The organism is Caulobacter sp. LARHSG274 (assembly GCF_052871235.1).
In genome coordinates this window covers 1-109,741 of the sequence record NZ_JBIXJO010000005.1, presented here as the reverse complement: position 1 = coordinate 109,741, position 109,741 = coordinate 1, and the positions used below count along the sequence as shown (strand labels likewise).

Sequence of the window (109,741 nt, the reverse complement as noted above, 5' to 3'; positions counted from 1 at the left end):
GGCAAGTTCCTGGCCGCCGGCGGCCGCAAGGGCCGTCAGCTGCAGGTGCTGGTCGAGGGCACCTACTACATCAACCGGCTGTTCGCGACCGTCGAGCGGATCGACAAGACCGTGGTCGAGGTCGGCCAGGTGGGCGTGGTGGTCTCCTATACCGGCGCGCTCGGGGCTGACACCTCGGGCGAGGGCTATCGCCACGGCGAGCTGGTCGCCAACGGCGAGCGCGGCGTGTGGCGCGACCCGCTGCTGCCGGGCAAGTACGCCTTCAACACCTATGCCGGCCGGGTGACCATGGTGCCGACCACCAACTTCATCCTGAAGTGGGAGACGATGGCCGTGGGCTCGCACAAGTTCGACGAGAACCTGGCCGAGGTGTCGCTGATCACCCGCGACGCGTTCGAGCCGACCCTGCCGGTCTCGGTCGTGGTCCACATCGACTACCGCAAGGCGCCGCTGGTCATCCAAAGGTTCGGCGACATCAAGAAGCTGGTCGAGCAGACCCTGGACCCGATGGTCAGCGCCTACTTCAAGAACATCGGCCAGACCCGCACCCTGATCGAGCTGCTGCAGGACCGCAGCGCCATCCAGGGCCAGTCGAGCGAGGAAATGAAGGCCAAGTTCGGTCTCTATAATCTCGAACTGCAGGAGGTGCTGATCGGCACGCCGCGCCCGGCCGCCAGCGGCGACGACCAGATCGAGAAGATCCTGACCCAGCTGCGCCAGCGGCAGATCGCCGACGAGCAGGTCGGCACCTATGAGCGGCAGAAGATCGCCGCCCAGAAGGAGCGCGAGCTGCGCGAGGCCGAGGCCCTGGCCAAGCAGCAGACGGCGATCACCGAGAGCCAGCTGTCGATCCAGGTGCAACAGAACGCCGGCAAGGCCAATCTGGCCCGCTCCGAGCAGGAGGCCCAGCAGCGCCGGACCCTGGCCAAGGCCGACGCCGACGCCATCCGCCTGCTCGGCGAGGGCGAGGCCGGCAAGGTCGTGGCCCTGGCCGCCGCCGAGGCCGAGCGGGTCAGCAAGGTGGGCCTGGCCACGGCCGAGGCGATCGCCAGCCAGGTCGAGGCCTCGGGCGGCGCCCGCTACCAGCTGGCCCGCCAGGTGGCCGAGCGCTTCGCCCAGGCCCTGGAAACCAGCGGCGTCGACGTGGTGCCCAAGGTGTCGATCACCGGGGCCGGCGGCGAGGGCGGGGCCAGCGGCGGGGTGATGCAGGCCCTGCTGACCCTGCTGATGTCCGAAAAGCTGGGCCTGGCGGTGGACGCGACTGCGCCGACCGTCGAATACGAGGAGGAACAGGCCTAGGGAGGGCCGACATTCCAGGCCGTGCGTAGTCCTCGTCCTTCGACAGGCTCAGGATGAGGACCATTTATCGGCGCAAGGTCGTAGAAAACCTCATCCTGAGCTTGTCGAAGGACGAGGTTTTCGCCCCCAGGGCGAGGGCGGCGGGCGGCGCATGCGACCGCTCGCCGCGCCTGGCGAAAAGGGCTTGTACGACTCTGCTGTTAGCGGTAACAGGCTCCCGTGAGGCGCCGCGCGCCTCTGCCCTTCCTGGGCGTTTCCTCCCTAATGACTTCAAGCCCGGCCGCAACGCCGGGCTTTCTTTTTGCCCGGCGCGGGGGCAATGGGCCGCGACCGGAAAGCAAAAAGGCCGGAGGTTTCCCTCCGGCCCTCCGCTTTGGCTGAGATCCGGCCGGCCTAGAAGGTCTTGCGCACCGTCACGAAGCCCTGGCGCGGCGCGCCGGGGAGCAGGGTCATGGCCGTGCCCGAGACGTCGGACTGAGCCGCGCCGCCCGAGCCCACCGTCGAGATGTAGTCCTCGTCGGTCAGGTTGGTGACATTGGCCTGCACCTCCAGCCCGTGCAGGAAGCCCTCGGTGGCCTGGAAGCGATAGCCCACGGTCAGGTCGGCCACGGTAAAGCCGTCGACCTTCCCGCCCTTGTTCTCGAAGGTGTACCAGCGCGAGGAGGTGTAGCTGACGCCGAGATTGGCGAAGAAGCCGCCCTGGTCGTAGGCCAGCGTCGCCTTGACCAGGTTCTTGGGCGTGAAGATCACGTCCTTGCCCTTGGTGTGGATGGCCACCACGCCGCCCGCGCCCACCACGTCGTCCTCATACTGGGAGTCGTTGTAGGCGTAGGAGCCGTACAGCGACCAGGCGTCGGTCAGGCGGTACTGGCCGGCCAACTCGATCCCCTTGGTCTCAACCGCGCCGACGTTCGACAGCACCGCCGGCAGGCCCAAGATCGGCGGGGCCGTGCTGGCGCTGGCCAGGCGGTTCTTGAAGTCGACGTGATAGAGCGCCGCCACGCCCTGGAAGCGGTCGTTCTTGTAGCGGACGCCGCCTTCGAAGGTCTTGGAGGTCTCGGGCTGCAGGTTGTCGCGGACATAGTTCACGGCCGCCTGGTTCTGCGAGGCGAACGGGCCCGAGGTGGCGGCCGAGACATAGGCGGCCATGTTCTCGGTGTAGCCGCCGAACAGCTCGACGCCGTTGTGCAGATCATAGACCGCGCCGACCTGCGGCAGGAAGCTGTCCTTGGACTCGATCTTGCCGCTCATGGGGCTGCCGGCGATGGTCGAGACCTCGTTCTCGACCTTCAGGGCCTTGAAGCCGAAATTGACCTTCAGGGCGTCGTTCACCGTCCAGACGTCCTGGACGTAGCCGGTCGTGGTCTTGGTGTTGAAGCGGTATTCCCACGAGGTCTTGAACGGGTTGGACTGGAAGTCCAGCGGATCGCGCGACGGCTTGGCCAGGGTCTCGGCATAGAACCGGCGGGCCTGGTGGAAGTCGTTGTCCTCGATCCAGAAGCCGGCGCTGAGCGCGTGGGCGCCCAGGTCGACATAGAGGTCGCCGATCAGGCCGGCCCGTTCGATATTGTACTCGGTGGTGCGGATCGACAGTGGCGCGGCGGTCGAACCGGCCGTCCCGTAGCCGGGGCTGACGGTGTAGGGCGTGTACCACAGGCCCTGGCCGCGGTTCTTGTGGCCGTAGGTGGTGAGGTCGACCCGGACCTTGTCGCCCAGGTCCTGCTTCAGGGTGACGGCGTAGAGGTCGTCGTCGCGGATGCCGGCCCCGGCGTAATAGGCGTCGTCGGGATTGGCCACGCCGTAGGCGGCGTAGGGATTGGTCCCCACGCCCGTCCAGTAGCCCGAGGACGGGTCCAGCTGGCCCGACAGGTAGTTGTTGATGTTGTTCAGCGCCGAACCGACGCCGATCGCCTTGTTCCAGTCGGGCTGGAAGTTGTCCCAGTCGCGGCCCAGGCGCTTGATCATGTCGAAAGACATGTCCTGGTAATCCTGCTCGCGGCGTTCGGAATGGTTCCAGAAAGCGGTGATCGAGCCGACGTCGCCGATCGGCAGCACGAACTTCAGGTCGTACTGGCGCTGCTTCTGCTCGCCGCCGCCCTTCCACTTGTCGGACTTCTGGTCGACGGCCGAGACGTAGGCCCGCAGGCCGCCGAGGGCTTCGATCGCGCCGGTGTCGATGCGGCCATAGAGCCGGTACATGGAGTCCGAACCGGCCGTGGCGTCGGTGCGGACGTGGAACTCTTCCGACGGCGCGCGGGAGAAGAATTGCAGCGTGCCGCCCAGGTTCGAAGTGGAGGCGGTCGACAGCGAACCGGCGCCCTGGGCCAGTTCGACCCTGCCGAGGTCCTCGCTGGCGATCGCGCGGCTGATGTGCAGGCCGTTGTAGTTGCCGTAGCTCATGTCGCCCAGCGGCACGCCGTCGAGGGTGAAGCCCAGGCGGCTCTGGTCAAAGCCGCGGATGGCGACGCGGGTCGACCACTCGTAGGCGCCGAAGGCGTCGGCCGACTGGAAGCTGACGCCGGGCAGCTTCTCGACGGCGCGCAGCGGGCTGGAGCCGGCGGCCAGCACTTCGATCTGGGTGGTGTTGATGGTCTGGACCTGACGGCTCTGGCCCTGGCCCAGCACGATGACCGCGTCGACTTCCGTGGCGTCGGCCGCGCCTTCGGTCGCCGCGGGGGCCGGGGCCGCGGCGGCGGTTTCGGCGGCCAGGACCGGCGTCGCCAGCAGCAGCGCGCAGGCGGCCGCGCTCAACATCAGGTATTGTCTCATGATCTTGAATCCCCACGCCGGCGCTCAGGGGAGGACGGCGCCGGCTTGGGGCCTTCGGGTAACAGCGCTCGGCGACGGTTCGCCGACAGTTCCGTGTCGGCGAGCGGACGGAAAGGCGACGGCGCGATGACGGCGGCCCGACGGCCCATCGCGCCCGGGAACATTGCGCAATCGCGCCCTGAGGGCTATCTGAGCGCCCGACCCACGATCCCCTGATCCAGCGAGAACCGAAGCCCCCCATGGCTCAGCAATATATTTTCCAGATGCAGGGCCTGACCAAGGCCTTTCCCGGCGGCAAGAAGGTCTTCGAGAACATTTGGCTGTCGTTCTATTCCGACGCCAAGATCGGCGTGGTCGGGGTCAACGGCTCGGGCAAGTCGACCCTGCTGAAGATCATGGCCGGCCTGGACGACCAGTTCTCGGGCGAGGCCCGCGCCGCCGAGGGCGTGCGCCGGGGCTACCTGCCGCAGGAGCCGGTGCTGGACCCGACCAAGGACGTCTGGGGCAATGTCATCGCCGACTGCGAGGACAAGCTGATCTTCGACCAGTACAACGAACTGGCGGTCAAGCTCGGCGAGGACTACTCCGACGAGCTGATGGAGGAGATGACCAAGCTCCAGGAGATCATCGACGCCCGCGACCTGTGGGACATCGACTCCAAGGTCGAGATGGCGATCAACGCCCTGCGCTGCCCGCCCAACGACGCCAATATCGACAGCCTGTCGGGCGGCGAAAAGCGCCGCATCGCCCTGGCCCGCCTGCTGCTCAGCAAGCCCGACATCATGCTGTTGGACGAACCGACCAACCACCTGGACGCCGAGTCGGTGGCCTGGCTGCAGCACCACCTGGAGAACTTCCCGGGCTGCGTGATCCTGGTCACCCACGATCGCTACTTCCTCGACCAGGTCACCAAATGGACGCTCGAGCTCGACCGCGGCAAGGGCATTCCCTACGAGGGCAACTATTCCGGCTGGCTGGAGCAGAAGCAGAAGCGCGTCGTCCAGGAGCAGTCGGAGTCCGAGTCCCGCCAGCGCGCCCTGACCCGCGAACTGGAATGGGTGCGCAGCTCGCCCAAGGCCCGCCAGTCCAAGTCCAAGGCCCGCCTGGCCTCGTACGAGGAAATGGTCGCGGCCCAGGAGAACGCTCGCGCCGCCCAGACCCACGCCCACATCCAGATCCCGCCCGGCCCGCGCCTGGGCAATGTGGTGCTGGAAGTCACCGGCCTGGAGAAGGAGTACGGCGACAAGGTGCTGTTCAAGGACCTGTCGTTCAAGCTGCCGCCCAACGGCATCGTCGGCGTCATCGGCCCGAACGGGGCCGGCAAGTCGACCCTGTTCAAGCTGATCACCGGCCGCGAACAGCCCGACCAGGGCACGGTCAAGGTCGGCGAGACCGTCAAGCTGTCCTATGTCGACCAGAGCCGCGACGCGCTGGACGCCAACAAGACCATCTGGGAAGAGATCAGCGGCGGCACCGACGTGATGATCGTCGGCAAGCGCGAGATCAATTCCCGCGCCTATGTCGGCAGCTTCAACTTCAAGGGCGGCGACCAGCAGAAGAAGGTCGGCCTGCTGTCGGGCGGTGAGCGCAACCGCGTCCACCTGGCCAAGACCCTGGCCACCGGCGGCAACCTGCTGCTGCTCGACGAACCGACCAACGACCTGGACATCGAGACCCTGCAGGCCCTGGAAGAGGCCCTGGAAGAGTTCGCCGGCTGCGCCGTGGTCATCAGCCACGATCGCTGGTTCCTGGACCGCCTGGCCACCCACATCCTGGCCTTCGAGGGCGACAGCCACGTCGAATGGTTCGAGGGCAATTTCGAGATGTACGAGGAAGACAAGAAGCGCCGCCTGGGCGCCGACAGCCTGATCCCCAAGCGCATCAAGTTCCAGAAGTTCGCGCGGTAGGGGCGGGATTAGGTCAGATCGACACGTCCACCCCACTCCGTCTCCCCGGCGAAGGCCGGGGTCCAGATCGTAGGGCAGCGTGTTTCGGATAGGCGGCCAGCACGACGGCTGAACCTGGGCCCCGGCCTTCGCCGGGGAGACGGGGTGATGCCAAGGGCTCTTGAGTTCGCTCCCTCGCTTCCTTTCCCGCGTCATCCCGGGCCTTGTGCCCACGGCTGTCCGGTTGGAAAGACTTGAGAGTTCTGGCTCACGCCGGCGGTGGGAGAAATCCTCGTCCTTCGACAGGCTCAGGATGAGGATTTCTACTGAACGGCCGTCAAATTCGTCCTCATCCTGAGCTTGTCGAAGGACGGGGCGGCCCGCGAGGGCCGCCCCGTCGTCGTTTGGCCTAAGCCTTACTTCGGCTCGGTCGGGGTCTGCGGCGTCGCGGTCGCGTCGGGCGTGGTCGACGAGGCGGGCGGCGTCGTGGTCGCGTCGGGCGAGGTCGGCGGGGTGGACGGCATGGATGTCGACGAATCCGGCATGGTGGTCGAGGACGCCGGCGGCGTAGTCGCCGACGGATTCACCGAAGTGTCGGTCGAGCTGGCGGCCGGCGGCATGGTGGCCGAGGTGTCGGTCGACATGCCCGTCGCGGCCGAGCCGCTCCACCAGTCCTTGCTGGCCCGGGCCTTGGGCGAGGCCTTCAGATAGGCGTCGAGCTGGGCGTAGGGGATCGGCTGCTTGGGGCTGGCGACGGCGGCGGAAGCCTTGGCCTTGGACTGCGGCGCGGCCGTGGCGGCGCCCGATACGAGCATGGCCAGCGCGGCGCCGGCGGCGAGCGTTCTGATCAACATGGAAGTCCTCCAGACGTGCGGGCGCCGGGCGGCGCCATGCGCAATGAAACCCTGCACAGCGCTGAAGGTTCACAGCTTGGCCGTCCCGATAGTCGTGTTTCGCAATGCGACCTGATCGTGTGGTAACCAGGGGTTGTCCAGGGTAGCGCCGGGCCGCAACTGGGGTAGCTTGATACGCGGTGAGAAGACACCATCTCGGAATGGAGGAATCCCATGCCCCAAGCCCCTGCCGAGAAGCCCCACGTCCTGATCTCGCACGAGATGCTGATGCCCCTCCAGCCGTTGCTGGAGGACGCCTATCAGGTCCATCGGCTGTGGGACTATCCCGACCGGCTGGCCTTCCTGGACGGACCCGGACGACAGGTCCGCGCCATCGTTCACGCCGGCGAAATGACCTTGCCCAAGGACCTTCTGTCGGAGATGCCCCGGCTGGGCCTGATCGCCTGCGTCAGCGTCGGCTATGACGGCATCGACGTGCCCTGGTGCAAGGCGCACGGCATCGCCGTCAGCCATTCGACCGGCCTGAACGCCGGCGACGTCGCCGACCACGCGGTGGGCCTGATGCTGGCGGCCTGGCGGGCCATCGTCGAGGGCGACCGCAAGCTGCGCACCGGCCACTGGACCAGCATGGAGCGGATGAGCCCGCGGCATGGGCTGCGCGGCCGCAGGGCCGGCGTCGTCGGCCTGGGCCATATCGGCGAGGCGGTGGTCCGGCGGCTGGAGGCCTTCGACCTGAAGGTCTCGTGGTGGGGGCCGCATCCGAAGGAGACGGACCTGCCGCGCGCCAGGAGCCTGCTCGACCTGGCCCGCGACAGCGACATCCTGGTGGTCTGCGCCCGTTCCGAGCCGGCCAACCGCCACATGATCAACCAGGCGGTCATCGAGGCACTGGGGCCGCAGGGGTTGCTGGTCAATGTCGCCCGCGGCTCGCTGGTCGACGAGGACGCCCTGATCGCCGCCCTGAAGGACGGCCGCCTGGGCATGGCGGCGCTGGACGTGTTCGAGCAGGAGCCGACGCCGGCCCTGCGCTGGACGGACGTGCCGCACACGGTCCTGACCCCGCACACCGCCGGCGCGACCCTCGACAGCATCCCGGCTATGGTCAGCCTGACGGTGGAGAACCTGCGCCGGTTCTTCCGCGGCGAGATGCTGGCCTCGCCGGTGGACGGCTAGGCCCACGGTCCATTGACGCGCTTGCGCGGCCGCGGGCCTGGTCACAGACTTGGAAACAAGGATTGGGCGCGCGGGATCTGAGCGGCGCTGAGGGAGGTCCGGATGGCCAAGGTGCTCGGGGTGGGCGGGGTGTTCTTCAAGGCGGAGGATCCCGCCGCCGTGCGGGCGTGGTACGCCCGAGTGCTGGGATTCGAGGTGCAGGACTGGGGCGGGGTCATGTTCAAGTCTCTCAAGACCGGCTTCGCCAATTGGTCGCCGTTCGCCGCCGACACCCGCTATTTCGAACCGTCCCAGGCGCCGTTCATGATCAACTTCATCGTCGACGACCTGGATGGCGTGCTCGCCAAGGCGGCGGCCGAGGGCGTGGAGCCGACCGGGCGGCAGGACGAGGAGATGGGGCGATTCGCCTGGCTGATCGACCCCGTCGGGGTGAAGATCGAGCTTTGGGAGCCGTCGAAGCCGTCTCAAGAGGCATAGTTTGCCGCGCCGGGGCGCCGGCGTTTCGCTCGTTCGCGGGCTCGCCCCGATCGGATTTCACTTGCCAAATGGGACATAAAGATATCTTTATATCCCTATGAAGACGTCGGCTGAACAGGTTGTGGATTTGCTGCGCGCGGCGGGGGAATCGACCCGTCTGCGGGTGCTGGCCCTGCTGGCGACCGAGGAGCTGTCGGTGCTGGAGCTGTGCCGCATCCTCGACCAGAGCCAGCCGCGGGTCTCGCGCCACCTGAAGCTGCTGGCCGAGGCCGGGCTGGTCGAGCGTTTCCCGGACGGCGCCTGGGTCTTCTACCGCCTGGCGCGGAAATCGCCAGGCCGAATCCTGATCGACCAGGCGCTGGACCTGATCGACGCCGAGGACGCGACAGTGCGATCCGACGCCGAAAAGTTGACCCTGGTGCGGGCCGAGCGCACCGCCGGCGCCCAGGCCTATTTCGCCCGCAACGCCGCCCGCTGGAACGAGATCCGCTCGCTCTATGTCGACGAGGCCGAGGTCGAGGACGCCATCCTGAAGGCGGCCGGCGAGGGGCCTTTCGACGAGATGGTCGACCTGGGCGCGGGCTCCGGCCGCATGTTGACGCTGTTCGGCCGGCGAACCGGCGCGGCCCTGGGCCTGGACCTGTCGCAGCAGATGCTCAACATCGCCCGCGACGAGGTGGCCAAGGCCGGACTGGCGCGCTGCGAGCTGCGCCACGGCGACATCTTCGCCACCGGCCTGCCGGGCGGCTGCGCCGACCTGGTGACCGTGCACCAGGTGCTGCACTATCTGGGCGATCCCGCCGCGGCGGTGGCCGAGGCCGCGCGCCTGGTGGCCGCCGGCGGCATGCTGCTGATCGCCGATTTCGCGCCGCATGAGCACGAGTTCCTGCGCGAGGTCCACCAGCACCGCCGCTTGGGCTTCGCCGACGCCGAGATCCTGCCGTGGATCGAGGCCGCCGGCCTGGTCCCGGACAGCAACATCGCCCTGCCGCCGATCTCGGCCGAGGGGCTTACCGTCAAGATCTGGACGGCCCGCCGTCCCGCCGTGAAATCCGCCGAAAGAAGCGCCGCATGACCCCGCCCGCCAGTCCGCCCCACGCCCGCCGCGTCATCGGTCCGGTCGCCCGCGCCGGCGAGCGCACCGACCGCCCGCGCGTCTCGTTCGAGTTCTTCCCGCCCAAGACCGAGCAGATGGAGCAGAACCTATGGGCGGCGATCAACCGCCTGGCGCCGCTCGACCCGGCCTTCGTGTCTGTGACCTACGGGGCCGGCGGTTCGACGCGCGAGCGCACCCACCGCACGGTCAAGCGCATCCTGGAGGAGACCACCCTCAAGCCCGCCGCCCACCTGACCTGCGTCGGGGCCAGCCGGGCGGAGGTCGACGAGGTGATCCGCGAATATTGGGAGACCGGCGTGCGCCACGTGGTGTCGCTGCGCGGCGACCCGCCTCCCGGCGAGGGCGGCATCGGCGGCGTCTACGTGCCGCGCGAGGACGGCTACAGGAACGCCACCGAGCTGACGGCGGCCCTGAAGGGCATCGCCCCATTCGAGGTGCTGGTCGGGGTCTATCCGGAGAAGCATCCCGAGAGCCCGTCGATCGCGCACGACATCGAGGTGCTGAAGGCCAAGGTCGACGCCGGCGCCACCCTGGCCATCAGCCAGTTCTTCTTCGACACCGACGCTTTCCTGCGGTTCGTCGACAAGGTGCGGGCCGCCGGGATCACCATCCCGATCGTGCCGGGCGTCATGCCGGTGACCAACTTCAAGGGGCTGGTGAAGATGTCGGCCGCCTGCCAGACGGCGGTGCCCGGTTGGCTGGCCAACCTGTTCGACGGCCTGGACGAGGACGCCGACACCCGCCGCCTGATCGCCTGCTCGGTCGCCTCGGAGATGTGCGCCAAGCTGCAGGAGCGGGGCTTTTCCGACTTCCACTTCTACACCCTCAATCGGGCCGACCTGGTCTACGCCATCTGCCGCGTGCTGGGCGTGCGCGAGCGCGCGCCGGCCTCGTCGGAGGCGGCGGCGTGAAACCGGCGGCCTCCATCCTCCTGGCGGTCCTGGCCCTGGCGACGGCCGGCGCGGCGCGGGCCGAGGATCCGGCCAACTGGTCCAAGCCGATCCGGCCCTACCGCGTGGTCGGCAACATCTATTATGTCGGCTCCGAAGGGCTGTCGGCCTGGCTGATCTCGTCGTCGGAAGGTCATGTGCTGCTCGACAGCGGCCCGTCGCCGGCCGGCGCCAAGCTGATCGAGGCCAATATCCAGGCCCTGGGCTTCAAGCTCCCGGACGTGAAGGTCCTGATCAATAGCCACGCCCATTTCGACCATGCCGGCGGCCTGGCCCAGCTGAAGGCCGACACCGGCGCCAGGGTCTGGGCCTCGCGCCCCGACGAGCCGGCCCTGAAGAAGGGCCAGCACTTCGGCGACAACGACAACGGCCTGACGTCCTTCGCGCCGGTCAAGGTCGACAAGACGTTCGGCGACGGCCAGAAGCTGAAGCTGGGCGAAGCCACCCTGGTCGCCCACCTGACGCCGGGCCACACGATCGGCTGCACCACCTGGACCACCCAGGTGGTCGACCGCGGGCGGCCGCTGAACGTCACTTTTCCGTGCTCGACCTCGGTGGCCGGCAATGTTCTCGTGGGCAACAAGACCTACAGGACCATCGTCGCCGACTACCGCGCCAGCTTCGCGACCCTGAAGGCCCTGCCCACCGACGTGATGCTGCCCGCCCATGAGGAACAGGGCCACCTGCTGGACAAGCGCAAGAAGATGCTGGCCGGCGACGTCAACGCCTTCATCGACCCCGGCGAGCTGGCCCGCTTCGTCACCGCGTCGGAGGCGGCGTTCGACAAGGAACTGGCGCGCCAGCAGAGCGCTCGCAAGCCATGATCCCCGCGTTCTCCATCCGCTTCCGTGCGAAGCGCTAGTAAAGACCCGAACGGCCGGAGACCCGATACCCCCGGCAGGAGCTGACCATGACCGATCTCACCACCCGGGCCGGACGCATCGCCGCCCTGAAGGCCGCCGCCAAGCAGCGCATCCTGATCCTCGACGGCTCGTGGGGCGTGATGTTCCAGAAGCGCAAGCTCGGCGAGGCCGACTATCGCGCCGAGCGCTTCGCCGACTATGACGGCCAGATGAAGGGCAACAACGACATCCTGTGCCTGACCCGGCCAGACATCGTCGCCGACCTGCATCACCAGTACTACGCCGCCGGCGCCGACATCTCCGAGACCAACACCTTCAGCGGCACCACCATCGCCCAGGCCGACTACCGCCTCGGCGCCGACGTGGTTCGCGACATCAATTACGAGGGCGCCCGCATCGCCCGGTCGGTGGCCGACGAGTGGCTGGCCAAGGAGCCGGAAAAGCCGCGCTTCGTGGCCGGCTCGATCGGGCCGCTGAACGTGATGCTGTCGATGTCCTCGGACGTCAACGACCCCGGCGCGCGCAAGGTGACCTTCGACCAGGTCTACCAGGCCTATCGCGAGCAGGTGGCGGCGCTGCACGACGGCGGCGTCGATCTGTTCCTGATCGAGACCATCACCGACACCCTCAACTGCAAGGCCGCGATCAAGGCGATCATGGACCTGGTCGACGAGGGCCATGAAGAGCTGCCGATCTGGATCAGCGGCACCATCACCGACCGCTCGGGCCGCACCCTGTCGGGCCAGACGGCCGAGGCGTTCTGGAACTCGGTCAAGCACTGCAAGCCGTTCGCCGTGGGCTTCAACTGCGCCCTGGGGGCCGACCTGATGCGGCCGCACATCGCCGAGATGGCCCGCATCGCCGACACCCTGGTGGCGGCCTATCCCAACGCCGGCCTGCCCAACGCCATGGGCGAATATGACGAGGAGCCGCACCAGACCGCCCACGAGCTGCACGACTGGGCCAAGGACGGCATCGTCAACATCCTCGGCGGCTGCTGCGGCACCACCCCCGACCACATCAAGCACGTGGCCGACGAGGTGCGCGGCGTCACGCCCCGCGCCATTCCCGAGCGCCCGAAGGCCATGCGCCTGGCGGGGCTGGAACCGTTCGAGCTGGCCTAATGGGGTCTATAGGGGTATGCTGGGGTGTGGGTGTGACCCCCCTGTTCCGCGGAGGTTGGCAATGGCGCGCACGGCCGTTCGAGATGTTGTGATCTGGGTGAAGCATATTCACGGCGGAGACGTGAGCCAGCGCGTGCTCGGCCTGCGGGGCGGCGAGACCGTGGACCTTGTCGTGGATGGTGTTCGCGGCGCCTGGCGCAAGATGGACGACGGCCGCGACGGCCGCCCCACGACGGGCATTCGTCCTATCGGCCGCATGCAGGACTTCTGGCGGGAGCTCTATTCCAGCCGTCGCGGCGACGTGGTCACCATCGAATTGCCCCAAGCGGAGGATGAGGGCGCGTCGGAACGCTCGCGTCTGATCTTCGCGCCGCTCGCGCGTACGCAAGAGGCGCGGAAGTCGGCGCTGGAAGCTCTTCTGAGCCTCAGAGGCGACAGTTATCGCAACACTGGCGTCGTGATCACGCGCGATGACATGCACGATCGCGAACTGGATCGCGAGGGCTTGTGATCACCGCTGACAGCAACGTCTTCGTTTATCTGTTCGACGATCAAGAGCCGGAGAAACGCGCCACGGCCGAACTGGTCGTGCGAGCGCTCGCCGAGCGCAGGACCATGTTGGCGCTCCAGGTCGTCGGCGAAGTGCAGAACGTGCTGCGGCGCAAGTTCAAGACCCCGAACTGGAAGGCGGCTCAATTTGGCTACAACCTGCTCCAGACCTTCGAAACCTTCGCCTATTCACGCGACGCAGTCGATCGCGCCTTGGGGCAGCTTTCCTCGGGTCACCGCTCTTACTGGGACGCCCTGTTGTTGGCGTCGGCCGACGAAGCTGGATGCACGGTGTTGCTCACCGAAGACATGGGCGACGGCGAGCGACTGGGCAATGTGGAAATCGTAAACCCCTTCGCCAAGGGCGGCGGCCTCAGTGTCCGCGCCGGTGAGCTTTTGGAAGCCTGATGCGTACAACTATCCTCTTCGGCGGCATGAGCCGCGAGCGCCTGGTGTCGGTGGCCAGCGCCAAAGCCCTGGCCAAGGCCCTGCCCGAGGCCGACCTGTGGTTCTGGGCGCCCGACGACCAGGTCTATGTGGCCAGCGACGCGGTGCTGCAGGCCCATGAGCGGCCGTTCGAGATCGACCTGCCGACCGAAGGCGCGCCGATCGGCGGGATCGATGCGGCGCTCGACAAGGCCAAGGCCGAGGACCGGGTGCTGGTGCTAGGCATGCATGGCGGCGCGGCCGAGAACGGCGACCTGGCCGCCCTGTGCGAGGCGCGCGGCGTGGCCTTCACCGGCTCGGACAGCAAGTCCAGCCGCCTGGCCTTCGACAAGATCGCCACCAAGGCCGCCGTGGCCAAGGCCGGCGTCGTCGCGCCCTTGACGGTCGCCCTGGCCGACGCCCCGGCGGCTCTCGCGAAATACGGCAAGCTGGTCGCCAAGCCGGTGGCCGACGGCTCCAGCTACGGCCTGATCTTCGTCAACGAAGCTGCCGACCTGGAGCGTCTGGCCGAGGCGGCCGCCCGCGAGGCCTATGTGATCGAGCCGTTCGTGGCCGGGGCCGAGGCCACCTGCGGGGTGCTGGAGCAGGACGGCCGGGTCTTCGCCCTGCCGCCGGTCGAGATCCGCCCGGCCGACGGCGCCTTCGACTATGTCGGCAAGTACCTGGCCAAGACGACGGAAGAGATCTGCCCGGCCACCTTCGCGGCCGAGGTCAATGCCGCCATGCAGGACGCCGCCCTGCGGGCCCACAAGACCGTCGGGGCCGGCGGCTATTCGCGCAGCGACTTCATCGTCACCCCGAACGGCCCGATCTTCCTGGAGATCAACACCCTGCCGGGCATGACCGCCGCCTCGCTGTATCCCAAGTCGCTGAAGGCCCAGGGCATAGGGTTCAAGGACTTCCTGGACGGCCAGATCGCCCTGGCGGTCGCCCGGGCCAAGGCTGAGGCGGCTTGACCATGGACGCCTGGGCCGACGGACCTTTCGACAACGATGACGCGCTGGACTTCATCGACGACCTGGCCGAGGCGCCGGACTGGCGCACGGTCGTGCAGGCGCTCGACTATGTCACCAAGCAGTCCGGCTATCTGGAAGCGCCCGAGGGCTCGATCGCCGTGGCCGCCGCCGCTATCGTCGCGGCCGCCGTCGGCGAGGTTACCGTCCTGCCCGACAATCACCACGAACTGAAATCCGCCCTCGGCGCGCCGCCGGTCGGCGCCGTCGCCCTGGCCCGCGCCGCCCTGGCGCGGGTGGTGGCCCCGGCCTCCGAACTCGACGAACTCTGGCAGGAGGGTGACGGCCACGACGCGTGGCTGACCCAGATCGCCGCCCTGCAAACGACCTTGAGTACAGCCCAATGAGACCCGTCTTCGTCAATATCGGTGAGCGCACCAACGTCACTGGCTCGGCCAAGTTCAAGAAGCTGGTGGTCGAGGGCAATTACGGCGAGGCCCTGTCGGTGGCCCGTCAACAGGTCGAGGCCGGGGCCCAGGTCATCGACGTCAACATGGACGAGGGCCTGCTCGACTCCAAGCAGGCCATGGTCACCTTCCTGAACCTGATGGCGGCCGAGCCCGACATCGCCCGGGTGCCGGTGATGATCGACAGCTCCAAGTGGGAGGTGATCGAGGCCGGCCTGAAGTGCGTCCAGGGCAAGGCGATCGTCAATTCGATCTCGATGAAGGAAGGCGAGGCCAAGTTCATCGAACAGGCCAAGCTGTGCCTGCGCTACGGCGCGGCCGTCGTGGTCATGGCCTTCGACGAGGTCGGCCAGGCCGACACCGCCCGGCGCAAGGTCGAGATCTGCGAGCGGGCCTACCGCATCCTCGTCGACCAGGTCGGCTTCCCGCCGGAAGACATCATCTTCGATCCCAACATCTTCGCCGTGGCGACCGGGATCGAGGAGCACGACAACTACGCCGTCGACTTCATCGAGGCGACGGCCGAGATCAAGCGGCGCTGCCCCTACGCCCGGATCTCCGGCGGGGTGTCGAACGTCTCATTCAGCTTCCGCGGCAACGAGCCGGTGCGGCGGGCCATCCACTCGGTGTTCCTCTACCACGCCATCAACGCCGGCATGGACATGGGCATCGTCAACGCCGGCGACCTGCCGGTCTATGACGCCCTCGATCCGGAGCTGCGCGAGGCCGTCGAGGACGTGATCCTCAACCGTCCGCAGCGCACCAATGTCTCCAACACCGAGCGCCTGGTCGACATGGCCCCGCGCTACAAGGGCGACAAGAGCCAGGTCCAGACCGCCAATCTCGAATGGCGCAAGGGCACGGTGGCCGAGCGCATCACCCACGCCCTGGTCAACGGCGTCACCGAATTCATCGAGCAGGACACCGAGGAGGCGCGGCTGGCGGCCGAGCGGCCGCTGCACGTCATCGAAGGCCCGCTGATGGACGGCATGAACGTGGTCGGCGACCTGTTCGGCTCGGGCAAGATGTTCCTGCCGCAGGTGGTCAAGTCGGCCCGGGTGATGAAGCAGGCGGTGGCCTGGCTGATGCCGTTCATGGAGGCCGAGAAGGAGGGCAAGCCGCGCGAGGCGGCCGGCAAGATCCTGATGGCCACCGTCAAGGGCGACGTCCACGACATCGGCAAGAACATCGTCGGCGTCGTGCTGCAATGTAACAACTACGAGGTCATCGACCTGGGCGTCATGGTCCCGGCCGACCGCATCCTCGAAGAGGCCAAGGCCCACAAGGTCGACATGATCGGCCTGTCGGGCCTGATCACCCCGTCGCTGGACGAGATGGTGTTCGTGGCCTCGGAGATGGAGCGCCAGGGCTTCACCATGCCGCTGCTGATCGGCGGCGCCACCACCAGCCGCACCCACACGGCGGTCAAGATCGAGCCGGCCTATCACAAGGGCTCGACCACCTATGTGCTCGACGCCAGCCGCGCCGTCGGCGTGGTCTCGGGCCTGCTGTCGCCGGGCGAGCGCGATCGCCTGCAGGCCGAGACCCGGGCCGAATATGTCCGCATCCGCGAGCAGTACGCCCGCGGCCAGTCGAACAAGGCGCGCACCAGCCTGGCCGACGCCCGCAAGAAGAAGTTCGCCATCGACTGGGCCGGCTATACGCCGCCCAAGCCGGCCTTCATCGGCGTGCGGAGCTTCGGGCCGTCCCTGGCCGAGCTGGTCCCGTTCATCGACTGGTCGCCGTTCTTCGCCAGCTGGGAGCTGATCGGCCGCTATCCGCAGATCCTCGAGGACGACGTGGTCGGGGCCGCCGCCACCGACCTCTATCGCGACGCCCGGGCCATGCTCGACAAGGTGGTGGCCGAGAACTGGTTCGGAGCCCGGGGGGTGATCGGCTTCTGGCCGGCCCAGGCCGACGGCGACGACATCGTTCTCTATACGGACGAAAGCTGCACGACCGAGCTGTCGCGCCTGCACACCCTGCGCCAGCAGATGGACAAGGGGGCCGGCAAGACCAATGCGGCCCTGGCCGACTTCGTCGCGCCGATCGGCCAGGGGGCGGACTATGTCGGCGGCTTCGCCGTCACCGCCGGCCATGGCGAGGACGAGATCGTCAAGCGCTTCAAGGACGCCGGCGACGACTATTCGGCGATCATGGCCTCGGCCCTGGCCGACCGCTTGGCCGAGGCCTTCGCCGAGTGGCTGCACTGGAAGGCTCGGGTCGAGCTGTGGGGCTACGCCCCCGACGAGGACGCCGACGCCGACCGCCTGATCGCCGAGAAGTACCAGGGCATCCGCCCGGCCCCCGGCTATCCGGCCCAGCCCGACCACACCGAGAAGGGCGCGCTGTTCGAACTGCTCGACGCCGAGAAGGCCACCGGCATGATCCTGACCGAAAGCTACGCCATGAGCCCCGGCGCCGCGGTCTCCGGCTTCTATTTCAGCCACCCGCAGAGCCACTATTTCGGGGTCGGCAAGATCGATCTCGACCAGGTCGAGGACTATGCCCGCCGCAAGGGCTGGGACCTGGCCAAGGCCGAGAAGTGGCTGTCGCCGATCCTCAACTACGATCCGGCGGCGCGGGTGAAGGGCGAAGCGGCGTAGGACCTGTGGACAGTCGGCGATCTTGGACCGAATTCCTCGTCCTTCGACAGGCTCAGCATGAGGAATTCTACGGAACCGCCTTGCCCGTAGCCCTCATCCTGAGCCTGTCGAAGGACGAGGGCGTCGCCTCTACGCTCGACGCCTAGAGCACGTTTTCTTCAAGTTGAATCGCGGCTCTCAAATCCCCGTCTCCCCGGCGAAGGCCGGGGCCCAGGTGAAACCCACGAGCCGCTCCGGATGAATCTGGATCCCGGCCTTCGCCGGGAAGACGGAAGAAGGGGAGAGCGCGTCGATCTAAAATCAATGCGCTCTGGGCAGGCCTGGGTCCGGCGTCATGGCGTCTCCCCAAAATCCTCCGCTATGATTTGTCAGAGTTTTCGCTCTCACTTTCAGCTGTCATCCCGAGCCTTGTTGTGTCCGGGATGACGGGGAAGGGGAGCGGGAAGCCGAACCTCCAGGGCGCTTGACCTCACGGGTCTTGCCGGCGCCATTCCCCAACACCCAAAGGACCGCGGCGTCGCTCTCGCGAACCGCTCCATAGCGCGGCTGGCCGAGGGCGCCTCGTTGCGCTAGATAAGTCAGACAATAGGAGTCGAGCGCTATCGCGCCGGCGCCTCGTCGCTGACCGCCGTAAGAAACATTGGGGAGTGCTGCAGATGAAGACCAACCTGAGCCGCCGCGGCCTGCTGGGCGCTTCCGCGGCCCTGGGTGCAGCGTTGCCCGCCGTTGCGGCGACCAAGTCGGCCCCGAAGCCGACCGCGAAGAAGGCGCTCCTGGCTCCGACCCCGCCGATGGGCTGGAACAGCTGGAACAGCTTCGCCACCACCATCACCGAGGCCCAGACGCTGGAGCAGGCGCAGATCATGGCCCGCGAGCTGCTGCCCGCCGGCTATGATATTCTGACCGTCGACATCCAGTGGTACGAGCCCAGCGCCAGCGGCTACACCTACATCGACAAGCCGGTCCCGACCCTGGACGATCACGGCCGCCTGCTGCCCGCGCCGAACCGCTTCCCGTCGAGCGCCGGCGGTCAGGGCTTCAAGCCGCTGGCCGACCGCTGCCGGGCCCTGGGCCTGCGCTTCGGCGTGCACCTGATGCGCGGCGCCCCGCGCCTGGCGGTCGAGCGCGGCCTGAAGGTGCTGGGCACGAACATCTCGATCGCCGACATCGTCGACAAGCGCAGCATCTGCTCTTGGAACCCCGACATGTACGGGGTCGACATGAGCAAGCCCGGCGCCCAGGCCTATTACGACAGCGTCTTCGCCCTGCTGGCCTCCTGGGGCGTGGACTTCGTCAAGGTCGACGATCTGTGCCGTCCCTATGACGCCCACATGGCCGAGATCGAGGCGATCCACCGCGCGATCGGCCGCTCGGGCCGGCCGATCCTCCTGTCCATGTCGCCCGGCGAGACCCCCGTGGTGCGCGGCGACCATGCGCACCGGCACGCCCAGATGTGGCGCATCTCGGACGACTTCTGGGACGACTGGAACATGCTGCACGCCCAGTTCACCCGCCTGGAGAACTGGTCGCCCCATATCGGTGACGGCGGCTGGCCGGACGCCGACATGCTGCCGCTGGGCCGCCTGGCCCTGGGCGAGCGCGACACCAAGTTCACCCCCGACGAGCAGCGCACCCTGATGACCCTGTGGTCGATCGCCCGCTCGCCGCTGATCATGGGCGGCGACCTGCGCCATCTCGATGCGCCGACCAAGGCCTTGCTGACCAACCCCGAGGTCATCGCCGTCAACCAGGCCTCGCACGACAATCGCCCGCACTTCGTCGAGGACGGCGTCCGCGTCTGGACGGCGAAGGCGGCCAACGGCGACGCCTATCTGGCGCTGTTCAACACGAACGATTGGCCGCGCGAGGTCGGGGTCGACCTCAAGCTCGTCGGCTTGCCCGCCTCGGTCTCGGCGCGGGACCTCTGGAAGCGCGCCGATCTGGGCAAGGTCTCCGGCCGCTTCTCGGCGCCGCTGCCGCCGCACGGCGGGGGCCTCTACCGTCTCGCCGCGGGTTGATTTTAGGGAGCCGATTTGAGGGACACACACTCATTTCCCCCAACGCACATTTGGGCGAAAGGCCGTGATTGGAAATGAGCGTGTGTCCCTCAAATCTAGGGTCGGGCGCTACGCGCTTGCATCCGAACGAACCACGACCTGATCGCCCCAGAAATTCAGAGGGGCGCCCTGCGTCGTCCGCAATTCAAACCAGTACACGTCGTCCCAGAGAGCCTCGGTTCCTCGGGTGAGACCGCCAAGCTCCCACTCTTCGTCGGGGGTTTTCTCGACGAAATCGACCAACCAGGTCATTTCGACGCCGCCGATCGTCGTCTGGATCGATCCCTTGTCGGCGTTCGGGCGGTAGGACAGGCGGTAGTCGCCGTCCTCGCCGCGAAACGTCGCTTCAAACGCTGCAGGACAATCCACGCCCGCCGCGCCTTTCACCCCCTAGGCCCGCTGGTTAAGGGTGATCGCCGTGCCGTTCTGGCGATAGGCCGCGCCCTGGGCGCCGGGGCCGTAGCCGACGGCCTGCGGGCGCTGGTCGGCGACTTCCTGGGCGATGGCGCGGACCAGGCCCTCGGTGACGGTCTTGGCGGCGCCGACCGCGCGGCCCTGGCGGGCCAGGACGGCGTCGAAGGCCTCGGTGGCGCGCACCAGCCGCTGGCGGCGGGCCGGGGCGGCCTGGGCGACCAGGGCGACATTGGCCCGCACTCGCGCCGACTCATGGCGATAGAGGTTGGCCAGCTTGGCGACCTCGTCGACATATTGCGCCGCCTCGTGCGGGCGGCGGGCCTCGAAGGCGTTGGCCTGCCGGGCGATCAGGTCGGTCAGCCGCTCGGTCAGCAGGATGAGCTGCTCGACGCGGTCGTCGGAATCGATGGCGGTCAGGGCCATGGCGCTACTCCTTCAAGCCTTGCATCTTCAGCATTTCCTTCTGCACCGCGGCGGCGACGCCGATGCCGCCGGCCTTGGCGACCTGCTTGGCCATCTCCTCGCCGAGCAGCGACTTGAACATGTCCTCGCCGGCCCCGCCGCCGCCGATCTCCGGGGTCTTCATGCCGGCGGTCATCGACTGCATCATCACCGACAGGAACGAGGCCTCGAACTTCTGGGCCGTGTCGCGAATCTTGCCGCGCCGCAGCAGCTCGGCGGTCGAGGCGGCGGTCGGGCCGACGGTGTCGATCGCCGGGGTGGCGAGGGTAGACAGAGCGCTCATCACATCACCTCGATGTCGGCTTGCAGGGCGCCCGAGGCCTTGATGGCCTGCAGGATCGAGATCATGTCGCGCGGGGTGACCCCCAGGGCGTTGAGGCCGCCGACCAGGCTCTTGAGCGAGGCGCCGCCGCCCAGGGTCAGCAGCTTCTTGCCGGTCTCCTCGTTGACGCTGACGGTCGACTGCGGGACCACGGCGGTGCGGCCTTGACTGAACGGGGCCGGCTGGCTGACGGCCGGGGTCTCCTGGACCGAGATGGTCAGGTTGCCCTGGGCGATCGCCACCTGGCTGATGCGGACGTCGTCGCCCATGACGATGACGCCGGCCACCTCGTCGATGATCACCTTGGCCGGGGCGTCGGGCTCGACCTCCAGGTTCTCGATGGCGGTCACGAAGCTGATCATGTCCATGCCGGCCGGCGGACGGATGGCGACGATGGTCGGGTTCTGAGCCTGGGCGCAGTGGGGGAACTTGCCGTTGATGGCGTCGGCGATGCGGCGCGAGGTGGTGAAGTCGGGGTTGCGCAGGGTCATGCGCAGCTCTTCCATGCTCACCATCTGGAAGCCGGTCTCCTTTTCGATGATGCCGCCGGCGGCGATCCGGCCGGCGGTCGGCACGCCCTTGGTCACCGAGCTGCCCGAGGCCCCGCCGGCCGAGACCGAACCGGTCTGCACCGAGCCCTGCGCCACCGCATAGGTCTGGCCGTCGGCGCCCTGTAGGGCGGTGACCAGCAGGGTGCCCCCCAGCAGGCTCTTGGCGTCGCCCAGGGTCGAGACCGTGACGTCCATCCGCGCCCCGGCGGCCGAGAACGGCGGCAGGTTGGCGGTGACCATCACCGCGGCGGTGTTCTTGGTGTTGAGGTTGCCGTCGCGGACATTGACGCCCTGGCGCTCGAGCATGGCCTCCAGGCTCTGCTTGGTCATCGGGGCGTTGCGCAGGCTGTCGCCCGAGCCGTTGAGGCCCACGACGATGCCGTAGCCGATCAGCTGGTTGTCGCGCACGCCCTCGAAGGCGACGATGTCCTTGATCCGCGACGAGGCGGCGGCCGGGCCCCCGATCGCAAGCAGGCCGATCAGGGCGGTCGCGGCCAGGGCGAGGCTCAGAACGGGGGTGAAGAATGAACGAGACATGGCGATCCTGCGGCGGGGGCTTGTCCCCGCGCCGCCCCATGCCAGAAGCGGGCCACGAAAAAACTCAATGAAATCAGTCGAAAGGCGGTGATTTTCTGCCTGCGACATTCCGCTTCGGCAGATTCTGCCCGGCATTAACCATACTTCAAGCGCCGCCCTGACAAGATGGCGTCCATTCGGGAGGCGACTCCCGGTTCGCAGGTTTGGGGCGACGTTTCGTCATGAAGGTTTCCGGGACGGGAGGCGCGGGCGCGGTTGGCGCATCACGGGCCAAGCCGACGGGCGGCGGTTCGGGCTTTTCCCTGCCGTCGGTGGGCGGCGCGAGCGCGGCGGCGGGCCTGGCCCAGACGGGCGGCGTGGCCGGGATCGGCTCGCTGGACGCCCTGCTGGCCCTGCAGGCCGATCTTGACCCGATGGAGCGCAAGCGCCGGGCGGTGAAGCGGGCCGGGGGCCTGCTCGACCTGCTCGACTCGATGAAGCTGGCCATGCTCGACGGGGCGGTCTCGACCGACACCCTGTCGCGGCTGAAGAGCGCCGTGCGCGAGCATCGCGAGGCGACCGACGACCCCAAGTTGGAATCCCTGCTCAACGAGATCGAGACCCGCGCCGCCGTCGAGGCCGCCAAGCTCGAACAGGCCCGAGGGTGAGGCTGTGACGAAACGGCGCTTTCCTCCGAGCCCATTCGCGAATATGCCCAGGAAAACGATGTCCTCGCATGGGGGTGAACGCATCGCTCACGCGACGTTCATTGAACGGGGCTATCGTTTTGGTATAAGCACCCCGCCCGACCTGGGCGGAGTTCATCGGGGCGTGAGGCGTTAATGCAAACGGCCAGTGTTCTTAAGGCGCCAGACTCGTATCGTCCTTCGGACGACGAGCCTTTCATGAACGAGCGGCAGCTTGAATATTTCAAGCAAAAGCTGCTGGCCTGGAAAGAGGAGATCCTCCGCGAATCTCGCGAGACGGTCACCCATCTCCAAGCCGAGACTGAAAACCATGCCGACCTCGCCGATCGTGCGTCGTCGGAAACTGATCGGGCGCTGGAGCTGCGCACCCGTGACCGTCAGAGAAAGCTTATCTCCAAGATCGACCAAGCGTTGCGCCGGGTCGAGGACGGGTCCTACGGTTATTGCGAAGAGACCGGCGAACCGATCGGTTTGGCGAGGCTGGACGCGCGGCCAACCGCCACGCTCAGCCTGGAAGCCCAGGAACGTCACGAGCGTCGCGAACGGGTTCACCGCGACGACTGAAGGTCTGCTGACCTTCGACTGGATGTGTTTCGAACGGCCTCGCCTCACGGCGGGGCCGTTTTTGTTTTCCGTCGCCAGGGAGAGATCGGCGCCGCGCGAATCTAGGGCGGGATGATTTCGGACTGGCTCATCATTTTCGTCCGTCTCCCCGGCGAAGGCCGGGGCCCAGGTTCAGTCGTCGTGCTGGCAGCCTATCCGAAATACACAGTCCTATGATCTGGGCCCCGGCCTTCGCCGGGGAGACGGACCCGGGGTGGGCGCTTCAGTACAGGATCGTCATGCCCGAGGTCGCAAGGCGCAGCGTCACGTCGAGGAAGGCGCATTCTTCCGCAGCTTGCCGGTCGGGTCGTAAACAGTGACCTTGTGGGGCAGGTCCGGGCCCCAGCGCCAGAGCACCAGGTTCTGGTCGTCGACGCTCGCCCCGGCGGCGAAGCTCGGGACGAGGGCGCCGGCATAGCCCTCGGCAAGCAGGCGACGGACGACGGCCCACGACTCCGGCTCGCGCCCGCCGATCAGCGCGTCTCCCCAGGCGCAGTTCAGGTCGGCCAGGGAGACGCCCAGAGCCGTTCGCTCGGCCTCCGTTCGAAGGTCCGCTATGTCCTTGCAGTCGACGTCGTAGCTGCACAGGACATAGGGGGTCAGCCGGTGGGCGAAGCCCGCCGAAACCTCGCGAAACACCGTGTGGTAGCTGAGCGACAGATAGAGGGTCTCAAGGCCCGGCCAGTTGAAGCGCCGGCCCTTGAGCGCCGCGCCGGCGCCCGAGAGCGGCGTCCAGGACCAGTTCGGGTCGTGCGCGCGAAAGCACTCGCCCGTGAACCTCAAGCGTAGCCGCCGGTCGCCAGATGGTCGACATAGTCGCGGACCGCGCCGGCCTGGCCCGACTTGACGAGCGCCTCGGCCGTCCGCCCGCCGAACGCCGGGATCGGTTCGGCCCTGTACCAGGCCATGGCCTGGGCCGGCCCGCCGGCCCAACCCTGCACGAGGCTGATGATCTCCAGCATCTCGCGCACGCGGGTCTGCGCCTTGGGACCGCCGCGGCGGCTGGCTTTCTGGAACACTTCACGGGCCAAGCCGGCGGTTTCCGCCAGTTGGGCCTTGGACATCGCAAAGGCGTCGGCCACGTCGTCGACCTTCACGGTCCCGCGTTCGTCCATCAGGCTGGCGATCGACAGCCGGCCCTGAGGACGTGAACGGGCGACCTTGCGCGCCGGCGGGAGCCCCTTCGGGGTCGCGATCTTCTTCGGCGCCGGTTCCACATGCCGCTCCATTGACCGTTAATGCGGCCAAAATACCGGTAATCGGCGCAAACTACAAGCATGAGGCCCTTCGAAGCCGGGCCCATGGACGCCCCGCTTCACCACAGGCTCGCCGCCGCCCGCTCGGGCCAGGCCTTGTCGTAGTCGGGCCCGCCGACCGCATCGGCGCTCATCGCCGCCAGCATGGCGCCGGGCGAGGGCAGGGCGTCGGGGTCGACGTGGCGCTCGGCCTGCCACAGCCCCGAGCGGACGATGGCCCGGGCGCACTGGAAATAGGCCTCGACCACGGTGACCACCAGGCAGGTGCGCGGCGCCTTGCCGTCGACGGCGAAGCTCTTCAGCAGCTCGGGATCGGCGCTGACCGCCGCCCGGCCGTTGACCCGGAACGTGGTGCCCGAGCCGGGGATCAGGAACATCAGCGCCACCCGCGGGTCGCGCACCACGTTGCGCAGGCTGTCGATGCGGTTGTTGCCGCGCCGGTCGGGCAGGATCAGCGTGCGGTCATCCTGGATGCGGACAAAGCCGGGCTGGTCGCCGCGCGGGCTGCAGTCCAGGCCCTCGGGGCCGACCGTGGCCAGGGTCAGGAACGGCGAGGCCTCGATCAGGGCGCGGTAGTGCGGGGTGATGCGGTCGCTGACCTTGACGGTCGAGGCCGCGGCCGGGCCCGGCGCATAGAGGGCTTCCAGCGCTTCGAGGCTGTCGATGACGGTCATGGGCGGGCCCTCCGGAAGGGACCCAGCATAGCCTGGATGGCCGGGTTGAAAACCTAGGCGGCCGCTCCGCGCGCCGCGGCGCAGGCCTCGGCCAGGCGGCGGGGCGAGATCGGCTTGTCGACCACGGCGCGGGTGCGGGCCCCCAGCTGGTCGGCGTTGCCGGTGACATAGACCACCGGGATCGGCCCCAGCCGGGCGAGGATGGCGCTGACCGCCTCGACGCCGGTGCCGCCGATGATGCGATAGTCGGCGGTGATCAGGTCCGGCGGCCGCCGAAGCGCGCAGTCGAGCGCCTCCTGCGGGCTCTCGGCGATGTCGAAGCTGTTGAAACCTTGCTCCTCAAGCAAAGCCTCGACCTCCATCGCGATGAGGATCTCGTCCTCGATGATCAAAGCATGCCGTCGAGACATGTGCACTGGACGCCGCCGCTCTTCAAAATCGTCCCTAAGCACTACTACAAGCCTATGATTCCCTTTGGCGCTAATGGTTTCTACGGTCAAGCTCGCAAAAATTTCCATCGTTTCGCCGCTGCGACTTGTTCGCAGGCCGCCGCCTGTTGTCATGGACTTGTGACAACGATGTCAGATCGCTCGAAGACTTACCCGACCGGGCGGATGCAGGGCGCATTACCTAGCGTTTCGAAGAACGCCGTCCGGTGACGGCCGGCGCTTGCCTGCGGCCGGGGAAATTGCGCTATGCAGGACGCCAAAAGGCCAGCAGGAGCGCGCCGGACATGTCCCTGATCCTCACCGAAAGGCGCGGCCACGTCGCGATCCTGACCCTCAACCGGCCCGAGGCGATGAACGCTCTCGGCGCGCCGGGCGACGGCGACCAGGTGGCGGCCGCCTGCGAGGCGATCAACGACGACCAGGACATCCGCTGCGTAATCCTGACCGGAGCGGGCCGGGCGTTCTCGGCCGGCGGCGACGTCAAGGCGATGAAGGCCCGCGAGGGGGCGTTCGGCGGCAACGGCGTGCGGGTCCGTGACGGCTATCGCAGGAACATCCACCGCATCGTCCGGGCCATCTACGGCCTGGAGGTCCCGGCCATCGCGGCGGTCAACGGCGCGGCCATCGGCCTGGGCTGCGACGTGGCCTGCATGACCGACATCCGCATCGCCGCCGACAGCGCCCGGTTCGGGGTGACCTTCCTGAAGCTGGGCCTGATCCCCGGCGACGGCGGGGCCTGGCTGATGCCGCGCACCATCGGCATGAGCCGGGCGGCCGAGCTGCTGTTCACCGGCGACGTCATCGACGCGGCCAAGGCCGAGCAATGGGGCCTGATCAGTAAGGCGGTGCCGGCCGAGACCCTGATGGACGAAGCCCTGGCCCTGGCCGAGCGGATCGCCGCCCAGCCGCCTCACGCCCTGCGCATGGCCAAGACCCTGCTGCGCCAGGGGGCCAGCGCCAGCTACGACACCCTGATGGAGATGAGCGCCATGGCCCAGGCCATCGCCCACCACACCGACGACCATATCGAGGGCGTCGACGCCATCCTCGAAAAACGCCAGCCCAGCTTCCGGGGGTCGTGATGGGCAAGGAAGCCAAGGGCGTCTGGGGCCAGCTGTCGGACGGCGAGAGCGACGGCAAGCTGTTGTGGGAGCCGCCGAAGCTGATCTTCCGCGGGGCGGTGCGCGGCATCTACCAGGGCCACGCCCTGCGCGACCTGCGGGTCGAGGGCGACGACCTGGTCCTGACCGACGGCACGCGCTTCACCCTGCCGGCCGGCCAGGCCGACACCTGGCTGCACGCCATCCAGAACCCGCCCGGGCGGCTGGACAAGCTGGGCGTCAAGCCGGGCCAGACCGTGGTGGTCGAGGGGCTGGACGACGCCGAGTTCCTCGACGAACTGTCGACCCGGGTCGAACCCGTCGAGGCCGACGAGGACATCGACCTGCTGTTCCTCGGCGTCGAGGACCTGGCCGACGTCGACCGGCTGGAGGATCTGGCCGGCGGCCTGGCCGCCAAGGGCGCGATCTGGATCGTCGCCCGGAAGGGCAAGGGCGCGCCGCTGAAGGACGCCGAGATCCTGACCGCCGCCCGCGAGCGCGGCCTGGTCGACACCAAGGTCTGCGCCTTCTCCAAGACCCACACGGCCCTGCGGTTCGTGCGCCGCAAGGGCGGGGCGGCGGTCCCGGCCGCGCCGGTCGAGGACGACGAGGCGGGGTTCGAGGAAGAGTAGGGCGGTCGCGGGCTGCGGCGTTGGGAAGGCCGGGTTCGACTCGTTGCGGACTTCGCTCCCTCTCCTTTTGGGAGAGGGAGGGGCCCGCCGCGAAGCGGTGGGAGGGTGAGGGGTTACGGTGTCGACCGGCGTGCCGGCGCTCCGTCTTGCTCAGCAACCCCTCACCCCGGCCCTCTCCCAATGGGAGAGGGAGGCCCGCTAACCACCCCCCAAGCGACGTTCGACCCGTCGGCTTCCCCGGCGAATGGGCGGACATCCGGCCTCCGCGCCGCCGCCGCGGCTTTCCTTTTCGACCCGAGTCGGACATCACCTTTGCCGGCGAGGCCAGCTTCGCCGGAGCAGGACCCCGATGATCGACTTCCCCGACGACATCTTCAGCGAGCCGGAGGACGTGGATCCGGACACCCTGGCCAATCTGGGACCGCTGCGGCCGCTGGCCGGGGTGTGGGAGGGCCGCAAGGGCGTCGACCTCAATCCGAAGGCCGAAGGGCCCGAGCGGCGCGACTATCTCGAGCGCATCGAGATCCAGCCCATCGATCCCCAAGCCAACGGGCCGCAGCTGCTCTACGGCCTGCGCTACCACGTCCACATCGTCGCCTCGGACGAGGACACGACCTTCCATGACCAGGTCGGCTACTGGCTGTGGGAGCCGGCCACCGGGCTGATTATGCAGACCCTGGCCATTCCCCGCGGCCAAACAGCCCTGGCCAGCGGCCGCGCGGCGGCGGACGGGTCCGGCCTTGTCGTTCGCGCCGAGCGCGGCGGTCCCGGCTACGGAATCTGCTCGACCGACTTCCTGGAATGGGCGTTCCGCACCGACTCCTACGAGCTCGACGTGCGCTTCAACCCCGACGGCGGCTGGTCTTACGTGTCGACGACGATGCTCCAGGTCCGCGGCCGCAGCGAGCCCTTCCGCCACGTCGACCGCAACACCCTGGCCAAGGTCGCCGAGCCGCGGCCCAACCCCCTGGCGCGGATCGCGGCCGGCGGGGCGACCCTGGCCGAGGCGCACGGCTTCACGTCGATCGGCGGCTGAAGCCGCCAAGCCCTGGCCGCCGGCGACAAGGCGGCCGCAAGACCATCGAGGGGGAAGACATCGTGAACCGTTTGCCGACGAGGGCGGTGCTCGCCGCCGTCCTGAGCCTGTTGCTGCCTCACATCAGCGAGGCCGCGCCGGCCACCCGTCCCGTCCCGGTGACCGGGGGCGCGATCGTCGGATCGCAGGACGGCCCGCTCAACGAATATTTCGGCGTCCCGTTCGCCGCGCCGCCGGTCGGCGACCTGCGCTGGCGGCCGCCGCAGCCCGTCGTCGCCTGGACCGGCGAACGGCCGGCGCGCGCCTTCTCCCCCGCCTGCTCGCAGACCGCGACCTGGATTCCCGATCCCAAGAGCGAAGACTGCCTGTATCTGAACCTGTGGGCGCCGGCCAAGGCCAAGGGCCTGCCGGTCATCGTCTGGATCCACGGCGGGGCCATGGACAGCGGGGCCGCCGCCGTGCCGGTGCAGAACGGCGCCAACCTGGCCCGGCGCGGGGCCGTCGTGGTCACCCTGAGCTACCGCCTGGGCGTATTCGGCTTCTATGCGTCGCCGGAACTGAGCGCGGAGTCGCCGCAGCATGTGTCCGGAAACCAGGGGATTCTCGACCAGATCGCGGCCTTGCGCTGGGTCCGGGCCAACATCGCGGCGTTTGGCGGCGATCCGGACCGAGTGACGATCATGGGCAATTCCTCGGGCGGGGAATCGGTGGCGGTGCTGGTGGCCTCGCCGCTGGCCAAGGGCCTGTTCCAGCGCGCCATCGCCGAGAGCGGCAATGATGCGATGCCGATCAGTCCGGACGACGATCACCGCTTCGACCACACGCCCGCCGCCGAGGCCAAGGGCCTGGCCTTCGCCAAGGCGGTCGGGGCCGAACGCCTGGCGGACCTGCGCCGGCTCAGCGTCGCGGACCTGCAGAAGCAGGCCTGGTCGCCGCGCGTCCATGTCGACGGCCGTCTGCTGCGCGCCGACCTGACCACGACCTACCGCAACCACGGCCAGAACGACGTGCCCCTGCTGGTGGGCTGGACCGCCGAGGAGGGCAAGGATCTGACGGTGTTCTACCTGGATCCCAGCGCCTCCACCGCCGCCGGGCGCCGCGACCAGATGGCCGCGCTGCTGGGCTATCCGCCGTCCGATCGCATGCTGGCCGCCTATCCCGGGGCCACCGACGCCCAGGCCCTCGCCTCGATCAACCAGCTGACCAACGACTGGTGGGGCTGGCGCATGGCCCACTGGGCGGCGCTGCAGGCCCGGTACGGCCGCTCGAAGTCCTATGTCTACTACTTCGCCCACCGTCCCGCCGAACCGCCGACCCCGTGCTCCTGGGGCTGCGGCGCCGGCCACGGCGTCGACGTCCAGTACATGCTCGACAATCTCGCCGTCGACCCGCGGGCCTGGAGCGCGGAGGACCGGCGGCTGGCGAACCAGCTGGCCGACACGGTGATCCGGTTCGCGCGAACCGGCAGCCCGGCGGGCGAGGGGCTGCCGGCCTGGCCGGCGTTCGACGGCTCGAACGCCTCCATACGGGCGATCGGCGGCGACGCCGAACTCCAGGCCCATCCGCTGCCGGACTTCTCGGACTTTCGGTAGGGCCTGGAGCCGCCCTGATCTCGGAGGCGTCGGCGCGCTATTTGAGCGGCAGGAACAGTTCCACGACCACTTCGTGCGCCGACGCCTCCGGGATCAAGGCGAGCCGGCGCTGGCTGTAGACCGGGAAGTCGCGGACGTCCTCGCCGCTGGCCGGCAGCCAGTCGCGATAGAGGTAGAGCGCGGCGGGCTCGAGATTGTTGGTGTTGCCCGGATAGCGCAGCACCGCGCAGCGGCCGCCGGGGATCACGCCGGGCTTCATCGGCTGATCCTCGGCCCCGATCGGCCGGTCCGTCCCCGCGCACAGGTCCATGCTGTAGTCGGCCGGGTTGGCCGGCAGCCTTTCGGACCGGAAGATCATGAAGGTCGGGTTGGTCTCGGGCGACAGGCCGGCGGCCTTGCGCCAGGTGATGAAGCGCTCCCGGGTCTCCCCGAGCCCGGCCCGGTCGCCCCGGTGCTCGAGGACCGCCACCGGGGTGGGCGGCACGTCGCGGATCTCGACGTCGTCGGGGGTGAAGATGATCTGCATGAGCTTGCTCCTGGCATGGTCGAGAGGCCCGAAGGCCGCGAGCCACGGATCCCAGTCGGGCGACTTCCGGAACGACGAAGGCGATTGCCCCAGCCGCCGCCGGAAGGCCCGGGCGAAGGCGTCCGGCGCGTCATAGCCGGCGTCCATCGCGATGTCGGTGACGCTCTGGCTGTTCATGGCCAGCCGGTGCGAAGCCCGCTTCATGCGGGCCAGCTGGACATAGCGATGCACGGACAACTCGAAGGTCGCCGTGAACTGCCGGTGGAAATGGAACTTGGAGAAGGCCGCGATGCGGCTCACCGTTTCCAGATCCAGGTCGCCGTCCAGATGCCGGTCGATATAGTCCAGCACCCGCCGCATCCGGGCATGATAGTTTTGAAGCGCCGCCTGCATCGTTCCTGTTTTCCGTGACGGCCTTAGCTAGCCGCCCGCGGCGCGGTCGTGCTCGACCGATCTTGCGGTTCGGTGTGAAGCGGCCGGAGTTTTCGCGGCCGCTTGCAGGGGAGTATCGGCGGTTGTGGGATGGCCGCAACGGGGGAAACGGTGTGATGGACTGGTTCGACCCTAGTCAGACCTTGGCAAGGTCGGCTAGCGGGGTGTAAGGATCACTCGGCTCGCGGCCCCCACGAGCCGCCAGACCCGTGGTAGGTCTCGGCTGAAAGCTGGAATTGTCGTGCGCAGTTGGCGCAGCGAAAATTATAGAGCACCAGGTCATCGTACCGACCAGCAGCGTTCAAATCAGCGAATGCGATAGCCCCGCCCATTGGACCAACGTCCATCTCCTGCAGCACTCCATCTGCGACTGCTTTCTTCGCGGCCGAGATGGCGTCGAACAGTCCCTGGCGGCTGAGGATTTTTCGGCGCTCTTGAAGAGCAGAACAAAGCTGACAGTCCATGCGCGTTAGTAACACCTTAGGGCCGAGGGTCCGCAACCCACCCTTCACAGACCTTCGAAAGGTCTCCTCGGCGCAAGCCGCCATCCGCCCCGTCGGATGCGGCCGCGCCTTAAAACCCTTGTAGGATCGGAGCTCTGGCGTCTGGCCGCGTCAAGGACGACGCTCCGCATCGCCGCGGCGCGGCCGGCCGCAGGCCGGTCCTTGACACGGCCAGACGCCAGAGCAGGCTTGCCTACAAGGTTTCAAGGCGCGGCCTCGCCGCTGGGGGCGGGCGGATGGGGAGAAGGCGCTCTCTCTTTTTTACCTTCCCTCCCCATTTTGGGGAGGGTGGGCCCGAAGGGGTCGGGTGGGGAGCGGTGCAGGGCGGTGGACGGGGGGCGACCGGTAGAGTCAGCAGGCCCCACCCGACCCTGGCTCCGCCAGGGCCACCCTCCCCACGAGGGGGAGGGAAGGGATTCTAGGGGGATCGGCGCGCCTCTATCCCCGCCGCTGACGCCAAGAACTCCAGCAACTTCAACACCCTGAAAAATAACCACCGTTACCAACGCGCCAGCCCTCAAACCTCCTGCACACTCACGGCTGTCTCCGTCGCGGAGGAGGGCGCTTGGTACCGACCCGAAGCGGCGATGGAGATGGAACCGAGCGGGGCCGCCTGGGCCTGGCGATCGGGTCGCGGCGGGCGGCGGGGCTCAGAAGGCTCCAAGGTCCGGCGCGGACGGTGGCGGGACAGGCGGGTCGACGGGGCCGGGAGGTTCAAACCGGCCTGTTCCAGGATCTGTCGGAGTCGCTGACGGCCCCTTCCGGGCGACTTTGATCCTGCCCGTCCGAGGGGGAACGTCGATCGGGATGAAACAGGCCCTCAGTCGCCGTCCCTCGAGACAAACGGTTCCGCGGAGCGGTCTGTCCACGCCGAAACGCAAACACTACCCCCACGGTCCCCGGGCCTGGCCCGGCCGCTCCGCGCCTCCTCACCCCCTCGCAGCGAAAGCCCGAGGTCGAAGCGCCGTGTCTCTTTCTAAGCCGTCGCCTGGGTCTTGCGCGTGAACGCCATCACCCCGTCGTCAACCCGGCCCAGCCGCAGGGCCAGCAGGTCGAGGAGGTAGTTCTGGCGGACCTTCCACGGGGCCCGCGTTCCCTGCCTGGGGAAGCTGTCCATCGCCCGCTGGACATAGCCGGAGCTGAAGTCGAGCCAGGGAACGGCCGGCATGGCCGGATCGGCCAGGCGCGGGGTGCAGGCGGTCGCGCCGGCGCGGTCCATGTGGCGCAGCAGGCGGCAGACATAGCCGGCGGTCAGGTCGGCCTTCAGGGTCCAGCTGGCGTTGGTGTAGCCGAACACTGAGGCGAGGTTGGGCACGTCGCTGAACATCATGCCCTTGTAGCTCATCGACCGCGCCAGGTCGGCGCGCGCGCCGTCGACCTCCACGGCCAGGCCGCTGACCAGCCGCATCACCAGGCCGGTGGCGGTGACGACGATGTCGGCCTCCAGCGTCTGGCCGGAGGCCAGGGCAAGGCCGGTCTCGGTGAAGGTCTCGATTCGGTCGGTGACCACTTCGGCGGTCCCGGCCCGCAGGGCGGCGAACAGGTCGGAGTCGGGGACCAGGCACAGCCGCTGCTCCCAGGGATTGTAGCGCGGGGTGAAATGGGTGGCGACGTCGTAGTCGGGGCCCAGTTCGCGGCGCACCAGGCCGATCAGCTTGTCCTTGGTCTGGGCCGGCTTGTTGCGGGCCAGGTTGAAGAACAGGGTGCTCAGCAGCACGTACTTCCAGCGGGTCAGGGCGTGGGCCAGGCCGGCCGGCAGCCAGGCCCGCAGGCGGTTGGCCAGCACGTCCTCGGCCGGACGCGAGACCACATAGGTCGGCGAGCGCTGCAGCATGGTCACCTGGGCCGCCTGCTTGGCCATTTCCGGGACCAGGGTGACGGCGGTGGCCCCGCTGCCGATCACCACCACTTTCTTTCCGGCGTAGTCGAGGTCGCCGGGCCAGTGCTGGGGATGGACGATCCGGCCCCTGAACCGGGCAAGGCCGGGGAAGTCGGGCGTGTAGCCTGCGGCGTAGTCGTAATAGCCGCTGCACATCAGCAGGAAGCCGCAGGTGAAGGTCAGAACCTGGCCGTCATGCTCGACCTCGACGGTCCAGCGGGCGGTCTGCGACGACCACGAGGCCCGGGTCGCCCGGTGGCGGAAGCGGATCTTGCGGTCGACGCCGAAGTGGCGGGCGGTGTCGCGGACATAGGCGAGGATCGCCGGGCCCTCGGCGATGGCCTTGGCCCCGCGCCAGGGCCGGAAGCTGTAGCCGAGGGTGAACATGTCGCTGTCGGAGCGCACGCCGGGATAGCGGAACAGGTCCCAGGTGCCGCCGATCGCCTCGCGGGCCTCGAGGATCGCATAGGTCTTGCCGGGGCGGCGGGTCTGCAGGTGATAGCCGGCCCCGATCCCCGACAGGCCCGCGCCGACCACCAGGACGTCGAAATGCTCGGTCGCCATGCGCTCGCCCCGCTCCCCGGCCGGTCCGGTGGGCCCGGACGTGTTTATATGATCGATGTTCATATATCAGGGGCCTTTTTCGCCGTCCGGTCAATCGGGACGCCATATCAGCCCGGTTTTGATTGCGCATCTTCGGCGCGGACGCGTATGCGGTTCGTCCATGTCCCTGCGCGACTTCGGTCTGCTGGTCCTGGTCTGTCTGGTCTGGGCCTGCAACAACATCGTCTCCAAGATCGTGGTCGCCCATTGGGGCGTGCCGCCGCTGTTCTATGCGACGGTGCGCTTCGCCCTGGTGGCGGCGGCGACCCTGCCGTGGCTGTGGCCGGCCCCGCGGCCGGCCTGGCGGATCGTGGTGGTCGGCCTGTTGATGGGGGCGGGCAGCTTCGCCCTGCTGTTCATGGGCTTTCGCACCGCCTCGCCCTCGGCCGCCGCGGTGGTGGCCCAGCTGAGCGTGCCGTTCACCACCGCGTTGTCGATGCTGATGCTGGGCGAGAAGGTCCGCTGGCGGCGCGGACTGGGCATGGTGCTGACCCTGGCCGGGGCGGTGATCGTGATGTGGAGCCCGCACGGCCTGGCGCTGTCGCCGGGCCTGTGGCTGATCGCCGGCTCGGCCCTGACCGGCTCGCTGGGAGCGGTGATGATGAAGCAGATCGAGGGGGTCAAGCCGCTGCAGTTCCAGGCCTGGGTCGGGGCGGCCTCGGTCGGGCCGGTGGCGGCGCTGAGCCTGCTGACCGAGCCGAGGGGCCTGGAGGCGGCGGTCGCAGCGGGCTGGCCGTTCGTGGCGGCGGTGGGGTTCTCGGCCCTGGTGGTCTCGGTCCTGGCCCACACCGCCTATTACGGCCTGATCCAGCGCCACGAGGCCAATCTGATCGCGCCCCTGACCCTGATGACCCCGCTGCTGACCATCGGCCTGGGCGTGCTGGTCACCCACGATCCCTTCGACATCCGCATGGGAATCGGCGCGATCCTGGCCCTGGCCGGCGTGCTGATCATCGCCCTGCGCAAGAACCAGGTCATGCCGCTGCTTCTGCTGACGAGGAACCGTTTCCAATGATCCTGATCGACGCCCCGTCGCCGAACTTCGACGCCCGCAAGGCCGTGCCCGACTGCGTGATCCTGCACTATACCGGCATGCCGACCGGCGAGGCCGCCCTGGCGCGTCTGTGCGACCCCGAGGCCAAGGTCTCGGCCCACTACCTAGTCGAGGAGGACGGCCGGGTGTTCCGCGTCGTGCCCGAGGAGCGCCGGGCCTGGCACGCGGGGGCGGCGTTCTGGAAGGGCGTCAAGGACATCAACTCGGCCTCGATCGGCGTCGAGATCGTCAATCCCGGCCACGAGTTCGGCTACCGGCCGTTCCCCGACGCCCAGGTCGCCGCGGTGATCAACCTGCTGGCCGACGTCCGCTCGCGCTGGAGCATCGACGACGACCGCATCCTGGGCCATTCCGACATCGCCCCCGGCCGCAAGATCGACCCGGGCGAGCTGTTCCCGTGGAAGCGGCTGGCCGAGGCCGGCCATGGCCTGTGGGTCGAGCCGCCGCCCTCGCCCGGGGCGCCGCTGGGCCAGGGCGAGGAGGGCACGGGGGTGTTCGCCCTGCAGGCCGGCCTGACCCGGCTGGGCTACAACTGCCCGCCGTCGGGCAAGTACGATGAATGGACCACGACCGTCGTCGCCGCCTTCCAGCGCCACTGGCTGCAGACCCGCTTCGACGGCGTCGCCGACGGCGAGACCCGGGCCCGGCTGGTGGCCCTGCTGCGGGCGGCGGGCTGATGCATCCGGCCAAGTCTTTCCGCATCGAGGATCGCGCGACGCTGCTGGCCTTCGTCCGCGCCCATCCGTTCGTGACCATCGCCGCGGCGGTCGGCGGGTGCCCGTTCACGGCCCAGGCGCCGGTGGTGGTCCACGAGCTCGACTTCGGCGAGGTGGCGCTGGACTTCCACCTGTCGCGCGGCAACGCCCTGGCGCCATACGTCGTCCCAGGCTTCCGGGCCGTAGTCTTGGCGACCGGGCCGGACGCCTATGTCAGCCCCGACTGGTACGGAAGCGACGACCAGGTCCCGACCTGGAACTATGTCTCGGCCGAGGCGGAAGGCCTGGTCGCGCCGCTGAGCGACGCCGAGTTCGTGGCCCTGCTCGACGACCTCTCCGCCCAGGAGGAGGCGCGGCTGGCGCCCAAGAAGCCCTGGACCCGCGAGAAGATGAGCCCCGGCCGCTTCGAGACGATGATGCGCGGGATCATCGGCTGCCGCCTCAGCGTCGAGCGGCTGGAGGGCACCTTCAAGCTGGCGCAGAACAAGAGCGAGGCCGACCGGGCCGGGGTGGTCGCGGCGTTGGGGGATCATCCGGTGGCGAGGCTGATGCGGGACGTTTCTGCCTAGATTTCCATTTCTGCTACGTTGGAAGTTAGGCTCCGAAATCCGCTAGGTGCGGCGCAACGTTCTTGACTTATTGGGCATTCTTGCCATATACCTCGGACCTGTCGTAGTCCGAACCTACTTAAGCCATTGGGCTGCGACCTACAAAGGGCCCCTGCGGGGGCCCTTTCCTACATCTGGGGGCAAGATGTCGCGTGTCGCAATTTTCGTCGATGCCGGTTATCTTTTCGCCCAAGGATCAGTAGCGCTCGCTGGTGAAAAGAAGCGCCGGACGGAGTTGAGGCTTAATGAAACGGCTGCGCTAGCAGAACTCGTTTCTCTCGCTCGCGAAAAGACAGATAATGGCCGCTTGTTGCGGACTTATTGGTACGATGCTCCTCCTGCTAATGGAATGAGCGGGCAGCATACGGCTCTCGCGGCAACAGACTACGTCAAGCTCAGGCTAGGTGTTCTAAACGGGCAGGGGCAACAGAAGGGCGTAGACTCCCTCATAGTCACAGACCTTATCGAACTTGCTCGTAACAAGTCGATTTGCGATGCGGTCCTTTTGTCTGGTGACGAAGATGTCAGAATTGGTGTGCAAATAGCTCAGAATTTTGGTGTCGGCATCCATTTGATCGGTATCAAGCCTGCGCGAGGATCGCAGTCGCGCCTTTTGCGATATGAGGCAGACACGACCACTGAATGGGATGCTACGGTCATTTCTAAGTTTTTGACTGTTGCTGCGCCTCTATCCAAAGTTGCAGGGAGTCCAGCTTCGGCAACTGGCTCATCGCAGGGGCCTGTTGAAGCACCTCTTATCGTCGCTGTCGCGTCGGCCAACGGCGACGATGTCTTTAAGAGGGTCGCTGACGATGAAATCGCTGCTATGGATACCTCTGATGTCGCCACTCTGACCACATTTTGGGATAGTGGTCAGCAAGGGTTGCCGGCTGAGGTCGACCGTCCCTTTCTCGGTAAATGTCGAGACGCAGTTGCGCGGCAGTTGACCAGTGATGAGCGTCGGGCGGCGCGCATTTATTTTGCAAGTGCTGTTAAGGCTATTGCCGCAAAAGCGCCCTAGCGGTGTGGCCTCCCGGTGGGGCAGTGCATCGGTAGAATGGTGTTGTAAGCCGATCGCCAATTGACCTCGCGCCCTTCCACCGTCAAACACCGTCCCGGACCAGATGGTCGGGCGGTCGCGGTCTTCGCAAGAAGGTCGAGGAAAGTCCGGGCTCCACGGTGACAAGGCGGCGGGTAACGCCCGCCGGGAGCGATCCCAGGGATAGCGCCACAGAAAGCAAACCTCCTCCCTCCGGGGCGGGAAGGGTGAAAGGGTGGGGTAAGAGCCCACCGCGGACCTGGCAACAGGGACGGCATGGCAAGCCCCGCCTGGAGCAAGACCGAATAGGGACCCCGCGCCGGCCTCGCGTCGGATAGGCCGTCACTGGCTGAGAGGGTCCGGGTAGGTCGCGAGAACCGTCCAGCGATGGGCGGTCCAGAGGAATGGCCGTCTCGCGCTCCTCGGAGCGTCAGACAGAACCCGGCTTACAGACCATCTGGTCCATGATCCCCGATCAATCGCCCGGCGAGCCGGCCCGCCGCCGCGCCCCAGGGGCGCGAATGCTTAACATGTTCCATGTATGTTCTGTGGATAGACTCCTCGCGATTGTGAAAGAGCTTACCAAGACCTTTGTTTTCGTGGGCGAACGGCATCCAGTGTCATTGTCTCCCAATCAATCCCATGTTAACCCACTTGTGTCGGAGCGGCCCAGGCGGGGCCGTCGGGCGCGGGTTCAAGCAGGGGTAGCGAGGTGTTCCTCTCGACGTTCGAGAAGCAGCTGGACAGCAAGCGGCGCATCGTCGTGCCGCAGGACTTCCGCGCCGCGCTCTCGGGGCCGTTCGACGGGATCTTCTGTTTCCCCTCGATCGAGGCCGACTGCCTGGAGGCGGGCGGCAAGAGCCTGTTCGACCGCTATCAGGGGGTGATCGACGAGCTGCCGTTCGGCGACCCGCTGCGCTCGGCCCTGGAAACCAGCGTGCTCGGCGGCATGGCCCGGCTGTCGTTCGACACCGCCGGCCGCATCACCCTGCCCGACACCCTGTGCGAGATGTTCGGCCTGACCGACTGGGTGGCGGTGGTCGGCCTGGGCGAGCGCTTCCAGATCTGGTCGCGCGAAGCCTTCCAGGCCCATCGCGCCGCCCAGCGCGAACTGGCCCGCGACGGCCTGGCGGCGATGCGGGCCCAGCAGCGCACGGCGCGGATCGGCGGCGCCGCATGACCGCCGCCCCGCACCTTTCGGTCCTGCTCGACGAGGTGGTGGCGGCCCTGTCGCCGGCCCCAGGCGAAATGGTCGTCGACGGCACCTTCGGGGCCGGCGGCTACACCCGCGCCATCCTGGCCACCGGGGCGTCGGTCACCGCCTTCGACCGCGATCCCAGCGTCGCCCGGTTCGCGGACCAGATCGCCGCCGAGCTTCCCGCGGCGGATGGTCGCTTTCGCCTGATTCACGACCGATTCTCGCAAATCACCACGTATCTGGGGGAGGCGTCGGTGGACGGCGTGACCCTGGATCTCGGCGTATCTTCCATGCAGCTCGACGAGGCTGATCGCGGCTTCTCCTTCATGCGCGACGGTCCGCTGGACATGCGCATGGGCGCCGACGGCCCCACCGCCGCCGACCTGGTCAACACTCTCGATCCGGTCGAGCTGGCCCGCATCCTCTATGTCTATGGCGAGGAGCACGCCTCGCGCCGCATCGCCAGCTTCATCGTCAAGCGCCGCGCCGAGCGGCCGTTCACCCGCACCCTGGACCTGGCCCATGTCATCGAGCGGGCCCTGGGCGGCCGCAAGGGCGCCAAGGTGCATCCGGCCACCCGCTCGTTCCAGGGGCTGCGGATCGCGGTCAACGCGGAGTTGGAAGAGTTGGAAGCCGGCCTGATCGCCGCCGAGCGGGTGCTCAAGCCCGGCGGCCGCCTGGCCGTGGTCACCTTCCATTCGCTGGAAGACCGCATCGTCAAGAATTTCCTGGCCGAGCGGGCCGGGCGCACCCCGGGCGGCTCGCGCCACCTGCCGCCGGTCGAGGCCGGCGCGCCGGCCAGCTTCCAGCTGATCTCGTCCAAGGCCATCGCCCCGGGCGAGGCCGAGCTGGCGGTCAATCCGCGGGCCCGGTCCTCGAAGCTGCGCGCCGCCGTGCGGACCCCGGCTCCGGTGTGGAGCGACGCCGCATGAGCCTGTCGAGCCTGTTCGATCGCCGCGTGCGCGGCTTCCGGGTGGTGGAGCTGGTCTGCCTGAGCCTGCTGCTGGCCCTGGTGCTGGGCGTCTACATGGCCAAGACCTTCGCCGGCCGCGAGCGGGCCCAGATCGCCGACGTCGAGCGGCAGATCGAGGACGAGAAGATCCGCGTCCGCCTGCTGAAGGCCGAGGTCGCCTATCTGGAGCAGCCGCGCCGCATCGAGCAGCTGGCCGCCGGCCTGCACCTGACCCCGATCAAGCCGGACCACGAGACCACCGAGGACGCCCTGATCGACGTCGCCCGCCATCGGGCGCCGGTCACTGCGTCGACCTCGGCCGCGGCTCCCGCCCCGTCGGCGACCGACGCGGCCTCGGCCGAGGCCCCGGACGCGACGGCCGACGACTATCCTGCGCCGGAGGGCCAAAGATGAGCCTGGCCAATCTCGCTCCCGGCGGCGCGCCCGCGGCCTGGCGCTGGCTGATCGAACGAGTCTGGCGGCTGGAGCACGCCTTCGAGCGCTCGCGCGCCGCCGCCCGCCCCGAGGACGACACCCGCATCCGCATCTTCTTCGTGATGGCCATCTTCGGCCTGGCCTTCTGCGTGCTGGCGTTCGGGGCGACCTGGGCGGCGGTGTTCTCCAAGGTCGGGGGCAACGGCTACCTGGCCTCGACCGACGGCGCGCGTGGCGACCTGGTCGACCGCAACGGCCAACTGCTGGCTGTCGACCTGACCCACTACGCCCTCTACATCGACCCCAAGGAGGTCTGGGACGCCAGGGCCACGCGCAAGGCGCTGGCCAAGGCCCTGCCGCAGGTGCCGGCCAAGCGCCTGGACAAGGCCGTGACCGGCGACCGCCGCAGCTTCGTGCTCGGCGGCATGACCCCGGCCGAGAAGGACGCGATCTTCGACCTGGGCCTGCCGGGCGTGCAGTTCGAGGAGCAGGCCCGCCGGGTCTATCCGCTCGGCGCCAGCGCCGCCCACTTCATCGGCTTCGTCGACAACGGCGGCCGAGGCCTGGCCGGGGCCGAGCGGGCCCTGGACAAGCCGGTGCGCGAGGCCGCCGCCCGGGGACCGGACGGGGCCATGCCGCTGTCGATCGACCTGCGGGTCCAGGCCGCGCTGGAGGACGAGGTCCGCAAGGCCGCCATCGAGTTCCAGGCCAAGGGCGCCGTCGGCCTGGTGACCAATGTCCATACCGGGGAGATCCTCGGCATGACCAGCTATCCCGACTACGACCCCAACCTGCCGGGCCAGGCCAGCGACGACGCCAAGCTCAACCGGGCGGCGGCGGCGGTCTACGAGATGGGCTCGACCTTCAAGGCCTTCACGGTCGCCATCGGCCTGGACACCGGCGTGGCGACGCCGCAAAGCACCTTCGACGCCCGCCAGCCCTTCAAGCTGGGCTACCGGACCATCCACGACTTCCACGCCGCCCGTAAGATCCTGACCCTGGTCGAAGTGTTCCAGCATTCCTCCAACATCGGCACCGCCATGCTGGCCGAGCGGATCGGCGGCGAGCGGCTGAGCCGCTACTTCACGGCCCTGGGCCTGACCCGGCCGGCCAAGGTGGAGCTGCCGGAATCGGCCCGGCCGCTGACCCCGCGCAAGTGGGACGACGACGCGGTGGCCTCCACCTCGTTCGGCCACGGCATCAATGTCAGCCCCCTGGCCCTGGCCCAGGCCATGGGCGCGCTGCTGAACGGCGGCACCCTGCAGCCCCTGACCATCCACAAGCTGGCCCAGGGCGTGCGTCCCGAGGCGCCGCGGGCGGTGTCGGAGGAGACTTCGCAGCAGATGCTGCAGATCATGCGCGCCAACGTCACCGGCGGCAGCGGCAAGTCGGCCAACATCCCGGGCCTGTCGGTGGGCGGCAAGACCGGCACCGGCGAGAAGTACGACCCGGCCATCCGCGCCTACAGCCACCAGCGCCAGGTCTCGTCCTTCGCGGCGGTGTTCCCGACCGACAACGCCCTGGAGACCGACCGCTACTTCGTGCTGGTCCTGCTGGACGAGCCGCACGGCACCGCCAAGACGGGCGGCTTCTCGACCGGCGGCTATGTGGCCGCGCCGGCGGCCGGCCGGGTCATCGACCGCATCGCCCCGTTCCTGGGCGTGCGCCGCCAGACCGACATCCTCACCATCGCGGCCCGGCCGCAGACGGCCACGGCGGGGGCGGGACTTTGAGTATGCTGCTGTCACAACTCCTCAACCGGCCGTTCGAGGTCGATCCGGTCATCACCGGCGTCACCGCCGACAGCCGCAAGGTGCGCCCCGGCTTCCTGTTCGCCGCCCTGCCGGGCAGCCAGGTCGACGGCCGCAGCTTCATCCCCGGCGCCATCGCCGCCGGCGCCGCCGCCATCCTGGCCCCGGACGACGTCCAGGACCTGCCGGTCCCCGCCGCCCACGCCGGCGACCTGCGCCGCGCCTACGCCCTGGCCGCCGCCCAGTTCTGGCGCGACCAGCCGGCGACCTGCGTGGCGGTGACCGGCACCAACGGCAAGACCTCGGTCGCCGGCTTCGCCCGCCAGATCTACGCCCGCCTCGGCCGCAAGGCGGCCAGCATGGGCACCCTGGGCGTGGTGGTCAGCGCGCCGGGCGTGCCGGACCTGCAGCTGACCCCGCCGGGCCTGACCACCCCCGACGCCGCCGACGTCGCCGAGATGATGGCCAGGCTGGCCGGCCTGGGCGTCACCCACCTGGCGGTCGAGGCCTCGTCGCACGGGATCGACCAGCGCCGGCTGGACGGCGTGCGCCTGGCCGCCGCCGGCTTCACCAACTTCACCCAGGACCACCTGGACTATCACGGCACCATGGGCTGCTACCGGGCCGCCAAGCTGCGGCTGTTCGAGACCCTGCTGCCGCGCGGCGGGACCGCCGTGCTCAACGCCGACAGCGACGCCTTCCCGGCCTTCGCCTCGGCCGCGGTCACCTCCGGCCAGAGCCTGCTGACGGTCGGCGGCGAAGGGCAGGGGCTCACCCTGGTGTCGCGCACCCCCGCGCCCGAGGGCCAGCGCCTGAAGATCGCCGCCCGGGGCCGCGAATTCGACGTGCTGCTGCCGCTGGCCGGCGATTTCCAGGCCTCCAACGTGCTGGTCGCGGCCGGCCTGTGCCTGGCCACCGGCGAGGACCTCGACGCGGTGATCGCCGCCCTGGCGCATCTCGAAGGCGCGGCCGGTCGGCTGCAGCGGGTCGGGACCGGCCCCCGCGGCGGCGTGGCCTATGTCGACTACGCCCACACCCCCGACGGCCTGGAGACGGTGCTGGCCGCTCTGCGACCCCACACCCAGGGCAAGCTGATCGTGGTGTTCGGGGCCGGCGGCGACCGCGACCGCGGCAAGCGGCCCCTGATGGGCGAGATCGCCGCCCGCCTGGCCGACATCGCCATCGTCACCGACGACAATCCGCGCTCGGAATCGCCGGCCAGCATCCGCGCCGCCATCCTCGACGCCGCCCCCGGGGCCCGCGAGATCGGCGACCGCCGCGAGGCCATCCGGGCCGGGGCGGCGCTGCTGTCCGACGGCGACGTGCTGGTGGTGGCCGGCAAGGGCCACGAGCAGGGCCAGCTGGCGGCCGGCGTCAACCATCCGTTCGACGACGTCACCGAAACCGCCCAGGCGCTGGAGGCCGTCCATGCCTGAAGCCCTGTGGACCGCTCCCCTCTGGACTGCGGGCGAGATCGCCGCCGCCACCGACGGCCAGGTGCTGGGCGACTTCGCCGCCACCGGCGTGTCGATCGACAGCCGCAGCATCGAACCGGGCGACCTGTTCGTGGCCCTGACCGGGGCGCGCGACGGCCATGAGTTCGTGGTCCAGACCGCCGACAAGGGCGCGGCCGGGGCCCTGGTCTCCAAGCCGGTGGCCATTCCGGCGGTGCTGGTCGAGGACACCTTCCGCGGCCTGGAACGCCTGGGCGTCGCCGCCCGCGAGCGCGCGCCCCAGGCCCGGCGCGGGGCGGTGACCGGCTCGGTCGGCAAGACCAGCGTCACCCGCGCCGTCGAGGCCGGCCTGCGCCGGGCCGGCAAGGCCCACGCCTCGGTCAAGTCGTACAACAACCATATCGGCGTGCCCCTGACCCTGGCCCGGATGCCGCGCGACACCCAGCGGGCGGTGTTCGAGGTCGGCATGAACCACACCGGCGAGATCACCCCGCTGTCGCAGTTCATCCGCCCGCACGCCGTGGCCATCACCACGGTCGGCCCCGTGCACCTGGAGAACTTCGCCGACGGCGAGGCGGGGGTCGCCCGCGCCAAGGCCGAGATCTTCGCCGGCCTGGAGCCCGAGGGCGTGGCGGTGCTGAACGCCGACAATCCCTGGTTCGACCTGCTGCAGGCCGAGGCCGGCAAGGCCGGGGCCAAGGTCTGGAGCTTCGGGACCGGCCCGGGCCTGACCGCCCAGCTGGTCGCCTTCGAGCCCCATGCCGGCGGCGCGACGATCACCGCGGTCCTGCACGGCGAGACGATCCGCTTCCCGATCCTGCAGACCGGGATCCACTGGGGCCTCAACAGCCTGTGCGTGCTGCTGATGCTGGAGGCGCTGGGCGTCGACCGCGACACCGCCCTGGCGGCCCTGGGCGAGTTCGCGCCGATCGAGGGCCGTGGGGCCGAGCGCCAGATCCGGGTGGCCGGCGGCGCCTTCACCCTGGTCGACGAAAGCTATAACGCCAATCCGGTGTCGATGCAGGCGGCCCTGGCGACCCTGGGCGCGCGTCAGGTCGCCGGCCGCCGCATCGTCGCCCTGACCGACATGCTGGAGCTGGGCCCCCAAAGCGCCCGATTCCACGGCGATCTAGCGACCCCGATCGCGGCGGCCGGCATCGATCTGGTGTTCTGCGCCGGACCGTTAATGAAATCTTTATGGGAAGCGCTTCCGCCGACTCGGCGGGGCGGCTACGCCGAAAGCGCCGCCGAGCTCGCACCGCTGGTCGTCTCGGCGATGCGGGCGGGCGACGTGGTGATGGTGAAGGGTTCGAATGGATCCAGAGCGGGGGCCGTGGCCGCCGCCCTGGACGCGCTCGACCTCGCGGGACAGGACTGATGCTGTATTTCCTCTTCGAGTGGCTGTCGCGCGGCGGGCATGAGCACGTCCCGGTCCTCAACCTGCTGAAATACCTGACCTTCCGCACCGGCATGTCGATGCTGACGGCCTATGTCGTCGCCGTCGCCATGGGCTCGCGCTTCATCCGCTGGATGAAGGCCAAGCAGGGCAAGGGCCAGCCGATCCGCACCGACGGCATCGCCCGGCACGTCACCGAGAAGGCCGGCACCCCCACCATGGGCGGCTTCATGATCCTGGCCGGCCTGTTCGTCGGCTCGCTGCTGTTCGCCGACCTGCGCAACGTCCATGTCTGGGTGGTGCTGGGCATCACCGCCGCCTTCGGCGTGCTGGGCTTCATGGACGACTACGCCAAGGTCACCAAGCAGACCACGGCCGGGCTCTCCAGCGGCCAGAAGTTGATCGCCCAGTTCATCGTCTCGATCCTGGCGGCCGTGGTGCTGATCCTGTTCGCGCCGAAGTCGTCGATGACTCCGGGGCTGGAGACCTCGCTGGTCTTCCCGATCCTGAAGAACCTGGTGGTCAATCTCGGCTGGTTCTACGTGGCCTTCGCGGCCTTCACGATCGCCGGCTTCTCCAACGCCGTGAACCTGACCGACGGGCTGGACGGCCTGGCCATCGTGCCGGTGATGTTCGCCGCCTCGACCTTCGGCCTGATCGCCTACCTGGTCGGCAACTACAAGTTCGCCGACTATCTGAACCTGCACTTCGTGCCCAGCGTCGGCGAGCTGGCCGTGGTCTGCGGGGCGATCATCGGCGGGGGCATGGGCTTTCTCTGGTACAACGCCCCGCCGGCCAAGATCTTCATGGGCGACACCGGCTCGCTGGCCCTGGGCGGGGCCCTGGGCTCGATCGCCGTCTGCGCCAAGCACGAGCTGGTGCTGGGCATCGTCGGCGGCCTGTTCGTGGCCGAGGCGCTGAGCGTCATGATCCAGGTCGCCTACTTCAAGAAGACCGGCAAGCGCATCTTCCTGATGGCGCCGATCCACCACCATTTCGAGAAGCTCGGCTGGGCCGAGAGCACCGTCGTGGTCCGCTTCTGGATCGTGGCGATGATGCTCAGCTTCGTCGGCCTCGCCACCCTGAAGCTGAGATAGGAGAGGGGCGCGCCATGATCCCGGTCCGCGGTTTCGAGGGCAAGACGGTCGCCGTGTTCGGCCTGGGCCGGACCGGGCTGACGGCGGCCCGCGCGCTGATCGCCGGCGGAGCCAAGGTGGCGCTGTGGGACGAAAAGCCCGCCAGCCGCGAGGCCGCCGTGGCCGAGGGCCTGAACGTCGTCGACCTGTCGACCAGCGACTGGCGCGACTACGCCGCCCTGATGCTGTCGCCGGGCGTGCCCCTGACCCATCCCAAGCCGCACTGGACGGTGGCCAAGGCCAAGGCGGCCGGGGTCGAGATCCTCGGCGACATCGAGCTCTTCGCCCGCACCGTCAACGCCGCGCCCGAGCACAAGAAGCCCAAGATCGTCGCCATCACCGGCACCAACGGCAAGTCGACCACGACCGCCCTGATCGGCCACCTGTGCCGCCAGGCCGGCCGCGACACCCGGGTCGGCGGCAATATCGGCGAGGGCGTGCTGGGCCTGGACGACATGCACGGCGGCGCCGTCTATGTGCTGGAACTCTCGTCCTACCAGCTGGACCTGACCTCGAGCCTGCGGCCGGACGCGGTGGTGCTGCTGAACATCTCGCCCGACCACCTGGACCGCCATGGCGGCATGGACGGCTACATCGCCGCCAAGCGCCGGATCTTCCTCAACCAGGGCAAGGGCGACACGGCGATCATCGGGGTCGACGACCCCTGGTGCCAGCAGATCTGCACCGAGATCACCGCCGCCAACCGCCGGACGATCTGGCCGATCAGCGCCGGCAAGGCCATGGGCCGCGGCGTCTACGCCCTGCAGGGGGTGCTCTACGACGCCACCGGCGAGCGGGTCACCGAGATGGCCGACCTTCTTCGCGCCAGAAGCTTGCCGGGCCGCCACAACTGGCAGAACGCCGCCGCCGCCTACGCCGCCGCCCGGGCCCTGGGCATCCCGCCGATGCAGGCGGTCGACGGGCTGATGAGCTTCCCGGGCCTGGCCCACCGGATGGAGACGGTCGGTCGGATCGGCAAGGTCGCCTTCGTCAACGACAGCAAGGCCACCAACGCCGACGCCGCCCGCCAGGCGATGTCGAGCTACGCCAGGTTCTACTGGATCGCCGGCGGCGTGGCCAAGGCCGGCGGCATCGACGACCTGGTCGACCTGTTCCCCCGCGTCGCCACCGCCTATCTGATCGGCGAGGCGGCCGAGGCCTTCGGCAAGACCCTGGACGGCAAGGCCCCGGTGCGCCAGTGCGGCGACATCGAGACCGCCGTCGCCGCCGCCCATGCCGACGCCGCCGCCAGCGGCGAGGAGGCCATCGTCCTGCTGTCGCCCGCCTGCGCCTCGTTCGACCAGTTCGCCGATTTCGAAGCCCGCGGCGAAGCGTTCCGCGCCGCAGTCATGGGGCTGGGCAAGGCGCCGGTCTCGGCGGCCAAAAGGGCCTGACAGTAAGATCCGCTCATCCCGGCGAATGCCGGGACCCAGATGGACGGGCTCTGAGGATGACGCCATGGGCGCTGAACGCCTCCAGTCATCCATACCGCTAAGGGATCTGGGTCCCGGCATTCGCCGGGATGAGCGGAATAAAGGGGCGAGGGAGTGAAAAAGGTCACACCCCCCGCAACCGCCGCCGCAACACTCGATTAACCCTAAACTCCGACCCTCCGCCCATGACGTTCCAGACCGCCCACGCCTTCGCCCGCACCGACCGTTCGCGGCTCGGCGTCTGGTGGTGGACGACCGATCACTGGCTGCTCGGCGCCACGGCGCTTCTGGTCACCCTGGGGGTGCTGCTGTCCTTCGCCTCCAGCCCGGCGGCGGCGGCGCGGATCGGCATCGACGACCAGTTCCACTTCGCGGTGCGCCAGTGCATCTTCGGGGCGGGGGCGGCGGTGATCGTGCTGGCCGTGTCGATGCTGACCCCCAAGGGCGTGCGGCGCTCGGCCTTCTTCATCTATCTGGCGGCGATCGGGGTGATGGCGGCCTTGCCGTTCATCGGCCACAGCGCCAAGGGCGCGGCCCGCTGGCTGCTGATCGGCGGCTTCACCTTCCAGCCGTCGGAATTCATGAAGCCGGCCCTGATCGTGCTGGTCTCGTGGATGTTCGCCGAGGGCCAGAAGGGCGAGGGGGTGCCGGGGGTGTCGATCGCCTTCGCCCTCTATTTCATCGCCGTGGGCCTGCTGCTGGTCCAGCCCGACGTCGGCCAGACCGTGCTGATCACCATCGCCTTCGGGGCGGCCTTCTGGATGGCCGGGGTGCCGATCTCGTGGATCATGGGCCTGGGCGTGGTGGCCCTGGGCGGACTGATGTCCACCTACTTCCTGTTCGACCACGTCCACGCCCGGGTGCAGAAGTTCCTCAGCCCCGACCAGGCCGACACCCACCAGATCACCCGCGCCGCCGAGGCCATCCACGCCGGCGGCCTGTTCGGGCGCGGCCCGGGCGAGGGGGTGATGAAACGCCACGTCCCCGACCTGCACACCGACTTCATCTATTCGGTGGCGGCCGAGGAATACGGCCTGGTGTTCTCCCTGGCCCTGATCGCCCTGTTCGCCTTCATCGTGGTGCGCGGCCTCTACAAGGCCATGAAGCTGACCGACACCTTCGAGCAGGTGGCGGCCGCCGGCCTGTTCGTGCTGGTCGGCCAGCAGGCCTTCATCAATGTGGCGGTCAACCTGAACATGATCCCGACCAAGGGGATGACCCTGCCGTTCATCAGCTATGGCGGTTCGTCGATGCTGGCCATGGGATTGACCCTCGGCATGGCCCTGGCGTTGACGCGCAAGCGTCCGGGGGCCTATGGCGGGGCCGGAGAGTTCGACCAGGCGGGGGCCTAGGGTCAGGGCTTCTCGCGGGAGGCCGACCTTGCCCATCCTTCGCTCGCGTACCGGAGCCGTGTCCTCATGAGCAAGCTTGTCGTCGTCGCCGCCGGGGGAACCGGCGGCCACCTGTTCCCCGCCCAGGCCCTGGCCGAAGTGCTCAAGGCCCGCGGCTGGCGGGTGGTGCTGGCCACCGACGAGCGCGGCGCCCTCTATGCCGACAAGTTCCCGGTCGAGGAGCGCCTGGCCCTGTCGGCCGCCACCGCCAAGGCCGGCGACCCGATCGGCATGGTCAAGGCCGGCGTCGCGGTGTTCCAGGGCGTCATGCAGGCCAAGGCCGCCTTCAAGCGCCTGGACCCGGCGGTGGTGGTCGGCTTCGGCGGCTATCCCGCGCTGCCGGCCCTGCTGGCGGCGCTGATCGAGGGCCGGCCGACGGTGATCCACGAGCAGAACGCGGTGCTGGGCCGGGTCAACCGCTTCCTGGCCCCGCGCGCCACCCAGGTGGCCTGCGCCTTCCCGACCCTGGAGAAGGCCAAGCCGGCCGTGAAGGCCCGCGCCCAGGTGGTCGGCAATCCGGTGCGGCCCGAGATCCGGGCCCTGCACGACGTGCCCTACCTGCCGCCCGAGGTGCAGCTGCGGCTGCTGGTCACCGGCGGCAGCCAGGGCGCGCGGCTGCTGTCGGAGCTGGTCCCCGAGGCGATCGCCAAGCTGCCCGAGGAGATGCGCGGCCGCCTGAAGGTGCAGCAGCAGTCGCGCGCCGAGTCGATGGAGAACGCCCGCAGGATCTACCGCAACGCCATGGTCGACTGTGAGGTGGCGCCGTTCTTCCGCGACATGGCCGGCCGCCTGCGCCAGGCCCACCTGGTGATCGGCCGGGCCGGGGCCTCGACCTGCTGCGAGTTGGCCGTGGCCGGCCGCCCGTCGATCCTGGTGCCGCTGAAGATCGCCGCCGACGACCACCAGCGCTTCAACGCCCGCCTGCTGGAACAGGCCGGCGGCGCGGCCGTGTGCCTGGAGGACGAACTGACCGTCGACGCCCTGGCCGGAGCGCTCAACGCCCTGCTCAAGGACCCCGAACGCCTGGCCCGCATGGCGGCCGGCGCCCGGTCGGCGGCGACCCCGGACGCGGCGGGGAGGCTGGCGGATTTGGTGGAGAAGACGGCGCGGTAGGGGCGCCGTCTTCCCGCCGATCAGGAAGCCTTGGAGATCTGGCGCAGGCGCACCTCAAGGCCGGCGCCGTTCAGCAGCGGCCCGGCCTTGGCGGCGCCGTCGGCGTAGGGGCAGGCCTCCTCAGAATAGTAGCCGAAGCACGCCTGCCATTCGGGCGTGCCGCGCGTGAATTGCGGGTCGCACATGATCCAGCCGTACTGGATGCAGAGGGTCGGCTTGGCTTGGGCGGCCGGGACGGCGACCAGGGTGGAGGCGAGGGCGAACGCAGCGGCGGCGATGGCGAGAGTCTTCGACCTAATCGTGGGAGAAGTCATTGAACGCTCCTGATGCTCGCCCGAACGGCGAGCCTGGAGGGAGGCAATCTTAAGATTGCGTATTCGTCAAGTTTCTCCGGAGATTGTATTTTCTTGGCTACGGTTCTGCCCCCGTCGCGATCAGCGGCTGGCCGATCCTGACCGCCTCTTCGACGCTAGCCGCCGCCATGCCCCCATAGGGCCGCCACCCGTCGCAAACCACCTTGGCCACCGCGTCGTCCGTCCCGCCCGCCGGTATCGCCGCCGCGGGCCGTTGGTCGCCGCTGATCGGGCCTTCCTGGCCGCCGGCCCGGACGCTGGCGAAGCCGGCGTGGGCGATGGTGCGGGCGTCGCAGTCGAGGACCTCGTAGCGCCAGCCGCCCCAGAACGCCTCGGTCCCGGCGGTGAAGCCGTCCTCGGCCACCTGCAGCACCCGCAGGCGCGCCGTGCGGCCGGTCCAGGCGACGCCGCCGAGGTCGACGAAGGCGGCGAAACGGCCGACATCGGCCAAGCGCAGTTCGAGCGGGGCCTGCGCCGCGGCGGGAGAGACGAGGGCGATCGCTCCTCCCCCGAGCAGCGCAGCGAAACGGGGGAGGTGGCGCGATGCGGATACGCATCGTGACGGAGGGGGCGTTGTGCGGCGGCCGGACGCCCCCTCCGTCCGCTGCGCGGCCACCTCCCCCGTTTCACGGGGGAGGAGAGGAAAATCCACGGCTTCTGCACCAAACATCCCGTTTCACCCCGTCGCCAAATCGTCTAATCCGCTGTGATGATCCAGCGTCGACGCCCCGTACCCTTCGAACTCGGCCCCGTGCACTTCATCGGCATCGGCGGCATCGGCATGTCCGGCATCGCCGAGATCATGCTGCGCATCGGCTACACCGTGCAGGGCAGCGACGCCAAGGCCAGCGCCAACACCGAGCGGCTGGAAAAGCTGGGCGCGCGGATCTTCATCGGCCACGACGCGGCCCATGTCGACGGGGCCTCGGCCATCGTCTATTCGACGGCGGTCAAGGCCGACAATCCCGAGATGGTCGCCGGCCGCGACAAGCGCCTGCCGCTGGTCCGCCGCGCCGAGATGCTGGCCGAGCTGATGCGGCTCCAGTTCAGCGTGGCCGTCGGCGGCACGCACGGCAAGACCACCACCACCTCGATGGTCGCCGCCCTGCTCGACGCCGGGGCCCTGGACCCCACCGTGGTCAATGGCGGCATCATCAACGCCTACGGCACCAACGCCAAGGTCGGCGAGGGCGACTGGATCGTGGTCGAGGCCGACGAGAGCGACGGCTCGTTCCTGAAGCTGAAGTCCACCGTGGCCATCGTCACCAATATCGACGCCGAGCACCTGGACCACTGGGGCACCTTCGACGCGGTCAAGAAGGGCTTCCAGGACTTCATCGAGAACATCCCCTTCTACGGCTTCGCGGCGGTCTGCACCGACCATCCCGAGGTCCAGGCCCTGACCGCCCGGATCGAGAACCGCCGTCTGGTCACCTATGGCGTCAACCCGCAGGCCGAGGTCCGGGTCAGCAATATCGAGATGGGCCCCGAGGGCGCCAGCTTCGACATCGTCGTCTCGCCGCGCGGCGGCGAGCCGGTCCGCTATGACGGGCTGAAGATGCCGATGGCCGGCCATCACAACGTGCTCAACGCCACCGCGGCCGTGGCTGTGGCCCGCGAGCTGGGCGTCGACCCCGAGGCGATCCGCGCCGGCCTGGCCAGCTTCGGCGGGGTCAAGCGCCGCTTCACCACCACCGGCGTCGCCAACGGCATCCGCATCGTCGACGACTACGGCCACCATCCGGTCGAGATCGCCGCCGTGCTCAAGGCCGCCCGCGCCGTCTCGACCGGCAAGGTCATCGCCGTGGTCCAGCCGCACCGCTTCACCCGGCTGCGCGACCTGATGACCGAGTTCAGCAGCTGCTTCAACGACGCCGACACGGTGATCGTCGCCGACGTCTATACGGCCGGCGAGACCCCGATCGAGGGCGTCGACCGCGACCACCTGGTCGAGGGCCTCAAGAAGTTCGGCCACCGCCGCGCCCTGCCGCTGGAAAGCCCCGCCGCCCTGCCGGCCCTGATCGCCGAGGAGGCCAAGGCCGGCGACCTGGTGGTGCTGCTGGGGGCGGGCGACATCACCGCCTGGTCCTACGCCCTGCCGGGGCAGTTGGAATCGCTGGCGAAGTGAGCGGCGCGTTTTCTCTTTCCCTCCCCTTTATGGGGAGGGTGGCGGCGAAGCCGACGGGTGGGGCTCGCGCGCAATGAGCTGGAAGCAGAACCTCCCCCCCGCCCGCGGCAAGCTGCTCACTGACGAGGCCCTGGCCCCCTTCACCTGGTTCCGGGTCGGCGGCCCGGCCGACCTGGTGTTCCTGCCGGCCGACGAGCAGGACCTGAGCGACTTCCTGAAGGCCCTGGACCCGGCCGCGCCAGTGCTGGCCATCGGCGTCGGCTCCAACCTGCTGGTCCGCGACGGCGGCGTCGAGGGGGTGGTGATCCGGCTGGGCAAGGGCTTCAACGGGGTCGAGCCGCTGGGCGGCAGCCGCATCCGGGCCGGCAGCGCCGTGCCCGACGCCATCCTGGCCCGCAAGGCCGCCGAGGCCGGGATCGCCGGGCTGGAATTCTACGCCGGCATTCCCGGCACGGTCGGCGGGGCGACGATCATGAACGCCGGCTGCTACGGCTCGGAGACCGCCAACGTCCTGGTCTCGGCCCGGGTCATGGACCGCCGGGGCCAGGTGCGCGAGCTGACCACCGCGGAACTGGAATTCACCTACCGGCACAGCGCCCTGCAGGACGCCGGCCTGATCGTGCTCGACGCGGTGTTCGAGGGCCTGCCCGACGACCCCGCCGCCATCAAGGCCCGCATGGCGCAGATCACCGCGCGCCGCGAGACCACCCAGCCGATCCGTGAGAAGACCGGCGGTTCGACCTTCAAGAACCCGCCCGGCCATTCGTCGTGGAAGCTGGTCGACGAAGCCGGCTGGCGCGGAAAACCCTATGGCGGGGCGATGTTCAGTCCGCTGCACAGCAATTTCCTGATCAACACCGGCGAGGCCACCGCCGCCGACCTCGAAGGCCTGGGCGACACGGTCCGCGCCGACGTCCTGGCCAAGACCGGCGTCCAGCTGGACTGGGAGATCAAGCGGATCGGGCGGCAATAGCCTCTCAACCGCTCATCCCGGCGAATGCCGGGACCCAGATGGAATGGCTCTGGGGTTGACGCCAAAAGCACTGAGCTTTTCCAATCATCCACACGGCCATGGGATCTGGGTCCCGGCATTCGCCGGGATGAGCGGAGTTTGGCGGAGGCGCCTGCAACCCAAGCATTTCAAAGGTTACGGATAGTTCATCCGGTTGTTGCCTATTCCCGGCGCACAGCGGTGCTATGAACCCCGCAAACGAGGGAGTTTTCATGCGCCTGTTCCGCACTCTGCTGACCGCCGCCGCCACCACCGCCCTGCTGGCCGGGGCTGCTCATGCCCAAGACGCCAAGACCGCCGAGGCGCTGCGCGACAAGGCCCTGCTCGATCGCACCGCCTGGAACGTCACCGAGGACCTCACCACCACCATCGGCCCGCGCATCGTCGGCTCGCCGGCCATGGCCCGGGCCAAGGACTGGAGCGTCGCCAAGTTCAAGGCCCTGGGCTTCACTAACGTCAAGGTCGAGGAGTTCGCCAAGCCGTCCTGGACCCGCGGCGCGGAGTCGGCCGAGCTGGTCGCGCCCTATCCGCTGAAGCTCGACATCGTCGGCCTGGGCCGCACCGTGCCGACCCCGCCGGAGGGGATCGAGGCCGAGGTGGCGCTGTTCAAGACCTATGCCGAGCTGATCGCCGCGCCGGAAGGCTCGCTGAAGGGCAAGATCGCGGTGATCACCCAGCCGATGGTCCGGGCCCAGGACGGGGCCGGCTACGGCGTGGCCGGCATCTCGCGGCGGACCGGTCCGGTCGAGGCGGCCAAGCGCGGCGCCGTGGCCCTGCTGATCCGCTCGGTCTCGACCTCGGACTCCACCGTGCCGCACACCGGCGTCACCGCCTTCGGCGACGGCGTCGTCTCGATCCCCTCGGCCGCCCTGGGCGTGCCCGAGGCCGAGCAGCTGGAGCGCCTGGCCGCCAAGGGCCCGCTGCGCATCCGGCTGAAGCTGGCCTCGACCAGCGACCCGGCCGACGTGGCCTGGAACATCTCCGGCGAGATCAAGGGCTCGGAAAAGCCCGACGAGGTGCTGGTGATCGGCGGCCACCTGGACAGCTGGGACGTCGGCACCGGCGCGCTGGACGACGGCACGGGGGTGGCCATCACCACCGCCGCCGCCAAGCTGATCGGCGACCTGCCCAGGCATCCCAAGCGGACTATCCGCGTGGTGATGTGGGGCTCGGAGGAGAGCGGCGGCTCGTCGGAGGCCTATCTGGCCGCCCACAAGGACGAGCTGGCCAAGATCGTCCTGGCCGGCGAGAGCGACACCGGCGCCGACCGCATCTACAGCCTGCAGATCCCCAAGGGCGCGGCTGACCATCCGGCCATGAAGACCGCCGTGCGGGTGCTGGCCCCGCTGAAGATCTATCTCGACCACAACCCGCCGGCCCATGCCGGCTCCGACGTCGAGGGCCTGGAGGCGTCGGGCGTGCCGGTGATCGCCCTGAACCAGGACGCCAGCCGCTATTTCGACTACCACCACACCATGGACGACACCCTCAACAAGGTCCGTCCCGACGAACTGGCCCAGAACGTCGCCGCCTGGGCCAGCTTCCTCTACTTGGTCGCCGACAGCGACATCGACTTCCGGGCGCTCAGCGCGGCCGCTCCGGCGACGCCGGCCGGCCACTGACGTTCAGCCGCCATCCCGGGCGCTCAGGTCCGGGATGGCGGGCGGCCCGGGTCTCAGCCCGCGGTCTTCCAGTTCGGCTCCAGCACCACGTGCGGCGGGCAGGGGGCCACCGCGCCGAGCGGCAGGCCGGCCAGCTCATTGGCGAAGCCGTGGTTGACATCGCGGTGGTGGGCCTCGTCGGCGCGGACCACCTCGACCACGTCGCGCAGGGTCGAGCCGGCCGGCAGGTTCCAGTAGTCCAGGGCGATCTGCGGCGCGGCGACATTGGCCGAGCGGCCTTCGTCGATCTCGGCCAGGTAATGGGTGTAGCTGACCACCGCCTCCTCCTCGAAATAGCCGACCACCCGGTGGGCGGTCTTGGACGAGACCAGGTAGAGGCCGAAGAAGAACAGGTAGAACACCCACTGCACGGCGACGACGACGAAGCGCTCGAACAGGGTCGGCCGGGCCACCTCGATGAAGGTCATCAGGTGCATGCGCTCGTTCTCGGCCTCGTCCATCAGGGTCTTGATCCAGCCCTTGTCGCCCTCCATCCGCCGCAGGCACTTCAGGTGGGTCAGGGTGGCGCCGACCATGCCCGGCACGGCGGCGACGGTCTCCAGCACCACGGCGCGGTGGCCGTAGCGCTTGGCGAAGAAGGTGTCGGCGCAGAAGCGCAGCACCTTGACGAAGCCGTGGGCGACTGCGTCGGACACCCCGGCCGGCTTGTGGTGGACCGTAAGATCGATGGCCGGGCTGGTCATGGTATGTCCCCTGGTGAAGCTCGACGGGCGAGCCGTTGAAGTCGGGGGTTTGTACCGGCTTCGCTCGGGGCGAGACATTCAGGGCGTCCGCCTAAGGGATTCGCCTTAGGCGCGATGACGGAGGTGGAGGCCTTCCCGCGCGCTGATGTGCGCGGCGCCGACCGGAGTCGACGCCGCATCAGATCGGTTTTACAGGCCGGCCGCCGGCTTGGCGGCCGTTTCGACGGGCTCCTTGGCGGCCGGCGCTTCGGCGGTCGCGGGAATGACCGAGGCCGGGACCACAGCCCCCTTCGGCGCGGCGGCGATAGCGGCCACCTCGACGTCGGCGTCGGTGAAGATCGACATGCGCTGGCCGGGTTTGATCTCGACGTCCTTGCCGTGCTTGATCAGCCCCAGCGGACCGAACAGGACAGTCAGGGTGATGGTCGTGCCATAGCGCGCATCGCCTTCCGCGCCTTTCTGGCCGCGCAGCTTGATCTTGCTCGAGCCGGCCTTGAGGTAGTCGAACCGGACGTTCAGCTCGCCGGGCTTGCCCATCATGCCCTTCTTCTTGGCGTGGGTGACCTCGCCCGCGCCGTGCAGGCCGGCCGGCAGGCGGGTTCCATCGGCCAGGACGATGTCGTCGGCGGTGGTGATCGAGAACTTGTCGCCCTCGTGGCTGGTCTCCGACGACAGCTTCTCGTCGACGGTGATGACCACTTCGGTGCCTTCAGGAACCTGGACCATCGACTGCGCGTGCGCGGTCGAACCGGCCATGACGAAAAGCGCCGCGAATGCGGCATGACTCATGAATTTCAAGATATTTCCCCCGCGGGCCCCTCCCGCGGGGTCCAGCTAAGCCGATCTCGCCGTGATTGTGAAGCCGGCTTTCGTCATCCTTGCCGGGAAGAGGGGTTTTGGCTGTGGACGCAGGAGCCGTCGGCATCCGCAAAGGCCTAGTCGACTCCCGAATGTCGCCCCCGGCGCATGGAGCAGCTTGAGCGAGCCGGAAAGACCGGCTAAGGGAACGGCCACGGAACGCCTGAGTGAGCCAGGCTGTGGACGATCCTCGGGCCGCTGGGCCTTGGGAACGCTAACAGCTTGAAATCACGATCGTTCGCGGGCGTAGCTCAGAGGTAGAGCGTCTGCTTCCCAAGCAGAATGTCGTGGGTTCGATTCCCATCGCCCGCTCCAGCCGTCTTGCGACCTCCGCCCAGCCCTGTTCCCGAACTTCGCCCCGCGGCCTTGCGCGAGCGCGGCGATGCTTGGTACTGCGGGACCCGACGCGACGGGGCGGGCTTGTGGGCCGGCCCCGCCGTCGTCATTTCGCGGACTTCCCCGACCGCCCCCTGACCAGACGAGACGACGCCGTGGCAAAGCCGGCCAAAGCCATCATCCTCAGCGCCGGCCAGGGCAAGCGCCTGTCGCCGCTCACCGACACCCGTCCCAAGTGCCTGGTCGAACTGTCGGGCCGCACCGTGCTGCACTGGCAGCTCAAGCACCTGGCCCAGGCCGGCATCCGCGAGGCGGTGGTGGTGACCGGCTTCGCCGCCGAAACCGTCGAGCAGGAGGTCGCAGGCCTCGACATTGCGGGGCTTTCGGTGCGGACCCTGTTCAACCCGTTCTACGCCCTGACCGACAACCTGGCGACCTGCTGGCTGGCGCGCGGCGAGATGCGCGGCGACTTCCTGCTGCTGAATGGCGACACCCTGTTCGAGACCGGCATCGCCGAACGCCTGATCGCCGCCCCGCCGGCCCCGATCACCGTCACCATCGACCGCAAGGGCGGCTACGACGCCGACGACATGAAGGTGCTGACCGAAGGTCTCAGCCTGCGGGCGATCGGCAAGACCATCGAAGAATACGACGCCGAGTCGATCGGCTTCCTGCGCTTCGATCCCGAGGGCGCGGCCCTGTTCACCCGCATCGTCGAACAGGCCCTGCGCACGCCCGAGGGCCTCAAGCGCTGGTATCTCAGCGTGATCAACCAGATTGCTCAGGACCACGACGTGGTCCGCGTCCAGTCGATCGAGGGCCTGGACTGGGCCGAGATGGACTTCCCCGAAGACCTGCCCAAGAACCGCGAACTGGCGGCGGCCTGGGTCGCGGCGGGGGAGTAGGGGCGGGGCCTTTCACGCCCCGTGCTCCCGCGACCTGTTCAGGGCGCTGACGGGGCGAACCGCGCCTGGGACAGGAGCCACGCCACCAGGTCGGCCGGCTCCGGCCGCGTCTCCGCCGCGGGCAGAAGCGCGAAATGCCAGCCGGCCTCGACCAGCGTCTGCTCGAACGGCGCGACCAGGCGGCCGGCGTCGAGCATCGGCTGGAACAGGCTGCGGGGAAGCAGCGCCACGCCCTGGCCGGCCAGGGCGGCGTCGGCGTTCAGTTCGTGGCTGGGATAGTCGACGGCGCCGAACTGAAAGCGACCGTCGTCGGGCGCCCCGGCTTGGCGCAGCCATCGCGGCCAGTCCGGATGCGGCAGCAACAGCCAGCGCGCCAGGTCCGCGGGCCGGGCGAGGCGATGGCGCCCCGCCTGGTCCGGGGCGAGCATGGGCGTCAGGTCGACTGGAAACAGGGGCTGGGATCGCCAGCCGGGCCAGGGACCGCTTCCGGTGCGGACGGCGACGTCGAAGCCGTCGCCGGATCGCAGGTCCGTCGAGACGTCGAGCTCGATCGCCAGGCCGGGATGGGCGGCTTGATAGGCGTCCAGGCGCGGCGCCAGCCAGCGGGCGGCGAAGGTCGGCGGGGCCGTGATGCGGACCGGCGGACGGGCGTGACGGAAGGCGTCGAGCGCCCGGTCGATGTCGCCCAGGGCCCGATCGACGCGGGTGGCGAGCGCAATCGCCTCCGCCGTCGCCGTGGCGCGCGGTCCCCGCCGCACGAACAGCGGCGTTCCGAGGTCCTGTTCGAGCGTGCGGATGCGCAGGCTGACCGCGGCGGGAGTCAGGAACAGGCTCTGCGCCGCCGCCGCGAAGCTGCCGGACCGCACGCAGGCGGCCAGGATCCGCAGGGATTCCAGGGAGGGACGCTTCACAAGCCATCCTTGTCGTAATCGCAAGACGTCCGCGTTTTGCCGTCGCCGTCGAGGATGGCAAACGAGACCGCCTAGATTAGGAGGTCCGAATTTGTCCCTGCAAGCCCGTCCGCTCTTCGACCTGACCCTTCACCTGCATCCGATGATCGAGCTGGGCCAGACCCCGGCCGGCGGTCGTCGCATCTTCCCGGTTTCGGGCGGCGCCTTCGAGGGCGAGCGGCTGAAGGGCGATGTCTCGCCGCTGATCGGGTCCGACCTGCTGCTGATGCGGGCCGACGGCGCGTTCCAGCAGGACGTGCGCCTGCTCCTGGTCACCGACGACGACGCCCACATCCTGATGACCTATCGCGGCGTCCGCCGCGCCTCGGCGGAGATCGACCAGCGCCTCGCCCGCGGCGAGATCGTCGACCCGTCGGAATATTATCTGCGCACGACCCCCTATTTCGAGACGGCGTCGGAACGCTATGGCTGGCTCAACGGCATCGTCGCCGTCGCCCAGGGCGGCAGGGTTCCGAGCGGCGTCCATTATGAGGTCCACGAGATCCTCTGACCCGGTGACGCCGTTCGCGATCCCGATTGGCCCGGGAACGCCGGTGAGGGCTCGCCGGCGCCCAGCCCTTGCGCGCCGGCGCCGAAGGCTTGGTCAGGCGGGATTTTCCAGGTCGCGGGGGTTTCGTCGCCGACGGTGCGGCCTGGCGGCCGCGGCGAGCCGTTTCGAACCCCGAAAGGCCGGGAAGTAAGCCGTTTCTTACCCTGTCATCGCCAAGTCACACCCCGCGCCTATACGGCGAAGGCTTCAACTCAAGCTGGCGGGCCGGCTTGAGCCTGCCGCCCGTTGGGCCAATAGCTCTCCGGACGTTTTGACGATTCGAGCCCTTGGTCGGGCGGGGAAAAATAAAGGGACATGATGCGTAGGTTCGGAACTGAGAAAGTCAGCCTGCTGATGGGCGCGGCCCTGTCGGCCTTGTCGTTCGGCGGCGCCGCCCTGGCCCAGGACGCCGCGCCGTCGGCGACCGCCCTGGACGAGATCGTCGTCACCGCCGAGCGCCGCTCGGAGAACCTGCAGAAGGTGCCGCTGTCGGTGGCCGCGGTCGGCGGCGACCAGCTGCGCGCCATCCAGGCCGGCGGCGACGACATCCTGTCGCTGTCGGGCCGGGTTCCGGGCCTCTATGCCGAGACCACCACGGGCCGGATCTTCCCGCGCTTCTACATCCGCGGCCTGGGCAATATCGACTTCTATCTCGGCGCCTCGCAGCCGGTGTCGATCATCCAGGACGACGTCGTGCTCGAGCACGTGGTGCTGAAGTCGAACCCGGTGTTCGACGTGCAGCAGGTCGAGGTGCTGCGCGGCCCGCAGGGCTCGCTGTTCGGCCGCAACACCACCGCCGGCATCATCAAGTTCGACACCGTCAAGCCGAGCCAGACTCTGGAAGGCCGCGCCAGCGCCTCCTACGGCTCCTACGGCACGACCACCTTCGACGGCGGGATCGGTGGTCCGATCGCCGGCGACAAGCTGATGTTCCGGCTGTCGGCGCTGTACCAGCATCGCGACGACTATGTCGACAACACCTTCGCCGGGACCAGCGCCGACGGCACGGTGACGCCGAAGAAGAACGCCATGGGCGGCTTCGACGAGAAGGACGTACGGCTGCAGATCCTGGCCAAGCCGACGGAGCAGCTGACGGTCCTGGCCTCGGCCCACGCCCGCAACTACGAGGGCACCTCGACCCTGTTCCTGCGCCAGGCGCTGAAGAAGGGCTCCAACAAGCCCAACGCCCCACGCGACAGCGTCGCCTTCGACGAGGCCAACAACAACCCGCAGGCCTATGACACTCAAGGCACGTCGCTGAACATCGCCTACGACTTCGGTCCGGTGACCCTGACCTCGATCAGCGCCTATGAGACCACCAGCGGCTACAGCCGCGGCGATACCGACGGCGGCGCGGCGGCCAACTTCCCCGTGAACGGCGTTCCCAACGGCTTTGGCCAGTCGATGGGCCAGGTCCGCGATCTCGACCAGCTGACCCAGGAAATCCGCCTGGCCAGCAACGGCGAGGACAGGCTGAAGTGGCAGGTCGGCGCGCTGTACTTCGACTCGCGCGACACCACCGACTTCTACCAGCGCGCCTATTTCCTCACCACCGCGGCCCACAACCCCAACAACTGGGTCGAACTGAACAACCTCAACACCTCGTGGGCGGTGTTCGGCCAGGTCAGCTACAAGCTGACCGACGCCCTGACGGTCACCGGCGGCCTGCGCGACACCTACGACGCCAAGAAGACGGTGTTGGCCAAGACGGCCAACAACATCGCCAACGTCTCCACCTATGCCGGCCGTCGCTACGTGCGCCTGTCGGACGAGCAGGTCAGCTGGGACCTGTCGGCCAATTACGAGGTCAATCCCGACCTGAACGTCTACACCCGCGTCGCCAAGGGCTTCCGCGGTCCGACCATCCAGGGCCGCTCGGCGGTGTTCAACAGCGACTTCACGACCGCCAATTCCGAGACGATCCTGTCGTGGGAAGCCGGCTTCAAGAGCACGCTGCTGGACAACACCCTGCGCCTGAACGCCTCGGCCTTCACCTATGAGGTCAAGGACATCCAGCTGAACGGCAACGACTCCAACGGCAACGGCGTGCTGTTCAACGCCGACAAGGCCAAGGCCTACGGCATGGAAGCCGACGCCGAATGGCGGCCGGTGTCGAACCTGCTGCTGACGGCCGGCGTCAGCCTGCTGCACAGCGAGATCAAGGACAAGCGCGTCTACGCCCAGGTCTGCGCCCTGAACGCCGCGCTCGACCCCGTGAACCACGGCGTGGTCTGCACGGTCGAGGACCCGACCATCACGGTCGGCAGCAACACCTTCGCCCAGATCGACGGCGAGCCCCTGCCCAATGCGCCCAAGTACAACGTCAACTTCACCGGCCGCTACGACCTGCCGGTCGGCGCCGACGGCAAGCTGTTCGTCGCCACCGACTGGAACCTGCAGGGCTATACGAGCTTCGTGCTCTACAAGACCAAGGAGTTCAACTCGGACGGCAACTTCGAAGGCGGCGTCAAGCTCGGCTACGAAGGCGGCAACGGCGCCTACGAGGTGGCCCTGTTCGGCCGCAACATCACCAACGAGAAGAACCTCAAGGGCGTGATCGAGAACTACATGGCCGCCGTCTACAACGAGCCGCGGATCATCGGCGTCTCGGTGACGGCGAAGCTGAACTAGGGCATCGCGCGGAAAAGTGGCCGCCGGTTTCCCGCAATAGCGATGCGAAAACAAAAGCCTAGAGCCGGTCGCGTGAGTCTTGTATCGCGCGACCGGCTCTAGGGCGCTGTTCCATCCTCCCGTTTCCCCGGCCTTCACGGGGAAAACGGAGAGGAGGGATTTGCTTCCGACCCGGAATGACCCCGCCCCCACTTTCGGGGCGGGGTTTTTTGTTCAGGCCTGGGCGGCTTCGCCCGCCTCGGCCGCCCGTCGCTTCAACAGGTCCTGTTCGCGCCGATTGCCCGCCAGGGCTGCGGCGGCTTCGAATTCGGCGCGCGCCTCCTCAAAGCGCCCCAGCTTGCGGAGCAGGTCGCCGCGCACGCTGGGCAGCAGGTGGTAGCCCTTGAGCGCGGGCTCGCCCGCGAGCCGGTCGATGAGCGCCAGCCCGGCCTGCGGGCCCCGCGCCATGCCGACCGCGACCGCGCGGTTGAGTTCGACGACCGGGGAGGGCGCGACGGTCGCCAGCCGCTCATAGAGCCCGGCGATGCGTGACCAGTCGGTGTCGTCCGCCGTCGCGGCCCGCGCATGGCAGGCGATGATCGCCGCCTGCAGGGCGTAGAAGCCGTCGGCGCCGCCGAGGTCGCGGGCCCGTTCCAGCGCCCGCAGGCCGCGCCGTATTTGCAGCTGGTCCCAGAGGGCGCGGTCCTGGTCGAACATCAGGATCGGCTCGCCGGCCGGCGTGGTGCGCGCGGCCGTGCGCGAGGCGTTCAACTCCATCAGGGCCAGCAGGCCCTGGACCTCGGGCTCGCGCGGCGCGATCGCGGTCAGCACGCGCCCCATGCGCAGCGCCTCGTCGCAGAGCTGGGGACGCAGCCAGTCCTCGCCGCGGGCCGCCGTATAGCCCTCGTTGAAGATCAGATAGACCACCTCCAGCACCGACGAGAGGCGCGCCGTGCGCTCCTCGCCGCGCGGGGTCTCATAGGCCAGGCCCGAGGCCGAAAGGGTCCGCTTGGCGCGCACGATGCGCTGGGCGATCGTGGTGTCGGGGACCAGGAACGCCCGGGCGATCTCCTCGGTGGTCAGGCCGCAGATCATTCGCAAGGCCAGGGCCGCGCGGGCCTCTCGCGACAGCAACGGATGACAGGCGGTGAAGATCAGGCGGAGCAGTTCGTCGCCGATATCGTCGTCCAGGGCGGAGTCCAGATCGGGCATGGCCTGTTCCTCGGCCTCCAGGTCCCGGGCGACCATCTCGTGCTTGCGGCCCAGCATCTTGCCGCGACGCAGGCGGTCCAGGGCCCGGCGCTTGGCGGTCGCCATCAGCCAGGCCCCGGGCTTTTCGGGAACGCCGGTCGCCGGCCACCGCTCGAGCGCGGCCACTAGGGCGTCCTGCGTCAGCTCCTCGGCCAGCGGCACGTCGCGCAGCATCCTCGCCAGGCTGGTGATCAGCCGAGGCTGTTCGACCCGCCAGACGGCGAGGACGGCGCGATGGACGCTCTCGCGCGGGTCGGCGACCATCAGGGCCGCCGACCCCGCCGGCGAGGCGGTGACCTCACTGGCCGGCGAACCCGGCGAACCCCCGGACCTCGCAAACGCCCTCCCAGCCGGGCATGAGGTCCTTGTGGAGCTGCATGAACTCGACCGCCGAAGCCACGGCCTCCTCCTTGTTGCGGAACTCGAAGATCGCGTAGCCGCCGATCACTTCCTTGGCCTCGACGAACGGACCGTCGACGACGCTGACCTTGCCGTCCACGACGCTGACCCGCGCGCCCAGGGCGAGCGGCTCCAGCCCGCCGGAATCGATCATGCGGCCGGCCTGGATCTCCCGGTTGGCGAGCTTGTGCATCGCCTCCAGGAGTTCCGGCGTCGGGGGACCGGACTGGGCGGATGTAACGATCGACATGAAGCGCATCTGGGAAATCCTCCTAAGCGAGCCGTGACGCCATCGCCGCTGGACTGTCTCGCTATTGAGGACGACGAACCAGTCTTGAAAGGATCGACACCGGATTTGGAAAAAATCGCGACTGGGCGCTCCTCACCCTTCGACGATCGCCCGCACCAGGTCCAAATCGCTGGGCTTGTCGACGTCCACCGCCGCCAGGCCGTGGCGGGCGCGCACGGCGGCGGCCTTGACGCCGGCCAGGGCGCCGATGCGGCCGAGGGTCTCGTCCAGGGTCATCCGGCCCAGCAGGTAACGGGCCAGGGTCACCGGACCCAGCAAAGCGGCGATCTTCCAGGGCTGCTTGCGGTGCTGTTCGACCCGCCGCCACAGGTCGATGGCCTGCAGGGCGCGCTCGGTCCGCAGCAGGAACAGGTTGCAGCCCGAATAGCGGCCGTCGCGGAACGCCAGATAGGTGCGCTTGGTCTCCGGCGCGGCGGCCCGCACCAGGGCCTCGGGGGCCAGCAGCACGGCGATGTCGGCGTCGGCCGGGGCGTCGGCGATGAAGTCGCTGACCCATTCGGGCCGCAGCAGGGCGTGGTCGACCGTGGTGACCAGCAGCGGCGCGCCCATGGCCGCCGCGCCCTCGCGGACGCTGAGGCTGGGCCCCGCCGCCGCGGGCAGAATCTCGATGTCGGCGGCCAGGGTCGGGGCCGCCAGCATCGCCAGCAGGGCCGCCTCCAGGGCGGGGTCGGAGGTCGAGACGCCGATCCGCGACGCCCCGGCCTGGTCCAGGGCCCCCAGCACGCGGGCCAGCAGGGTCTGGCCGCCCAGCACGATCAGGCCCTTGTGGCTGACCCCGGCATAGGCGGCGACGGGATCGACCCCGCCGCGCGAGCCGGCCAGCACCAGGGCCCGGAAGCCCTTCAAAGCGCCTTCTCGTAGATCCGGTAGGTCTTGTAGATCGTCGCGCCCATGGCCTCGGAGATCCGCCGCATCGGCAGGTTGCCCTCCAGCACCCAGGAGAACTCGAACTTGTCGTAGCCCAGGGCCAGGCCGGCGTCGCGGCCGGCGTTCATCAGGTGGAAGGGCACGACCTGGCCGCGCAGGCTGTCAGCGAACTTGCGCTTGAGGCCCATCAGCGGGATGCGGATCGACTTGACCCGCTTGACCTTCAGCCGCCACAGCAGCTTGGCCCAGCCGAACGGCAGCAGCCTGCCCTTCAGGTCGCGGATCGCCTCGTTGACATTGGGCAGCAGCACGATGAAGCCGGCCGGCTCGCCGTCGATCTCGGCGAACAGGATCAGGCGCTTGTCGAGCACCTCCTTCAGGGCCTTGCCCAGCTGGGCGGTCTCGGCCTCGGTGGTCGGCACGAAGCCCCAGTTGCCGGCCCAGGCGTCGTTGAGGATCTCGGTCAGCGACCGCACCTCGTCGTCATAGCGGCTCATGTCCAGCTGGCGCAGGGTGACACCCTCGGGCAGGCCGCGCTTGACCCGGCGGACCACCACGGCCGGCAGGGCGGCGGTCGGGTCGCAGACATAGGCGTAGACGTCCTTGGCCTTGGCGTAGCCCTGCTCCTCGACCCGCGGACCGGCATAGGCCGGGTCGTGGCCCATCATCACCATCGGCGGGGTGTCGAAGCCGTCGACCAGCAGGCCGACCTCCTCGTTGATCGACAGGTTGAACGGGCCCAGGGCCCGGTCGCAGCCATGGGCCCGCAGCCAGTCCTCGGCGGTGCGGAACAGCACGCTGAACACCGCCGGGTCGTCCTCGGCGGCGATCATGCCGAAATTGCCGGTCTTGTGGCCGGGCTCCTGGGGCGACAGGTGGTCGATCTGGGCGCTGATCCGGCCGACGTCGCGGCCGCCGCGCACGGCCAGCCACAGCTGCACCTCGGCGTGCTGGAAGAACGGGTTGGTCTTGGGCGTCAGGGCGTCCATCCGCTCCATCATCAGCGGCGTGATCCAGTTGGGATCGCCCGCGTTCAGCCGGTCGGGCAGGCGGATGAAGCGCTTGAGCTCGGCCCGGGTGCGGACCGGGACGATGGTCAGGTCGGAATCGACGGTGTCGAACGGCATTCAGCCCTCCAGGGCGATCAAGGCGTAGGCCGCCAAAGCGGCGAAGATGACGGGGCCGCCCCAGACCGCCAGGGCCGGCGACAGCATGCCGCCTTCGCCCAGGGCCGAGAGCAGGCCGTTGACGACCAGGAAGATCAGACCCGCGGCCAAGCCGCCGCTGAGCAGCACCGCGCCCTGGCCGCTGCGGAAATTGGCCAGGGCCACCGGGGCGCTGAGCAGCAGCATGACCAGGCTCGCGAACGGCCCGGCGAAGGCGCTCAGGAACCGGGTCTCGTAGAAGCTGACCGGTCGGTCGCCGCCGCCGTTCAGCAGGGCGCGGCGGGCGGTGGCGGCGCTCGGCACCGGGGCGTCGGCGAACAGGGCCTGGACGTCCTGGCGATGCAGCGGCGAGGGCCAGGTCAGCCGGGCGGCCGAGGTCATGGTGGTCTGGGCGCCGTTGAAGCGCGCCGTCGTCGGCTTGATCAGCGTCCAGCCGCCGTGGGCGTAGACGGCCGAGGGGGCCTCGATCCGCTCGATCAGCCGCCCGGCCTTGTCGCGGCGATAGAGCTTGACGGCGTTGAGGGTGCGGCCGTCGCCGCTGGCGCTGGCGGCGATCACCAGGTCGTCGCCGGCCCGGAAGCTGCGCGGGCCGGGGTCCTTGCGCTCGGCCACCGGGGTGGTGGCCCGCCACCAGTCCGACAGCACCGGATCGGTGCGCGGGGCGACGACCTGAGCGCAGCTGAAGTCCAGGGCCATGACCAGGAAGGCCACCGGCAGCGCCATGCCGACGATGCGATAGGCCGAGATCCCGGTGGCGCGCATGGCGATGATCGCGCTCTCGCGGGCCAGCTGCGAGAAGGCCAGCAGGCCGCCGGCCAGGGTGGCGATCGGGGCCACCTGCTCGATCAGCCGCGGCGAGCGCAGGGCCGCATAGTACAGCACACCGGCCGTGCCCAGGCCGCGGTCGAGGATGTCGGTGGTCACTTCCAGCAGGTCGAGGATCTGCAGGATCGAGAACAGGATCAGGCCCGCGCCGAGCACGCGCGTGCCCACCGTCCGCAGGATGTAGAGCTGGATCTTCACGCCGCGGCCCCCTTGCCCTTCCGGGTCGGGGCGAACAGCCGACGGACGCGCTCGATGCCCACGCCCATGCGCCGGACCAGCTCGGTGACCGGGGTCTGGCCGGGCCGCTTGCGACTGCCGATGAACAGCCACAGGCACAGGCCGGTGAACACCGCGAACGGGACGCCGATCGCCGTCTCGGGCATGGCCCGGCCGGACTCCGCCAGGCTCTGGCCCAGCTGCAGGCTGTGCTGGAAGGCCAGCAGCAACACGCCGGCCACCACCAGGCCCGGGGTGCGGTTGCCGCGCTTGGCGGCCAGGCCCAGGGGGAAGGCCATCAGCGGCAGGAACGGCAGGAAGGCGGCCCGGGCCAGCCGGCCGTAGAGCTCGGCCAGCAGGGTGGCGCGCGGCACGATCGGGTTGGGCGACCGGGCCTGGCGGGCCAGTTCGCCTAGGGTCAGCTCGCGCTCGTCGCCGCCGCGGGCCCGCAGCAGGGCGGCGGCCCCGGCCAGGGGCACATTGGTGGTGAACTGGTCGAAGACCAGGGTGCGATAGGCGCCGCGGGCGTCGACGCCGATCCGCTGGCCCCGGCGCAGCAGCATGGTGACGCTCTTGGCCGCTTCGTCGGCGCGCAGGTCGGCGGTGGCGGCGGTGATCACCTCCTCGCGGCCGTTGGCGTCCATGCGGCGGATGAACACCCGGGTCAGGCGCTGGCCGGCCGGGTCGGCGTCGTCGGCGGTCATCAGCAGCTTGGGCTCGTCGATGAAGGCCCCGCCCGACAGCTTGCCGTTCCAGCCGGCGTTGATCGCCTGGTGCATCACGGCCCGGTAGGCGTAGCGGCTGTAGGGCTGCATGTAGCCGAACACCAGCAGGCTGAAGATCCCCAGCCCCAGGCCGACATAGACGAACGGCGCGGCGATGCGGGTCAGGGACTGGCCGCTGGCCAGCAGGGCGTCGATCTCCGAGCCGTCGCTGAGCTTGCTGATGACGATGAACAGCGCCACGAAGAACGCCACCGGCAGGGCCAGGCCCAGATAGTGCGGCACCAGGTTGGCGGCCAGGGAGGTGACATAGCCGAAGCGGGCGCTGCTCTGCGACAGCACGTCCAGCAGCCGCAGCACGCGCTCCAGCAGCAGGGCGACCACGGTCACGCCCAGGCAGCCGATGATCGGCCAGACCAGCAGGCGCAGCAGGTAGCGGTCGATCAGGCGGAACCGCGCCGTGCCGTGGGGGATGGGGATCGGGCGCTTGCTCACGCGGCCGACCAGGCCCGGGCCAGCACGCCGGCCAGGCGCTCGGCGGCGTCGAGGTCGAGGTCCACCGTCGTCCCCAGGGCCGGGGCGGCGGGCCAGCCGGCGTCGGCGAAGGTCAGCCCCTCGTGCTCGCGCGTCCCGGCATAGCGCGGGATCACGTGGAAATGCACGTCCTTGTCGACCATCATCAGCATCAGATAGTTGATCTTCTCATAGGCCACGACCTCGCCCAGCATGCGCTCGACGCCGTCGATCGCCGTCCTGAGGTCGGCGAAGGCGGCGGGACTCACCTGCGAGAAGGCTTCGACCGATTCCTTGCATATCAGCACCAAGGCCCCAAATGTCGGCTGCTTCGGCCGGACCAGAACGAGCCAGCTGTCGGTTTCGGCGACCCGGGTGCGCGGATAGCCGAAACTGATCGCGGTGGGATTGGTCATGTCCGGCCTCGCCTCGGGGCGCTAGCCGCCGTCGGTCATACAATAGGGATGCGCGCTTTTTGATGGAAGTCCGATCCGCATTCTTCGCTGTGGCTTGCTACGGCCGATGAGCGGGCGCGCGCCCGGCCTGGGCCAGGACCCACCGGCCCAGCTCGACGGCGTGGCCGTCCCTGGGGTCCAGGCCCCGGGCCGCCATCCTGACCTCGACGCCGCCGTCCGGGCCATGGGCGATCTCGATGGCGTGCCAGCGGGCGGCCGGATGGCGGCCGCGCCCCGCGGCCGAGGCCGAGGGCACGCCCAGCACCGGGATCATCGTCCCGTCCGGACCGGCCACCGCCGCCACCTGGGCGGCGTGGGCGTGGCCGTGCAGGACCAGATTGGCGCCGCGACGGGCCAGCACCGCCCGCAGGCCGTCCTGGTCCTCCAGCGCCTTGCGCCGCGACACCGCCCCCTCGACCGGCGGATGGTGGATCAGCACCACGCGGAAGAGGTCGCGCCAGGCCGGGTCGGCGAGCAGGGCGTCCAGGCGCTCCAGCTGCTCGTCCCCCAGCCGGCCGGTGGCCAGGTGCGGCGCGGTCGGCACCGCCGAGCACAGGTTGAACAGCGCCACCGGGCCGCGGACCCGCACCTGCGGGAAGCTGGCCTGGCCCGCGTCGCCCAGCCAGGGCGTCCAGGGGGTGAAGCGCTCGGGCCGGGGAACCCCGACCAGGGCGTCGTGGTTGCCGGGGCTGACGGTGACGTCGGCGGCCGGGCCCAAGGCCTCCAGCCAGCGGCGGGCGGCGGCGAACTCGGCCGGGGCGGCGAAGTTGGTCAGGTCGCCGGTGACGGCCACGTGGTCGGGCCCGTAGGCCTTGAGGTCGGCGACCAGGGCGGCCAGCACCTGCGGCTGGTGCTCGCGGCTCTTGCGCCGCCAGGCGATCCGGCTCAGGGCCCGCTTGGACAGCAGGTCGCGCCAGCCCAGCGCGCCCTTCGGCGGCGGCAGGTGCAGGTCGGACAGGTGGGCGAGGCGGAATATCGACACGGGCGTGATCACGGATTCTGGCGGAAGCGGCCGAAGCTGCTTATCAATCGCGACGGGTTTCAAGGGGTTGTCGTACGTGAGCGTTGAAAATCATCCGCCGGAGGCCGCCAGCCCGTCCGCCGTCACGGTCGGCCGGACGAAAACGCGCCTGTGGGGCATGACCTCGGCCGAGCGGCTGTCGCGAATCTATCGCCGCCTGGGCCTGGTCGAGGCGACGCCCGAGACCGTCTTCCTGCACGGCGACGTGGTGGTGGTCGACGCCGGCTGGGTGTTCGACGAATCGCTGATCAAGGCCCTGGCCGAGCGTCCGGGCGTCGCCCTGGTCGACGAGACCGGCCGGATCGTCGCCCTGAACGTCGCCGCCGCCCAGGCCCGGGCCGCCATCGTGCGGCTGGACACCGGCGAGGACGTCACCGCCTTCGCCTTCACCCGCCTGACCGCCCTGGAGCTGGGCTCGGCCTATAACAGCGCCCTGCGCAAGCGCGAGCCGCCGGTGCTGGAGCGCCTGACGCCCGAGACCGTCGACGCCGTCGAGAAGCGATTGTTCCAGGGCTCGTACAAGGGCGTCACCGACCTGGTGACCAAATATGTCTGGCCCGCCCCGGCCCGGGTGGTCACCCGCTGGTGCGCCCTGGCGAAGATGACCCCCAACCAGGTGACCCTGATCGGTTTCCTGCTGGTGCTGGCCGCCTTCGGCCTGTTCTGGACCGGCCATTACGGCTGGGGCCTGGTCTGCGCCTGGATCATGACCTTCCTCGACACCGTCGACGGCAAGCTGGCGCGGGTGACCCTGACCTCGTCGAAGTGGGGCAACGTCTTCGACCATGGCATCGACCTGGTGCACCCGCCGTTCTGGTGGTGGGCCTGGTTCGTCGGCCTCGGCGCCCTGGGCTTGACCCTGCCGCACCCGCTGCTGCTGCTGGCGATCGTGGTCGGCGGCTATGTGCTGCAACGGGTGGAGGAGGGAATCTTCCTGGCCCTGTTCAAGGTCGAGGTCCACGCCTGGCGGCCGTTCGACAGCTTCTTCCGGCTGATCACCGCTCGCCGCAATCCCAACCTCATCCTGTTGACCCTGGCGGTGCTGGCCGGGCGTCCGGACGTCGGCTTCACGGCCATGGCCGTGTGGACGGCGATCTGCCTGGTCATCCACGCCGTCCAGATCCTGCAGGCCCTGGCCGCGCCCAAGGGCGCCGTCGTTTCCTGGCTGTCGCGCTGATGCGGATCGGGGTCGTCCGCAATCCCAGGAGCCACGCCAACATCCGACGCGGCGACGGCGAGTCGACTCCAGACGCCGTGCTGCTGGTCGAGCCCGCCACCCCGCAAGCCCTGGAGCAGGACCTGCACGCCTTCGCCCAGTGCGGGGTCAAGCTGCTGGTCATCGACGGCGGCGACGGCACCATCCGCGACGTGCTCAGCCTGCTGCCGCGCACCTTCGGGGCCAACCCGCCGCTGATCGCCCTGCTGCCGTCGGGCAAGACCAACGTCCTGGCCCTGGACCTGGGCGTGCCGCGCCACTGGACGCTGAACGACGCCGTGGCAGCCGCCCAGTCGCAGGACGCGGTGATCAAGTCGCGCTCGCCGCTGGAGGTGCGCTGGGACGACGGGCGGCCGTCGCTGCGCGGCTTCGTGTTCGGCCTGGGCGCCTTCGTGCGCGCCACCAGCCTGGCCCAGAGCGTCCATCGCCTGGGGGCCTTCCACAGCATCTCGGTGGCGATGAGCGTCCTGGGGGCCCTGATCGGCACGGTGATGGGCGGCCAGCGCGACGAGTGGCGGGCCGGCGTGCCGCTGTGCCTGGCCGTCGATGGCCAGGAGACGCGCACCGCCGACCGCTTCCTGGTCCTGGCCACCACGCTCAAGCGCCTGCCGTTCGGCCTCAAGCCATTCGGCCCGCCGCGAGAGGGGCTGAAGTATCTCGACGTCGACGCCCCGCCCCGGCGGTTGCCCGGGGCCTTTCCGGGCCTGCTGAAGGGGCGGAACTACGCCTGGCAGGCGCGCTACGGCTATCGGCGCGGCGACGCCGAACGGCTGCGCATCACCACCGACCAGCCGCTGGTGGTCGACGGCGACGTCTATGACGGCGGCTGCGGCGTCACCGTGGCCCTGGCCGAGCCCCTGAGGTTCCTGGCGGCATGAGCGCCTCGGTCATCGGCCTGACCGGCGCCGAGCTGCTGGCGCCCGCCCCGGCGCACGCGGTCGCCTTCGCCGCCCGGCTGGCCGAGGTGTTCGAAGGCCCGGCGGCGATCCTGTTCTACGGCTCGATCCTGCGGACCGGCGACCTGGACGGGGTGATGGACTTCTACGTCCTGACCGCCGGCCCGCGGCGCGGCTGGCGCGGCCTGGCCGGGCGGCTGCTGTGGCCGGACGTCAGCTATCACGAGATCACGCTCGACGGCCGGGTCCTGCGGGCCAAGGTCGCGGCCATGACCCTGGCCCAGTTCCAGCGGGCGGTGCGCGGGCAGGGGGCGGACACCACGATCTGGACCCGCTTCGTCCAGCCCTCGGCCCTGGTCTGGACCGCCGATCCGGAGGTCGCCCCGGCGGTGATCGAGGCGGTGGCCGAGGCCGCCCGCACCGCCGCCCGCTTCGCCGCCGCCCTGGGGCCGGCCGAGGGACCGCCGCGGGCCTATTGGTCGGCGCTGTTCCAGCAGACCTACGCCGCCGAGTTCCGGGTCGAGAAGGGCGGGCGCGAGCAGTCGATCCTGGCCTTCGACGCCTCGCGCTACGACCGCCTGCTGACCGCCTGCTGGCGCGAGGAGGGGCTGCTGGACATCGGCGCGCCCGAAGGCGTCGAAGGGCCGGTGCGGCCGGCCCTGGAGCCGGAGGCGCGGCGGCGGATCTGCAAAGCCTGGACCCTGCGCCGGCACCTCGGCAAGCCGCTGAACTTCGCCCGGCTGATCAAGGCCGCCTTCACCTTCGAGGGCGCGGCCCGCTACGCCGCTTGGAAGATCGAGCGCCACACCGGCCTGGCCGTGGCCCTGACCCCCTGGCGCGAACGCCACCCGGTGCTGGCCGCGCCGGGGGTGCTGTGGCGGCTGTGGCGGCTGCGGCGGGGCCGGAAGGCGTAGATCGCGGGCGCTCGCTGTAGGGCGCGATACGCCCGCCGCCGTCTTCCCGGCGAAGGCTCATAGGCGGTAAGTTAGGGTCTTGGGCCTGGCTTGATCTTCCTCATCCTGAGGTGCGAGCCGCAGGCGAGCCTCGAAGGACGCACGAAGCGGGCCGGCTGTGCGTCCTTCGAGGCCCGCTGCGCGGGCGCCTCAGGATGAGGAAGGTCGTAGCTTACCGCCTATCGGCAACCCCTAAGCCGAAACCCGCTGCAGGCGGCGCTCGACCAGGCCCATGGCCGCGCCGACCTCGGCGAACACGGCCAGGACCTGGTCGATCTGTTCGTCGGTGTGGGCGGCGCTGACGCTGGTGCGCAGCAGCGGCCGGCTGTCGGGGGTGGCCGGCGGCAGGGCCAGGTTCAGATAGACGCCGTTCTGCAGCAGGGCGTTCCACATGCCGATCGCCCGCTCGGTGTCGGGCATGGTGATCGCCACGATCGGGCTGGAGGTCGGGCCGGTCTGGAAGCCCATGCTGCTGAGGCCGTCATAGAGCCGGCGGGCGTTGCGCATCAGGCGGTGGCGCAGCTCGGGTTGCTCCTCCAGCCGGCGCAGGGCGGTGACGGTCGAGCTGACCACGGCCGGCGGCAGCGAGGCGGTGAACATGTACGGACGGCAGGTGACGCGCATGACGTCGAAGTCGTCCATGTCGGAGACGCAGAAGCCGCCGATCGCGCCCAGGCTCTTGGAGAAGGTGCCGACCACGAAGTCGACGTCGGCCTCGACGCCGGCCGCTTCAGCCAGGCCGCGGCCGTTCTCGCCCAGCACGCCCATCGAGTGGGCCTCGTCGACCAGCAGGTAGCCGCCCAGCTCGCGCTTGACGGCGGCGATTTCCTTCAGCGGCGCAGTATCGCCGATCATCGAATAGATGCCCTCGACGACGATCAGGCGCTCGCCGGGCACGTCCTTCATGCGGCGCAGGCGCTTGTAGAGGTCCTCGGGGTCGTTGTGGCGGAAGCGGATGACCTCGGCGTGGCCCAGGCGCGCGCCGTCATAGATCGAGGCGTGGCTGTCGGCGTCGAGGATCAGGTGGTCGCCGCGGCCGACCAGGGTCGAAAGCACGCCCAGATTGGCCTGGTAGCCGGTGGTGAACACCATGGCGTGCTTGCGCTTGTAGAACTTGGCCAGGGCGGTCTCGAGCTCGACATGGGCCTCGAAGCTGCCGTTGGCGATGCGCGAGCCGGTGGTGCCGGTGCCGCGCTCCTGCACGGCCTTGACCGAGGAGGCGATGGCTTCCTCGTCGAAGGTCAGGCCCAGATAGTTGTTGGTGCCCAGCAGGATGGTGCGTTTGCCGTTGATCACGCCTTCGGTGGGCGAGACGACCGCGTCGAACCGCACGTTGAAGGGGTCGGCGCCGGCTTGACGGATCGCCTTGTAAGCGTCGCGGTAGGCGAGATGTTTGTCGAAAAGCCCCATAGCTTAGGCCCTATTCCGAAGGTCTTTGATCAGATTGGCGAGATCTCCGGCCGTTTCGACCGAAGCCAGGCGATCCAGAGGGATGGAAATGTCGAAGGAGTCTTCCAGCTCCATGATGATGTTCATCAAGGCCAGGGAATCTACTGCCAGATCGCGGCCAATGTGTGTGTCGTTGCTCACATCGACGGAACGCCCGAGCACCTTGCTCGTGGCCAAGCCGATTTCACGCAGAGTAAGGTCCGTAACAGCTTCCATCCGACGCGCAATATCCCCGACCGAAGTCCTACATAACCGAATTGTAACAGCCGTCTCGCCCGAAAAGCGCCGCAAACGGCTATTTCCGAGCTTTTTTATCCTTTAGCCAGCCTTCCGACCGGTACCAACCTACGCTCTGGGCGAATCCCTCGTGCAGAAGGTACCGCACCGGGGGAAAGTCCGGAATCGGATCGTTGCTAGATAGGCTCCAATCGCCGTGAAGCAACTCCCGGGCCTTCCCCGGAGTGAGAATTGACTCCTTGCCGGTCGCGATCGCCGCCCATTTTGACAGATTCGCCAGGGACTTGATCACCCAGCCGGGGATTCGCACCAGCCGCGGCGAGGCGCCGACGGCGGTCGCGGCGGCCCGCATCAGCTCGGCCCAGCCATAGCCTTCGGGGCGGTCGTCGGACAGGGCGTGGACCCCCGGGCGCGGCGTCCTGACCAGGGCGGCGATGCGGGCGGCGGCGTCGTCGGCATGGATCACCGCCATCCGCGCCGCCGGGTCGAGCACCGGCAGGACCGGGCTGGAGGCCGCGGCCTGGAACAGCTTCAGGGTCTCCGGATCGCCCGGGCCGTAGATGGCGGGGGGGCGGACGATGGTCAGGGAGTCGCCGATCACCGCCCGGGCCGCCTCCTCGCCGGCGCGCTTGCTGGCGGCGTAGTCGGACAGCTGCGGTTCGCGCGCCGCCAGGCTGGAGACCAGGATCAGCCGGGCGCCGGCCGCCTGGGCCGCCAGGGCCACCCGGCGCGAGCCCTCGACATTGGCGCGGTCGAAGACCTGGCGGGACGGGGCCTTGATCAGGCCGGCGGCGTGGACCACGACCTGGGCCCCGGCGCACAGGGCGGCCAGGGCCGGGTCGCTCGATAGGTCGCCGATCACCAGCTGCGGTTCGAGGCCGCGCCACATCGGGTCGGCGACGTCGCGGCGGGCCAGCACCCGCACGGTCCAGCCGTCGGCCGCCAGGACCTTGACCAGGCGCCGGCCCAGGAAGCCGGTGGCGCCGGTGACGGCGACCACGGCCCCGGCGGCGGGCCCGTCCATAGTCACACGCGCTCGGCGTAGGCGCCGGCCAGATAGGCGGCGCGGGCCTTCGAGCGGCTCAGCTTGCCCGACGAGGTCTGGGGCAGGGCGTGGGCGCCGACCAGCTGGACCTGGGCCTCGACCTGGTGGCGCAGGCGCAGCACGCCGGTGATCTTCTCGACCAGGGCGGCGCGGGCGGCGGCGTCGCCGCCGCGGGCCTGGACCAGGACGACTACGGTCTCCTCGCCGTCGCCCGGGACCGAAAAGGCCGCGACATCGCCGCTGCGCAGGCCCTCGACCTCGGCCTCGGCGGTCCATTCCAGGTCCTGCGGCCAGATGTTGCGGCCGTTGAGGATGATCAGGTCCTTGCCGCGGCCGGTGATGACGATCTCGCCGTCGACCAGGAAGCCGAGGTCGCCGGTGTCGAGCCAGCCGTCGGCCGACAGCACGCGGGCGGTCTCCTCGGGCTGCTCGAAATATTCCCGCATCAGGCTGGGGCCGCGGGCGTAGATGCGGCCGACGCCGCGCTCGGGCAGCACCCGTCCGTCCTCGTCGCGCACCTGCAGCTCGTGGCCGGGCAGGGCCGGGCCGTTGCGGGCGAATTCGCGCGAGCGTTCGGCGTCGTCGGTGACCACCGCCTCGTGCTGCTCCAGCCGCCCGACGTCCAGGCGCTCGGTCTTCAGGCCGCCGCCCAGCGGGGCCATCGACAGGGCCAGGGTCGCCTCGGCCATGCCGTAGCTGGCCACGAAGGCCTTGTCCGAGAAGCCGACGCTGGCGAACCGCTCGGCGAAGGCCTTCAGCGGGCCGGTGCGGATCATGTCGCCGCCCAGGCCGGCGCTGCGCCACTTGCTGAGGTCGAGATGCTCGATCGACGCCACCTCGGCCCGGCGGGCGCACAGCTCGTAGCCGAAGGTCGGGCTGTAGGAGATGGTGCCGCCGTTCCTGGTGATCAGGTCCAGCCACAGCAGCGGCCGGCGCACGAAGGCGCCGGTGGGCAGGAGATCGACCGACATCTGGCTGGCCATCGGCGACAGCAGGAAACCGATCAGCCCCATGTCGTGATAGAGCGGCAGCCAGGAGACGGCGCGGTCGGTCGGCAGCACCTGCAGGCCGTCGCGGGTGATGGCCACGGCGTTGGCCATCAGGGCCCGGTGGGTGACCACAACCCCGGTCGGAAACCGCGTGCTGCCCGACGAGAACTGCAGGTAGCAGGTGGCGTCCGGGACGATGGCCGGCAACGTCGCATCGGCGCTATCGGGCAGGTCGGCCAGCACCCCGGCGAAGTCCAGCGGCGCGGCGGCGGCGACCTGCGCCACCCAGTCCTTCATGCCCGACGGGCCGATCAGCACCCGGGCCCGGGCCGAGGCCAGCATCCGGGCGATCTGCTCGACATAGGCCTCGCGGCCGCCCAGCGGCGCGGGCAGGGGCAGGGGGGCCGGGACCAGGCCGGCATATTGGCAGGCGAAGAAGGCGCGCACGAAGTCGGCGTCGGTGTCGGCGATCAGGCCGACGCTGTCGCCGGGCCGGGCGCCGGTGGCCAGCAGCCGTCCGGCCAGCTCCAGCGCCTGGTCCCGCAGCTTGGCGTAGGGCAGGGCCTCGACCAGTTCGCCGCGCAGCGAGTAGAGGTTGATCCCGGTCTGGCCCGTCGCCGCGAAATCGAGGGCGGCGGTCAGAGTGGGGAAGTCGGCGAAACGCACGGTTCGCGTGGAAACGGTCGGAGTGATCATCAGGAAACGCCTTTGGCGCCGTTTTTGTCGTCGACGCAAGTTTGTTCGTCGCCTTTGACGACGGACATCCGGTTGAGGCTGCGGCGCAGGGCCAGGAACATGCCCGCCGCCATCGCCGCCGCGGCGCCGACCAGGGCGACGCCGGCCCCGGTCAGGCCAAGGCTTTTGATCACCGGGACCAAGGCGGCCAGATAGACCACGCAGACCAGGAACCGCACGCGCAGGGCCACGCCGGCCCGGTTCAGCGACACCAGCATCGGTTCCAGCGGCAGGGCCAGCACGCCGATCGCGGCGGCGGCCACCTGCCAGGTCATGATCCCGGCTCCGGCGGCGAACGGCTTGCCCATCACCAGGGCCAGCAGCGGCGCGCCGAACAGCACGCAGACCAGCAGCAGCAGGCCGGCCACGGCGCCGCCCATCACCCCGATCTGGCCGGCCAGCTTGCGCATCGCCGCCTCGCCGCCGGTGGCGCGCAGCTTGGCCAGTTCCGGATAGAGGGCGGGGATCAGCAGCTTGGCCGGCTTGGCCATGCCGTCGGCCACCTGCCGGCCCACCCGCCACAGGGCCGCGTCGGCCGGGCCCAGCACCGCGCCGACCACCAGGGTGATGACGTGGGTGAAGGCGGTGTCGAGGCTGCCGTTGAAATTGGTCGCCCACGCGAAGCGCCAGGCCCCCGGCAGGCCCCGGCTCAGCGGGCCGGCCAGGGTGAAGCCCTGCAACAGCTTGCGCCGGGCCAGGTCCCACCAGGCCACGCCCAGCACATAGAAGAACGACGCGACCGTGCCCGCCGCCCAGGCGGCCAGGAACCAGCCGATCGAGGCGTCGAGGGCGAAGGCGATGGCGCAGCCGGCCAGGCGCACGATCGAGCTGACCGCCTGCTCGCCGGCCAGGAAGCGGAAGCGGTCGAACAGCCGCAGCAGGCCGACCGAGGTGGCCGAGGTCATCATGGCGATCGACAGGGCGTACAGCGCCGCCGCCGGGGCCAGGCTCGGCGGCCAGCCCAGCGACCCGCCCAGCAGCAGGGCTCCGCCGACCCCCAGCCCGACCCCGACCGCGGCCCCGATCAGGTCCAGCAGCAGCGAGAACCGCAGCACCTGCTGGAACAGCGGCCGGTCGCCCTGCAGCATCGGCCCCGCCCCGTACTGCAGCACCGTCTGCCAGGACTGGAACTTGGCCACGTCGCCGAGGAACTGGGCGTAGGCGTTGATCAGCACCAGCACGCCCATCTGCACCGCCCCCAGGCCGCGGGCGGTCAGGGCGATATAGGCCAGGCCGACCAGGGCGTTGACGGTGCGTCCGCCGAGCAGCGTCCCGGCATTGGCCAGGACCCGCTTCAGAACACTCGAATCTTGGCTCATCGCAGGCGGCGGCCCCTGGACGGCAGGCGCTCGACGATCGCCTGGGCGGCGCGCACCGACGATGGCGTTTCCTGCAGGTCGAAGCTCTCGGCGAAGCCGCGCTTCTGGGCCTCGACATAGTCGCCGTGCGAGGCCTGGGCCGCGGCGACGGCGTCGACCAGGCCGTCGACATCGTCGAGCACCGGGCCGTAGCGCCAGTGGTGGAAGCTCTCGTCGCCCTGCCAGGCGGCGTCGGCGGCGTTGAGGAACAGGCACGGCTTGGGGGTGCGCAGGAACTCGTAGACCTGGCTGGAGACGTCGCCCAGATAGATGTCGGCCGCGCGGGTGTAGGTCATGTCGATCGCCGCCGGTCCCCCCAGGTCCAGGTGAAGGCGCGGATGGCCGACGAACGGCGCCAGCGCCTCCACGGTCTTGGGGTCCGCCCCCTCGAAGAGGCGGATATGGGGGGCGAAGATCAGATTGTAACGCGGGTCGGCGGCGAATTGCTCGAGCACCTGCCGGCCCCAGCGCGGCCACGAGCCCAGGGTCGGGTGGAAATGAGGGTTGTACAACACCACCGGCCGGGCGTCGGGGAACACCGGCAGCGGCGAGGCGGGCAGGGCGTCGATGATGTCGAACTTGGGGTAGCCGACCATGGCGCAGGCCTCGGGCGCGACCCAGCCCTCGTCGATCATCCGGTCGCGCTGCTTGGGGCCGGCGGCCATCACCAGGTCGAAGGTCTTGAGCCGCGGCTCGAACGGCCCGCCGCGGTCGCCGGCCCCGTGCTGGGTGTAGACCAGCAGGCTGTCGCGCACCCCCAGCTTGCGCAGCAGGGCGGTGGTGCGCTCGGGGGCGACGATGGCGTCGTAGCGGCCCAACCGCCGGGCGTTGGCGGCCAGCATCAGCGCCTTGGGCGGGGTCGAGGCGCCCCTCAGCCGCAGCCGCCGCAGCCAGCCGGGCGGCAGCAGGCGCGAGGCGATGGTGGTCACCCCCAGGGCGGCCAGCAGCGCCCGCACATAGTCCAGGTGCTCCTGGGCGGTGGCGGCGATCTCGACCTCGATCCCCGGCCAGCCCTGGGCCATGGCCACGGCGATCGGCAGGCTGTGCAGGATTTGGTGGGTCTGGGCGATGTAGAGGAAGCAGACCCTGGGCCTGGCTCCGTCCGCCGGGGCGTCGGCCTGGATCACTTCTGCGGCGTGAGGCGCGTGCGCACCCGGCCCTTTAACAGCACCCGGTCGCCCTTGTCGCTGACCGAGTAGTTGTCGGCCTGGACCGAGCGGTTGGGCCCCGCGCCCTGCACGGCCGCGCCGCCGACCAGGTCGCCGGTGCGGGTGTCGATCAGCGCCCGCTGAGAGGCGAACTGGTAGCCCTGGCCGTTGTCGATCTTGACGTCGCCGGTCAGCAGCAGCGAGCCCTTGTCCTCCTGGTAGGCGCCGTCCTTGGCCGCCACATGGGTGGGGGCGGGCGAGCCGTAGCCGCGGGTCAGCTGCGGCGACTTCAGCAACACCTGGCCGTCGTTGCTGGGATCGCGGGTCGCCGAGCTGGCGGTGATCAGGAAGGCGCGGCCGTCCTTCAGCGTGCCGGTGAAGCGCGGATTATCCATCCGCAGCGGCGCGCCGGCCGCGGCCCCGCCGTCCTTGGACTCCAGGGCCCGCATCGTGCCCTGGGCGACGATGGCGATCGCCACCACGCTGGCCAGGCTGGGCAGCAGCAGCCGCAGCACCCGCACCGGCTTGCGGCGGCGGTTGCGGTTCTTTCGCGGCGGTCGGGCGGCGGTGGGGCTGATGGCGGTCATGGCTGTAACGAACGGTCGGGGAAGAACGACCGACTTAGTCCTCCGGAGGCGATCTCCCAAGAGGTAAAGCGACCCTGCCCCCCGCTTTGCCCGGGGTCAACCGGGCGGGAGGCCAACCAGGGCGGCGCGTTCGGCGGCGGTCAGCGGCCGCCAGCGGCCCTCGGGCAGGTCGCCCAGCCGCAGCGCGCCGATCCGCACCCGCAGCAGGTCGACGACGGTCAGCTCGACCAGTTCGCACATCCGCCGGATCTGGCGGTTGCGGCCCTCGGTCAGGACGAAGCGCAGCTGCTGGCGGCCGACGACCTCGACCTGGGCCGGGCGCAGCTGGCGCTCGTCCAGTTCCAGGCCGTGGCGCAGCAGGGCCAGCTTGCCGTCGGTGATCCAGCCGTCGACCCAGACCAGATATTCCTTCTCCAGCTCAGAAGCCGGGCCGATCACCGCCTTGGCCACCACCCCGTCCTCGGACAGGATCAGCAGGCCGCGGGAGTCCATGTCCAGCCGCCCGACCGGGGCCAGCTTGTTCTCGAAGCCGGGGATCACCGGACTGTGGCCGACCAGCGCCTCGCGGGTCAGCAGCCGCACGGCGGGGACCTGGCCGGGGTCGGGCTGGGACGAGACGATCCCCACCGGCTTGTGGACCATCACCGTCAGGGCGCCCTCCAGCTGGGCCTGGGCGCGGTCGGACAGCACCAGGGTTTGGCCGGGCTCGATCTTGCGGCCGACGTCGTCGACCCGCTGGCCGTCGATCGACACCAGGCCCTGCAGGATCAGCGCCTCGGCCTCCCGCCGCGAGCAGACGCCGTTGTGGGCCAGCCAGCGGTTGACCCGCTGCGGCTCGGCTTCGTCATAGAGGCGGGTCCAGGCCATCGGCGATCCCAGGGGGTGAGGCCGCCTGTCTAGGGCGATGCGGGGCCGGTCCGCAACCGTCGTGGCCGCGAGCCGTTGGTGTCTGGCCGGAGCACGCCATGATCGAACAGGTCGACGACGACACCGCCCTCGAGGAGGTCCTGCAGTTCCTCGAACGCCCGCCGGCCCCGGGCACGCCGGAGGATTCCTGGTTCGGCCAACGCCTGCGCCAGGTGCTGGCCGCCTCGCTCGCCGATGAGCCGGAGGACGAGGACGCCCCCGCGCCGGAGCCGAACCTGGCCCTCGACCCCGGCCTGCGCGACCGCCTGGAAGCCGCCGCCAAGCGCCGCTCCGGCAATCCGTTCGGCGAGCATCCGGACGGCATCGGCCCGACGCTGGGCATGGACCTGGGCGGCGGCCACAAGCAATAGCGCCATATTCCTCATCGGCGGGGCGGCGGCCTGGCGAAAACCGGCGATGGGGCGGAGCTGCGTCGCGCTCGCCAGAACTAGGCCATCAGCACGCGACAAACGCCAAGGTAGGTAGTTCCAGGTTTCTCGTCAGGCGTGTAGGAAGATGCAAAAGCCGCGAAGAACCGGGAGGAGACGCCATGAGCGATCTGGTGCTGACGACGTTCGACTGGGTGCCCGAGCCGCCGAGGGGCTTCGTGCGCGACCTGCGCATTCGCTGGGCGCTGGAGGAGGCGGGGCTGGCCTATCGCATGGCGACCACGCCCTTCGAGGCGCGCCCGGCCGGGCACTTTGCGCAACAGCCGTTCGGACAGGTGCCGTGGCTCACGGACGGCGACATCACCGTCTTCGAGAGCGGGGCGATCCTGCTGCACCTGGGCGAGAAGAGCCCGGCGCTGATGCCCACGGACCCGCGCGGGCGGGCGGAGGCGATGGAGTGGGTGCTGGCGGCCCTCAACTCGGTCGAAATGGCCAGCCTGCCCTGGTCGATGTTCCGCTTCATGGGCTTTCCGGGCGACGCGCCCGAGGCCGGGTTCGTCGACGGCTTCCTGAAGCTGCGGCTCGAGCGGCTGGAAGCGGTGCTGGCCGGCCGCGACTGGCTGGCCGGCGGCCGGTTCTCCGTCGCCGACCTGCTGATGGCCGACGTGCTGCGGCCGGTGGACCAGTTCGAAGGACTTGCCGCCTATCCGGCCTGCCAGACCTATCTGGCGCGGCTCACCCGCCGCCCGGCGTTCCAGAAGGCCCACGCCGACCAGCTGGCCGACTTCGCGGCGGCGGACGCGGCGCGGGCGGGGGGCGGTTAGGGCCTCTGGAGCGGACGCCGCTGCTTCATCACCCACGCTCCCTCTCCCAAGAAAAGTTAGCGTGTTGCGGCGACCGGTTGAGCCCACCACCCATGGCGGACATTCAGAGGGGGCGGCCTCTGGGCACGGCACCCAGCGTCCGGCCGCTCCCGATTGGTCACGCTTGCTCGCGGCTGAGCTGCCGAGAGACTTACTTCTCGCTGGAGCCCGCGATCTTCACCATAACTTTGTCGCACAATGTCGCAATCGCCAAAAAAACAACGGCAAGCACCGTTCCGCCGAGGAAGAATAAAATATGCACCCAACCATCATGAAATATCAGATACAATTCTGATAGCGCAATAATTGCGGTAAGGACTGACATTACTACCAATACGGCGCGAAACACATTGGCTAACCAGTAAGTGTATCCGTTCAAAATGTCTCCCTCCGCAAGACGGCATATCGTAGCACGGTCATCGGCTCTGAATTGAACCTGTGCACCGCCGCCACTTCCAGCCATGCCCTTCGGTAATCCTGACGAGGCCCGCTTTCCACCCAAGTCGGACTTTAGGCGACTGCCCGGTGACCTAATGCCTCAGCCGCGCGAAAAAATCGGAGGCCAGCGCTCGTGCCTCGTCCTCGATGGCGGGGTTGGATGCTATGTCCCGCATGATCGCGATGTAGCTGTCTCGAACCTGTGAGTCTTTCACACCATTGATGACTCGGTTCAACAACCAGGTGGTGTGCTCAGTGGGGCGGCGGTTCAGAGAAGCGACCAGCCGCTCTTCGTACCCCTTCATCCAGAAGCGTTCGATAAAATGGACGAGAGGTCCCGGCGAACCGTAGTCAATCGCCGGATGCGTCTCCATAAATTTCAGGATCGGGTCAACGGCGGCGAGGCCAACGTCGGCGCCCGTCCAGGCGTCGACCAGCCGCCCTGACTCTTCCTCGAAGGATGCGCTGTGCTCGATCGCGTCGAGCTGTGCTTGAATGCTGTGATCTGTGAACATGCAGGCTGCACAGTAGGCACGCGAGGGTCTGACATCCACCCTTCGCAGCCTCCTAAAAGGTCCGCTTCCGTCGAAGCCCGCATCCGCCCCGTCGGATGCGGCTGCGCCTTAAACCCTTGTAGGATTGGAGCTCTGGCGTCTGGCCGTGTCAAGGACGACGCAGAGCGTCGCCGCGCGCGGCCGGCCGGAGGCCGGTCCTTGACACGGCCAGACGCCAGAGCAGGCTTGCCTACAAGGTTTTAAGGCGCGGCCTCGCCGCCGAGCGGGCGGGCGGATGACCTCGCATATAGTTTCAGCCCGCCCTAGGGCCGCGCCGCCCCGCCCGTACCCTTCCCGCCCGGCCCCCGCTTGAACGTCTCGCCCACCGCGCGGGCGTCGCCGCCGTCGGGGCCGGCGGCGCGGCGTTCCTGGCGGCCGGTCTTGACGGTGTCGGCGTGCGAGGTGTCCGGGCGCTCGCCCAGGGACAGGGCGTCGTTGGCCTCGCGGCCGCGGCTGTTGCTCTTGTGGGCCATGGCGGCTCCTAATGGTGGGTGTGGTGCTCGGCGTTGCGCTTGCGGGTCGCGGCCGCCTTTTTGGCCGAGGCCGAGCGTTCGGCGGCCGGGCGCGAAGCCGCCGCCTTGCCGCCCTTCGCGCCGCCCTTGTGGGCCGCCGGATGGCCGGTGGCCTTGCCGCGGCCGGAGCCGCCGGCCTTCTTGCCGCCGCCGTCGTCCTTGTTGACCGTCGCCCAGGCCCGGCGCTCGGCCTCCTGCTCGGAGACGCCGCGCTTTTCGTAGCCTTCGGCGATGTGGTCGGCCTTGCGCTCCTGCTTGTCGGTGTACTTGGATTTGTCGCCCTGGGGCATGATCGTCCTCCATGCGCTGTGGGAGAAAAATCCATGGGCGGGGCGAGGGGTTCCCCGAAACCGCCCCCGAAGCCGCCCGCGGAACGGCCGTGGCGGCCCGGCCGTTCGGCTGGGATGGCGCGCAAGCTCAAGGTCTTTGGCTGGTCGGACGGCCTTCACGACTACACCGTGGCCGCGACCTCGCGCGCCAAGGCCCTGGAGGCCTGGGACGTCGGCCGCGACCTGTTCAAGGACGGCACGGCCAAGGAGGTGGCGGCGGGACCGGGCCACGACGCGGCCCTGGCGACGCCCGGGGCGGTGGTCACCCGCCCGGCCGGCGGCCTCGACGCGGCGCTGAAGGCCCTGCCGGCCAGGATGCGGCGCAAGCCGTCCCGGGCCGAGACGGCGCGGGCCGAGAAGCTGGCGGCGCTGCGCGGCGAGCTCGAAGCCCTGGAGGACGAGGCCGAGGCCGCCGAGATCGCCTTCGCCGAGCGCCGCGCCGCCCTCGACGCCGAGGCCGAGGCGGCGGCCGACGCCTTCGACCAGCGCCGGACCCAGCTGGAACAGGCGATCCGGGCGGCGCGTGGGCGCTAGAAGCGCATTCGCCGCCGACCCTTGAGCTTTTCCAGCGCCCGGACCGCGTGCTCGACCTGGGCCGAGACCTGGGCCACGGCGGCAGCGGGGGCCGTGGCCGGCGCCGTCGCCGGGACCGCGAGGGCCGGCTCCGGCGCTTCGGCGGCCGGCTTGCTGCGGGCCTGGCCGGTCATGGTCGCGACCTTGCGGACCACGGCGGCCAGTTCGCCGCAAGCCTTGGCCTTGTCGCGGGCGTTGCGGATCTCAGCGGGATCGTCGCTGGTCTCCAGGATCGCCCAGACCGCGTCGAGAGCGGCCATGAGTTTTACTTGCAGGGTCTCGCACCAGGCGGGGAAGGAAGATTGGGTCATGCCGCCAGTGTGCGGCCGTCCTGGAGGGTGGGGATCGGAAACCTGCGTTTTCCTATAAGAGGTTGAATTCTCTGATCTTCGATTCTGAAGTCGCGGGGATGGACCTCGCTTCCCCCGCTTTTCCCCCGTCTCCCCGGCGAAGGCCGGGGTCCAGATTCAGCCTGAGCGTTCGGGGATGATGCGCCTGCTGGCGGTGGCCGGACGACCTGCGCTCTGGGTTCGATCTGGGCCCCGGCCTTCGCCGGGGAGACGGTGAAAGAGGAAGCCCTGTGGATAACTTTCGCGTCCGAGGCCGTCGCGAAAGCTTCTGCGCCGGCGCCCCATCCTGAACCGCTTCCACCCCCATCCCCGGCCCTTCCCCCTCCAGGGGGAAGGGAGGAGGCCTGTGGATAACCCCTACGCCGTCACGTAGCGGATCAGCGCCGCCATGTTCTCGATATAGGCGCCGGTCGAGATGCCGATCTTCGGCACGTCGGCGAGGTAGGGCGAGGTGTCGGTGGGGTCGCCGACCCGGGTCATCGAGAACTCGCCCGGGGTCACGGTGGTCGAGCCGTCGCCGATATAGGGGTTGCTGACCGCCTTCATCAGGGTGGGCCACCAGCCTTCGGCGTTCAACGAGGCGACCAGCTGGGCGGCGTCGGCGGGGCTGGTGGCGGCCTCTGCGGCCTTGACGGCCCCGACATTGAGGTCGGACACCGAGATGTCGCGGGTGGTGAAGTAGCGCGGCAGGGCACGGCGGCCGCCCTTCAGCGGCGAGTCCTGGCTGGCGACCTCCGGCGGCGTCGCCTTCAGGGCCGCATAGCGCTTGCGCAGCTTGTCGATATTGACCGCCCGGAACGACGAATAGTGGACGATGGTGTTCTCCCAGTGCTTGTCGACGAAGTACTCGCCGTTGAACACGTTGGAGCCGCGGCGGTGGACGTAGAGCGGTTCGTTCGTGCCGATCTCGATGAAGGTCGGATAGCGCGACTTGCCGGGGGCGATCTTGTCGTCGAGCTTCAGGCCGGCCAGCCAGTCGATGGCCTCGGGGATGCGGGCCAGGTATTTCGGGTCGCCGGTCAGTTCGTAGAAGTCCATCAGGTTTTCGAGATTGCCCGCCGTGGTGTGGCTGGCGAAGGCCTTGGGCTCATAGGTGCGGGCCCCGGCCGGCTTGAGGTCGGCCACCGTGTGCTGCAGGCCCCAGCCGGGCTGCGGCATCGGCTGCTGGGCGGCGACATAGACGTCCATGGCCCGGCGGATCGGGTCCAGCACCCGCTTATCGCCCAGGGTCTGCCAGACCATCAGCAGGAACTTGATGTTCTCGTCGACGACGCCGTCGTTGAAGGTGATGTAGCCGGTATAGTCGGGATGGCCCTTGTTCTCGAAGCCGCTCATCAGCGGAAAGCGCTGGGGCCAGCCTCCGACCGGATACTGGCTGTCGAGGACGAATTGGATGGCCTTGTCCAGCGCCGGCTTGAAGGCCTTGTCCTTCTTTTCCAGATAGAGCCGCAGCAGCAGCTGGCAGCTCTCGGCCGTGCCCTCGTCGTCGAAGGTGGCGTTGCCGTAATAGTGCTGGAATTCCTCCAGCCGCCAGCCGTTGCGGCCGATGGTGGCGTACCACTTCTTCAGCGACTCCTCGCCGGCCAGGTCGCCCATGTAGTTCCAGCCGCCGGCTGGGTGCTGGATCTTGATCAGCGCCTCGGCGGCCCGCTTGGCGGCCTCGTAATAATATTCGTCGCCGGTGGCGTGATAGGCGTCCAGCAGCAGGTGGCCGACGCTGCCGGTGCCGGGCGGCTGCACCCAGATCATGGTCGGATAGGCTTCCATCTCGCCGAACCGCCGCGAGAAGTCGGGCAGGTAGCTCCAGACATAGCCGCCCTGATAGGCGGCCTTCTCGGCCATGAAGGTGGCGGCCTTCTTCATCGTCGCCAGCACCTGGTCCTTGCTCGGGGCGGTCCCCTGGGCCAGGGCCTGCAGCGGCGCCAGGGCGGCGGCTGCGGCGAAGGTCGCGGTGGTGGTGGCCAGCAGGCGGCGGCGGGTCAACGGGCTAAGCGGCATCTGGGTCGGACTCCCGGGCTGGCGGGGCCCGCGACGCAAGGACGCGGCCTGGCCGGCCGGCGAGGCGCCTTCGGGGACCTGGGGCCCGTCCGATCCTGTGGCGTCCTCCCGGTCCGGATCGGGCCGAACCCCTGTCGCCGCTGGCCGGCGCATTGTTGCGCTTAGTTATGATACCGGTGTCATTATTTGACCAGCGGCTTTTCGAAGAGCAATGTTCCGTGACGCCCGTCATCCCTGCGACAGGCCGTCGCGTTGCGGACGGGGCCGGCCTCGGCGAGAAGGACAACGTCGGTTTTAGAGGCGACGCCGCCGCGCCGGGACTGGTAGCGCGGCACGCCGTCCTGTTGGGGAACAGGACGACGGCCCCGGGTCAGAAATGATCCGGGGCCGTTTTCTTTTCGACCGACGAGTTTGCGGTAAGACTTTGAATTTCTGTGAAATTACACCGTTCTGCGACCAGCGGTCACATGGTCCGACCGGTTAATCCCTCGTAAAGATTCACTATGCCCATGCAACCCAATCTCCTGAACGACGCCGAGCGCCTGGAACGCGAAGCCGAAGGCCTGGAAAGACAGGCCGAGATCGCCGACAGCGAGCACGCGCGCGCCGCCCTGCGCCGCATGGCCCAGACCTCGCGGCTGTCGGCCGCCCTGGTCGGCATGCTGGAAGCCAGCCGCGAGGTCGACTGAGCTTGGTCGGAGCGCGGTGATCGACGGCTGAATCGTCTTTCATCCCCGTCTCCCCGGCGAAGGCCGGGGCCCAGATTCAGCTGTGGCGCCGGACACTAATTCGGTACACCCAGCCCTATGATCTGGACCCCGGCCGGAGTTTATCCTGAGGCGCGCTCCGCGCGACCTGAGGGCCGGGGAGACGGAAGAGGATGGGCGTTTCGATCTGGCCTCATCCTCCGCCTAAACGCCCCGCCGACACACGCGTCGCTTGAATTGCCGGCCAAGCCGGTGATCATGGGCGTTCGCGATGGAGATCGGGGTGGCGGACGAGGGATCTGACAAGGCGGTTCTGGAGGGCGCGGGCGCTTACTTCCTCAGTATCGTCGAGGCCAGTCGCGACTGCATCCGGGTGATCAGCGCCGACGGCCATGTCGAATACATGAACCTGCAAGGCCAGACGCTGTTCGAGATCGACGACTTCGACGGCCGCAACCGCCTGCGCTACTGGCCCGACCTGTGGCCGGCCGAGGGCCGCCCCAGCGTCGAGCACGCCCTGCGCCGGGCCCTGGCCGGCGAGGCCAGCTCGTTCCGGGCCATCTGCCCCACCGCCAAGGGCGAGCTGCGCTGGTGGGACACCACGGTCTCGCCGATCTTCAGCGACGACCGCCTGGTGACGCGGGTGCTGGCCACCTCGCGCGACGTCACCCGCGAGATGCGCTCGGAGGCCCAGCGCCAGCTGCTGGTCAACGAGCTGAACCATCGGGTCAAGAACACCCTGGCCACCGTGCAGTCGATCGCCAGCCAGTCGCTGCGCAACGCCGGCGTCGACATCGGCGTGCGCGGGGCCTTCGAGGGGCGGCTGATGGCCATCGCCGCCACCCACAACGTCCTGACCGACGAGAACTGGTCGGCCGCCAGCCTGCGCCAGATCATCGACGGCTCGGTGACGCCCTACCGCTCCCATCCCGGCCAGCTGACCATCCGCGGCGAGGACCTGATGGTCTCGCCCAAGCCGGCCGTGGTCATGGCCCTGGCCTTCCACGAGCTGGCGATCAACGCCCTGAAGTACGGGGCGCTGTCGGCCTCGGGCGGCCATGTCGACATCTCCTGGTCGGTGGGGGCGGGCGAACGGCTGAGCATCGACTGGGTCGAGCGGGACGGGCCGCCGGTGCGGCCGCCCACCCGGCGCGGCTTCGGCTCGCGCATCGTCGAGATGGCCCTGCCCAACGAGCTGGGCGGCGAGGTGGCGCTGGACTATCGGGCCGAGGGCCTGAGGTGCTCGATCCGTTCGCCGCTTTCGGCCTTGGACAGGGCCGACGCCTTCATGCCATTGACCGGCTAGCGCAGGATGGGGCCGGATAGAAACGCCCATCCCATTCCGTCTCCCCGGCGAAGGCCGGGGCCCAGATTCAGCCGTCGTGTTGAGCGCTTATCCGAAACACATAGCGCTATGACCTGGGCCCCGGCCTTCGCCGGGGAGACGGGGTGAAAGAGGATTCAGCCTTGATCGCTGAAGCCGGGGAGCCGCGTCGCCGATGATTGCTGAACGTCTGAAGGCTGGCCTGATCCGCCATCGGCTGCTGATCGGGGCGGCGGCGGGGGCGTTGCTGGCCGTGGTCCTGCTGCTGGCCTGGCTGGGCTCCAACCTGCCGATCTCCCGCGCCCTGGAGCCGCTGCCCAGCCGGGCGATCGTGCTGCTGGACGCCCAGGGCAAGCCCTTCGCCCGCCGCGGCGCCTACAAGGAGGCGCCGGTGGTGGTCAGGACGCTGCCGCCCTATGTGCCGGCCGCCTTCGTGGCCATCGAGGACCGGCGCTTCTACCATCACCTGGGCATCGACCTGCTGGGGACGGCCCGGGCCGCCTGGGTCAATTCCCGGGCCCACCGCACCGTCCAGGGCGGCAGCACCATCACCCAGCAGCTGGCCAAGAACGCCTTCCTCGGCCCCGAGCGCAGCCTGCGCCGCAAGGGCCAGGAAGCGCTGATCGCCCTGTGGCTGGAACTGCGGCTGTCCAAGGACGAGATCCTGGCCCGCTACCTGTCGAGCATCTATTTCGGCGACGGGGTCTACGGCCTGGGGGCGGCGGCGCGGCACTATTTCGGCAAGCCGCCGGAAAGGCTGTCGATCGGCGAGGCGGCGATCCTGGCCGGGATGGTCAAGGCCCCGGTCGACCTCGATCCCGTCGACCACCCGGCCGCGGCCCGGCGGAGGGCCCGGCTGGTGCTGGAGGCCATGGTCGAGACCAAGGCGATCACCCGCGCCCAGGCCGAGGCCGCCGCCGATGTCGCGATCCCGCCGGCCCGCGCCGCCCTGCCGGTGGGCGGCTATTTCGCCGACTGGATCTCGCCGCAGGTCAAGTCGGCCTTCGACGGCGCGGCCTATGGCGAGGTGCGGGCTCCCACCACCCTCGACTCCCGCCTGCAGCGCCGGGCCGAGCAGGCCGTGGCCCGCGGCCTGGCCGAGGCGGGGCGGGCGCGGATCGGCCAGGCGGCGCTGGTGGCGATGCGGCCCGACGGCCGGGTGGTGGCCATGGTCGGCGGCCGCGACTATCGCCGCAGCCCCTTCAACCGCGCCGTCCAGGCCCGCCGCCAGCCGGGCAGCGCCTTCAAGCTGTTCGTCTACCTGGCCGCCCTGCGCGACGGAGCCACCCCCGAGAACCTGGTGGTCGGCGACCCGGTGACCATCGGCGGCTGGACGCCGAGCAATTACGAGGGCGGCGGCGGGCGTGATCTGACGATCCGCGACGCCTTCGCCCAGTCCAACAACATCATCGCCGCGCGGGTGTACCAGCAGGCCGGCGGGCCCGAGGTGGTCCGGGCGGCGCGGGACCTGGGGATCGTCTCGCCGCTGCGCGAGGACGACGCCACCCTGGCCCTGGGCACGGCCGAGACCAGCCTGCTGGAGCTGACGGCCGCCTACGCCGCCGTGGCCTCGGGCAAGATGCCGGTCCGGCCCTACGGTCGCCCGCGCACGACGCCGATCGCCACCGCGGACATGGACACCGCCGAGCGGGCGGCGCTCTACGACCTGCTGGGCGCTGTGGTCGAGGAGGGCACCGGCCGCGCCGCCCGCCTGCCGCAACGGGCCTATGGCAAGACCGGCACCACCCAGGACTATCGCGACGCGGTGTTCGTCGGCTTCACCGGCGACCTGGTGGTCGGGGTCTGGGTCGGCAATGACGACCATTCGCCGATGAACCGGGTGGTCGGCGGCGGCCCGCCGGCCCGGATCTGGCGCGACTTCATGGCCAGCGGCCTGAAGGCCGGCCTGATCGCCCGCGACCGTCCGCCCGAGCCGCGCGTGCTGCGACCGCCGCCGGGCGAGCCCGAATTCGAGCCACCGGCGCCGCGACGCGAGAGTCATGTGCCAAAATGGTTGCGGCGGCTCTTTGGTCTGTGAATACTCGCGAAAATTGAGTGTGGCCCGTCATTTGCTCCCGCTATCCCGCCGCGCCCCAGAATGGGACGCTTTCCAAAGGCGGATGGCGGCGGAGTCGGAAAAAAGGCGTCGGAACATGCATTCGAGGACAGTTCTCCTGATCGGCGCGGCGGCGATCGCGTCGGCCGCCCTGGGACCGGTCATGGTCTCGAGCGCCGCGGCCGACGGCTATCCGGCCCGCGCCACGCCCATCGTCCAGGCCAAACCCAAGCCGCGCCGCGCCGCGCCGGCCCGGGTGCGGATCGTCAGGCAGCCGGTCTATATCGAGAAGCGGGTCGAGGTGCCGGTCAATCGCCTGGTCTATGTCGACCATCCGGTCGAGCGCATCGTCGAGAAGCGGGTCGAGGTGCCGGTCGTCAAGATCGTCGAAAAGCCCGTCGACCGTCCTGTCTATGTCGACCGCCCGGTGGACCGGATCATCGAGAAGCGGGTGGAAGTCCCCGTCGATCGCGTCATCGAACGACGCGTGGAAGTGCCGGTCGATCGCCCGGTCTATGTCGACCGCCCCGTCGACCGGATCATCGAAAAGCGCGTGGAGATCCCCGTCGATCGTCCGGTCTACATCGATCGTCCGGTGGACCGGATCGTCGAACGCCGGGTCGAGGTGCCGGTCGATCGCCCGGTCTATATCGACCGCCCCGTCGACCGGATCATCGAAAGGCGCGTCGAAGTGCCGGTCCAGGTGCCGGTCGACCGCCCGGTCTATATCGAGCGGCCCGTCGCGGCGCCGGTCTATGTCGAGCGCGCGCCGCGGGTGGTCCGCAGCCGCGGCTGCGACTGCGAGGCCTATGAGCACGGCCACGACTATGTCGAAGGCGACGCCTATGCGGCGCATGGCGGCTATTCCGAAAGCGTCGAGAGTTCCGAAAGCTACGAGTCCGGCGGCTGGAGCCAGCAGGACAGCGGCTGGAGCTATATGGGCAGCTCGATGGCCGGCGACGGCTACGCCCAGTCGCTGGACGGCGTCGGCGGCGGCTATTACGGCCGCTCGTCCCGCTACGGCGTCGGCGGCGGCTGGGTCGGCGGCGGCTCCTGGGGCGGGTCGAGCTATGGCCGGGGCTGGTCGGGCGGCGGGAGCAGCGCCTCGTCGAGCGCCAGCTCCAGCGTCTCGACCAGCGTGACGGTGTCCGGCGGCGGCCACGGCGGCTACGGCCACAGCGGCGGCGGTTGCTGCGGCCGCTAGCCTACGCACGGGCCCCTGGCCCGCGGCCTTGATGGCCCGCCCGTCCCGTGGCAAAGCCGGGGCGAGGAGCAAGCCCATGCAGATCGCGGTCCTGACCTTCGACGGCTTCAACGAGCTGGACTCGTTCATCGCCGCGGCGATCCTCAACCGCCTGCGCGGCAAGGGCTGGCAGGCCCACATCACCGCGCCGACCGAGACCGTCGTCTCGATGAACGGCGTCACGGTGCGCCGCCAGCAGCCGATGGCGTTCGCCGCCGAGGCCGATGCGGTGATCATCGGCAGCGGGATCAGGACCCGCGAGGTCGTGGCCGATCCGGCCCTGCTGGCCCAGATCCGGCTCGACCCGGCGCGCCAGCTGATCGCCGCCCAGTGCTCGGGCACGCTGGTCCTGGCCAAGCTGGGCCTGGTGGCGGGCGTACCGGCCTGCACCGACCTGACCACCAAGCCCTGGGTGATCGAGGCCGGGGTCGAGGTGATCGACGCGCCGTTCTTCGCCCACGGCAATGTCGCCACCGCCGGCGGCTGCCTGGCCTCGCAATATATCGCCGCCTGGATGCTGCTGCGCGGCGCCGGCCGGGCCGAGGCCGAAGCGGCGATCCACTATGTCGCCCCGGTAGGGGAGAAGGACCAGTACGTGGCCCGGGCGATGGCGGTGGTGTCGCCGTTCGCCGCGCGCCAGGCGGCGCTGGCGGGGTAGGAGCCTTGGACTAGTGAGGCGTTCAGCGTGGTGCGCGCCGCCCGTGTCCTTCGGCCCAAGATCGTCAACTGTCCCCAGAGCCTAGGCTCAGCCTTCCAGGCACACCGCGACGCACCGCCGCGCCAGGGCCTCGGTCGCGTCGATGAACGGCACGGCCAGGTCGGCCGCGGCGAGGACCAGCGGAACCTCGGTGCAGCCGGCGACCACGACCTGAGCGCCCTTGCCGACCAGGCGGTGAGCCAGGGCGGCCATGGTCTGGCGCGAGGCCGGGCCCAGATCGCCGTGCTTGATGCGATAGAGCAGGGCCATGAACTCGACCTGCTCGTGGTCGTCCAGGGTGACCGCCTCGATCGCCTGGTGCGAGAAGGCCCGGCGATAGAGGGCCAGGGCCTCGCCGACGCCGAGCACCCCGACCCGCTCGGCGCTCTGCGCCCGGGCGGCCAGGCCGGCGGTCTCGATCAGGTCGACCAGGGGCAGGCCGCTGGCCCGGACGGCGTCGGCGTGGAGGTGGGCGGTGTTGCAGGCGATGGCCAGCACCTGGGCCCCGGCGTCGCGCAGTCCCGCCGCCATGGCCGCCAGGCCCGGCCCGGCCGCCTCATAGCCGCCGTCGCCGGCCGCCACCTGGGGATTGATGTCGACCAGCACCCGCAGGTGGTCCTGCTCGCGCGCCGCCGGGGTGGCGGCCTGCAGCTTGGCCAGGAAGTCCAGCGTCGCGGCCGGGCCCATGCCGCCGAGGACGCCGAGGACTTTCGGGGGATGGGCGTGGGTCATGGACGTTTCCTGCAAGGTCTTTTCCTGACTTGTTCGGCGACCGGGGCGACTTGGCAAGCGTGATCCGCGGGCGGCGTGAGATCGTCGGGTGTCCCCTGACGGCTCCTGGCGCGTTACACTGCCAGGCGGCCCTGAAAGCGACGCGTTGGCGGCGTCTGCTCGAGGCCTGGATGCGCAGAGGCCATGGCGATGAGCAAGCTTCGATCCTGGGGTGCGGTTCTGGGGGCGGCGACGGGAGTCCTGTCGGCGGGCGAGCCGGTGTTGGCCCAGGCCGACCTGCGGCTGCTGCGCGAGCAGAACCAGATCCTGCAGCAGCAGGACATCGCCCGCCAGAACGCCCTGGCCGCCCAGCGCGAGGCCGCCGCCGCCCGCGGCCGCTACGAGGCCCAGCAGGCCCTGCGGCCGCTCGACGCTGCGCCCCGGACCACGCCGGAGCCGCAGCTGCGGCCCTCGCAGCCGGTTCCGCCGCGCGGCCCGGCCGATCCGGGCTACAGCGCCCTGAACGAACGGCTGGACCGCCAGGTCGACGAGCGCCTGGCCGAAAGCAACGCGCGCTTGCGGGCCATCACCCCGGCCCGATAGGGTTCGCGCCTGATCCGGAAAGGTCGATCGCATGGAATGGGGTGGCGGGCGCCGCGAAGGCAATATCGAGGACCGGCGCGGCTCCGGCGGCGGCATCGGCGGAGTGGGCCTGGCCGGCGGCGGCATCGGGGCGGTGGTGCTGGCGGCGATCGGCTATTTCGTGTTCGGGATCGCGCCGGAGACCACCCTCAACGCCGTGCAGAATGCGCAGCAACCCGCCGTCCAGGAAGGCCAGCGCGGCCAGGTCTCCGACGAGCAGGGCCGGTTCGTCGACGTCATCGAGACCTCGAACACCGACGTCTGGGGCCCGCTGCTGGCCCAGCACGGGATCGACTACCGGCCGCCGGCGGCGGTGGTGCTGTACGACCAGGCGACCGGCACCGGCTGCGGGACCGGCCAGTCGGCGATGGGGCCGTTCTACTGTCCGGCCGACCACAAGGTCTATCTGGACCTCAGCTTCTGGAACGAGCTGGAAAGCCGGTTCGGGGCCAAGGGCGAGTTCGCCCGCGCCTATGTGATCAGCCACGAGATCGGCCATCACATCCAGACCCTGACCGGCGCCTCGGACCAGGCCCGGCGGCTGGGCGCGCGCGGGGCGACCAGCGGCTCGGTGCGGCTGGAGCTGCAGGCCGACTGCTATGCCGGGGTCTGGGCCAGCCATGCCGGCCAGGCCTCGAACGGCGGCATCCAGATCACCCGCGCCGACATCCAGGACGGCCTGGGCGCGGCTTCGGCGGTCGGCGACGACGCCCTGCAGGAACAGGCCCAGGGCCGGGTCATGCCCGACAGCTTCACCCACGGCACCAGCGCCCAGCGCATGCGCTGGTTCGGCAAGGGTTACGACGCCGGCGACCCGGAGGCCTGCGACACCTTCGGGGCGCGGACGCTGTAGGCAGCCCTCACTTGCCGAACAGGGCGGGGACCTCGCTGGCCGGGGCGGCCCGGCCCAGCAGGTAGCCCTGGGCCGCGTCGCAGCCCTGCTCGCGCAGCTGGGCCAACTGCTCGGCGGTCTCGACCCCCTCGCCGGTGGTGACCACGCCCAGGCTGGTTCCCAGGGCGGCGACGGCCTTGACGATGGCGGCGCAGGGGCCGGGCTCGGACAGGCCGGTGATGAAGGACGGGTCGATCTTGATCTTGTCGAAGGCGAACTGCCGCAGGCAGCCGAGCGACGAATAGCCCGAGCCGAAATCGTCCATGGCGATGCGCACGCCCAGGTCGCGCAGCCGGTGCAGGGTGGCCAGGGCCCGCTCGCCGTCGCTGCGCAGCACCGACTCGCTGACCTCCAGCTCCAGCCGTTCCGGGGCCAGGCCGGAAACCGCCAGGGCGCAGGCCACGGTGTCGATCAGGGTCCGGCTGCGGAACTGGGCCGGCGACAGGTTGACCGCCACCCGCACCGCCTGCGGCCAGCGGGCGGCGTCGGCGCAGGCCCGGCCGATCACCCATTCGTCGAGCGGGGCGATCAGGCCGGTCTCCTCGGCCAGGGCGATGAAGTCGGCGGCCGAGACCATGCCCTGGTCCGGACGGTTCCAGCGCAGCAGGGCTTCGAAGCCGACGATGGCTCCGGTCGTTGTGTCGACCTCCGGCTGGTAATGCAGTTCGAACCGCTCGTTCGTGACCGCCTCGCGCAGATCCTGCTCCAGCTTGCGGCGGGCCTCGGCCCGGGCGTCCATCCCGGCCTCGAAGAAGCAGGCGGTGGCCCGTCCCTGGGCCTTGGCGCGATAGAGGGCCAGGTCGGCGTTGACCAGCAGGGCGTCGGCCTCGTCGCCGTCGTCGGGGGCCATCGCCAGGCCGATGCTGGCCCCGATGGTGATGCGGTGGCCCTGGATCTCGAACGGCGACCCGACCGTCTCGATCAGCCGCCGGGCCAGGTCCTGGGCCTGCTTGCGGCCCTGCACCCCCGGCAGCAGCACCACGAACTCGTCGCCGCCCAGGCGGGCCACGGTGTCGCGCTCGCGGACGCAGGCCGCCAGCCGGCCGGTCACCGCCCGCAGCAACTGGTCGCCGATCGGATGGCCCAGGGTGTCGTTGACCTCCTTGAAGTGGTCGAGGTCGATGCACAGCACCGCCAGCGGATGGGTCCTGCGCGACCGGACCAGCGCCCGGTCCAGCCGCTCGCGCAGCAGGGTGCGGTTGGGCAGGCCGGTCAGCGGGTCGTGGCGGGCCAGGTGCCGGTCGGCGGCGGCGGCCAGGATCTCGGTGACGTCCTCGTGGCTGGCGACATAGCCGCCCTCGGGGATCGGGTTGTGGGTGATCTGGATCGTCCGGCCGTCCTGGAGCTGGATGTGCCGGTTGATCAGGTCGCCGCCCCTCTGCTCGGACTCGGCGACGATGTCGAGATAGGCCTCCCAGTCGACCGGGGCCGAGCCGTGGGCGATCCGGTGGTCGAAGATGTCCTGCAGCGGCGTGCCGGGGCGGGTCAGGTGCTCGGGCAGGGCGTAGAGCCGACGGTAGGCGGCGTTGCACAGGATCAGCCGGGTGTCGCTGTCAAACATGCACAGGCCGTGGGGCATGTTGCTGAGGGCGGCGTCGAAGCGGCGGTTCTGCTCGGCCAGGGCCAGTTCGGCCGCGGCCTGGCTGATCCGCTCCTGGATGCGGTCGGACGGGCGCGTCGCGGGTTCGGCCGGAGATCGGCGATCGTGGGCTTCGGGGGGCGATCCCGATCCCGAGCCCGATCCGAGGTCGTTTGGCCTCGGTCCTCGCATTTCCCCGACCTCTTATCTCTGTCTAGTCTCTGTCTAGGCGACGTCGGAGCTTTGACCCAATGATATCAACGACATCTTACCGTTGTGGAACCCTCGACGTGGCGAAACATCGCATGCTCTAGCTTTGCGCGATATAGCGGTGCGGCGTTGACGCCCACTCTTGACCCCGGCGACCATCGGCCTAGTGTCGCCTCGTTCACCGGGGGGCCGCTTCGCGCGGCTGAGATTGGGCGCAAGCCCTGACCCGTAGAACCTGATCCGGGTCATGCCGGCGAAGGGAGGGAACGCGGATGCGGCTCAGAAAAAGCCTGTCCGTAGACCGACTTAGCGCGACACGTCCGGGTCTCCTCAACGCCAGGAGCACCCGAAATGAACGTCCAACTGCCGATCAAAGACGCTATCGGCGCGATCCCCACCGGCGAACGCCCCGGATCGCGCAAGGTCTACCAGGCCGGTTCGCTGTTCCCCGACATCCGCGTGCCGTTCCGCGAGGTCGAGGTCCATCCCAGCGCCAACGAGCCGCCGGTCACCATCTATGACCCGTCGGGCCCCTATACCGACCCGCACGCCAAGATCGACATCGAGCAGGGCCTGGAGCGCTCGCGCGAGCCGTGGATCATCGCCCGCGGCGACTGCGAACCGGTGGCCAATCCGCGCGAGGTCAAGCCCGAGGACAACGGCTTCGCCCAGGGCAAGCACCTGGCCCCGCAGTTCACCGCCAAGCGGCCGATCTTCAAGGGCGCCCAGGGCAAGCTGGTCACCCAGCTGGAATACGCCCGCGCCGGGATCATTACCGCCGAGATGGAATATGTCGCCATCCGCGAGAACCTGCGCCGCGAGCAGGACCGCCCGTGCGTGCGCGACGGCGAGGACTTCGGCGCCAGCATCCCCGACTTCGTGACCCCCGAGTTCGTGCGCCAGGAAGTGGCCCGCGGCCGGGCCATCATCCCGGCCAACATCAACCACGGCGAGCTGGAGCCGATGGCGATCGGCCGTAACTTCCTGGTCAAGATCAACGCCAACATCGGCAATTCGGCCGTGCTCTCTACCGTCGCCGACGAGGTCGACAAGCTGGTCTGGGCCACGCGCTGGGGCGCCGACACGGTCATGGACCTGTCGACCGGCCGCAACATCCACAACATCCGCGACTGGATCATCCGCAACAGCCCGGTGCCGATCGGCACGGTGCCGATCTACCAGGCGCTGGAGAAGGTCAACGGCGTGGCCGAGGACCTGAACTGGGAGGTCTTCCGCGACACCCTGATCGAGCAGGCCGAGCAGGGGGTGGACTATTTCACCATCCATGCCGGCGTGCGTCTCCCGTTCGTCCCCCTGACCGCCAAGCGGGTCACCGGCATCGTCTCGCGCGGCGGCTCGATCATGGCCAAGTGGTGCCTGGCCCACCACAAGGAGAACTTCCTCTACGAGCGGTTCGAAGAGATCTGCGAGATCATGCGCGCCTATGACGTGTCGTTCTCGCTGGGCGACGGCCTGCGTCCCGGCTCGACCGCCGACGCCAATGACGAGGCCCAGTTCGCCGAGCTGCGCACCCTGGGCGAGCTGACCAAGGTGGCCTGGAAGCACGGCGTCCAGGTGATGATCGAAGGGCCGGGCCACGTGGCCATGCACAAGATCAAGGCCAACATGGACGAGCAGCTCAAGCACTGCCACGAGGCCCCCTTCTACACCTTGGGCCCGTTGACCACCGACATCGCCCCTGGCTACGACCACATCACCTCGGCGATCGGGGCGGCGATGATCGGCTGGTTCGGCACCGCCATGCTCTGCTACGTCACGCCCAAGGAGCACCTGGGCCTGCCCGACCGCGACGACGTCAAGACCGGCGTCATCACCTACAAGCTGGCCGCCCACGCCGCCGACCTCGCCAAGGGCCACCCCGGCGCGGCCATGTGGGACGACGCCATCAGCCGGGCGCGGTTCGAGTTCCGCTGGGAGGACCAGTTCAATCTCGGCCTCGACCCCGAGACCGCCCGGGCCTTCCACGACGAGACCCTGCCCAAGGAGGCCCACAAGACCGCCCACTTCTGCTCGATGTGCGGCCCCAAGTTCTGCTCGATGAAGATCAGCCAGGAGGTCCGCGAGTTCGCGGCCGGCATGGCCCCGAACTCGATCGAGGAGGGCATGGCGGCGATGAGCGACAAGTTCCGCGAACAGGGGTCGGAGATCTATCTGAAGACGGAGTAGGCGGCTCGATCACGGGCGGCGTCCCCGGCGGCGTCGCCCGTGATCACGCGGTGGTGAGAAGCCGCGGGCGGCGTTCGGGTATACGCTTTTTGGTAAGTGGCGTCAGAGATCACAACCAAGAGGACTACGCCCAATGGCCCCCGCCAAGCTTCGGCCCATCGTCGCCGACCACAAGAACGACCCTCAATGGATCATCGAGCTGTGGCTGGCGATCCATGGCGGCGATCCCGCCCCCAATCTCAAGGTGGTCAACAGGGCCGCGGCCGACATCGTCCGCGCCCTGGTTCCCCACCTGGAAACCGGCCAGCAGAAGGCCGTCGCCGCCGCGCTCAGCCACTGAGCCGGCCGCGGCGCCGACTATCGGCGCTTTTTTCCGCCATCCCTGTCGGAACGTCTCGCGTCCTGACGTCCTTGTCTCGTCAACAAGGCGAGGGACGCGATGTTCCCCGCAACGGGAGGAGAAGGCGCCATGTCCTATGTCGACGGTTTCGTGCTCGCGGTCCCCAAGGCCAATATCGACGCCTACAGGAAGATGGCCCAGCTGGGCGGCCAGGTGTGGATGGAGCACGGGGCCCTGTCCTATGTCGAATGCCTGGCCGACGACGTGCCCTATGGCGAGCTGACCTCGTTCCCGCGGGCGGTCCAGGCCACCGAGGACGAGACCGTGGTGTTCTCGTGGGTCACCTACAAGGACAAGGCCTCGCGGGACGAGATCATGGCCAAGGTCATGGCCGACGAACGCCTGAAGACCTACATGGCCGACATGCCGTTCGACGGCAAACGGATGATCTTCGGCGGCTTCGAGGCGTTCCTGGAGCTGTAGGATTGCTTCTGGGGTCTCCTTCTCCCGTAAGGGAGAAGGAGCGCCGGTCCTCAATAAAAGAACTTCTCCTCGACGATCTTGCCGTCGCGGACGGTGTAGACGCCGACCTCGTCCATGGTGACCCGCTCGCCGGTCGCCTTGGGCGTGACGTCCATTTTGAAGCCGACCGCGAACTGGTCGCCGTTGATGTAGGGGCCGGTGACCTCGACGGCGTGGACCTCGTGGTTGGCGACCCACCATTCGCCCTTGCCGCGGACGGCGGCCTTGCCGCTGACCCGGGCCATGTCGCCGGCCATGGCTTCGAGGCTGACGACGTCGTCGGCCCAGTATTTCTCGCCGGCCTCGTCGAACTTGCCGGCCTTGCACAGGGCGACGAGGTCGGCGGCGATGTCTTGCGTGCTCATGGGAGGCTCCTGAGGGGACATGGATGTCGGGGCGGAAAATCCTCCCGTCGGCGGCGGGGTGCAAGGCTTTTGTTCCATGAACGTTCCTGATCGCGCAGGTTGCTGACAGCGGTTGTCAGCAGAGACGCGGCCGCGGTTCGCGGCTAGTTTCGCGACATGACTCACGCTCCGTTCCCCGGCTTCGCCGCCGCCGACCTGGCCTTCCTCAGCGGCCTGGCCGCCCACAACGACCGCGACTGGTTCGCCGCCCATCGCTCGGTCTATGACGATCGCCTCAAGCCGACCCTGGCCGCCCTGATCTCGGCGCTGAACGCGGCCTTGGCGGCGCGCGACCTGCCGCTGGCCGGCGATCCGAAGAAGAGCCTGTTCCGCATCCACCGCGACGTGCGCTTCTCCAAGGACAAGCGGCCCTACAAGACCCATGTCTCGGCCACCCTGACCCGCGACGGCGGCAAGCTGTCGCCGGGCCTGGTCTATCTGCACATTGAGCCGGAGGGCGGCTCGCGGCCGGCCTTCGATCCGCAGAGCATCGATCCGCTCGACCCCTCGACCCTGCCCTCGGCCCAGGCGGCCGACGCGGGCTATGCCGGCGGCGGGCCGTTCGCCTCGGCGGGGTTCTACCTGACCGAGCGCCCGCACATCGACGCCTTCCGCCGGGCGATCGCCGCCGATCCCAAGGGCTGGGCGGCGGTCGAGAAGGCCCTGGCGGCCGAGGGCCTGGCCCTGACCGAGGGCGACTCGGTCAAGCGCCTGCCCAAAGGCTTCGAGGACCAGGCCGGCGGCCGGCTGGAGGCCGCCCTCAAGCGCACCCGCTGGCTGGTCCGCCGGCCGCTGACCGGAGCCGAGATCGGCGGGGCGCAGCTGCCGGAGATCATCGCCGACCTCGCCGCGGCCGCCCGGCCGTTGCTGGCCTTCGGGTGGAAGGCGCTGGGGTAGAGCCTATTCCGTCTCCCCGGCGAAGGCCGGGGTCCAGGTCTAGGGCTGCGTGTTTCGGATAGGCGTCCGACGCCACGGCTGAATCTGGGCCCCGGCCGGAGTTTATCCTGAGGCGCGCGCTCCGCGCGACCTGAGGGCCGGGGAGACGGGGTGAAAATTGATCCGACCTTCAATCATCCTGCCCTGAGCGGCGGTCACTTGGCCGGATAGGTCTTGGCCTCTTCGCCGGTCATCAGCTGGCCGGGCTGCTGCGGCGGCTTGCCGGCCCGGGCGTCGCGGATATAGGCCAGCTCGTTCTTGGCCCCGCCATGGTCGGGCTCCAGCTCCAGCGACGCCTTGTAGGCGGCCTCGGCCTCGTCCAGCCGGCCCAGCTCGATCAGGCAATAGCCGCGGGCCCGCAGCAACCGGGCGGGGCCATTGGGGTCCACGGGCCGGGCCAGCGGATCCTGCGGCGGTTGGGCGTCGTAGAAGGCCAGGGCCTCGGCGAAGCGGCGTTGCAGGGCCAGGGCCATGCCCTTCTCGGTGACCAGCATCAGGTTGTCGGGCTGGAAGGCCAGGCCGCGCTCCAGCCAGGTCAGGGCCTCCTGCGGCTGGCCCAGGCTGACCCCGCGCGAACCCAGCATCAGGGCCGCCACGCCATAAGTGTTGAAGGCCACGGCGACGCCCTTGCCCTCCCGGGCCTCCGGCGAGCCGGCGGCGGTCAGCAGCGCCGACAGCGTGTCAGTCATCGAGCCGCCGTTGAGGCGCACGATCGTCTGTCCGTCCGGGACCTTCTGCACCAGCGGCCAGGCGGCAGGCGCATGGGCGATCACCTGTTGCAGCGCCGTGACCGTGGCCGGGTCCAGCGGGCCCCGCGAAAAGGCCAGCATGGCCTTCTGCACCACCTCCCGATCCTGGGCCTCCTGTTTTTCGGCCGGCGTCGGCTGCGCGACCGTCGCCGGACGGGCCGGAGCGGCGGCGGTCTGGGCGGCCAGGGCCGGCGCGGCGCCGGTGAGCAGCAGGGCGGCGGCGAGAATGATCGGGCGCATGGCGGCGGTCTCCCGTGAAGCTTTTCGGGAGATTATGCTACATCCGTAATAATGCAATCGCCGCGCGTGCCTGCCGCGCGCTCGCGGCTAGCCCGCCGGCTTGTGATGGGCCACGAAGGTCGTGCCCTTGATCCGCACCAGGGGCAGGGTGCGCGACAGGGCGTTCAGCACCTTGAAGACGCCCGGCACCCGCGGCCCGACATAGTCGTGCCAGACCAGCCACCCGCCCGGCGCGAGCATGGCCAGGGCCTTCTGGGTGTCGCTGCGCACATAGCTTTCGGTATGGGCGCCGTCGACGAAGATCAGGTCGAAGGCTTCAAGATAGGCCGTCTCGTCGAACGCCTTGCTGTCGCCGAACAACTGCTCGATGCGCGGGGCCGCGTCCGTGCCGCTGTAGAGGAAGTCGGCGAAGGCCGATTCCCGGCGGGCCGAGGTCTGCAGGGCCTTGTCGTCGGTCTTCTCGTGGCGGCCGGAGTCCAGGTCGTCCGGGTGCAGGGTGATGGTGGTGATCCGCGCCTCGGGGGCGCTGCGGGCCATCAGATAGGTGGTCTTGCCGGTGGCGGTGCCGAATTCGAAGATCCGTCTCGCCGACTTGGCCAGGTTGCAGAGAATCCAGCTCTCCAGGTCGGAAATGCCGCCCTCGACATGGACCTGGGCGATGTGGGCGACCTCGGTGTCGCGCGACGGGCCAAAGCGGGTGAGGGCGAACAGCGGGTCGATCTCCTGGATCGGCCGCTGCGGGATCGGCGAGCCGGGCACCTTGCCCTTGGCGGCCATGACCTTGCGGTCGGCCGTACGCCAGAGTCCGAAGAACGCCGCCGCCAGCAGGGCGGCGAGGATGGCGAGCAGGGTCAAGCCGGGTTCTCCGTGAACAGATATCGGCGCGTTGCGGCGTCGCAAAAGTTCGCTTCAGTGGGCGATCGTCCGGCAAAGCGCAAGGGATGGCTGGCCAGCCGCGGGAGTCGGGCTAGGGTGGCGCCAGAAACGTCCTGGCGAGGTCGACGTGATACGGTTCCTGCTCAACATCCTGTGGTTCATCTGCGGCGGCTTCATCTCCGGCTGCCTGTGGCTGCTGGGCGGGGCGCTGCTGGCGATCACCATCGTCGGCCTGCCCTATACCGGCGCGGCCTGGCGCATCGCCGGCTTCGCCTTCTGGCCGTTCGGCAAGGAGATCGTCCCGCGCGAGATCGTCACCGGCCAGGGCGACCTGGGCACCGGCGGGCTGGGCTGCGTGCTCAACGTGATCTGGTTCCTGCTCGGCGGCTGGTACATCGCCCTGGCCCACCTGATCGCCGCCGTGGCCGAGGCGGTGACGATCATCGGCATCCCGTTCGCGATCAAGGACCTGCAGCTGGCCGTGGTCGCCCTGGCCCCGATCGGCCGGACGGTGGTGGTCAAGCGGTAGGTGTTAGAAGCCGGTGAACAGGCGGTCGAGGGCGCGGCGGATGTCGTCCTCATGGGCGGCGAGATCGGCGACCATGCGTCGAAGCGGGGCCTTTGGAATGTTGGCCAGTTCAGACATCGCGATGTGAAGGTCGCGGCCTTCGATGGTGACGGGAATGTCGAGGCCAAGAGACGTCGCGTCGACGACGATCGGGGCCACGACGACCGTTTCCAGCGGCAGATAGTGCGATTGAAGGACGATGACGAACGGTGCGAAAGCGCGTGACGCCGGCGACGGATTGGCGAACACTTGGAACTGCCGCATTCACCAGCGCCGCAGGTCTTCGCCAAATACACCGCGACGGGTGATCCGTTCATTGTAGGCCTTGATCGCCTCGGCGTTCTCTTCCGCCCAGCGGCGCGCGCGGTCCTCGGCGCCGGCCGGATCCACCTTCTGCAGGTGCAGCCGCAGCTGGGTCTCGCTCATCCCGACCACGGAGATTCCCAGCCGCTTGGCCTGAGCCAGCAGCTCCGGATCGACGCCGATGTCCAGTTCGACCTTGCCCATGGCTGGAGCCTAGCACGGCTTCCGGCGGCCTTGTAGCCGTCAGGCCTCGTCGTCCGGCGCCAGCAGCACGTCGAGGAAGGTCTGGCGGCGGTTGAGGAAGCTGCGGGTGACCTGGAAATGCTCGGTGTCCTCGTAGTCCACCCGTTCGAGGCCGCGCTCGGAAGCCTGGTAGATCCAGGCGTCGGGATAGCCCAGCAGGATCGGCGAATGGGTGGCGATGATGAATTGCGAGCGGGCCAGGACCAGCTCGTGCAGCCGGGCCAGGAACGACAACTGCCGCTGCGGCGACAGCGCCGCCTCCGGCTCGTCGAGGATGTAGAGGCCGTCGCCGCGGAAGCGGTTGTCGAACAGGGCGAAGAAGGCTTCGCCGTGCGACTGCTCGTGCAGGGGACGATCGCCATAGGCGCGGTGGATCGGCGGGCCGCCGGGGCCGGGTTCATCGTCCAGGCGCTCGATCTCTGTCTGGACGTTGAAGAAGCTTTCGGCGCGCAGGAAATAGCCGTCGTGCGGCCGGATATGCGAGCGCACCGCCCGCAGGTGCTGGTGAAGCCGCGAGTGCGAGGCGCGGCTGACGAAGTTGAAATTTCGTGACCCGCCCTCGGCGTTGAAGCCCCAGGCCACGGCCAGGGCCTCGATCAGGGTCGACTTGCCCGAGCCGTTCTCGCCGACCAGGAAGGTGACGCGCGGGTGGAAGGCCAGGACGTCGAGATCGCGCACGACCGGCAGGTTGAACGGATAGACCCCCGCGTCCCACCCCTCGCGCCGCTCGACCCGGGCCTCGATCCAGTAGGGACGGTCGAGGGCGGTCATGGGGCGTCCACCCCCAGCCATTCCAGGCCCCCCGGCAGGTCGAAGTCGGCGTAGTCGACCTGCAGAACGCGGCGGCGTCGCGGCGACGCGGCGCGATCGGAGGCGTGCAGGATCGGGGTGGCGTAGGCCCAGACGTCGCCGGCCTCGGCCAGGCAGTTGATCGCCGGATGTTCGGCCGCGCGGACCGCCGCGTCGTCCGCCGCCACGCGGCCCAGGCGATGCGAGCCCAGGGCCGCCCGCAAGGGGGCGTTGGCGGGCTCGACGGGGTCGAGATGGATACGCAGGGTGATCATCCGCGCCAGGATCTCGAACGGCGGGGCGACGTGCAAGACGCCATCCTTGGTCGACCAGGGTCCGAAGCCCGCCACCTCGACCCGACGGGCGACGGGCAGGGTGCGGTCCTGATGCCAGGCCACGGCCCAGTTGGCCTCGGCCGTCTTGTCGAACATCACCGCGCGGACTGGCCGGGCGGCGGGGGAGGTGAGGCGGGCGGCCAGGACGCCGATCGGGCCGGTCGTGGCCAGGATGGCGTCGAGCGCCTCGGCGCCGCGAAGCCGCGCGCCGGGACGGGCGCCAACGACCTGATCCGCCAGGTCGCGCAGCGCGGTGAGCTCGACGGCCGACAGCACGGCGGGGAAATGCGTGGCGCCGTCCCGGATGAAATCCAGCGATGTGCTCATCCGCGGCTCCGCCGCAGCACGTGGGTCCAGGGTCCGGAAGTGTCCGGCGAGAAACCCTGAGCCTGCCAGAACGGCGCGGCGGCGGGGGAGGCGGCGGCGTTGCAGGTCAGGAGGTCGACCTGGTCGAGGGCTTCCTGGATCAGGGCCGAGGCCAGGGTTCGCGCCAGGCCCTGGCGGCGAAAGGCTGGGCGAACGTAGAAGCGGCGCACGCGGCGGGCGGGTTCGGCGGCGGCGGGTTCGATCGACAGGCCGCCGACGCCCGCCAGGTCTCCGGCCAGCAGAGCGGCGAGCAGCGCCTCGCCGTCGCGGTCAAAGCGCTGGCCGCCGCTGGCCCAACTCTCGGCCAGCCGCGCCATATGGCCGACGCCCTCGCTCGCGGCGTCGGCGAGGAGGGCGTCGAAGCCGTCCGGCAGGTCGTCAGAGATCCGGATCAGCTGGATCAAGATCAGCCCGGCGAGATCATGTTCTCGGGCCGCACATACTGGTCGAACTCCTCGTTGGTCAGGTAGCCGCCGCCGACGGCCTCCTCGCGCAGGGTGGTGCCGTTCTTGTGCGCGGTCTTGGCGATCTTGGCGCAGGCGTCGTAGCCCAGCTTGCCGTTCAGGGCGGTGACCAGCATCAGGCTGTTCTCGACGCCCTTCTGAATGTTGTCGACGCGCGGCTCGATGCCGACCACGCAATTGTCGGTGAAGCTGATGGCGGCGTCGGCGACCAGGCGCACCGACTGCAGGAAGTTGTAGGCCATCACCGGGTTGAAGACGTTCAGCTCGAAATGGCCCTGGCTGCCGGCGAAGGTGACGGCGGCGTGGTTGCCGAACACCTGGACGCAGACCTGGGTGAGGGCCTCGCACTGGGTGGGGTTGACCTTGCCGGGCATGATCGACGAGCCTGGCTCGTTCTCCGGCAGGCTCAGCTCGCCCAGGCCGGCGCGCGGGCCGCTGCCGAGGAAGCGGATGTCGTTGGCGATCTTGAACAGGCTGGCGGCGACGGTATTGATCGCGCCGTGGCTGAAGACCATGGCGTCGTGGGCGGCCAGGGCCTCGAACTTGTTGGGGGCGGTGGTGAAGGGCAGGCCGGTGATGGCGGCGATCTGCTCGGCCACCTTCTCGGCGAAGCCGATGGGGGCGTTGAGGCCGGTGCCGACCGCGGTGCCGCCCTGGGCCAGCTGCATCAGCTTGGGCAGGGTCTGCTCGATGCGCTCGATGCCGTTGGCGATCTGCTGGGCGTAGCCGCCGAACTCCTGGCCCAGGGTCAGGGGGGTGGCGTCCTGGGTGTGGGTGCGGCCGATCTTGATGATCTTGGCCCAGGCGTCGGACTTGGCTTTCAGCGCCGTGTGCAGGTGGTTCAAGGCCGGCAGCAGGTCATGGACGATCTGCTCGGCGCAGGCCACGTGCATCGCCGTCGGATAGGTGTCGTTCGACGACTGGCTCATATTGACGTGGTCATTGGGGTGGACAGGCTTCTTGCTGCCCATCTCGCCGCCCAGCATCTCGATCGCCCGATTGGAGATCACCTCGTTGGCGTTCATGTTCGACTGGGTGCCCGAGCCGGTCTGCCAGACGACCAGCGGGAAGTGGGCGTCGAGCTTGCCTTCGATGACCTCGTTGGCCGCGGCGACGATGGTCTGGGCGATCTTCGGGTCCAGCTTGCCCAGGGCCAGGTTGGCCTCGGCGGCGGCGCGCTTGACGATGCCCAGGGCGCGGACGACGGGAAGCGGCTGCTTCTCCCAGCCGATCTTGAAATTGCCGAGCGAACGCTGGGCCTGGGCGCCCCAGTACTTGTCGGCCTCGACGGCGATCGGGCCAAAGGTGTCGGTCTCGGTGCGCGTGGCGGTCATGCGGCGGGTCTCCCGGAAAAACGGTCGAGCGGGGTCTAGACCCAAGGCGGGCGGAGGGCAACGCTCCCGGCTTGCGAACCACACCCGCGATGGGTACGACGGGAACAATCACGGAACGGAGCCGCCCATGAGTCCCCATATCGCCCTGCTGCGGGCCGTCAATGTCGGCGGCCGCAAGGTGCTGAAGGACGACCTGCTGGGCCTGGCCCAGGACCTGGGCTTCGCCGAGGCCAAGACCCTGCTGGCCAGCGGCAACTTGGTGCTGTGGGGCCAGGACGAGGGCGACGCCGCCCTGGAAAAGCGCCTGGAGGACGGGCTGGAAAAGCGCATGGGTCTGCGCACCGAGTTCTTCGTTCGCACCTCCGCCGAACTGAAGGCGATCATCGACGCCAATCCCTATCCCGACGCCGTCAGGAGCCACCCCAACCACCTGCTGGTCCACTTCATGAAGGCGCCGCTGCCGGACGGGGACGAGGCGACGCTGCGGGCGGCGATCACCGGTCCGGAGACCTTCAAGGTCGGAAGGCGCGAGCTCTATATCGACTATCCCGAAGACGTCGGCCACTCGATGCTCGACCGCGACTGGAAGAAGACCAAGCGGGCCCCGTGGGGTACGGCCCGCAACTGGAACACGGTGTTGAAGCTGGCGGCGATGGTCGGGCTCTGACTGAAGGCTCTTCGACCCAAATGTGATTGACAGCGCTGTCTTGCATGGCAGGTTCTCGCCAACGAAAAGGGGAGGCGGGCTATGGATTCGGCGAAGGCCAGCAGCGGACGGATCGTTGCGCTCGATGTTCTGCGGGGACTGGCCGTGGCGGGCATGATCCTGGTGACCAGCCCGGGGTCGTGGGACCGGGCCTACGCGCCGCTGAAGCACGCGGCCTGGCGCGGGTGGACGCCCGCCGACCTGGTGTTTCCGACCTTCCTGTTCTGCGTCGGCATGGCGATCGGCCTGTCGGTGCCGCGCCTGCGGGCCGGAGAGGGGGCGTCCGCCGCCCTGTGGCTCAAGATCGCCCGCCGCACGGCGCTGCTGATTGCGCTGGGCCTGGCGCTCAACGCCCTGCCGAGCTTCGACCTGGCCCATCTGCGCATTCCTGGGATTCTGCAGCGGATCGGCCTCTGCTATGCCCTGGCCAGCGCGATCTGCATCCTGCCCGCCAGGGCCCAGGCCGGCGGCGCGCTGCGCCTGAACCTCGGCGTCGTCGTCCTGGCCGCCCTGGCGCTGCTGGTCGGCTACTGGGCGCTGCTGACCTTCACGCCCGTGCCGGGGTTCGGCCCCGATCGCTGGGACTCGCAAGGGGCGCTGCCGGCCTTCATCGACCGGGCGGTCTTCACGATCCCCCACCTGTGGCCCTACGGCACGACCGAGGGCGTGGGGGTGACCTATGATCCGGAAGGCCTGCTCTCGACGCTTCCGGCCACGGTCAACGTGCTGCTGGGCGCCGTCGCGGCCGCGTTCCTGGCCCGGGCGGGCGAGGGCCGCGAGGGGCAGGGCCGAATTGTCGCCGCGCTGCTCGGCCTCGGCGCGGCCTTGATCGTCGTCGGCCTGGCGCTGGATCCGATCGTGCCGGTCAACAAGCGCATCTGGACGCCCAGCTTCGCCCTGTTCAGCAGCGGCGCGTCGCTGGTCGCCCTGATCGGGCTGCATCTCGTCCTGAAGGCCCGGGCGGCGCGGCGGGCGGCCTGGCCGCTGAAGGTGCTGGGCGGCAACGCCATCCTGGCCTTCGTGGCGTCGCAGGTCCTGGGCGCCTGCGCCGGGCTGACCGTGCAGCATCGCACCGGGGCTCCGGACCTGACTCCGCAGGGTTTCGGCTTCGAGACCGCCCAGCGGCTGACCGCCGATCCCTACCTCGCCTCGTTCCTCTGCGCCCTGGCGATCCTGGCCCTGATCATCGCCGCGATCGCGCCGCTGGACCGGCGCGGGATCCATCTGCGGCTCTAGAGCTCCGTTCCGACTGCGTCGGATCGGAGCTCTAGATCTTTGTTTTTACGCATTTTCTTCACGCGAACCGGAGTCCACTTCGCTCGAAAATGCTCTAGCAGGCCGTTGAAGAAGTCTGGCGCTGGGCGACGAAGTTGGCTTCGTCGCCGCCGTGGAAGCAGATTTGGCCCTTGAGGGAGCCATCGGATTGGAGTTCAGCCCATCCATCGCCCTGGGCCTCA

At 69.4% G+C, this 109,741-nt stretch carries 110 protein-coding genes, 1 tRNA gene, 1 other RNA gene, 1 pseudogene and 1 riboswitch (1 of these 114 cut by a window edge); of the genes and pseudogenes, 63 read left to right on the top strand and 50 right to left on the bottom strand.

Translation table 11 applies throughout. The features are described from left to right. Positions 1-1,299, top strand: partial view of an SPFH domain-containing protein gene (locus tag ACIPQB_RS12070; RefSeq protein WP_446485474.1) — the 3' portion only. It extends 663 nt beyond the left edge of the window; only the last 1,299 of its 1,962 coding nucleotides appear in the window; its start codon lies off the left edge, out of view; its stop codon occupies positions 1,297-1,299. 393 nt (positions 1,300-1,692) lie between these two features. Here the strand turns inward: ACIPQB_RS12070 and ACIPQB_RS12065 are convergent, their stop codons facing one another. Beyond that, a complete protein-coding gene (locus tag ACIPQB_RS12065; protein WP_446485473.1) occupies positions 1,693-4,068 on the bottom strand; it encodes a TonB-dependent receptor in 2,376 nt (791 codons plus the stop codon). Between the two features lie 239 nt (positions 4,069-4,307). Between ACIPQB_RS12065 and ettA the strand changes: the two genes are divergently transcribed. After that, on the top strand, positions 4,308-5,975 hold the full coding sequence (gene ettA / locus ACIPQB_RS12060; protein ID WP_446485472.1) for an energy-dependent translational throttle protein EttA: 1,668 nt from the start codon (positions 4,308-4,310) through the stop codon (positions 5,973-5,975). 258 nt (positions 5,976-6,233) lie between these two features. After that, positions 6,234-6,331 (top strand): annotated as a pseudogene (locus tag ACIPQB_RS12055) (hypothetical protein); the annotation flags it as partial. A gap of 39 nt (positions 6,332-6,370) precedes the next feature. Here the strand turns inward: ACIPQB_RS12055 and ACIPQB_RS12050 are convergent. Next, positions 6,371-6,808 (bottom strand): hypothetical protein, encoded by a 438-nt coding sequence (locus tag ACIPQB_RS12050; RefSeq protein WP_446485471.1) that lies wholly within the window; start codon positions 6,806-6,808, stop codon positions 6,371-6,373. Between the two features lie 213 nt (positions 6,809-7,021). On the opposite strand from ACIPQB_RS12050, the gene ACIPQB_RS12045 reads away from it, so the two are divergent. The 12 genes from ACIPQB_RS12045 to ACIPQB_RS11990 all read left to right on the top strand — a co-directional run bounded on the left by ACIPQB_RS12045 (position 7,022) and on the right by ACIPQB_RS11990 (position 19,552). Further along, positions 7,022-7,981 carry a 2-hydroxyacid dehydrogenase gene (locus ACIPQB_RS12045; protein ID WP_446485470.1) on the top strand — a complete coding sequence of 320 codons (960 nt, stop codon included), beginning with the start codon at positions 7,022-7,024 and terminating at the stop codon, positions 7,979-7,981. Between the two features lie 102 nt (positions 7,982-8,083). Next, a complete protein-coding gene (locus ACIPQB_RS12040) occupies positions 8,084-8,458 on the top strand; it encodes a VOC family protein (RefSeq protein WP_446485469.1) in 375 nt (124 codons plus the stop codon). Between the two features lie 97 nt (positions 8,459-8,555). Further along, positions 8,556-9,533, top strand: coding sequence for an ArsR/SmtB family transcription factor (locus tag ACIPQB_RS12035; RefSeq protein WP_446485468.1), 978 nt, complete (start codon positions 8,556-8,558; stop codon positions 9,531-9,533). After that, entirely contained in the window at positions 9,530-10,486 is a 957-nt protein-coding gene (metF, locus tag ACIPQB_RS12030) for a methylenetetrahydrofolate reductase [NAD(P)H] (protein WP_446485467.1), read from the top strand. The genes ACIPQB_RS12035 and metF overlap by 4 nt, the downstream gene beginning before the upstream one ends. Then, a complete protein-coding gene (gene blaCAU, locus ACIPQB_RS12025; protein WP_446485466.1) occupies positions 10,483-11,349 on the top strand; it encodes a CAU/MBL1b family subclass B3 metallo-beta-lactamase in 867 nt (288 codons plus the stop codon). Before metF ends, blaCAU begins: the two co-directional genes overlap by 4 nt. Before the next feature lie 86 nt (positions 11,350-11,435). Further along, positions 11,436-12,512, top strand: a complete 1,077-nt coding sequence (locus tag ACIPQB_RS12020) for a homocysteine S-methyltransferase family protein (RefSeq protein WP_446485465.1) — start codon at positions 11,436-11,438, stop codon at positions 12,510-12,512. 61 nt (positions 12,513-12,573) lie between these two features. Further along, a complete protein-coding gene (locus tag ACIPQB_RS12015; protein ID WP_446485464.1) occupies positions 12,574-13,023 on the top strand; it encodes a hypothetical protein in 450 nt (149 codons plus the stop codon). After that, complete coding sequence (locus ACIPQB_RS12010) at positions 13,020-13,469, top strand: PIN domain-containing protein (RefSeq protein WP_446485463.1); 450 nt, start codon at positions 13,020-13,022, stop codon at positions 13,467-13,469. The genes ACIPQB_RS12015 and ACIPQB_RS12010 overlap by 4 nt, the downstream gene beginning before the upstream one ends. Next, a complete protein-coding gene (locus tag ACIPQB_RS12005; protein ID WP_446485462.1) occupies positions 13,469-14,464 on the top strand; it encodes a D-alanine--D-alanine ligase family protein in 996 nt (331 codons plus the stop codon). Before ACIPQB_RS12010 ends, ACIPQB_RS12005 begins: the two co-directional genes overlap by 1 nt. Positions 14,465-14,466: 2 nt before the next feature. Continuing rightward, the gene (locus tag ACIPQB_RS12000; RefSeq protein ID WP_446485461.1) at positions 14,467-14,868 is read left to right on the top strand and encodes a DUF4259 domain-containing protein; all 402 of its coding nucleotides are present in this window, start codon (positions 14,467-14,469) and stop codon (positions 14,866-14,868) included. Next, on the top strand, positions 14,865-17,534 hold the full coding sequence (gene metH, locus ACIPQB_RS11995; RefSeq protein ID WP_446485460.1) for a methionine synthase: 2,670 nt from the start codon (positions 14,865-14,867) through the stop codon (positions 17,532-17,534). Before ACIPQB_RS12000 ends, metH begins: the two co-directional genes overlap by 4 nt. Before the next feature lie 656 nt (positions 17,535-18,190). Further along, entirely contained in the window at positions 18,191-19,552 is a 1,362-nt protein-coding gene (locus tag ACIPQB_RS11990; RefSeq protein ID WP_446485459.1) for a glycoside hydrolase family 27 protein, read from the top strand. Between the two features lie 108 nt (positions 19,553-19,660). Here the strand turns inward: ACIPQB_RS11990 and ACIPQB_RS11985 are convergent, their stop codons facing one another. Genes ACIPQB_RS11985 through ACIPQB_RS11970 form a run of 4 tightly spaced genes read right to left on the bottom strand, consistent with a single transcriptional unit; the run spans position 19,661 to position 21,877 of the window. Then, positions 19,661-19,960 carry a hypothetical protein gene (locus tag ACIPQB_RS11985; protein WP_446485458.1) on the bottom strand — a complete coding sequence of 100 codons (300 nt, stop codon included), beginning with the start codon at positions 19,958-19,960 and terminating at the stop codon, positions 19,661-19,663. A gap of 21 nt (positions 19,961-19,981) precedes the next feature. Continuing rightward, a complete protein-coding gene (locus ACIPQB_RS11980; protein ID WP_446485457.1) occupies positions 19,982-20,428 on the bottom strand; it encodes a flagellar basal body protein in 447 nt (148 codons plus the stop codon). A 4-nt stretch (positions 20,429-20,432) separates the two neighbouring features. Continuing rightward, positions 20,433-20,750: a rod-binding protein gene (locus ACIPQB_RS11975; protein WP_446485456.1), complete on the bottom strand. Its 318-nt coding sequence runs from the start codon at positions 20,748-20,750 to the stop codon at positions 20,433-20,435. Further along, positions 20,750-21,877 (bottom strand): flagellar basal body P-ring protein FlgI, encoded by a 1,128-nt coding sequence (locus ACIPQB_RS11970; protein ID WP_446485455.1) that lies wholly within the window; start codon positions 21,875-21,877, stop codon positions 20,750-20,752. The genes ACIPQB_RS11975 and ACIPQB_RS11970 overlap by 1 nt, the downstream gene beginning before the upstream one ends. A gap of 221 nt (positions 21,878-22,098) precedes the next feature. Here ACIPQB_RS11970 and fliX point away from each other — a divergent pair, with 221 nt between their 5' ends. Beyond that, entirely contained in the window at positions 22,099-22,524 is a 426-nt protein-coding gene (gene fliX / locus ACIPQB_RS11965; protein WP_446485454.1) for a flagellar assembly regulator FliX, read from the top strand. A gap of 174 nt (positions 22,525-22,698) precedes the next feature. Further along, positions 22,699-23,127 (top strand): RNA polymerase-binding protein DksA, encoded by a 429-nt coding sequence (gene dksA / locus ACIPQB_RS11960; protein WP_446485453.1) that lies wholly within the window; start codon positions 22,699-22,701, stop codon positions 23,125-23,127. 303 nt (positions 23,128-23,430) lie between these two features. Here dksA and ACIPQB_RS11955 read toward each other — a convergent pair whose 3' ends face one another. From ACIPQB_RS11955 to ACIPQB_RS11940, 4 genes are all read right to left on the bottom strand, one after another. Then, positions 23,431-23,949 (bottom strand): RES family NAD+ phosphorylase, encoded by a 519-nt coding sequence (locus ACIPQB_RS11955; RefSeq protein WP_446485452.1) that lies wholly within the window; start codon positions 23,947-23,949, stop codon positions 23,431-23,433. Continuing rightward, on the bottom strand, positions 23,946-24,383 hold the full coding sequence (locus ACIPQB_RS11950) for an antitoxin Xre/MbcA/ParS toxin-binding domain-containing protein (protein ID WP_446485451.1): 438 nt from the start codon (positions 24,381-24,383) through the stop codon (positions 23,946-23,948). Before ACIPQB_RS11950 ends, ACIPQB_RS11955 begins: the two co-directional genes overlap by 4 nt. Positions 24,384-24,481: 98 nt before the next feature. Further along, the gene (locus ACIPQB_RS11945) at positions 24,482-25,096 is read right to left on the bottom strand and encodes a pyridoxamine 5'-phosphate oxidase family protein (protein WP_446485450.1); all 615 of its coding nucleotides are present in this window, start codon (positions 25,094-25,096) and stop codon (positions 24,482-24,484) included. A 53-nt stretch (positions 25,097-25,149) separates the two neighbouring features. Continuing rightward, complete coding sequence (locus ACIPQB_RS11940; RefSeq protein WP_446485449.1) at positions 25,150-25,506, bottom strand: response regulator; 357 nt, start codon at positions 25,504-25,506, stop codon at positions 25,150-25,152. A 323-nt stretch (positions 25,507-25,829) separates the two neighbouring features. On the opposite strand from ACIPQB_RS11940, the gene ACIPQB_RS11935 reads away from it, so the two are divergent. The 4 genes from ACIPQB_RS11935 (at position 25,830) to ACIPQB_RS11920 (ending at position 29,905) form a co-directional block, all read left to right on the top strand. Then, entirely contained in the window at positions 25,830-26,627 is a 798-nt protein-coding gene (locus ACIPQB_RS11935; protein WP_446485448.1) for a crotonase/enoyl-CoA hydratase family protein, read from the top strand. Then, complete coding sequence (locus tag ACIPQB_RS11930; protein WP_446485447.1) at positions 26,627-27,277, top strand: DUF3052 family protein; 651 nt, start codon at positions 26,627-26,629, stop codon at positions 27,275-27,277. The genes ACIPQB_RS11935 and ACIPQB_RS11930 overlap by 1 nt, the downstream gene beginning before the upstream one ends. Positions 27,278-27,626: 349 nt before the next feature. Then, on the top strand, positions 27,627-28,313 hold the full coding sequence (locus ACIPQB_RS11925) for an FABP family protein (protein ID WP_446485446.1): 687 nt from the start codon (positions 27,627-27,629) through the stop codon (positions 28,311-28,313). 62 nt (positions 28,314-28,375) lie between these two features. Then, positions 28,376-29,905 carry a carboxylesterase/lipase family protein gene (locus ACIPQB_RS11920; protein ID WP_446485445.1) on the top strand — a complete coding sequence of 510 codons (1,530 nt, stop codon included), beginning with the start codon at positions 28,376-28,378 and terminating at the stop codon, positions 29,903-29,905. Positions 29,906-29,942: 37 nt separating this feature from the next. Here ACIPQB_RS11920 and ACIPQB_RS11915 read toward each other — a convergent pair whose 3' ends face one another. Both ACIPQB_RS11915 and ACIPQB_RS11910 read right to left on the bottom strand, forming a co-directional pair. Then, on the bottom strand, positions 29,943-30,824 hold the full coding sequence (locus tag ACIPQB_RS11915; protein ID WP_446485444.1) for an AraC family transcriptional regulator: 882 nt from the start codon (positions 30,822-30,824) through the stop codon (positions 29,943-29,945). 1,518 nt (positions 30,825-32,342) lie between these two features. Next, entirely contained in the window at positions 32,343-33,809 is a 1,467-nt protein-coding gene (locus tag ACIPQB_RS11910) for a flavin-containing monooxygenase (protein WP_446485443.1), read from the bottom strand. Between the two features lie 160 nt (positions 33,810-33,969). Between ACIPQB_RS11910 and ACIPQB_RS11905 the strand changes: the two genes are divergently transcribed. The 15 genes from ACIPQB_RS11905 (at position 33,970) to murG (ending at position 49,524) form a co-directional block, all read left to right on the top strand. Next, positions 33,970-34,863, top strand: a complete 894-nt coding sequence (locus ACIPQB_RS11905) for a DMT family transporter (protein ID WP_446485442.1) — start codon at positions 33,970-33,972, stop codon at positions 34,861-34,863. Then, positions 34,860-35,579 (top strand): N-acetylmuramoyl-L-alanine amidase, encoded by a 720-nt coding sequence (locus ACIPQB_RS11900; protein WP_446485441.1) that lies wholly within the window; start codon positions 34,860-34,862, stop codon positions 35,577-35,579. Before ACIPQB_RS11905 ends, ACIPQB_RS11900 begins: the two co-directional genes overlap by 4 nt. Beyond that, the gene (locus ACIPQB_RS11895; RefSeq protein ID WP_446485440.1) at positions 35,579-36,187 is read left to right on the top strand and encodes an FMN-binding negative transcriptional regulator; all 609 of its coding nucleotides are present in this window, start codon (positions 35,579-35,581) and stop codon (positions 36,185-36,187) included. Before ACIPQB_RS11900 ends, ACIPQB_RS11895 begins: the two co-directional genes overlap by 1 nt. Before the next feature lie 184 nt (positions 36,188-36,371). After that, the gene (locus tag ACIPQB_RS11890) at positions 36,372-37,247 is read left to right on the top strand and encodes an NYN domain-containing protein (protein WP_446485439.1); all 876 of its coding nucleotides are present in this window, start codon (positions 36,372-36,374) and stop codon (positions 37,245-37,247) included. Between the two features lie 99 nt (positions 37,248-37,346). Further along, an RNA gene (gene rnpB, locus ACIPQB_RS11885) (RNase P RNA component class A) lies at positions 37,347-37,730 on the top strand. A 247-nt stretch (positions 37,731-37,977) separates the two neighbouring features. Further along, the gene (locus ACIPQB_RS11880; RefSeq protein WP_056437963.1) at positions 37,978-38,445 is read left to right on the top strand and encodes a division/cell wall cluster transcriptional repressor MraZ; all 468 of its coding nucleotides are present in this window, start codon (positions 37,978-37,980) and stop codon (positions 38,443-38,445) included. After that, positions 38,442-39,395 carry a 16S rRNA (cytosine(1402)-N(4))-methyltransferase RsmH gene (gene rsmH / locus ACIPQB_RS11875; RefSeq protein ID WP_446485438.1) on the top strand — a complete coding sequence of 318 codons (954 nt, stop codon included), beginning with the start codon at positions 38,442-38,444 and terminating at the stop codon, positions 39,393-39,395. The genes ACIPQB_RS11880 and rsmH overlap by 4 nt, the downstream gene beginning before the upstream one ends. Beyond that, the gene (gene ftsL / locus ACIPQB_RS11870; RefSeq protein ID WP_446485437.1) at positions 39,392-39,829 is read left to right on the top strand and encodes a cell division protein FtsL; all 438 of its coding nucleotides are present in this window, start codon (positions 39,392-39,394) and stop codon (positions 39,827-39,829) included. Before rsmH ends, ftsL begins: the two co-directional genes overlap by 4 nt. Next, entirely contained in the window at positions 39,826-41,583 is a 1,758-nt protein-coding gene (locus ACIPQB_RS11865; protein WP_446485436.1) for a peptidoglycan D,D-transpeptidase FtsI family protein, read from the top strand. The genes ftsL and ACIPQB_RS11865 overlap by 4 nt, the downstream gene beginning before the upstream one ends. 2 nt (positions 41,584-41,585) lie before the next feature. Beyond that, positions 41,586-43,037, top strand: a complete 1,452-nt coding sequence (locus tag ACIPQB_RS11860; protein WP_446485435.1) for a UDP-N-acetylmuramoyl-L-alanyl-D-glutamate--2,6-diaminopimelate ligase — start codon at positions 41,586-41,588, stop codon at positions 43,035-43,037. Beyond that, the gene (locus ACIPQB_RS11855; RefSeq protein WP_446485434.1) at positions 43,030-44,433 is read left to right on the top strand and encodes a UDP-N-acetylmuramoyl-tripeptide--D-alanyl-D-alanine ligase; all 1,404 of its coding nucleotides are present in this window, start codon (positions 43,030-43,032) and stop codon (positions 44,431-44,433) included. The genes ACIPQB_RS11860 and ACIPQB_RS11855 overlap by 8 nt, the downstream gene beginning before the upstream one ends. Next, complete coding sequence (gene mraY, locus ACIPQB_RS11850) at positions 44,433-45,548, top strand: phospho-N-acetylmuramoyl-pentapeptide-transferase (RefSeq protein ID WP_446485433.1); 1,116 nt, start codon at positions 44,433-44,435, stop codon at positions 45,546-45,548. The genes ACIPQB_RS11855 and mraY overlap by 1 nt, the downstream gene beginning before the upstream one ends. A gap of 14 nt (positions 45,549-45,562) precedes the next feature. Next, positions 45,563-46,981 carry a UDP-N-acetylmuramoyl-L-alanine--D-glutamate ligase gene (murD, locus tag ACIPQB_RS11845; protein ID WP_446485432.1) on the top strand — a complete coding sequence of 473 codons (1,419 nt, stop codon included), beginning with the start codon at positions 45,563-45,565 and terminating at the stop codon, positions 46,979-46,981. 224 nt (positions 46,982-47,205) lie between these two features. Beyond that, a complete protein-coding gene (ftsW, locus tag ACIPQB_RS11840; protein ID WP_446485431.1) occupies positions 47,206-48,372 on the top strand; it encodes a putative lipid II flippase FtsW in 1,167 nt (388 codons plus the stop codon). A gap of 66 nt (positions 48,373-48,438) precedes the next feature. Further along, the gene (murG, locus tag ACIPQB_RS11835; RefSeq protein WP_446485430.1) at positions 48,439-49,524 is read left to right on the top strand and encodes an undecaprenyldiphospho-muramoylpentapeptide beta-N-acetylglucosaminyltransferase; all 1,086 of its coding nucleotides are present in this window, start codon (positions 48,439-48,441) and stop codon (positions 49,522-49,524) included. 20 nt (positions 49,525-49,544) lie between these two features. Here the strand turns inward: murG and ACIPQB_RS11830 are convergent, their stop codons facing one another. Further along, positions 49,545-49,838, bottom strand: coding sequence for a hypothetical protein (locus tag ACIPQB_RS11830; RefSeq protein WP_446485429.1), 294 nt, complete (start codon positions 49,836-49,838; stop codon positions 49,545-49,547). Positions 49,839-49,935: 97 nt separating this feature from the next. After that, positions 49,936-50,328 (bottom strand): hypothetical protein, encoded by a 393-nt coding sequence (locus ACIPQB_RS11825; RefSeq protein WP_446485428.1) that lies wholly within the window; start codon positions 50,326-50,328, stop codon positions 49,936-49,938. Between the two features lie 258 nt (positions 50,329-50,586). On the opposite strand from ACIPQB_RS11825, the gene murC reads away from it, so the two are divergent. From murC to ACIPQB_RS11810, 3 genes are all read left to right on the top strand, one after another. Next, positions 50,587-52,005, top strand: coding sequence for a UDP-N-acetylmuramate--L-alanine ligase (gene murC / locus ACIPQB_RS11820; protein WP_446485427.1), 1,419 nt, complete (start codon positions 50,587-50,589; stop codon positions 52,003-52,005). Positions 52,006-52,078: 73 nt separating this feature from the next. Continuing rightward, a complete protein-coding gene (gene murB, locus ACIPQB_RS11815; protein WP_446485426.1) occupies positions 52,079-52,978 on the top strand; it encodes a UDP-N-acetylmuramate dehydrogenase in 900 nt (299 codons plus the stop codon). A 251-nt stretch (positions 52,979-53,229) separates the two neighbouring features. Next, positions 53,230-54,639, top strand: coding sequence for a M20/M25/M40 family metallo-hydrolase (locus tag ACIPQB_RS11810; protein WP_446485425.1), 1,410 nt, complete (start codon positions 53,230-53,232; stop codon positions 54,637-54,639). 53 nt (positions 54,640-54,692) lie between these two features. Here the strand turns inward: ACIPQB_RS11810 and ACIPQB_RS11805 are convergent, their stop codons facing one another. Beyond that, complete coding sequence (locus ACIPQB_RS11805) at positions 54,693-55,382, bottom strand: alternative oxidase (protein ID WP_446485424.1); 690 nt, start codon at positions 55,380-55,382, stop codon at positions 54,693-54,695. A 189-nt stretch (positions 55,383-55,571) separates the two neighbouring features. Next, the gene (locus ACIPQB_RS11800; RefSeq protein WP_446485423.1) at positions 55,572-56,171 is read right to left on the bottom strand and encodes a hypothetical protein; all 600 of its coding nucleotides are present in this window, start codon (positions 56,169-56,171) and stop codon (positions 55,572-55,574) included. A gap of 309 nt (positions 56,172-56,480) precedes the next feature. On the opposite strand from ACIPQB_RS11800, the gene ACIPQB_RS11795 reads away from it, so the two are divergent. Both ACIPQB_RS11795 and ACIPQB_RS11790 read left to right on the top strand, forming a co-directional pair. After that, positions 56,481-56,555 (top strand) — tRNA-Gly (locus ACIPQB_RS11795). Positions 56,556-56,731: 176 nt separating this feature from the next. Further along, positions 56,732-57,481 (top strand): phosphocholine cytidylyltransferase family protein, encoded by a 750-nt coding sequence (locus ACIPQB_RS11790; protein WP_446485422.1) that lies wholly within the window; start codon positions 56,732-56,734, stop codon positions 57,479-57,481. 38 nt (positions 57,482-57,519) lie between these two features. On the opposite strand, the gene ACIPQB_RS11785 is transcribed toward ACIPQB_RS11790, so the two are convergent. Further along, a complete protein-coding gene (locus ACIPQB_RS11785) occupies positions 57,520-58,392 on the bottom strand; it encodes a LysR substrate-binding domain-containing protein (RefSeq protein ID WP_446485421.1) in 873 nt (290 codons plus the stop codon). A 91-nt stretch (positions 58,393-58,483) separates the two neighbouring features. On the opposite strand from ACIPQB_RS11785, the gene ACIPQB_RS11780 reads away from it, so the two are divergent. Both ACIPQB_RS11780 and ACIPQB_RS11775 read left to right on the top strand, forming a co-directional pair. Further along, positions 58,484-58,942, top strand: coding sequence for a DUF3237 domain-containing protein (locus ACIPQB_RS11780; RefSeq protein WP_446485420.1), 459 nt, complete (start codon positions 58,484-58,486; stop codon positions 58,940-58,942). Positions 58,943-59,299: 357 nt separating this feature from the next. Next, complete coding sequence (locus ACIPQB_RS11775; protein WP_446485585.1) at positions 59,300-61,612, top strand: TonB-dependent receptor; 2,313 nt, start codon at positions 59,300-59,302, stop codon at positions 61,610-61,612. A 213-nt stretch (positions 61,613-61,825) separates the two neighbouring features. Here the strand turns inward: ACIPQB_RS11775 and ACIPQB_RS11770 are convergent, their stop codons facing one another. The 8 genes from ACIPQB_RS11770 to ACIPQB_RS11735 all read right to left on the bottom strand — a co-directional run bounded on the left by ACIPQB_RS11770 (position 61,826) and on the right by ACIPQB_RS11735 (position 69,297). Continuing rightward, positions 61,826-63,106, bottom strand: a complete 1,281-nt coding sequence (locus ACIPQB_RS11770; RefSeq protein ID WP_446485419.1) for an RNA polymerase sigma factor — start codon at positions 63,104-63,106, stop codon at positions 61,826-61,828. 34 nt (positions 63,107-63,140) lie between these two features. Continuing rightward, positions 63,141-63,500, bottom strand: a complete 360-nt coding sequence (locus ACIPQB_RS11765; RefSeq protein ID WP_446485418.1) for a YciI family protein — start codon at positions 63,498-63,500, stop codon at positions 63,141-63,143. A gap of 123 nt (positions 63,501-63,623) precedes the next feature. Next, positions 63,624-64,397 (bottom strand): NTP transferase domain-containing protein, encoded by a 774-nt coding sequence (locus ACIPQB_RS11760; protein WP_446485417.1) that lies wholly within the window; start codon positions 64,395-64,397, stop codon positions 63,624-63,626. Beyond that, a complete protein-coding gene (locus ACIPQB_RS11755; protein WP_446485416.1) occupies positions 64,394-65,545 on the bottom strand; it encodes a dATP pyrophosphohydrolase in 1,152 nt (383 codons plus the stop codon). The genes ACIPQB_RS11760 and ACIPQB_RS11755 overlap by 4 nt, the downstream gene beginning before the upstream one ends. Then, complete coding sequence (locus ACIPQB_RS11750; protein WP_446485415.1) at positions 65,546-66,607, bottom strand: LptF/LptG family permease; 1,062 nt, start codon at positions 66,605-66,607, stop codon at positions 65,546-65,548. It lies immediately after the preceding gene. After that, positions 66,604-67,842: an LptF/LptG family permease gene (locus ACIPQB_RS11745; protein ID WP_446485414.1), complete on the bottom strand. Its 1,239-nt coding sequence runs from the start codon at positions 67,840-67,842 to the stop codon at positions 66,604-66,606. The genes ACIPQB_RS11750 and ACIPQB_RS11745 overlap by 4 nt, the downstream gene beginning before the upstream one ends. Beyond that, entirely contained in the window at positions 67,839-68,276 is a 438-nt protein-coding gene (locus ACIPQB_RS11740) for an HIT family protein (protein ID WP_446485413.1), read from the bottom strand. Before ACIPQB_RS11740 ends, ACIPQB_RS11745 begins: the two co-directional genes overlap by 4 nt. 97 nt (positions 68,277-68,373) lie before the next feature. Further along, entirely contained in the window at positions 68,374-69,297 is a 924-nt protein-coding gene (locus tag ACIPQB_RS11735) for a metallophosphoesterase family protein (protein WP_446485412.1), read from the bottom strand. Positions 69,298-69,454: 157 nt separating this feature from the next. Between ACIPQB_RS11735 and ACIPQB_RS11730 the strand changes: the two genes are divergently transcribed. Genes ACIPQB_RS11730 through ACIPQB_RS11720 form a run of 3 tightly spaced genes read left to right on the top strand, consistent with a single transcriptional unit; the run spans position 69,455 to position 72,362 of the window. Beyond that, the gene (locus tag ACIPQB_RS11730) at positions 69,455-70,513 is read left to right on the top strand and encodes a CDP-alcohol phosphatidyltransferase family protein (protein WP_446485584.1); all 1,059 of its coding nucleotides are present in this window, start codon (positions 69,455-69,457) and stop codon (positions 70,511-70,513) included. Beyond that, the gene (locus tag ACIPQB_RS11725) at positions 70,513-71,430 is read left to right on the top strand and encodes a diacylglycerol/lipid kinase family protein (RefSeq protein ID WP_446485411.1); all 918 of its coding nucleotides are present in this window, start codon (positions 70,513-70,515) and stop codon (positions 71,428-71,430) included. Before ACIPQB_RS11730 ends, ACIPQB_RS11725 begins: the two co-directional genes overlap by 1 nt. Further along, complete coding sequence (locus ACIPQB_RS11720; RefSeq protein ID WP_446485410.1) at positions 71,427-72,362, top strand: hypothetical protein; 936 nt, start codon at positions 71,427-71,429, stop codon at positions 72,360-72,362. Before ACIPQB_RS11725 ends, ACIPQB_RS11720 begins: the two co-directional genes overlap by 4 nt. A 231-nt stretch (positions 72,363-72,593) precedes the next feature. Here the strand turns inward: ACIPQB_RS11720 and spt are convergent, their stop codons facing one another. The 8 genes from spt to ACIPQB_RS11680 all read right to left on the bottom strand — a co-directional run bounded on the left by spt (position 72,594) and on the right by ACIPQB_RS11680 (position 80,816). After that, positions 72,594-73,811 (bottom strand): serine palmitoyltransferase, encoded by a 1,218-nt coding sequence (gene spt, locus ACIPQB_RS11715; protein WP_446485409.1) that lies wholly within the window; start codon positions 73,809-73,811, stop codon positions 72,594-72,596. 3 nt (positions 73,812-73,814) lie between these two features. Further along, positions 73,815-74,066, bottom strand: a complete 252-nt coding sequence (locus ACIPQB_RS11710; protein WP_446485408.1) for an acyl carrier protein — start codon at positions 74,064-74,066, stop codon at positions 73,815-73,817. A gap of 79 nt (positions 74,067-74,145) precedes the next feature. Beyond that, complete coding sequence (locus ACIPQB_RS11705; RefSeq protein WP_446485407.1) at positions 74,146-75,111, bottom strand: NAD-dependent epimerase/dehydratase family protein; 966 nt, start codon at positions 75,109-75,111, stop codon at positions 74,146-74,148. A 2-nt stretch (positions 75,112-75,113) separates the two neighbouring features. Next, entirely contained in the window at positions 75,114-76,817 is a 1,704-nt protein-coding gene (locus tag ACIPQB_RS11700; protein WP_446485406.1) for a fatty acyl-AMP ligase, read from the bottom strand. Beyond that, positions 76,817-78,175 (bottom strand): lipopolysaccharide biosynthesis protein, encoded by a 1,359-nt coding sequence (locus tag ACIPQB_RS11695; RefSeq protein WP_446485405.1) that lies wholly within the window; start codon positions 78,173-78,175, stop codon positions 76,817-76,819. Before ACIPQB_RS11695 ends, ACIPQB_RS11700 begins: the two co-directional genes overlap by 1 nt. Then, complete coding sequence (locus ACIPQB_RS11690; RefSeq protein ID WP_446485404.1) at positions 78,172-79,341, bottom strand: glycerophosphotransferase; 1,170 nt, start codon at positions 79,339-79,341, stop codon at positions 78,172-78,174. The genes ACIPQB_RS11695 and ACIPQB_RS11690 overlap by 4 nt, the downstream gene beginning before the upstream one ends. Further along, a complete protein-coding gene (gene lptC, locus ACIPQB_RS11685; protein ID WP_446485403.1) occupies positions 79,338-79,949 on the bottom strand; it encodes an LPS export ABC transporter periplasmic protein LptC in 612 nt (203 codons plus the stop codon). The genes ACIPQB_RS11690 and lptC overlap by 4 nt, the downstream gene beginning before the upstream one ends. Before the next feature lie 96 nt (positions 79,950-80,045). Then, positions 80,046-80,816: a pseudouridine synthase gene (locus tag ACIPQB_RS11680; RefSeq protein WP_446485402.1), complete on the bottom strand. Its 771-nt coding sequence runs from the start codon at positions 80,814-80,816 to the stop codon at positions 80,046-80,048. Positions 80,817-80,914: 98 nt separating this feature from the next. Here ACIPQB_RS11680 and ACIPQB_RS11675 point away from each other — a divergent pair, with 98 nt between their 5' ends. Beyond that, a complete protein-coding gene (locus ACIPQB_RS11675; RefSeq protein WP_446485401.1) occupies positions 80,915-81,226 on the top strand; it encodes a hypothetical protein in 312 nt (103 codons plus the stop codon). Between the two features lie 179 nt (positions 81,227-81,405). After that, the gene (locus ACIPQB_RS11670) at positions 81,406-82,068 is read left to right on the top strand and encodes a glutathione S-transferase family protein (RefSeq protein WP_446485400.1); all 663 of its coding nucleotides are present in this window, start codon (positions 81,406-81,408) and stop codon (positions 82,066-82,068) included. Positions 82,069-82,258: 190 nt separating this feature from the next. On the opposite strand, the gene ACIPQB_RS11665 is transcribed toward ACIPQB_RS11670, so the two are convergent. The 4 genes from ACIPQB_RS11665 to ACIPQB_RS11650 form a co-directional block, all read right to left on the bottom strand. Further along, complete coding sequence (locus ACIPQB_RS11665; RefSeq protein WP_446485399.1) at positions 82,259-82,570, bottom strand: hypothetical protein; 312 nt, start codon at positions 82,568-82,570, stop codon at positions 82,259-82,261. 67 nt (positions 82,571-82,637) lie between these two features. After that, complete coding sequence (locus tag ACIPQB_RS11660) at positions 82,638-83,060, bottom strand: hypothetical protein (RefSeq protein WP_446485398.1); 423 nt, start codon at positions 83,058-83,060, stop codon at positions 82,638-82,640. Positions 83,061-83,362: 302 nt separating this feature from the next. Next, positions 83,363-83,572, bottom strand: coding sequence for a hypothetical protein (locus ACIPQB_RS11655; protein WP_446485397.1), 210 nt, complete (start codon positions 83,570-83,572; stop codon positions 83,363-83,365). Positions 83,573-83,580: 8 nt separating this feature from the next. After that, positions 83,581-83,901 carry a plasmid stabilization protein gene (locus ACIPQB_RS11650; RefSeq protein WP_446485396.1) on the bottom strand — a complete coding sequence of 107 codons (321 nt, stop codon included), beginning with the start codon at positions 83,899-83,901 and terminating at the stop codon, positions 83,581-83,583. Positions 83,902-84,015: 114 nt separating this feature from the next. Between ACIPQB_RS11650 and ACIPQB_RS11645 the strand changes: the two genes are divergently transcribed. Further along, positions 84,016-84,474: a hypothetical protein gene (locus ACIPQB_RS11645; protein WP_446485395.1), complete on the top strand. Its 459-nt coding sequence runs from the start codon at positions 84,016-84,018 to the stop codon at positions 84,472-84,474. Here the strand turns inward: ACIPQB_RS11645 and ACIPQB_RS11640 are convergent. Both ACIPQB_RS11640 and ACIPQB_RS11635 read right to left on the bottom strand, forming a co-directional pair. Next, a complete protein-coding gene (locus ACIPQB_RS11640; protein WP_446485394.1) occupies positions 84,471-84,824 on the bottom strand; it encodes a hypothetical protein in 354 nt (117 codons plus the stop codon). The genes ACIPQB_RS11645 and ACIPQB_RS11640 overlap by 4 nt on opposite strands. 396 nt (positions 84,825-85,220) lie before the next feature. Continuing rightward, positions 85,221-86,861: a pectate lyase gene (locus ACIPQB_RS11635; protein ID WP_446485393.1), complete on the bottom strand. Its 1,641-nt coding sequence runs from the start codon at positions 86,859-86,861 to the stop codon at positions 85,221-85,223. A 509-nt stretch (positions 86,862-87,370) separates the two neighbouring features. Between ACIPQB_RS11635 and ACIPQB_RS11630 the strand changes: the two genes are divergently transcribed. From ACIPQB_RS11630 to ACIPQB_RS11610, 5 genes are all read left to right on the top strand, one after another. Beyond that, positions 87,371-87,550 (top strand): hypothetical protein, encoded by a 180-nt coding sequence (locus ACIPQB_RS11630; RefSeq protein ID WP_446485392.1) that lies wholly within the window; start codon positions 87,371-87,373, stop codon positions 87,548-87,550. 301 nt (positions 87,551-87,851) lie between these two features. Continuing rightward, on the top strand, positions 87,852-88,874 hold the full coding sequence (locus tag ACIPQB_RS11625) for a sensor histidine kinase (protein ID WP_446485391.1): 1,023 nt from the start codon (positions 87,852-87,854) through the stop codon (positions 88,872-88,874). 193 nt (positions 88,875-89,067) lie between these two features. Beyond that, positions 89,068-90,930 carry a transglycosylase domain-containing protein gene (locus ACIPQB_RS11620; RefSeq protein WP_446485390.1) on the top strand — a complete coding sequence of 621 codons (1,863 nt, stop codon included), beginning with the start codon at positions 89,068-89,070 and terminating at the stop codon, positions 90,928-90,930. A 115-nt stretch (positions 90,931-91,045) separates the two neighbouring features. Beyond that, positions 91,046-92,152, top strand: coding sequence for an IMCp domain-containing protein (locus ACIPQB_RS11615; RefSeq protein WP_446485389.1), 1,107 nt, complete (start codon positions 91,046-91,048; stop codon positions 92,150-92,152). Between the two features lie 76 nt (positions 92,153-92,228). After that, a complete protein-coding gene (locus ACIPQB_RS11610) occupies positions 92,229-92,849 on the top strand; it encodes a DJ-1/PfpI family protein (RefSeq protein ID WP_446485388.1) in 621 nt (206 codons plus the stop codon). A gap of 87 nt (positions 92,850-92,936) precedes the next feature. Here the strand turns inward: ACIPQB_RS11610 and ACIPQB_RS11605 are convergent, their stop codons facing one another. Beyond that, positions 92,937-93,620, bottom strand: coding sequence for an aspartate/glutamate racemase family protein (locus ACIPQB_RS11605; protein WP_446485387.1), 684 nt, complete (start codon positions 93,618-93,620; stop codon positions 92,937-92,939). 189 nt (positions 93,621-93,809) lie between these two features. Here ACIPQB_RS11605 and ACIPQB_RS11600 point away from each other — a divergent pair, with 189 nt between their 5' ends. Both ACIPQB_RS11600 and ypfJ read left to right on the top strand, forming a co-directional pair. Beyond that, a complete protein-coding gene (locus ACIPQB_RS11600) occupies positions 93,810-94,202 on the top strand; it encodes a hypothetical protein (protein WP_446485386.1) in 393 nt (130 codons plus the stop codon). 31 nt (positions 94,203-94,233) lie between these two features. Continuing rightward, a complete protein-coding gene (ypfJ, locus tag ACIPQB_RS11595) occupies positions 94,234-95,094 on the top strand; it encodes a KPN_02809 family neutral zinc metallopeptidase (protein ID WP_446485385.1) in 861 nt (286 codons plus the stop codon). A gap of 7 nt (positions 95,095-95,101) precedes the next feature. On the opposite strand, the gene ACIPQB_RS11590 is transcribed toward ypfJ, so the two are convergent. Then, positions 95,102-96,904 (bottom strand): putative bifunctional diguanylate cyclase/phosphodiesterase, encoded by a 1,803-nt coding sequence (locus ACIPQB_RS11590; protein WP_446485384.1) that lies wholly within the window; start codon positions 96,902-96,904, stop codon positions 95,102-95,104. A 190-nt stretch (positions 96,905-97,094) separates the two neighbouring features. Then, positions 97,095-97,201, top strand: a riboswitch (TPP riboswitch). 72 nt (positions 97,202-97,273) lie between these two features. Between ACIPQB_RS11590 and thiC the strand changes: the two genes are divergently transcribed. From thiC to ACIPQB_RS11575, 3 genes are all read left to right on the top strand, one after another. After that, a complete protein-coding gene (gene thiC / locus ACIPQB_RS11585) occupies positions 97,274-99,109 on the top strand; it encodes a phosphomethylpyrimidine synthase ThiC (RefSeq protein WP_446485383.1) in 1,836 nt (611 codons plus the stop codon). A gap of 133 nt (positions 99,110-99,242) precedes the next feature. Further along, entirely contained in the window at positions 99,243-99,449 is a 207-nt protein-coding gene (locus ACIPQB_RS11580) for a hypothetical protein (RefSeq protein ID WP_446485382.1), read from the top strand. A 129-nt stretch (positions 99,450-99,578) separates the two neighbouring features. Next, entirely contained in the window at positions 99,579-99,932 is a 354-nt protein-coding gene (locus tag ACIPQB_RS11575) for a DUF1428 domain-containing protein (protein ID WP_446485381.1), read from the top strand. 50 nt (positions 99,933-99,982) lie between these two features. On the opposite strand, the gene ACIPQB_RS11570 is transcribed toward ACIPQB_RS11575, so the two are convergent. Continuing rightward, the gene (locus ACIPQB_RS11570) at positions 99,983-100,336 is read right to left on the bottom strand and encodes a SnoaL-like domain-containing protein (RefSeq protein WP_446485380.1); all 354 of its coding nucleotides are present in this window, start codon (positions 100,334-100,336) and stop codon (positions 99,983-99,985) included. 156 nt (positions 100,337-100,492) lie between these two features. Between ACIPQB_RS11570 and ACIPQB_RS11565 the strand changes: the two genes are divergently transcribed. Further along, positions 100,493-101,272 carry a DUF2461 domain-containing protein gene (locus ACIPQB_RS11565; RefSeq protein ID WP_446485379.1) on the top strand — a complete coding sequence of 260 codons (780 nt, stop codon included), beginning with the start codon at positions 100,493-100,495 and terminating at the stop codon, positions 101,270-101,272. A 194-nt stretch (positions 101,273-101,466) separates the two neighbouring features. Here ACIPQB_RS11565 and ACIPQB_RS11560 read toward each other — a convergent pair whose 3' ends face one another. Next, on the bottom strand, positions 101,467-102,300 hold the full coding sequence (locus ACIPQB_RS11560) for a tetratricopeptide repeat protein (RefSeq protein ID WP_446485378.1): 834 nt from the start codon (positions 102,298-102,300) through the stop codon (positions 101,467-101,469). Positions 102,301-102,387: 87 nt separating this feature from the next. Then, complete coding sequence (locus ACIPQB_RS11555; protein ID WP_446485377.1) at positions 102,388-103,155, bottom strand: O-methyltransferase; 768 nt, start codon at positions 103,153-103,155, stop codon at positions 102,388-102,390. Between the two features lie 148 nt (positions 103,156-103,303). Between ACIPQB_RS11555 and ACIPQB_RS11550 the strand changes: the two genes are divergently transcribed. Beyond that, positions 103,304-103,705 carry a YccF domain-containing protein gene (locus ACIPQB_RS11550; protein ID WP_446485376.1) on the top strand — a complete coding sequence of 134 codons (402 nt, stop codon included), beginning with the start codon at positions 103,304-103,306 and terminating at the stop codon, positions 103,703-103,705. A gap of 3 nt (positions 103,706-103,708) precedes the next feature. Here the strand turns inward: ACIPQB_RS11550 and ACIPQB_RS11545 are convergent, their stop codons facing one another. From ACIPQB_RS11545 to fumC, 6 genes are read right to left on the bottom strand one after another with little or no spacing between them, the layout of a single operon-like run. Next, on the bottom strand, positions 103,709-104,008 hold the full coding sequence (locus tag ACIPQB_RS11545; protein WP_446485375.1) for a CcdB family protein: 300 nt from the start codon (positions 104,006-104,008) through the stop codon (positions 103,709-103,711). Then, a complete protein-coding gene (locus ACIPQB_RS11540; RefSeq protein WP_446485374.1) occupies positions 104,009-104,251 on the bottom strand; it encodes a type II toxin-antitoxin system CcdA family antitoxin in 243 nt (80 codons plus the stop codon). A 39-nt stretch (positions 104,252-104,290) separates the two neighbouring features. Continuing rightward, on the bottom strand, positions 104,291-105,061 hold the full coding sequence (locus tag ACIPQB_RS11535) for an AAA family ATPase (RefSeq protein ID WP_446485373.1): 771 nt from the start codon (positions 105,059-105,061) through the stop codon (positions 104,291-104,293). Next, entirely contained in the window at positions 105,058-105,741 is a 684-nt protein-coding gene (locus tag ACIPQB_RS11530) for a phytanoyl-CoA dioxygenase family protein (protein WP_446485372.1), read from the bottom strand. The genes ACIPQB_RS11535 and ACIPQB_RS11530 overlap by 4 nt, the downstream gene beginning before the upstream one ends. Next, complete coding sequence (locus ACIPQB_RS11525; protein WP_446485371.1) at positions 105,738-106,184, bottom strand: GNAT family N-acetyltransferase; 447 nt, start codon at positions 106,182-106,184, stop codon at positions 105,738-105,740. Before ACIPQB_RS11525 ends, ACIPQB_RS11530 begins: the two co-directional genes overlap by 4 nt. A 2-nt stretch (positions 106,185-106,186) precedes the next feature. Beyond that, on the bottom strand, positions 106,187-107,578 hold the full coding sequence (fumC, locus tag ACIPQB_RS11520; protein WP_446485370.1) for a class II fumarate hydratase: 1,392 nt from the start codon (positions 107,576-107,578) through the stop codon (positions 106,187-106,189). Positions 107,579-107,705: 127 nt separating this feature from the next. On the opposite strand from fumC, the gene ACIPQB_RS11515 reads away from it, so the two are divergent. Both ACIPQB_RS11515 and ACIPQB_RS11510 read left to right on the top strand, forming a co-directional pair. Then, positions 107,706-108,245: a DUF1697 domain-containing protein gene (locus tag ACIPQB_RS11515; protein ID WP_446485369.1), complete on the top strand. Its 540-nt coding sequence runs from the start codon at positions 107,706-107,708 to the stop codon at positions 108,243-108,245. Between the two features lie 81 nt (positions 108,246-108,326). Next, on the top strand, positions 108,327-109,520 hold the full coding sequence (locus ACIPQB_RS11510) for an acyltransferase family protein (RefSeq protein WP_446485368.1): 1,194 nt from the start codon (positions 108,327-108,329) through the stop codon (positions 109,518-109,520). Positions 109,521-109,741: the final 221 nt, after the last annotated feature.

Excerpts from the sequence above, each read along its gene's own strand:
- ypfJ (WP_446485385.1), top strand. The coding sequence starts at position 94,234 with ATGGAATGGGGTGGCGGGCGCCGCGAAGGCAATATCGAGGACCGGCGC.
- mraY (WP_446485433.1), top strand. The coding sequence starts at position 44,433 with ATGCTGTATTTCCTCTTCGAGTGGCTGTCGCGCGGCGGGCATGAGCAC.
- ACIPQB_RS11900 (WP_446485441.1), top strand. The coding sequence starts at position 34,860 with ATGATCCTGATCGACGCCCCGTCGCCGAACTTCGACGCCCGCAAGGCC.
- ACIPQB_RS11910 (WP_446485443.1), bottom strand. The coding sequence starts at position 33,809 with ATGGCGACCGAGCATTTCGACGTCCTGGTGGTCGGCGCGGGCCTGTCG.
- ACIPQB_RS11865 (WP_446485436.1), top strand. The coding sequence starts at position 39,826 with ATGAGCCTGGCCAATCTCGCTCCCGGCGGCGCGCCCGCGGCCTGGCGC.
- ACIPQB_RS12040 (WP_446485469.1), top strand. The coding sequence starts at position 8,084 with ATGGCCAAGGTGCTCGGGGTGGGCGGGGTGTTCTTCAAGGCGGAGGAT.
- ACIPQB_RS11650 (WP_446485396.1), bottom strand. The coding sequence starts at position 83,901 with ATGCCCCAGGGCGACAAATCCAAGTACACCGACAAGCAGGAGCGCAAG.
- ACIPQB_RS11755 (WP_446485416.1), bottom strand. The coding sequence starts at position 65,545 with ATGCCGTTCGACACCGTCGATTCCGACCTGACCATCGTCCCGGTCCGC.
- ACIPQB_RS11620 (WP_446485390.1), top strand. The coding sequence starts at position 89,068 with ATGATTGCTGAACGTCTGAAGGCTGGCCTGATCCGCCATCGGCTGCTG.
- ACIPQB_RS11570 (WP_446485380.1), bottom strand. The coding sequence starts at position 100,336 with ATGAGCACGCAAGACATCGCCGCCGACCTCGTCGCCCTGTGCAAGGCC.
- ACIPQB_RS11890 (WP_446485439.1), top strand. The coding sequence starts at position 36,372 with ATGTCGCGTGTCGCAATTTTCGTCGATGCCGGTTATCTTTTCGCCCAA.
- ACIPQB_RS11925 (WP_446485446.1), top strand. The coding sequence starts at position 27,627 with ATGATCGACTTCCCCGACGACATCTTCAGCGAGCCGGAGGACGTGGAT.
- ACIPQB_RS11600 (WP_446485386.1), top strand. The coding sequence starts at position 93,810 with ATGAGCAAGCTTCGATCCTGGGGTGCGGTTCTGGGGGCGGCGACGGGA.
- rsmH (WP_446485438.1), top strand. The coding sequence starts at position 38,442 with ATGACCGCCGCCCCGCACCTTTCGGTCCTGCTCGACGAGGTGGTGGCG.
- thiC (WP_446485383.1), top strand. The coding sequence starts at position 97,274 with ATGAACGTCCAACTGCCGATCAAAGACGCTATCGGCGCGATCCCCACC.
- ACIPQB_RS11670 (WP_446485400.1), top strand. The coding sequence starts at position 81,406 with ATGAGCGATCTGGTGCTGACGACGTTCGACTGGGTGCCCGAGCCGCCG.
- fliX (WP_446485454.1), top strand. The coding sequence starts at position 22,099 with ATGAAGGTTTCCGGGACGGGAGGCGCGGGCGCGGTTGGCGCATCACGG.
- murG (WP_446485430.1), top strand. The coding sequence starts at position 48,439 with ATGAGCAAGCTTGTCGTCGTCGCCGCCGGGGGAACCGGCGGCCACCTG.
- ACIPQB_RS11710 (WP_446485408.1), bottom strand. The coding sequence starts at position 74,066 with ATGGAAGCTGTTACGGACCTTACTCTGCGTGAAATCGGCTTGGCCACG.
- ACIPQB_RS11535 (WP_446485373.1), bottom strand. The coding sequence starts at position 105,061 with ATGACCGCCCTCGACCGTCCCTACTGGATCGAGGCCCGGGTCGAGCGG.
- ACIPQB_RS11640 (WP_446485394.1), bottom strand. The coding sequence starts at position 84,824 with ATGACCCAATCTTCCTTCCCCGCCTGGTGCGAGACCCTGCAAGTAAAA.
- ftsW (WP_446485431.1), top strand. The coding sequence starts at position 47,206 with ATGACGTTCCAGACCGCCCACGCCTTCGCCCGCACCGACCGTTCGCGG.
- ettA (WP_446485472.1), top strand. The coding sequence starts at position 4,308 with ATGGCTCAGCAATATATTTTCCAGATGCAGGGCCTGACCAAGGCCTTT.
- ACIPQB_RS11805 (WP_446485424.1), bottom strand. The coding sequence starts at position 55,382 with ATGACCAGCCCGGCCATCGATCTTACGGTCCACCACAAGCCGGCCGGG.
- ACIPQB_RS11560 (WP_446485378.1), bottom strand. The coding sequence starts at position 102,300 with ATGCGCCCGATCATTCTCGCCGCCGCCCTGCTGCTCACCGGCGCCGCG.
- ACIPQB_RS11895 (WP_446485440.1), top strand. The coding sequence starts at position 35,579 with ATGCATCCGGCCAAGTCTTTCCGCATCGAGGATCGCGCGACGCTGCTG.
- ACIPQB_RS11540 (WP_446485374.1), bottom strand. The coding sequence starts at position 104,251 with ATGGGCAAGGTCGAACTGGACATCGGCGTCGATCCGGAGCTGCTGGCT.
- ACIPQB_RS12015 (WP_446485464.1), top strand. The coding sequence starts at position 12,574 with ATGGCGCGCACGGCCGTTCGAGATGTTGTGATCTGGGTGAAGCATATT.
- ACIPQB_RS11590 (WP_446485384.1), bottom strand. The coding sequence starts at position 96,904 with ATGCGAGGACCGAGGCCAAACGACCTCGGATCGGGCTCGGGATCGGGA.
- ACIPQB_RS11975 (WP_446485456.1), bottom strand. The coding sequence starts at position 20,750 with ATGAGCGCTCTGTCTACCCTCGCCACCCCGGCGATCGACACCGTCGGC.
- ACIPQB_RS11940 (WP_446485449.1), bottom strand. The coding sequence starts at position 25,506 with ATGTCTCGACGGCATGCTTTGATCATCGAGGACGAGATCCTCATCGCG.
- ACIPQB_RS11800 (WP_446485423.1), bottom strand. The coding sequence starts at position 56,171 with ATGAGTCATGCCGCATTCGCGGCGCTTTTCGTCATGGCCGGTTCGACC.
- dksA (WP_446485453.1), top strand. The coding sequence starts at position 22,699 with ATGCAAACGGCCAGTGTTCTTAAGGCGCCAGACTCGTATCGTCCTTCG.
- ACIPQB_RS12065 (WP_446485473.1), bottom strand. The coding sequence starts at position 4,068 with ATGAGACAATACCTGATGTTGAGCGCGGCCGCCTGCGCGCTGCTGCTG.
- ACIPQB_RS11530 (WP_446485372.1), bottom strand. The coding sequence starts at position 105,741 with ATGAGCACATCGCTGGATTTCATCCGGGACGGCGCCACGCATTTCCCC.
- ACIPQB_RS11775 (WP_446485585.1), top strand. The coding sequence starts at position 59,300 with ATGCGTAGGTTCGGAACTGAGAAAGTCAGCCTGCTGATGGGCGCGGCC.
- murC (WP_446485427.1), top strand. The coding sequence starts at position 50,587 with ATGATCCAGCGTCGACGCCCCGTACCCTTCGAACTCGGCCCCGTGCAC.
- ACIPQB_RS11675 (WP_446485401.1), top strand. The coding sequence starts at position 80,915 with ATGATCGAACAGGTCGACGACGACACCGCCCTCGAGGAGGTCCTGCAG.
- ftsL (WP_446485437.1), top strand. The coding sequence starts at position 39,392 with ATGAGCCTGTCGAGCCTGTTCGATCGCCGCGTGCGCGGCTTCCGGGTG.
- ACIPQB_RS11660 (WP_446485398.1), bottom strand. The coding sequence starts at position 83,060 with ATGTTCACAGATCACAGCATTCAAGCACAGCTCGACGCGATCGAGCAC.
- ACIPQB_RS11580 (WP_446485382.1), top strand. The coding sequence starts at position 99,243 with ATGGCCCCCGCCAAGCTTCGGCCCATCGTCGCCGACCACAAGAACGAC.
- ACIPQB_RS11565 (WP_446485379.1), top strand. The coding sequence starts at position 100,493 with ATGACTCACGCTCCGTTCCCCGGCTTCGCCGCCGCCGACCTGGCCTTC.
- ACIPQB_RS11575 (WP_446485381.1), top strand. The coding sequence starts at position 99,579 with ATGTCCTATGTCGACGGTTTCGTGCTCGCGGTCCCCAAGGCCAATATC.
- ACIPQB_RS11765 (WP_446485418.1), bottom strand. The coding sequence starts at position 63,500 with ATGCGCTTCATGTCGATCGTTACATCCGCCCAGTCCGGTCCCCCGACG.
- ACIPQB_RS11935 (WP_446485448.1), top strand. The coding sequence starts at position 25,830 with ATGTCCCTGATCCTCACCGAAAGGCGCGGCCACGTCGCGATCCTGACC.
- ACIPQB_RS11700 (WP_446485406.1), bottom strand. The coding sequence starts at position 76,817 with ATGATCACTCCGACCGTTTCCACGCGAACCGTGCGTTTCGCCGACTTC.
- ACIPQB_RS11635 (WP_446485393.1), bottom strand. The coding sequence starts at position 86,861 with ATGCCGCTTAGCCCGTTGACCCGCCGCCGCCTGCTGGCCACCACCACC.
- murB (WP_446485426.1), top strand. The coding sequence starts at position 52,079 with ATGAGCTGGAAGCAGAACCTCCCCCCCGCCCGCGGCAAGCTGCTCACT.
- ACIPQB_RS11980 (WP_446485457.1), bottom strand. The coding sequence starts at position 20,428 with ATGGCCCTGACCGCCATCGATTCCGACGACCGCGTCGAGCAGCTCATC.
- ACIPQB_RS11990 (WP_446485459.1), top strand. The coding sequence starts at position 18,191 with ATGAAGACCAACCTGAGCCGCCGCGGCCTGCTGGGCGCTTCCGCGGCC.
- ACIPQB_RS11720 (WP_446485410.1), top strand. The coding sequence starts at position 71,427 with ATGAGCGCCTCGGTCATCGGCCTGACCGGCGCCGAGCTGCTGGCGCCC.
- ACIPQB_RS11930 (WP_446485447.1), top strand. The coding sequence starts at position 26,627 with ATGGGCAAGGAAGCCAAGGGCGTCTGGGGCCAGCTGTCGGACGGCGAG.
- ACIPQB_RS12045 (WP_446485470.1), top strand. The coding sequence starts at position 7,022 with ATGCCCCAAGCCCCTGCCGAGAAGCCCCACGTCCTGATCTCGCACGAG.
- murD (WP_446485432.1), top strand. The coding sequence starts at position 45,563 with ATGATCCCGGTCCGCGGTTTCGAGGGCAAGACGGTCGCCGTGTTCGGC.
- ACIPQB_RS11915 (WP_446485444.1), bottom strand. The coding sequence starts at position 30,824 with ATGCAGGCGGCGCTTCAAAACTATCATGCCCGGATGCGGCGGGTGCTG.
- ACIPQB_RS11510 (WP_446485368.1), top strand. The coding sequence starts at position 108,327 with ATGGATTCGGCGAAGGCCAGCAGCGGACGGATCGTTGCGCTCGATGTT.
- metH (WP_446485460.1), top strand. The coding sequence starts at position 14,865 with ATGAGACCCGTCTTCGTCAATATCGGTGAGCGCACCAACGTCACTGGC.
- ACIPQB_RS12050 (WP_446485471.1), bottom strand. The coding sequence starts at position 6,808 with ATGTTGATCAGAACGCTCGCCGCCGGCGCCGCGCTGGCCATGCTCGTA.
- ACIPQB_RS11645 (WP_446485395.1), top strand. The coding sequence starts at position 84,016 with ATGGCGCGCAAGCTCAAGGTCTTTGGCTGGTCGGACGGCCTTCACGAC.
- ACIPQB_RS12000 (WP_446485461.1), top strand. The coding sequence starts at position 14,467 with ATGGACGCCTGGGCCGACGGACCTTTCGACAACGATGACGCGCTGGAC.
- ACIPQB_RS11945 (WP_446485450.1), bottom strand. The coding sequence starts at position 25,096 with ATGACCGTCATCGACAGCCTCGAAGCGCTGGAAGCCCTCTATGCGCCG.
- ACIPQB_RS11860 (WP_446485435.1), top strand. The coding sequence starts at position 41,586 with ATGCTGCTGTCACAACTCCTCAACCGGCCGTTCGAGGTCGATCCGGTC.
- ACIPQB_RS12020 (WP_446485465.1), top strand. The coding sequence starts at position 11,436 with ATGACCGATCTCACCACCCGGGCCGGACGCATCGCCGCCCTGAAGGCC.
- ACIPQB_RS11810 (WP_446485425.1), top strand. The coding sequence starts at position 53,230 with ATGCGCCTGTTCCGCACTCTGCTGACCGCCGCCGCCACCACCGCCCTG.
- ACIPQB_RS11605 (WP_446485387.1), bottom strand. The coding sequence starts at position 93,620 with ATGACCCACGCCCATCCCCCGAAAGTCCTCGGCGTCCTCGGCGGCATG.
- lptC (WP_446485403.1), bottom strand. The coding sequence starts at position 79,949 with ATGACCGCCATCAGCCCCACCGCCGCCCGACCGCCGCGAAAGAACCGC.
- ACIPQB_RS11770 (WP_446485419.1), bottom strand. The coding sequence starts at position 63,106 with ATGGTCGCCGACCCGCGCGAGAGCGTCCATCGCGCCGTCCTCGCCGTC.
- ACIPQB_RS11970 (WP_446485455.1), bottom strand. The coding sequence starts at position 21,877 with ATGTCTCGTTCATTCTTCACCCCCGTTCTGAGCCTCGCCCTGGCCGCG.
- ACIPQB_RS11705 (WP_446485407.1), bottom strand. The coding sequence starts at position 75,111 with ATGGACGGGCCCGCCGCCGGGGCCGTGGTCGCCGTCACCGGCGCCACC.
- ACIPQB_RS11515 (WP_446485369.1), top strand. The coding sequence starts at position 107,706 with ATGAGTCCCCATATCGCCCTGCTGCGGGCCGTCAATGTCGGCGGCCGC.
- ACIPQB_RS11655 (WP_446485397.1), bottom strand. The coding sequence starts at position 83,572 with ATGGCCCACAAGAGCAACAGCCGCGGCCGCGAGGCCAACGACGCCCTG.
- ACIPQB_RS11545 (WP_446485375.1), bottom strand. The coding sequence starts at position 104,008 with ATGCGGCAGTTCCAAGTGTTCGCCAATCCGTCGCCGGCGTCACGCGCT.
- ACIPQB_RS11740 (WP_446485413.1), bottom strand. The coding sequence starts at position 68,276 with ATGACCAATCCCACCGCGATCAGTTTCGGCTATCCGCGCACCCGGGTC.
- ACIPQB_RS11665 (WP_446485399.1), bottom strand. The coding sequence starts at position 82,570 with ATGGCTGGAAGTGGCGGCGGTGCACAGGTTCAATTCAGAGCCGATGAC.
- ACIPQB_RS12035 (WP_446485468.1), top strand. The coding sequence starts at position 8,556 with ATGAAGACGTCGGCTGAACAGGTTGTGGATTTGCTGCGCGCGGCGGGG.
- ACIPQB_RS11830 (WP_446485429.1), bottom strand. The coding sequence starts at position 49,838 with ATGACTTCTCCCACGATTAGGTCGAAGACTCTCGCCATCGCCGCCGCT.
- ACIPQB_RS12005 (WP_446485462.1), top strand. The coding sequence starts at position 13,469 with ATGCGTACAACTATCCTCTTCGGCGGCATGAGCCGCGAGCGCCTGGTG.
- ACIPQB_RS11610 (WP_446485388.1), top strand. The coding sequence starts at position 92,229 with ATGCAGATCGCGGTCCTGACCTTCGACGGCTTCAACGAGCTGGACTCG.
- ACIPQB_RS11905 (WP_446485442.1), top strand. The coding sequence starts at position 33,970 with ATGTCCCTGCGCGACTTCGGTCTGCTGGTCCTGGTCTGTCTGGTCTGG.
- ACIPQB_RS11630 (WP_446485392.1), top strand. The coding sequence starts at position 87,371 with ATGCAACCCAATCTCCTGAACGACGCCGAGCGCCTGGAACGCGAAGCC.
- fumC (WP_446485370.1), bottom strand. The coding sequence starts at position 107,578 with ATGACCGCCACGCGCACCGAGACCGACACCTTTGGCCCGATCGCCGTC.
- ACIPQB_RS11615 (WP_446485389.1), top strand. The coding sequence starts at position 91,046 with ATGCATTCGAGGACAGTTCTCCTGATCGGCGCGGCGGCGATCGCGTCG.
- spt (WP_446485409.1), bottom strand. The coding sequence starts at position 73,811 with ATGGGGCTTTTCGACAAACATCTCGCCTACCGCGACGCTTACAAGGCG.
- ACIPQB_RS11680 (WP_446485402.1), bottom strand. The coding sequence starts at position 80,816 with ATGGCCTGGACCCGCCTCTATGACGAAGCCGAGCCGCAGCGGGTCAAC.
- ACIPQB_RS11730 (WP_446485584.1), top strand. The coding sequence starts at position 69,455 with ATGACCTCGGCCGAGCGGCTGTCGCGAATCTATCGCCGCCTGGGCCTG.
- ACIPQB_RS11855 (WP_446485434.1), top strand. The coding sequence starts at position 43,030 with ATGCCTGAAGCCCTGTGGACCGCTCCCCTCTGGACTGCGGGCGAGATC.
- ACIPQB_RS11695 (WP_446485405.1), bottom strand. The coding sequence starts at position 78,175 with ATGAGCCAAGATTCGAGTGTTCTGAAGCGGGTCCTGGCCAATGCCGGG.
- metF (WP_446485467.1), top strand. The coding sequence starts at position 9,530 with ATGACCCCGCCCGCCAGTCCGCCCCACGCCCGCCGCGTCATCGGTCCG.
- ACIPQB_RS11725 (WP_446485411.1), top strand. The coding sequence starts at position 70,513 with ATGCGGATCGGGGTCGTCCGCAATCCCAGGAGCCACGCCAACATCCGA.